General features: G+C 68.6%; 101 protein-coding genes and 3 tRNA genes (1 of these 104 cut by a window edge). 80 read left to right on the top strand and 24 right to left on the bottom strand.

Annotated features, from left to right (window positions below; genetic code table 11):
* Nucleotides 1-464, top strand: partial view of a calcium-binding protein gene (locus HLA95_RS17405; protein ID WP_191057945.1) — the end only. The gene continues 643 nt to the left of window position 1, outside the view; only the last 464 of its 1,107 coding nucleotides appear in the window; its start codon lies off the left edge, out of view; the stop codon is at nt 462-464.
* Between the two features lie 41 nt (nt 465-505).
* On the opposite strand, the gene HLA95_RS17400 is transcribed toward HLA95_RS17405, so the two are convergent.
* Nucleotides 506-898, bottom strand: coding sequence for a GFA family protein (locus tag HLA95_RS17400; RefSeq protein WP_191057946.1), 393 nt, complete (start codon nt 896-898; stop codon nt 506-508).
* A gap of 189 nt (nt 899-1,087) precedes the next feature.
* Between HLA95_RS17400 and HLA95_RS17395 the strand changes: the two genes are divergently transcribed.
* Nucleotides 1,088-2,584: a CoA-acylating methylmalonate-semialdehyde dehydrogenase gene (locus tag HLA95_RS17395; RefSeq protein ID WP_191057947.1), complete on the top strand. Its 1,497-nt coding sequence runs from the start codon at nt 1,088-1,090 to the stop codon at nt 2,582-2,584.
* A 41-nt stretch (nt 2,585-2,625) separates the two neighbouring features.
* Here the strand turns inward: HLA95_RS17395 and HLA95_RS17390 are convergent, their stop codons facing one another.
* Complete coding sequence (locus HLA95_RS17390; RefSeq protein ID WP_223861360.1) at nt 2,626-2,916, bottom strand: cupin domain-containing protein; 291 nt, start codon at nt 2,914-2,916, stop codon at nt 2,626-2,628.
* A 258-nt stretch (nt 2,917-3,174) separates the two neighbouring features.
* On the opposite strand from HLA95_RS17390, the gene galU reads away from it, so the two are divergent.
* Genes galU through pgmG form a run of 3 tightly spaced genes read left to right on the top strand, consistent with a single transcriptional unit; the run spans nt 3,175 to nt 6,841 of the window.
* Nucleotides 3,175-4,041 carry a UTP--glucose-1-phosphate uridylyltransferase GalU gene (gene galU, locus HLA95_RS17385; protein ID WP_191057949.1) on the top strand — a complete coding sequence of 289 codons (867 nt, stop codon included), beginning with the start codon at nt 3,175-3,177 and terminating at the stop codon, nt 4,039-4,041.
* A 48-nt stretch (nt 4,042-4,089) separates the two neighbouring features.
* Nucleotides 4,090-5,409 carry a UDP-glucose dehydrogenase family protein gene (locus tag HLA95_RS17380; protein WP_191057950.1) on the top strand — a complete coding sequence of 440 codons (1,320 nt, stop codon included), beginning with the start codon at nt 4,090-4,092 and terminating at the stop codon, nt 5,407-5,409.
* A 49-nt stretch (nt 5,410-5,458) separates the two neighbouring features.
* Nucleotides 5,459-6,841: a phosphoglucomutase/phosphomannomutase PgmG gene (gene pgmG, locus HLA95_RS17375; RefSeq protein ID WP_191057951.1), complete on the top strand. Its 1,383-nt coding sequence runs from the start codon at nt 5,459-5,461 to the stop codon at nt 6,839-6,841.
* A 25-nt stretch (nt 6,842-6,866) separates the two neighbouring features.
* On the opposite strand, the gene HLA95_RS17370 is transcribed toward pgmG, so the two are convergent.
* Nucleotides 6,867-7,289: a group III truncated hemoglobin gene (locus tag HLA95_RS17370; RefSeq protein WP_222183986.1), complete on the bottom strand. Its 423-nt coding sequence runs from the start codon at nt 7,287-7,289 to the stop codon at nt 6,867-6,869.
* 188 nt (nt 7,290-7,477) lie between these two features.
* On the opposite strand from HLA95_RS17370, the gene rpmI reads away from it, so the two are divergent.
* The 14 genes from rpmI to HLA95_RS17300 all read left to right on the top strand — a co-directional run bounded on the left by rpmI (nt 7,478) and on the right by HLA95_RS17300 (nt 23,745).
* Entirely contained in the window at nt 7,478-7,678 is a 201-nt protein-coding gene (rpmI, locus tag HLA95_RS17365; RefSeq protein ID WP_159713187.1) for a 50S ribosomal protein L35, read from the top strand.
* Between the two features lie 28 nt (nt 7,679-7,706).
* Nucleotides 7,707-8,066 carry a 50S ribosomal protein L20 gene (rplT, locus tag HLA95_RS17360; RefSeq protein WP_191057953.1) on the top strand — a complete coding sequence of 120 codons (360 nt, stop codon included), beginning with the start codon at nt 7,707-7,709 and terminating at the stop codon, nt 8,064-8,066.
* 136 nt (nt 8,067-8,202) lie between these two features.
* Nucleotides 8,203-9,282 carry a phenylalanine--tRNA ligase subunit alpha gene (pheS, locus tag HLA95_RS17355; protein ID WP_191057954.1) on the top strand — a complete coding sequence of 360 codons (1,080 nt, stop codon included), beginning with the start codon at nt 8,203-8,205 and terminating at the stop codon, nt 9,280-9,282.
* A complete protein-coding gene (gene pheT / locus HLA95_RS17350) occupies nt 9,279-11,678 on the top strand; it encodes a phenylalanine--tRNA ligase subunit beta (RefSeq protein WP_222183983.1) in 2,400 nt (799 codons plus the stop codon). Before pheS ends, pheT begins: the two co-directional genes overlap by 4 nt.
* Nucleotides 11,679-11,829: 151 nt before the next feature.
* Nucleotides 11,830-13,002 carry an LLM class flavin-dependent oxidoreductase gene (locus tag HLA95_RS17345; RefSeq protein WP_191060322.1) on the top strand — a complete coding sequence of 391 codons (1,173 nt, stop codon included), beginning with the start codon at nt 11,830-11,832 and terminating at the stop codon, nt 13,000-13,002.
* Between the two features lie 98 nt (nt 13,003-13,100).
* On the top strand, nt 13,101-14,900 hold the full coding sequence (lepA, locus tag HLA95_RS17340) for a translation elongation factor 4 (protein WP_191060323.1): 1,800 nt from the start codon (nt 13,101-13,103) through the stop codon (nt 14,898-14,900).
* 391 nt (nt 14,901-15,291) lie between these two features.
* Entirely contained in the window at nt 15,292-16,794 is a 1,503-nt protein-coding gene (locus HLA95_RS17335; RefSeq protein ID WP_191060324.1) for a replicative DNA helicase, read from the top strand.
* Nucleotides 16,778-17,881, top strand: coding sequence for an alanine racemase (gene alr / locus HLA95_RS17330; RefSeq protein ID WP_222183981.1), 1,104 nt, complete (start codon nt 16,778-16,780; stop codon nt 17,879-17,881). The genes HLA95_RS17335 and alr overlap by 17 nt, the downstream gene beginning before the upstream one ends.
* Nucleotides 17,878-18,651, top strand: coding sequence for an MlaE family ABC transporter permease (locus HLA95_RS17325; RefSeq protein ID WP_223861725.1), 774 nt, complete (start codon nt 17,878-17,880; stop codon nt 18,649-18,651). Before alr ends, HLA95_RS17325 begins: the two co-directional genes overlap by 4 nt.
* Nucleotides 18,648-19,421, top strand: coding sequence for an ABC transporter ATP-binding protein (locus HLA95_RS17320; protein ID WP_191061778.1), 774 nt, complete (start codon nt 18,648-18,650; stop codon nt 19,419-19,421). Before HLA95_RS17325 ends, HLA95_RS17320 begins: the two co-directional genes overlap by 4 nt.
* A gap of 34 nt (nt 19,422-19,455) precedes the next feature.
* Nucleotides 19,456-20,862, top strand: a complete 1,407-nt coding sequence (radA, locus tag HLA95_RS17315; RefSeq protein WP_222183979.1) for a DNA repair protein RadA — start codon at nt 19,456-19,458, stop codon at nt 20,860-20,862.
* A complete protein-coding gene (locus HLA95_RS17310; RefSeq protein WP_191061236.1) occupies nt 20,862-21,524 on the top strand; it encodes a CvpA family protein in 663 nt (220 codons plus the stop codon). Before radA ends, HLA95_RS17310 begins: the two co-directional genes overlap by 1 nt.
* Nucleotides 21,525-21,532: 8 nt before the next feature.
* Nucleotides 21,533-23,017: an amidophosphoribosyltransferase gene (gene purF, locus HLA95_RS17305; protein ID WP_191061235.1), complete on the top strand. Its 1,485-nt coding sequence runs from the start codon at nt 21,533-21,535 to the stop codon at nt 23,015-23,017.
* Nucleotides 23,014-23,745, top strand: a complete 732-nt coding sequence (locus HLA95_RS17300) for an SDR family NAD(P)-dependent oxidoreductase (protein ID WP_222183977.1) — start codon at nt 23,014-23,016, stop codon at nt 23,743-23,745. The genes purF and HLA95_RS17300 overlap by 4 nt, the downstream gene beginning before the upstream one ends.
* On the opposite strand, the gene der is transcribed toward HLA95_RS17300, so the two are convergent.
* The 3 genes from der to HLA95_RS17285 are packed head-to-tail and all read right to left on the bottom strand — an operon-like array spanning nt 23,742 to nt 27,236.
* On the bottom strand, nt 23,742-25,172 hold the full coding sequence (der, locus tag HLA95_RS17295) for a ribosome biogenesis GTPase Der (protein ID WP_191061556.1): 1,431 nt from the start codon (nt 25,170-25,172) through the stop codon (nt 23,742-23,744). The two genes, HLA95_RS17300 and der, sit on opposite strands and share 4 nt — an antisense overlap.
* Nucleotides 25,173-25,227: 55 nt before the next feature.
* Nucleotides 25,228-26,586, bottom strand: a complete 1,359-nt coding sequence (locus HLA95_RS17290) for an outer membrane protein assembly factor BamB family protein (protein ID WP_191061555.1) — start codon at nt 26,584-26,586, stop codon at nt 25,228-25,230.
* Complete coding sequence (locus HLA95_RS17285; RefSeq protein WP_222183975.1) at nt 26,583-27,236, bottom strand: tetratricopeptide repeat protein; 654 nt, start codon at nt 27,234-27,236, stop codon at nt 26,583-26,585. The genes HLA95_RS17290 and HLA95_RS17285 overlap by 4 nt, the downstream gene beginning before the upstream one ends.
* Before the next feature lie 149 nt (nt 27,237-27,385).
* Here HLA95_RS17285 and thpR point away from each other — a divergent pair, with 149 nt between their 5' ends.
* Nucleotides 27,386-27,946: an RNA 2',3'-cyclic phosphodiesterase gene (gene thpR, locus HLA95_RS17280; RefSeq protein WP_191061769.1), complete on the top strand. Its 561-nt coding sequence runs from the start codon at nt 27,386-27,388 to the stop codon at nt 27,944-27,946.
* A 6-nt stretch (nt 27,947-27,952) separates the two neighbouring features.
* On the opposite strand, the gene HLA95_RS17275 is transcribed toward thpR, so the two are convergent.
* Nucleotides 27,953-28,315: an ArsC family reductase gene (locus tag HLA95_RS17275; RefSeq protein ID WP_191061768.1), complete on the bottom strand. Its 363-nt coding sequence runs from the start codon at nt 28,313-28,315 to the stop codon at nt 27,953-27,955.
* A 186-nt stretch (nt 28,316-28,501) separates the two neighbouring features.
* Between HLA95_RS17275 and HLA95_RS17270 the strand changes: the two genes are divergently transcribed.
* A complete protein-coding gene (locus tag HLA95_RS17270; RefSeq protein WP_222183973.1) occupies nt 28,502-29,395 on the top strand; it encodes a VOC family protein in 894 nt (297 codons plus the stop codon).
* Here the strand turns inward: HLA95_RS17270 and HLA95_RS17265 are convergent.
* The 3 genes from HLA95_RS17265 to guaA form a co-directional block, all read right to left on the bottom strand.
* A complete protein-coding gene (locus tag HLA95_RS17265) occupies nt 29,380-29,814 on the bottom strand; it encodes a response regulator (RefSeq protein ID WP_222183971.1) in 435 nt (144 codons plus the stop codon). The genes HLA95_RS17270 and HLA95_RS17265 overlap by 16 nt on opposite strands.
* Entirely contained in the window at nt 29,807-32,818 is a 3,012-nt protein-coding gene (locus tag HLA95_RS17260) for a GAF domain-containing protein (RefSeq protein ID WP_222183969.1), read from the bottom strand. The genes HLA95_RS17265 and HLA95_RS17260 overlap by 8 nt, the downstream gene beginning before the upstream one ends.
* Before the next feature lie 197 nt (nt 32,819-33,015).
* Nucleotides 33,016-34,560: a glutamine-hydrolyzing GMP synthase gene (gene guaA / locus HLA95_RS17255; RefSeq protein WP_191059035.1), complete on the bottom strand. Its 1,545-nt coding sequence runs from the start codon at nt 34,558-34,560 to the stop codon at nt 33,016-33,018.
* Nucleotides 34,561-34,745: 185 nt separating this feature from the next.
* Here guaA and HLA95_RS17250 point away from each other — a divergent pair.
* From HLA95_RS17250 to HLA95_RS17225, 6 genes are all read left to right on the top strand, one after another.
* Nucleotides 34,746-34,830, top strand: a tRNA-Leu gene (locus tag HLA95_RS17250).
* Between the two features lie 79 nt (nt 34,831-34,909).
* Nucleotides 34,910-36,286 (top strand): trigger factor, encoded by a 1,377-nt coding sequence (tig, locus tag HLA95_RS17245; protein ID WP_191059034.1) that lies wholly within the window; start codon nt 34,910-34,912, stop codon nt 36,284-36,286.
* Between the two features lie 224 nt (nt 36,287-36,510).
* A complete protein-coding gene (gene clpP / locus HLA95_RS17240; protein WP_191059033.1) occupies nt 36,511-37,125 on the top strand; it encodes an ATP-dependent Clp endopeptidase proteolytic subunit ClpP in 615 nt (204 codons plus the stop codon).
* A 178-nt stretch (nt 37,126-37,303) separates the two neighbouring features.
* Nucleotides 37,304-38,563 (top strand): ATP-dependent Clp protease ATP-binding subunit ClpX, encoded by a 1,260-nt coding sequence (gene clpX, locus HLA95_RS17235; RefSeq protein ID WP_191059032.1) that lies wholly within the window; start codon nt 37,304-37,306, stop codon nt 38,561-38,563.
* A 286-nt stretch (nt 38,564-38,849) separates the two neighbouring features.
* Nucleotides 38,850-41,249: an endopeptidase La gene (gene lon / locus HLA95_RS17230; RefSeq protein WP_191059031.1), complete on the top strand. Its 2,400-nt coding sequence runs from the start codon at nt 38,850-38,852 to the stop codon at nt 41,247-41,249.
* Between the two features lie 218 nt (nt 41,250-41,467).
* A complete protein-coding gene (locus tag HLA95_RS17225) occupies nt 41,468-41,854 on the top strand; it encodes a hypothetical protein (RefSeq protein ID WP_191059030.1) in 387 nt (128 codons plus the stop codon).
* Nucleotides 41,855-42,885: 1,031 nt separating this feature from the next.
* Here the strand turns inward: HLA95_RS17225 and HLA95_RS17220 are convergent.
* Together HLA95_RS17220 and HLA95_RS17215 are read right to left on the bottom strand one after the other, a co-directional pair.
* A complete protein-coding gene (locus tag HLA95_RS17220; RefSeq protein WP_191058041.1) occupies nt 42,886-43,947 on the bottom strand; it encodes a class I SAM-dependent methyltransferase in 1,062 nt (353 codons plus the stop codon).
* Nucleotides 43,948-44,092: 145 nt separating this feature from the next.
* Nucleotides 44,093-44,167 (bottom strand) — tRNA-Val (locus HLA95_RS17215).
* A gap of 141 nt (nt 44,168-44,308) precedes the next feature.
* Here HLA95_RS17215 and HLA95_RS17210 point away from each other — a divergent pair.
* The 25 genes from HLA95_RS17210 to dnaE all read left to right on the top strand — a co-directional run bounded on the left by HLA95_RS17210 (nt 44,309) and on the right by dnaE (nt 71,102).
* Nucleotides 44,309-44,385, top strand: a tRNA-Asp gene (locus HLA95_RS17210).
* Nucleotides 44,386-44,572: 187 nt separating this feature from the next.
* A complete protein-coding gene (locus HLA95_RS17205; RefSeq protein ID WP_159713129.1) occupies nt 44,573-44,938 on the top strand; it encodes an NADH-quinone oxidoreductase subunit A in 366 nt (121 codons plus the stop codon).
* A complete protein-coding gene (locus HLA95_RS17200; RefSeq protein WP_223861371.1) occupies nt 44,929-45,492 on the top strand; it encodes a NuoB/complex I 20 kDa subunit family protein in 564 nt (187 codons plus the stop codon). Before HLA95_RS17205 ends, HLA95_RS17200 begins: the two co-directional genes overlap by 10 nt.
* On the top strand, nt 45,492-46,124 hold the full coding sequence (locus tag HLA95_RS17195) for an NADH-quinone oxidoreductase subunit C (RefSeq protein ID WP_191058043.1): 633 nt from the start codon (nt 45,492-45,494) through the stop codon (nt 46,122-46,124). Before HLA95_RS17200 ends, HLA95_RS17195 begins: the two co-directional genes overlap by 1 nt.
* A 44-nt stretch (nt 46,125-46,168) precedes the next feature.
* The gene (locus HLA95_RS17190; RefSeq protein ID WP_370467496.1) at nt 46,169-47,332 is read left to right on the top strand and encodes an NADH-quinone oxidoreductase subunit D; all 1,164 of its coding nucleotides are present in this window, start codon (nt 46,169-46,171) and stop codon (nt 47,330-47,332) included.
* Complete coding sequence (nuoE, locus tag HLA95_RS17185; RefSeq protein WP_321574010.1) at nt 47,329-47,991, top strand: NADH-quinone oxidoreductase subunit NuoE; 663 nt, start codon at nt 47,329-47,331, stop codon at nt 47,989-47,991. The genes HLA95_RS17190 and nuoE overlap by 4 nt, the downstream gene beginning before the upstream one ends.
* Nucleotides 47,991-49,274, top strand: a complete 1,284-nt coding sequence (gene nuoF, locus HLA95_RS17180) for an NADH-quinone oxidoreductase subunit NuoF (protein WP_191058039.1) — start codon at nt 47,991-47,993, stop codon at nt 49,272-49,274. Before nuoE ends, nuoF begins: the two co-directional genes overlap by 1 nt.
* A gap of 21 nt (nt 49,275-49,295) precedes the next feature.
* Nucleotides 49,296-51,365: an NADH-quinone oxidoreductase subunit NuoG gene (nuoG, locus tag HLA95_RS17175; protein ID WP_191058038.1), complete on the top strand. Its 2,070-nt coding sequence runs from the start codon at nt 49,296-49,298 to the stop codon at nt 51,363-51,365.
* Nucleotides 51,358-52,368 carry an NADH-quinone oxidoreductase subunit NuoH gene (nuoH, locus tag HLA95_RS17170; protein ID WP_191058037.1) on the top strand — a complete coding sequence of 337 codons (1,011 nt, stop codon included), beginning with the start codon at nt 51,358-51,360 and terminating at the stop codon, nt 52,366-52,368. The genes nuoG and nuoH overlap by 8 nt, the downstream gene beginning before the upstream one ends.
* Before the next feature lie 109 nt (nt 52,369-52,477).
* Nucleotides 52,478-52,966 (top strand): NADH-quinone oxidoreductase subunit NuoI, encoded by a 489-nt coding sequence (gene nuoI / locus HLA95_RS17165; protein WP_191058036.1) that lies wholly within the window; start codon nt 52,478-52,480, stop codon nt 52,964-52,966.
* A gap of 55 nt (nt 52,967-53,021) precedes the next feature.
* Complete coding sequence (locus HLA95_RS17160) at nt 53,022-53,630, top strand: NADH-quinone oxidoreductase subunit J (protein WP_191058035.1); 609 nt, start codon at nt 53,022-53,024, stop codon at nt 53,628-53,630.
* The gene (gene nuoK / locus HLA95_RS17155) at nt 53,630-53,938 is read left to right on the top strand and encodes an NADH-quinone oxidoreductase subunit NuoK (RefSeq protein WP_159713111.1); all 309 of its coding nucleotides are present in this window, start codon (nt 53,630-53,632) and stop codon (nt 53,936-53,938) included. The genes HLA95_RS17160 and nuoK overlap by 1 nt, the downstream gene beginning before the upstream one ends.
* 7 nt (nt 53,939-53,945) lie before the next feature.
* Nucleotides 53,946-55,868, top strand: coding sequence for an NADH-quinone oxidoreductase subunit L (nuoL, locus tag HLA95_RS17150; RefSeq protein WP_191058034.1), 1,923 nt, complete (start codon nt 53,946-53,948; stop codon nt 55,866-55,868).
* Nucleotides 55,869-55,876: 8 nt separating this feature from the next.
* Nucleotides 55,877-57,379, top strand: a complete 1,503-nt coding sequence (locus HLA95_RS17145) for an NADH-quinone oxidoreductase subunit M (protein ID WP_191058033.1) — start codon at nt 55,877-55,879, stop codon at nt 57,377-57,379.
* A gap of 19 nt (nt 57,380-57,398) precedes the next feature.
* Nucleotides 57,399-58,850: an NADH-quinone oxidoreductase subunit NuoN gene (gene nuoN / locus HLA95_RS17140; protein WP_191058032.1), complete on the top strand. Its 1,452-nt coding sequence runs from the start codon at nt 57,399-57,401 to the stop codon at nt 58,848-58,850.
* Nucleotides 58,834-59,622 carry a biotin--[acetyl-CoA-carboxylase] ligase gene (locus HLA95_RS17135; RefSeq protein WP_222183967.1) on the top strand — a complete coding sequence of 263 codons (789 nt, stop codon included), beginning with the start codon at nt 58,834-58,836 and terminating at the stop codon, nt 59,620-59,622. Before nuoN ends, HLA95_RS17135 begins: the two co-directional genes overlap by 17 nt.
* Before the next feature lie 350 nt (nt 59,623-59,972).
* Nucleotides 59,973-61,661: a ribonuclease J gene (locus tag HLA95_RS17130; protein ID WP_191059772.1), complete on the top strand. Its 1,689-nt coding sequence runs from the start codon at nt 59,973-59,975 to the stop codon at nt 61,659-61,661.
* Nucleotides 61,662-61,664: 3 nt separating this feature from the next.
* Nucleotides 61,665-62,072: a methylmalonyl-CoA epimerase gene (gene mce / locus HLA95_RS17125; RefSeq protein WP_191059766.1), complete on the top strand. Its 408-nt coding sequence runs from the start codon at nt 61,665-61,667 to the stop codon at nt 62,070-62,072.
* 30 nt (nt 62,073-62,102) lie between these two features.
* The gene (locus HLA95_RS17120) at nt 62,103-62,336 is read left to right on the top strand and encodes a DUF1467 family protein (protein ID WP_191059767.1); all 234 of its coding nucleotides are present in this window, start codon (nt 62,103-62,105) and stop codon (nt 62,334-62,336) included.
* A gap of 92 nt (nt 62,337-62,428) precedes the next feature.
* Nucleotides 62,429-63,706, top strand: a complete 1,278-nt coding sequence (locus tag HLA95_RS17115) for a PQQ-dependent sugar dehydrogenase (protein ID WP_191059768.1) — start codon at nt 62,429-62,431, stop codon at nt 63,704-63,706.
* A 124-nt stretch (nt 63,707-63,830) separates the two neighbouring features.
* Complete coding sequence (proS, locus tag HLA95_RS17110) at nt 63,831-65,120, top strand: proline--tRNA ligase (protein ID WP_191059769.1); 1,290 nt, start codon at nt 63,831-63,833, stop codon at nt 65,118-65,120.
* Nucleotides 65,117-66,361 carry a lipoprotein-releasing ABC transporter permease subunit gene (locus HLA95_RS17105; protein WP_222183992.1) on the top strand — a complete coding sequence of 415 codons (1,245 nt, stop codon included), beginning with the start codon at nt 65,117-65,119 and terminating at the stop codon, nt 66,359-66,361. Before proS ends, HLA95_RS17105 begins: the two co-directional genes overlap by 4 nt.
* Nucleotides 66,354-67,082: an ABC transporter ATP-binding protein gene (locus HLA95_RS17100; protein ID WP_222183965.1), complete on the top strand. Its 729-nt coding sequence runs from the start codon at nt 66,354-66,356 to the stop codon at nt 67,080-67,082. The genes HLA95_RS17105 and HLA95_RS17100 overlap by 8 nt, the downstream gene beginning before the upstream one ends.
* Before the next feature lie 70 nt (nt 67,083-67,152).
* Nucleotides 67,153-67,533: an SPW repeat domain-containing protein gene (locus HLA95_RS17095; protein ID WP_191058370.1), complete on the top strand. Its 381-nt coding sequence runs from the start codon at nt 67,153-67,155 to the stop codon at nt 67,531-67,533.
* 98 nt (nt 67,534-67,631) lie between these two features.
* Nucleotides 67,632-71,102 carry a DNA polymerase III subunit alpha gene (gene dnaE / locus HLA95_RS17090; protein ID WP_191058365.1) on the top strand — a complete coding sequence of 1,157 codons (3,471 nt, stop codon included), beginning with the start codon at nt 67,632-67,634 and terminating at the stop codon, nt 71,100-71,102.
* Between the two features lie 100 nt (nt 71,103-71,202).
* Here the strand turns inward: dnaE and HLA95_RS17085 are convergent, their stop codons facing one another.
* The 4 genes from HLA95_RS17085 to HLA95_RS17070 form a co-directional block, all read right to left on the bottom strand.
* On the bottom strand, nt 71,203-72,459 hold the full coding sequence (locus HLA95_RS17085; protein WP_191058366.1) for a surface lipoprotein assembly modifier: 1,257 nt from the start codon (nt 72,457-72,459) through the stop codon (nt 71,203-71,205).
* 80 nt (nt 72,460-72,539) lie between these two features.
* Nucleotides 72,540-76,733 (bottom strand): Pls/PosA family non-ribosomal peptide synthetase, encoded by a 4,194-nt coding sequence (locus HLA95_RS17080; RefSeq protein ID WP_191058367.1) that lies wholly within the window; start codon nt 76,731-76,733, stop codon nt 72,540-72,542.
* 32 nt (nt 76,734-76,765) lie between these two features.
* Nucleotides 76,766-78,112: a diaminobutyrate--2-oxoglutarate transaminase family protein gene (locus HLA95_RS17075; RefSeq protein ID WP_191058371.1), complete on the bottom strand. Its 1,347-nt coding sequence runs from the start codon at nt 78,110-78,112 to the stop codon at nt 76,766-76,768.
* A gap of 588 nt (nt 78,113-78,700) precedes the next feature.
* Nucleotides 78,701-79,813 (bottom strand): metallophosphoesterase, encoded by a 1,113-nt coding sequence (locus HLA95_RS17070; RefSeq protein ID WP_191058368.1) that lies wholly within the window; start codon nt 79,811-79,813, stop codon nt 78,701-78,703.
* Between the two features lie 175 nt (nt 79,814-79,988).
* Here HLA95_RS17070 and HLA95_RS17065 point away from each other — a divergent pair, with 175 nt between their 5' ends.
* Nucleotides 79,989-81,053, top strand: coding sequence for a methyltransferase (locus HLA95_RS17065; protein WP_222183959.1), 1,065 nt, complete (start codon nt 79,989-79,991; stop codon nt 81,051-81,053).
* Here the strand turns inward: HLA95_RS17065 and HLA95_RS17060 are convergent.
* A complete protein-coding gene (locus HLA95_RS17060) occupies nt 81,042-81,557 on the bottom strand; it encodes a thermonuclease family protein (RefSeq protein WP_191062300.1) in 516 nt (171 codons plus the stop codon). The two genes, HLA95_RS17065 and HLA95_RS17060, sit on opposite strands and share 12 nt — an antisense overlap.
* A complete protein-coding gene (mtgA, locus tag HLA95_RS17055; RefSeq protein WP_322100143.1) occupies nt 81,545-82,345 on the bottom strand; it encodes a monofunctional biosynthetic peptidoglycan transglycosylase in 801 nt (266 codons plus the stop codon). The genes HLA95_RS17060 and mtgA overlap by 13 nt, the downstream gene beginning before the upstream one ends.
* Nucleotides 82,346-82,415: 70 nt before the next feature.
* Between mtgA and HLA95_RS17050 the strand changes: the two genes are divergently transcribed.
* From HLA95_RS17050 to lpxB, 17 genes are all read left to right on the top strand, one after another.
* A complete protein-coding gene (locus tag HLA95_RS17050) occupies nt 82,416-83,321 on the top strand; it encodes a DMT family transporter (protein ID WP_306422332.1) in 906 nt (301 codons plus the stop codon).
* Nucleotides 83,322-83,442: 121 nt separating this feature from the next.
* Entirely contained in the window at nt 83,443-83,997 is a 555-nt protein-coding gene (locus HLA95_RS17045; RefSeq protein ID WP_191060046.1) for a hypothetical protein, read from the top strand.
* A gap of 173 nt (nt 83,998-84,170) precedes the next feature.
* Nucleotides 84,171-85,115 (top strand): 30S ribosomal protein S2, encoded by a 945-nt coding sequence (rpsB, locus tag HLA95_RS17040; protein ID WP_191060047.1) that lies wholly within the window; start codon nt 84,171-84,173, stop codon nt 85,113-85,115.
* 39 nt (nt 85,116-85,154) lie between these two features.
* Nucleotides 85,155-86,081, top strand: coding sequence for a translation elongation factor Ts (tsf, locus tag HLA95_RS17035; protein WP_191060048.1), 927 nt, complete (start codon nt 85,155-85,157; stop codon nt 86,079-86,081).
* Nucleotides 86,082-86,139: 58 nt separating this feature from the next.
* On the top strand, nt 86,140-86,901 hold the full coding sequence (gene pyrH / locus HLA95_RS17030) for a UMP kinase (protein WP_191060049.1): 762 nt from the start codon (nt 86,140-86,142) through the stop codon (nt 86,899-86,901).
* A 1-nt stretch (nt 86,902) separates the two neighbouring features.
* Nucleotides 86,903-87,466 carry a ribosome recycling factor gene (frr, locus tag HLA95_RS17025; RefSeq protein WP_191060050.1) on the top strand — a complete coding sequence of 188 codons (564 nt, stop codon included), beginning with the start codon at nt 86,903-86,905 and terminating at the stop codon, nt 87,464-87,466.
* 26 nt (nt 87,467-87,492) lie between these two features.
* Entirely contained in the window at nt 87,493-88,242 is a 750-nt protein-coding gene (uppS, locus tag HLA95_RS17020; protein ID WP_370467495.1) for an undecaprenyl pyrophosphate synthase, read from the top strand.
* Nucleotides 88,243-88,247: 5 nt separating this feature from the next.
* Nucleotides 88,248-89,072 (top strand): phosphatidate cytidylyltransferase, encoded by an 825-nt coding sequence (locus HLA95_RS17015; RefSeq protein WP_191060052.1) that lies wholly within the window; start codon nt 88,248-88,250, stop codon nt 89,070-89,072.
* Nucleotides 89,069-90,250 (top strand): 1-deoxy-D-xylulose-5-phosphate reductoisomerase, encoded by a 1,182-nt coding sequence (locus tag HLA95_RS17010; protein ID WP_222183955.1) that lies wholly within the window; start codon nt 89,069-89,071, stop codon nt 90,248-90,250. The genes HLA95_RS17015 and HLA95_RS17010 overlap by 4 nt, the downstream gene beginning before the upstream one ends.
* The gene (gene rseP, locus HLA95_RS17005) at nt 90,247-91,362 is read left to right on the top strand and encodes an RIP metalloprotease RseP (RefSeq protein WP_191061011.1); all 1,116 of its coding nucleotides are present in this window, start codon (nt 90,247-90,249) and stop codon (nt 91,360-91,362) included. The genes HLA95_RS17010 and rseP overlap by 4 nt, the downstream gene beginning before the upstream one ends.
* 79 nt (nt 91,363-91,441) lie before the next feature.
* A complete protein-coding gene (gene bamA / locus HLA95_RS17000) occupies nt 91,442-93,715 on the top strand; it encodes an outer membrane protein assembly factor BamA (protein WP_223861638.1) in 2,274 nt (757 codons plus the stop codon).
* Nucleotides 93,716-93,770: 55 nt separating this feature from the next.
* Nucleotides 93,771-94,412 carry an OmpH/Skp family outer membrane protein gene (locus tag HLA95_RS16995; RefSeq protein WP_222183953.1) on the top strand — a complete coding sequence of 214 codons (642 nt, stop codon included), beginning with the start codon at nt 93,771-93,773 and terminating at the stop codon, nt 94,410-94,412.
* Between the two features lie 6 nt (nt 94,413-94,418).
* Entirely contained in the window at nt 94,419-95,462 is a 1,044-nt protein-coding gene (gene lpxD, locus HLA95_RS16990; protein WP_191060747.1) for a UDP-3-O-(3-hydroxymyristoyl)glucosamine N-acyltransferase, read from the top strand.
* Complete coding sequence (gene fabZ, locus HLA95_RS16985; RefSeq protein ID WP_223861617.1) at nt 95,459-95,950, top strand: 3-hydroxyacyl-ACP dehydratase FabZ; 492 nt, start codon at nt 95,459-95,461, stop codon at nt 95,948-95,950. The genes lpxD and fabZ overlap by 4 nt, the downstream gene beginning before the upstream one ends.
* Nucleotides 95,943-96,746 (top strand): acyl-ACP--UDP-N-acetylglucosamine O-acyltransferase, encoded by an 804-nt coding sequence (gene lpxA, locus HLA95_RS16980; protein ID WP_191060748.1) that lies wholly within the window; start codon nt 95,943-95,945, stop codon nt 96,744-96,746. The genes fabZ and lpxA overlap by 8 nt, the downstream gene beginning before the upstream one ends.
* Nucleotides 96,747-96,754: 8 nt before the next feature.
* Nucleotides 96,755-97,576 carry an LpxI family protein gene (locus tag HLA95_RS16975; RefSeq protein WP_191060749.1) on the top strand — a complete coding sequence of 274 codons (822 nt, stop codon included), beginning with the start codon at nt 96,755-96,757 and terminating at the stop codon, nt 97,574-97,576.
* On the top strand, nt 97,573-98,814 hold the full coding sequence (lpxB, locus tag HLA95_RS16970; protein WP_222183951.1) for a lipid-A-disaccharide synthase: 1,242 nt from the start codon (nt 97,573-97,575) through the stop codon (nt 98,812-98,814). The genes HLA95_RS16975 and lpxB overlap by 4 nt, the downstream gene beginning before the upstream one ends.
* Here lpxB and HLA95_RS16965 read toward each other — a convergent pair.
* Nucleotides 98,764-99,561, bottom strand: coding sequence for an NAD-dependent epimerase/dehydratase family protein (locus HLA95_RS16965; protein WP_222183949.1), 798 nt, complete (start codon nt 99,559-99,561; stop codon nt 98,764-98,766). The two genes, lpxB and HLA95_RS16965, sit on opposite strands and share 51 nt — an antisense overlap.
* A 20-nt stretch (nt 99,562-99,581) precedes the next feature.
* Entirely contained in the window at nt 99,582-100,736 is a 1,155-nt protein-coding gene (gene rnd, locus HLA95_RS16960) for a ribonuclease D (RefSeq protein WP_191058733.1), read from the bottom strand.
* A 107-nt stretch (nt 100,737-100,843) separates the two neighbouring features.
* On the opposite strand from rnd, the gene aspS reads away from it, so the two are divergent.
* Nucleotides 100,844-102,670: an aspartate--tRNA ligase gene (gene aspS, locus HLA95_RS16955; RefSeq protein ID WP_191058732.1), complete on the top strand. Its 1,827-nt coding sequence runs from the start codon at nt 100,844-100,846 to the stop codon at nt 102,668-102,670.
* A gap of 67 nt (nt 102,671-102,737) precedes the next feature.
* On the opposite strand, the gene HLA95_RS16950 is transcribed toward aspS, so the two are convergent.
* Nucleotides 102,738-103,472, bottom strand: a complete 735-nt coding sequence (locus HLA95_RS16950; protein ID WP_191058731.1) for a PRC-barrel domain-containing protein — start codon at nt 103,470-103,472, stop codon at nt 102,738-102,740.
* A 264-nt stretch (nt 103,473-103,736) separates the two neighbouring features.
* Between HLA95_RS16950 and HLA95_RS16945 the strand changes: the two genes are divergently transcribed.
* The 3 genes from HLA95_RS16945 (at nt 103,737) to HLA95_RS16935 (ending at nt 106,606) form a co-directional block, all read left to right on the top strand.
* Entirely contained in the window at nt 103,737-104,915 is a 1,179-nt protein-coding gene (locus HLA95_RS16945) for an acetyl-CoA C-acetyltransferase (RefSeq protein WP_322100144.1), read from the top strand.
* Between the two features lie 110 nt (nt 104,916-105,025).
* On the top strand, nt 105,026-105,751 hold the full coding sequence (phbB, locus tag HLA95_RS16940; protein WP_191058729.1) for an acetoacetyl-CoA reductase: 726 nt from the start codon (nt 105,026-105,028) through the stop codon (nt 105,749-105,751).
* 114 nt (nt 105,752-105,865) lie between these two features.
* Complete coding sequence (locus HLA95_RS16935) at nt 105,866-106,606, top strand: SDR family oxidoreductase (RefSeq protein WP_191058728.1); 741 nt, start codon at nt 105,866-105,868, stop codon at nt 106,604-106,606.
* 21 nt (nt 106,607-106,627) lie between these two features.
* On the opposite strand, the gene HLA95_RS16930 is transcribed toward HLA95_RS16935, so the two are convergent.
* Together HLA95_RS16930 and upp are read right to left on the bottom strand one after the other, a co-directional pair.
* The gene (locus HLA95_RS16930) at nt 106,628-106,954 is read right to left on the bottom strand and encodes a chorismate mutase (protein WP_191058727.1); all 327 of its coding nucleotides are present in this window, start codon (nt 106,952-106,954) and stop codon (nt 106,628-106,630) included.
* A gap of 14 nt (nt 106,955-106,968) precedes the next feature.
* Nucleotides 106,969-107,598 (bottom strand): uracil phosphoribosyltransferase, encoded by a 630-nt coding sequence (upp, locus tag HLA95_RS16925; RefSeq protein WP_191058726.1) that lies wholly within the window; start codon nt 107,596-107,598, stop codon nt 106,969-106,971.
* Between the two features lie 140 nt (nt 107,599-107,738).
* Between upp and HLA95_RS16920 the strand changes: the two genes are divergently transcribed.
* The 6 genes from HLA95_RS16920 to HLA95_RS16895 all read left to right on the top strand — a co-directional run bounded on the left by HLA95_RS16920 (nt 107,739) and on the right by HLA95_RS16895 (nt 113,823).
* The gene (locus tag HLA95_RS16920; protein ID WP_191058725.1) at nt 107,739-109,346 is read left to right on the top strand and encodes an ABC transporter substrate-binding protein; all 1,608 of its coding nucleotides are present in this window, start codon (nt 107,739-107,741) and stop codon (nt 109,344-109,346) included.
* A gap of 73 nt (nt 109,347-109,419) precedes the next feature.
* On the top strand, nt 109,420-110,433 hold the full coding sequence (locus tag HLA95_RS16915) for an ABC transporter permease (RefSeq protein WP_223861425.1): 1,014 nt from the start codon (nt 109,420-109,422) through the stop codon (nt 110,431-110,433).
* Nucleotides 110,430-111,332, top strand: a complete 903-nt coding sequence (nikC, locus tag HLA95_RS16910; RefSeq protein WP_222183946.1) for a nickel transporter permease — start codon at nt 110,430-110,432, stop codon at nt 111,330-111,332. Before HLA95_RS16915 ends, nikC begins: the two co-directional genes overlap by 4 nt.
* Nucleotides 111,329-112,168 (top strand): ABC transporter ATP-binding protein, encoded by an 840-nt coding sequence (locus HLA95_RS16905; protein WP_191061330.1) that lies wholly within the window; start codon nt 111,329-111,331, stop codon nt 112,166-112,168. The genes nikC and HLA95_RS16905 overlap by 4 nt, the downstream gene beginning before the upstream one ends.
* Nucleotides 112,165-112,932 carry an ABC transporter ATP-binding protein gene (locus HLA95_RS16900; RefSeq protein ID WP_191061331.1) on the top strand — a complete coding sequence of 256 codons (768 nt, stop codon included), beginning with the start codon at nt 112,165-112,167 and terminating at the stop codon, nt 112,930-112,932. The genes HLA95_RS16905 and HLA95_RS16900 overlap by 4 nt, the downstream gene beginning before the upstream one ends.
* A 45-nt stretch (nt 112,933-112,977) precedes the next feature.
* The gene (locus tag HLA95_RS16895) at nt 112,978-113,823 is read left to right on the top strand and encodes a fumarylacetoacetate hydrolase family protein (RefSeq protein WP_191061332.1); all 846 of its coding nucleotides are present in this window, start codon (nt 112,978-112,980) and stop codon (nt 113,821-113,823) included.
* Nucleotides 113,824-114,011: 188 nt separating this feature from the next.
* Here the strand turns inward: HLA95_RS16895 and HLA95_RS28325 are convergent.
* A partial coding sequence (locus tag HLA95_RS28325) for a transposase (protein WP_255592034.1) occupies nt 114,012-114,298 on the bottom strand: 287 nt, incomplete at its 5' end.

Genomic DNA, 114,298 nt, shown 5'->3' with positions numbered 1-114,298 from the left:
GGACCGGCGATGACTCCATCGATGGCTATAGTGGTGCCGACGAGATCACGGGCGGCAGCGGCCGCGACCTGTTCTGGCACGGGTTCGACTATGACCCCGACAGCTTCGACGACTCCTCGGCCGGCCACGATCTGATCACCGACTTCGAGCCCGGCACCGACCGTATCCGCATCACGGTCAGCCATGAACAGTTCTGGGAGGACGACCCGCTTCCCGTCTGGCATCTCGACCGCGCTGACCTGGACACGAACGGCAACGGCATCCTCGACGATGACGACCGCTTCGTCGCCATCGTGGATGTCCGCCATGGCAACGAGACGAAGGCCTCGACCGTGCTCCAGACGAGCAACCTGCTCGACGGCACCAACGAAGGGGACCCCTTCCACTGGAGCCCGTCCACGCTGACCCTGTTCGGCGCGACCGGCGTGCGCATCACCGACATCGAGTTCGCTGCATCCGGCTGACCCCGCCTGACGTCGTGAAGCTGGCAAGCCCGGCCGGCCGCCTACTCCTCGTAGCGGGTCGAGGCGTCGCGATCCCGCTCGTAGCGCCGCGTGAGCGGGAAGGGCGGCAGCCAGGCCTCGCGGCGGATGATCCAGCTTTCATAGGTCGGCGTCAGCTGGTCGGGGGCATCCAGGGAGCCCAGGTTCACCTCGACCTCGTCGCCGGTGCGCCCGAACACGGTGGAGCCGCAGCGGGGACAGAAGAACCGCCCGGCATAGTCGCGAGTCTCGCCCTCGATCGTCACCGCGTCTGCCGGGAATACCGCGGACGCGTTGAACAGGGCGCCGTGGTGCTTGCGGCAGTCGAGGCAGTGGCAGATGCCGACCCGGTAGGGACGCCCGGATGCCACCAACCTGACGCTGCCGCACAGGCAGCCGCCCGTGAATTGCTCCATGCTGCTTCTCCTCGCGGAACATGGGGGCGAGTTGCCTAGCGCGGGCCGTGCCTTGTTGGCAAATCCCGCCGGGCGCTTGCGGCTCGCACCGATCGGCCGGATCGGCTACAGGAGGGCCGCCGGCGGGCCTGAGCGCCCGGGCGGCAGCGGCAGGCAGATGCCGGCGTCCGGAGGAAGAGGAAACTGGCGATGAACGAGATCGGGCACCTGATCGGCGGCAAGCGGGTCGCCGGCACTTCCGGGCGGTTCGGCAACGTCTTCGACCCGGCCGTGGGCGAGGTGACGAGCAGGGTCGCGTTCGCCGCCGAGGCCGAGGTCGACCAGGCGGTGGCCAATGCCAAGGCCGCGTTCCAGGGCTGGTCGACCACCCCGGTCACGCGGCGCGCCCGGGTCATGTTCCGCCTCAAGGAACTGATCGAGCGCGACATGGAGAAGCTGGCCCGCCTGGTCAGCGCCGAGCACGGCAAGACGGTCGAGGACGCCAAGGGCTCGGTCACCCGCGGCCTGGAGGTCGTCGAGTTCGCCTGTGGCATCCCGCAGCTGCTGAAGGGCGAGATCAGCGTCCAGGTCGCCACCGGCGTCGACATCACCTCCGTCCGCTATCCGCTCGGCGTGTGCGCCGGCATCACGCCGTTCAACTTCCCGGCCATGGTGCCGCTCTGGATGGCGCCGGTGGCGATCGCCACGGGCAATGTCTTCATCCACAAGCCCTCGGAGAAGGTGCCGTCCGCCGCCCTGCACCTGGCCGAGCTGGCGCTGGAGGCGGGCCTGCCCGAGGGCGTGTGGAACGTCGTCAACGGCGACAAGGTGGTGGTCGACCGGCTGCTCTCGCACCCGGACGTGGCGGCGGTGAGCTTCGTGGGCTCCACGCCGATCGCCGAATACGTGTTCAAGACGGGTACGGCCAACGGCAAGCGCGTCCAGGCGCTGGGCGGTGCCAAGAACCACATGATCATCATGCCGGACGCCGACATGGACCAGGCGGTCGACGCGCTGATGGGGGCGGGCTACGGCTCGGCCGGCGAGCGCTGCATGGCGGTCTCGGTGGCGGTCCCGGTGGGCGAGAAGACCGCCGACATGCTGATCGAGAAGCTGGCGCCCAAGGTGCGGCAGCTGGATATCGGCCCCGGCACGCAGGCAGGTGCCGAGATGGGGCCGCTGGTCACCAAGGAGCACCTGGACAAGGTGCGCGGCTATGTCGACCTGGGCCTGCAGGAAGGTGCGGAACTCGTGGTCGATGGCCGTGACTTCAAGATGCAGGGCTACGAGAACGGCTTCTTCATCGGCGGCTGCCTGTTCGACCGGGTGACCACCGACATGCGGATCTATAAGGAAGAGATCTTCGGCCCGGTCCTGTCCGTGGTCCGCCAGCCCGACTTCGACAGCGCGCTGAAGATCATCAACGAGCACGAGTTCGGCAACGGCACGGCGATCTTCACCCGTGACGGCGATGCCGCCCGCACCTTCGTCAACAACGTGAATGTCGGCATGGTTGGGGTGAACGTGCCGATCCCGGTGCCGCTGGCCTTCCACAGCTTCGGCGGCTGGAAGCGCTCTTTGTTCGGCGACCACCATGCCTACGGGCCCGAAGGCGTGCGGTTCTATACCAGGGTCAAGGCCACCACCACGCGCTGGCCGACCGGCATCCGCGCCGGTGCTGAATTCATCATGCCTACGATGCGCTGACGATGGGCGAAGGGAGGGGCACAGCACCCCTCCCGACCGGATCAGGAGCGGACCAGGTCCACGTCGTAGATGACATAGTGCTTGCGCACCGGCTCCAGCGTCTCCCAGGTGCCCTTGAAGCCCTTGGGAATCACGAAGCTGTCGCCGACCGTGTACTCCCTGGCTTCGCCGGCCTCGTTGGTCAGCCGCACCCGCCTGGCCAGGATCACGCAGACCTCGTCATAGCGCTGGGTGGCGTCCAGCTTGCCGCCGGCATGGCACCAGGTGCCGGTCAAGAAACGGCGGTCGCTGGAGCCGTGAGCCTCCTGCCCGACAGAACCGGATTCCGGCATGGGCAAGGACGGGTCGAGACGGAGCGACTGAAGACTTGACATGAATTTCCCCGAAGACTGTCCCACGCGGCCTGTCCATGGTGACGCAGGCCGGCGCATGGGCCACATGCACCGGATGCTTGTCCCTGTGCAATGGCCCGATCCGCGTTATTGAAGCCGCAGTCGGGCCGCCGCTATGTGGGGCGGCGCGGGTTCCGGGATTCCCGTCCCGGAGCTGGAGGAAGATCTGAAGCGCCTGTGCAGGGCGAGCGAGGATAGATGACACGCATCCGCACCGCGGTTTTTCCTGTGGCCGGCCAGGGCACCCGCATGCTGCCCGCCACCAAGGTCCTGCCCAAGGAAATGCTCCCGGTCGTCGACAAGCCGGTCATCCAGTACGCCTTCGAGGAGGCGGCCGCTGCCGGCGTCGAGCGCTTCGTGTTCGTCACCGGGCGCGGCAAGGTCCTGATCGAGGACCATTTCGACCGCGCCTACGAGCTGTTCGACACGCTGCAGCGCAAGGAGAAAACCGCGCAGCTCGAGGAGCTGGAGGCGGCCGTGCCGGCCGCCGGCGAGGTGATCTATACCCGCCAGCAGCAGCCGTTGGGCCTGGGCCATGCGGTGTGGTGTGCCCGGCACGTGGTGGGTGACGAGGCCTTCGCCGTGCTGCTGGTGGACGAGCTCCTTCTGAACGACCCGCCGCCGCTGGTCGACCTGTGCCGCCTGTTCGAGAAGACCCAGGGCAATCTGATCTCGGTGGTCGAGGTGCCGGCCGAGCAGACCAGCCGCTACGGCATCATCGCCACCGGCAAGGAAGACGGCGAGCTGATCGAGGTCACTGGCATGATCGAGAAGCCCAAGCCCGAGGACGCGCCGTCCCGGCTCTCGATCATCGGCCGCTACATCCTCGTGCCGCAGGTCTTCGACCATCTGGCCAAAGGCGAGCGCGGGGCCGGCAACGAGATCCAGCTCACCGACGCCATGCAGAAGCTGATCGGAAATTCGCCCTTCCACGCTGCGGTATATCGCGGCGGCCGGTATGACTGTGGCGACAAACTCGGCTACGTCGAGGCCGTGGTCGCCGCGGCATTGCGGCGGCCCGATCTGGCCGACGGCGTGCGCGAGATCCTGTCCCGCTACCGCTGAGCCTCCTTCCTCGACCTGCGAACCGCCCTTGTTTTTCTGGAGACGTGCATGCGCATTGCGATGATCGGCGTGGGCTATGTCGGCCTGGTGTCCGGTGCATGCTTTGCCGAGTTCGGCCATGACGTGACCTGCATCGACGTGGATCCGAAGAAGATCGCGATGCTGGAGGCGGGCGGCATCCCGATCTATGAGCCGGGGCTGGACGCGCTGGTCGAGAAGAACGTCAAGGCGGGGCGGCTGACCTTCACGACCTCCCTGGAAGAGGGCGTGCAGGACAAGGAGGCGATCTTCATCGCGGTGGGCACGCCGACCCGCCGCGGTGATGGCCATGCCGACCTCACCTACGTGTTCGCCGCGGGCGAGGCGATCGCCAAGGCGCTCAAGGCGCCGACCGTGGTGGTGACCAAGTCGACCGTGCCGGTGGGTACCGGCCGCAAGCTCAAGGAACTGTTCCGCAAGGTCCGCCCGGACCTGCAGGTCGAGATCGCGTCCAATCCCGAGTTCCTGCGCGAGGGCTCGGCGATCGAGGACTTCATGCGCCCGGACCGGGTGGTGTGCGGCGTGGACAGCGAGCTGGCGCGCGAGGCGATGATCGGCTGCTACCGGCCGCTCAACACGATCGAGGTGCCGATCCTGTTCACCAGCCTCGAGACCTCCGAGCTGATCAAGTACGCGACCAACAGCTTCCTCGCGACCAAGATCACCTTCATCAACGAGATGGCCGACCTGTGCGAGCGGGTGGGTGCGGACGTGAACGAGGTGGCGCGCGGCATGGGGCTGGACGGCCGGATCGGCCGCAAGTTCCTCCATGCCGGCCCGGGCTATGGCGGCTCGTGCTTCCCCAAGGACACGCTGGCGCTCGTGCGCACCGCCGAGCAGAACGGGGTGGACCTGCGCATCGTCGAGAGCACGATCGCGGTCAACGAGATGCGCAAGCGCAAGATGGTGCGCAAGATCACCGACGCCATGGGCGGCTCGGTGGCCGGCAAGACCATCGCGGTGCTGGGCGTGACCTTCAAGCCGAACACCGACGACATGCGCGACGCGCCGTCGCTGGTGGTGCTGCCGTCGCTGAAGGGCGAGGGGGCGGAGATCCGCGCCTATGACCCGGAGGGCAAGAAGGAGGCGGAGAAGCTCCTGCCCGAGGTGGTCTGGGCGCAGGACCCCTATGACGCGGTGACCGGGGCGGATGCGATCGTGGTGCTCACCGAGTGGAACGAGTTCCGCGGCCTGGACCTGGACCGGGTGCGCGAGCTGGTGAACGCGCCGCGCATCATCGACCTGCGCAACATCTTCAACCCCGCCGAGGTCGCCCAGCGCGGCTTCAGCTATGTCAGCATCGGACGGCCGAGCGTCGGCGCGGCCTAGAGCCGCGCCCAGCCTTCAACGCCCTCTCGGAGCCTTTCAGGAGCCCTTCATGGCCGGTCACAAGCTGCACCCATCCATCCTGCGCGAGTACGACATTCGCGGCATCGTCGGCGAGACCCTGTTCGCCGACGATGCGCTGGCGATCGGCCGGGCGTTCGGGACCGTGGTGCGCCGCAATGGCGGCCAGCGCGTGGCGGTGGGCTATGACGGCCGGCTGAGCTCGCCGGACCTGGTGGCGGCCGTGATCCGCGGCATCACCTCGGCCGGCGTCGACGTGGCCGCGGTGGGGCTGGGGCCGACCCCGATGCTCTACTTCGCCGTGCATCATCTCGATACCGATGGCGGGCTGCAGATCACCGGGTCGCACAATCCGCCGACCCATAACGGCTTCAAGATGATGCTCGCCAAGCACTCGTTCTTCGGCGAGGGCATCCGCGAGCTCGGCCGGCTGATCGCGGCCGGCGACTTCGAGACCGGCAAGGGCAGGGTCGAGGAGGTCTCGGTCTTCGACGACTATGTCGCAAGGCTCGCCAAGGACTACCAGGGCACCCGGCCGGTCCATGCGGTCTGGGACGCCGGCAACGGCGCTGCCGGCCCGGCCATGACCGCGCTGGTGGCGAAGCTGCCGGGCACGCATGAGTGCCTGTTCGCCGAGGTGGACGGCCGCTTCCCCAACCACCATCCCGACCCGACCGTCCCGGAGAACCTGGTGACGCTGATCGAGCGGGTGCGCTCGTCGGGTGCCGAGATCGGCATCGGCTTCGACGGGGACGGCGACCGGATCGGCGTGGTCGATTCTACCGGCCGGATCGTCTGGGGCGACCAGATCCTGCAGATCCTGGCAGCCGACATCCTGCCGGAGATGCCGGGTGCCGCGGTGATCGCCGACATCAAGTCGTCCAAGGGCCTGTTCGACGAAATCACGCGGCTGGGCGGCCGGCCGATCATGTGGAAGACCGGCCACTCGCTCATCAAGGACAAGATGATCGAGGAGGAGGCGCCGCTGTCCGGCGAGATGAGCGGCCACATCTTCTACAAGCACAAGTTCTACGGCCATGACGACGCGCTCTATGTCGCCGTGCGCCTCCTGGACATCCTGTCGCGCAGCGGCCGGACGCTGAAGGACTGGCGCGACGCGATGCCCAACGTGATCGCCACGCCCGAGATCCGGTTCGACTGCGAGGAAGAGGTCAAGTTCCCGGCGATCCAGCACGTCAAGGCGAAGCTGGCGAGCCAGGGGGCCAAGGTGAACGACATCGACGGCGTGCGGGTCGACACCGAGGATGGCTGGTGGCTGCTGCGCGCCTCCAACACCCAGGCGGTGCTGGTGGCCCGCGCCGAGGCCAGCTCGGAGGACGGGCTGGAGCGGCTGAAGGGTGCGATCCGCTCGGCACTGGACGGCTCGGGCGTCGAGGCTCCGGCCGAGTTCTGAGGACGCCGCGGGCCGGGCGAGGCGTTCAGGCGGGCAGGGGCTTCAGGCCCGCCGCGTCCTCGCCGCGGTGGAAGACGATCGACATGCGGAAGCTCTGGGCGATCCGCTCGGCAAAGTTGATCACGACCGGGGCCACGTCCGGCTCGAACACCTGCCTGGCCGTGGCGCGGAACAGGGCCAGCCAGCGCCCGAAATGCGCGTCCGACAGTTCGGGCATCAGCAGATGCGGCCGGAGCGGACGGCCGTCATAGCGGCTGGTGCGCAACAGCACCGACGACCAGAACGCGCACATCTTGTCCAGATGGACCGGCCAGCGCTCCGGCTGGATCTGGCCCAGGAACACCGGGCCGATCAGGTCGTCGGCGCGCACCGCGGCATAGAAGCCGTGGACCAGGGCGTGGATGCGCTCCTCGTCGATGCCGGGGCGGGGGATGGTACCTAAGGTCATCTGGCTCATGCATTGCGGTGATCACACGATATATGGGTAGCAGGGTCAGCCAGCTACACGGGTACCGGGCTCTGATCCCGTGCGATCCCACGAGTCGTGTTGCATCCCCACCCGAACTCGGCTATCACCCGCCGCCACGGACGGTGGCGTCTTCGCCGCCGTGGCTTTTGTCGTCTCCGGAGCAGATCATGGCGAAGATGAAGACCAAGCGGAGTGCCGCGAAGCGCTTTAGCTTCACTGCCTCTGGCAAGGTCAAGCATGGTGGTGCGAATCATCGCCACTGCCTCACCGCAAAGCCCAAGAAGGCCAAGGTCAGCCATCGCGGCGGTGCCCACTATCTCGAGCGTGGCGACGCCGCTCTCGTCAAGATCATGATGCCGTACGCCTGACCCTTTATTCGATTCGGAGTTCGCTGAAATGGCGCGCGTCAGCCGGGGGGTCACCTCCCACGCCAGGACCAAGAAGGTCTTGGACCAGGTCAAGGGCCATCGCGGCCGGCGGTCTACCTGCATCCGCACCGCGATGCAGTCGATGGAGAAGGCGCTCCAGTACGCCTACCGCGATCGTCGCAACAAGAAGCGCGACTTCCGTGCGCTGTGGATCCAGCGGATCAACGCCGCGGCGCGCCAGGAAGGCATGACCTACGGCAACCTGATCCACGGCCTGTCGCTGGCGGGCGTCGAGCTGGACCGCAAGGTGCTCTCCGACATCGCCGTGCACGATGCGGCCGCGTTTGCCGGCATCGTCGCTCAGGCGAAGGGCGCGCTGTCGGCCTGACCGCCTCGGCCCCGCAGCCGCGGGGCTCAAGGCACGGTCGGCCGATCCGACGATCGCTTCGATTGAGCGACTGCGAAGGGGCCACTCGGCCCCTTTTTGCATTTCTCCCTCCCGGACCAACGCCCCGGAACCGATCATGACCCTCGATGTCGGAAGTCTGCGCGACCAGGCCCTGGCCGCCATCGATGCCGCCGCCGACCTGCGCGCCCTGGACGAGGTGCGCGTATCCTATCTGGGCAAGAAGGGCGCCGTCACCGGCCTGCTCAAGCAGCTGGGCGGCATGGACCCGGACAGCCGCAAGGAGGCCGGCCGGCGGATCAACGAGCTGAAGGACCGGCTCGAAGCCGCACTCGGCGAACGCAAGGCCGGGCTGCAGGCCGCAGCCCTGGAAGCCCGCCTCCAGGCCGAGCGGATCGACGTGACCCTGCCGGCGCGCGAGGAGCAGGTCGGGCGGATCCACCCGGTCAGCCAAGTCACCGACGAGATCATCGCGATCTTCGCCGACATGGGCTTCGCGGTGGCCGAGGGGCCGGACGTCGAGGACGACTTCCACAATTTCGAGGCGCTCAATCTGCCGAAGGAGCATCCCGCCCGGCAGATGCACGACACGTTCTATCTCGAAGCCGAGCAGAACGGCGCGCCGCTCCTCCTGCGCACCCATACCAGCCCCGTGCAGATCCGCACCATGCTGGCGGGCAAGCCGCCGTTCCGCATCATCGCGCCCGGCCGGACCTACCGGGTCGACAGCGACATGACCCACACCCCGATGTTCCATCAGGTGGAAGGGCTGCTGATCGACCGGCGCACCCATATGGGGCACCTCAAGGGCTGCCTGATCGACTTCGTGCGCAGCTATTTCGAGAGCGACCGGATCCCGGTCCGCTTCCGGCCGTCCTACTTCCCGTTCACCGAGCCGTCGGCCGAGATGGATATCGGCTGCAAGCGGTCGCAGGGCGAGCTGGTGGTCGGCGAGGGCAGCGACTGGCTGGAGATCCTGGGCTGCGGGATGGTCCATCCCAAGGTGCTGCGCGCGGTCAATCTCGATCCCGACGAGTGGCAGGGCTTCGCGTTCGGCATGGGGATCGACCGGGTCGCCATGCTGAAATACGGCATTCCGGACCTGCGCACCTTCTTCGAGGCCGACCTGCGCTGGCTGAAGCATTACGGCTTCATGCCGCTCGATGTTCCCACCCTGGCTGGGGGCCTGTCCCGATGAAGCTCACGCTGCCCTGGCTGAAGGAGCATCTCGACACCAAGGCGGATGTCGAGTCGGTCGCCAAGAAGCTCACCGATCTGGGCCTCGAGGTCGAGGGCATCACCGATCCGGGTGCCGCGCTGGCCGGCTTCCAGGTGGCCGAGATCGTCGAGGTGGCGCGCCATCCGCAGGCGGACCGGCTTTCCGCCCTGAAGGTGCGGACCGCGGACGGCGTGCTGAGCGTGGTCTGCGGCGCCCAGAACGTGCGCCAGGGCCTGCGCAGCATCCTGGCGCGTCCCGGCCATGTCGTGCCGGCCACCGGCGTCACCCTGACCAAGGCCGAGATCCGCGGCGTCCCGTCCGAGGGCATGATGTGCTCCTGGCGCGAGTTGGGCCTGGGCGAGGACCATGAGGGCATCATCGACTTGGCCGGCGAGCCCGAGGTCGGCACACCGGCCGTGGCCGCACTCGGCATCGAGGGGCCGGTCATCGAGCTGAAGGTCACCCCTGAGCGCGCCGACTGCTTCGGCGTCAACGGCATCGCCCGCGACCTGGCGGCAGCTGGCGTCGGCCGGCTGAAGTCGCGCGACTTCAGCCCGGTGGCGCCCGGTACCGACGCGGTGACCCGCACCCGCCTGGCGTTTGCCCCAGGCAACGAAGGGGCCTGCCCCCTGTTCGTGACCCGCACCATCAAGGGCGTGCGCAACGGGCCCAGCCCCGACTGGCTGCAGCGCCGGCTCACCGCGATCGGGCTCCGGCCGATCTCGGCGCTGGTGGACATCACCAACTACCTGACCTTCGACCTCAGCCGCCCGCTGCACGTGTTCGACCGGAACAAGCTGCAGGGCGACCTGGTGCTGCGCGAGGCCCAGGGCGGGGAGACCCTGGCCGGGCTGGACGGCCGCACCCATACGCTCAGCGCCGGCATGACGGTGATCTGCGACGACAGCGGCGTGGTGAGCCTGGCAGGCGTGGTCGGCGGGGAATCCACGAGCTGCGACGAGGGCACCACCGACGTGGTGCTGGAGGTGGCGCTGTTCGACCCGCTGCGCACCGCCGAGACCGGGCGGCGCCTCGGCATCGACAGCGACGCGCGCGCCCGCTTCGAGCGCGGCATCGATCCGGAGCTGGTGCTGCCGGGCACCGAGTTCGCAACCCGGCTGATCCTGGAGCTGTGCGGCGGGCGGGCCGGGCCGGTGGAGATCGCCGGTAAGGTGCCCGAAACGCGCGGCCGGCTCACCTTCCACACCGCCCAGATCGAGCGGCTGGCCGGGATCACGGTCGAGCGCGAGGAGATGGAGGCGGGGCTGGAGGCGTTGGGCTTCGGCGTCGATGGCGGCCCCGACCTCTACGAGATCACGATCCCGTCCTGGCGGCACGACGTCTCGACCGAGGCCTGCATCGTCGAGGAGGTGGCCCGCCTGCATGGCTACGACCACATCCCGCCGGTCTCGGTGCCGCGCATGGCGGCCGTGTCCGCCCAGGTGCTCACGCCCGAGCAGCGGCGCCGCTCCGACGTGCGCCGCCTGGCGGCCGCGCGCGGGCTGATGGAGGCGGTGACCTGGTCGTTCATGCCGGAAGGGCTGGCGGTGCGCTTTGGCGCGGCCCAGCCGATCCGGCTGCAGAACCCGATCCATGCCGACCTCTCGGCCTTGCGGCCCTCGATCCTGCCGAACCTGCTGGCGGCGGTCCGGCGCAATGTCGACCGGGGCTTCCGTGGCGGCGGCCTGTTCGAGGTCGGGCCCCGCTTCATCGCGGCCGAGCCCGGCCGGCAGGCCTGGAACTGCGCCGGGCTGCGCTTCGGTGAGCTGCGCCAGCGCAACTGGCTGGAACCGGTGCGCAACGTCGACGTGTTCGACATCAAGGCCGACGTGCTGGCCCTGCTGACGGCGGCCGGTGCCAAGATCGACACCGCGCAGATCAGCACCGACGCGCCGGACTGGTTCCACCCTGGCCGCTCCGGCCGGGTGCGGCTGGGCCCGCAGGTGCTGGCTTCCTTCGGCGAGATCCATCCGGCGGTGCTGGCCGAACTCGGCATCGAGCTGCCGGTGATGGCGTTCGAGTTCGACCTGGACAGCCTGCCCAAGCCGCGAGCCAGGGCCGGGCGCGGCAAGGGTGCCTTGCAGGCATCGCCCTTCCCGGCGGTGGAGCGTGACTTCGCCTTCCTGGTCGAGGAAGGCGTGACCGTGGACGCCATCCTCAAGGCGATCCGCCAGGCGGAGAAGCAGCTGGTCCGCGAGGTGTCGGTGTTCGACGTCTACCGCGGCCAGGGCGTGGAGCCGGGCAAGAAGTCGGTGGCGGTGGCCGTGCGCCTCCAGGCACACGACCGCACGCTCACCGAGCAGGCGATCGAGACCGCCTCGCAGCGGATCGTGGCGAGCGTGACCAAGGCGACCGGCGCAAGCCTGCGCGGCTGAGGCCGGGGCTCGAGGACGCGCCGGCAGCCCGGCGCGTCCGTTCGCGCGGTCGTTCTCGCCGCTTCGGGCTTGCCTGCCCGGCCGCGACCGGTTTGTCTGCCGGCAGGGCCGGTGCAGGGACATCCGGCTCCCGACGATCAGGGAAGACGAGATGGCCAAGAGGCTGCGCTTCGGCATGTTCATGGCGCCGTTCCATGCGCCCGGCACCAACCCGACGCTGGCGCTCCAGCGCGACCTGGAGCTGGTCGAGCACCTGGACCGGCTGGGCTATGACGAGGCCTGGATCGGCGAGCACCATTCGGCCGGCAGCGAGCTGATCGCGTCGCCGGAGATCTTCATCGCCTCGGCGATCGAGCGCACCCGGCACATCAAGCTGGGCACCGGCGTGATCAGCCTGTCCTACCACAACCCGCTCTGGGTGGCCGAGCGGATCGTGATGCTCGACCATTTGAGCCGCGGGCGGGTGATGTTCGGTGCCGGGCCGGGGGCGCTTCCGACCGATGCGCAGATGATCGGCATCCAGCAGTCGGACACCCGCCGGCTCCTGGAGGAGAGCTTCACGATCATCATGCAGCTTCTCACCAGCGAGGAGCCGGTCACCTTCAAGAACGAGCGCTGGGATCTGCGCGAGGCCCGGCTGCACCTGCGGCCCTATTCCGAGCCGCTGTTCGACATCTGCGTGGCCGCTGCCGCCTCGCCATCCGGCCCCAGGCTGGCCGGCCGGCATGGCGTAGGCCTGCTCGCGGTGGGTGCCACGATGGCGGCGGGCTTCGACGCGCTGGCCCTGCACTGGAACGTGATGGAGGAGCAGGCCAAGCACTACGGCACCAGCGTCGACCGCTCGAAGTGGCGCCTGGTCGGGCCGGTCCATTGCGCGCCCACGGTGGAGCAGGCCTATGCCGAGGTGCGCTACGGCATCGAGCAGTGGTTCCGCTACTTCCAGTCGGTGGCGGCCTTCCCGCAGATGGTGGTGGACGGCAACGACCCGCACGAGATGACCGAGTTCGTGAACCAGTCGGGCATCGGCGTGATCGGCACGCCCGAGATGGTGGCAGCCCAGATCGAGCGGCTGGACCGGCAGTCCAATGGCGGCTTCGGGGCCTATCTGATGCTGGCCCATGAGTGGGCCGACCCGGATGCCACCAAGCGCAGCTTCGAGCTGATCGCGCGCAGCGTGATGCCGCACTTCCAGGGCCACTACCGGCCGACGATGGAAGCCACCGAGCGGGCGCGCGCGGTGCGCGGCGACCTGGCCGGCCAGCAGCAGCAGGCGGTGGAGGCGATGAAGGCCAAATACGAGGCGGAGCGCAGCGGCCGCGGCTGATCGGTCACAGCCTCCTATCCCCGGGCATGCGTGCCCGGGGCTTGGATTCTGGTGCGGGTCCGTGCAGATAGCACCTGCCGCGACCCAACCAGGCTGCCATGACCGACCTCGCCCGTATCCGCAACTTCGCCATCGTCGCGCATATCGACCACGGCAAGTCCACGCTCGCCGACCGCTTCATCGAGATGTGCGGCGGGCTCGACGCGCGCCAGATGACCAGCCAGGTGCTGGACAGCATGGACATCGAGCGCGAGCGCGGCATCACGATCAAGGCGCAGACCGTCCGGCTCGCCTACCGGGCGAAGGATGGCCACGACTATATCTTCAACCTGATCGACACGCCCGGCCACGTGGACTTCTCCTACGAAGTGTCGCGCTCGATGCGGGCCTGCGAGGGGGCGATCCTGCTGGTGGACGCCACCCAGGGGGTCGAGGCGCAGACGCTCGCCAATGCCTACCAGGCGATCGATGCCGACCTGGAGCTGGTCCCGGTCCTCAACAAGGTCGACCTGCCGGCCTCCGAGCCCGACCGGGTCAAGGCGCAGATCGAGGACATCATCGGCCTGGACGCCTCCGAGGCGCTGATGATCTCGGCCAAGACCGGCCAGGGCGTGGACGAGGTGCTGGAGGCGGTGGTCCGCCAGGTCCCGCCGCCGGTGGGCGACCCGGAGGCACCGCTGCGCGCGCTGGTCGTGGACAGCTGGTACGACCCCTATCTCGGCGTGGTCGTGCTGATCCGGATCCGCGAGGGCACCATCACCAAGGGCTCCCGCATCCAGATGATGGGCACCCGGGCGGTGCACCCGGTCGACCGGGTGGGCGTGTTCACGCCCAAGAAGGTCGAGGTGGGCTCGCTGGGGCCGGGCGAGGTGGGTTTCCTCACCGCCGGCATCAAGGAGCTGGCGGATGCCCAGGTGGGCGACACCATCACCGAGGAGCGGCGGCCGGCACCTGAACCGTTGCCGGGCTTCCGGCCATCCCAGCCGGTGGTCTGGTGCTCGATGTTCCCGACCGACACGGCCGAGTTCGGCAATCTGCGCGAGAGCCTGGCCAAGCTGCGCCTGAACGACGCCAGCTTCGCCTATGAGCCCGAGCAGTCCCTGGCGCTGGGGCCGGGCTTCCGCTGCGGCTTCCTCGGCCTGCTGCACCTGGAGATCGTGCAGGAGCGGCTGGATCGCGAGTTCGACCTCGACCTGATCGTCACCGCCCCCTCGGTCATCTACAAGGTGCACATGACCGACGGCACCATCCACGAGATGCACAATCCGGCGGACTATCCGGACAGCACCAAGATCGACTTCATCCAGGAGCCCTGGATCAAGGCGACCATTCTGGTGCCGGACGAGTATCTGGGGGCGATCCTGTCGCTCTGCTCGGAGAAGCGCGGCCGGCAGATCGAGCTGACCTATGTCGGCAACCGGGCGATGGTGGTCTACAACCTGCCGCTGGGCGAGGTGGTCTACGACTTCTACGACCGGCTGAAGTCGCTGAGCCGCGGCTATGCCAGCTTCGACTACCAGCTCGGCGAGTACGAGCAGAGCGACCTGGTCAAGCTGTCGATCCTGATCAACGGCGACCCGGTCGACAGCCTGGCGCTGATCGTCCACCGCTCGGCGGCGGAGAACCGCGGTCGGGCGTTGTGCGAACGGCTGAAGGAGCTGATCCCGCGGCAGAACATCCAGATCGCGATCCAGGCCGCGATCGGCGCCAAGATCATCGCCCGCGAGACGATCAAGCCGTTCCGCAAGGACGTGATCGCCGGCTGCTATGGCGGCGACATCACCCGCAAGCGCAAGCTGCTGGAGAAGCAGAAGGCCGGCAAGAAGCGGATGCGCTCGATCGGCAAGGTCGAGATCCCGCAGGCGGCCTTCCTGGCGGCGCTGAAGATGGAAGGCTGAGGGCGGGAGCCTTCGGTTGAGTGGCGGGCGTGGCCCTTCGAACCGCCGCGACCGCCACCTTGTCATCCCCCGCGGATGCGGGGGATCCACTGTCGGGAATCGTCCACGGTTGATCCCCCGCCTGCGCGGGGGATGACATGGGGTGCGGCATTCGCTGGTCATTCCCGCGCAACGGTGGCGCTGATCAAGTCGTTGATGTGGCTACGTTTTTTGTCGTTCTCGGGTTCGTTCGTGCAAAAATGCCCGGCATGATTCGTCCCCAGCCTCGTCGCAGGTCCGCTCGGTCGAACGATCAGTCTATCATGAAATGGCCGCCGGCCGCCAAGTTCGTGCGGCGGTGTCGCCGGCCTGGGCTCGCCCGGCCGGGCGGCGGCTGGTACAGGGGTGCCCCATGAGCAGCCTAGCCGACATGAAGGCCTCGGCGTCCGAAGAGGCGTCGGCCGGTTTCCGCGTTCGCCCGCACAATCTGGAAGCGGAGCAGGCGGTGCTGGGCGGCATCCTGGTGGACAACGAGGCGTTCCATCGCGCCGCGGAGTTCCTGACCGCCGAGCATTTCTACGAGCCGGTCCACGCCAGGATCTGGACGATCTGCCAGCAGCGGATCGAGCGCGGCCTCCTGGCCGACCCGGTGACCCTCAAGCTCCTGTTCGAGGACGACGAGGCGCTCAAGGGCATGGAGGGGGCCAAATACCTCGCCAAGCTCGCGCGCGCCGCCGAGGCGGTGGTCGATGTCGGCCACTATGCCGAGCAGATCCATGACCTCGCCCTCAAGCGCGGCCTGATCGATGTCGGCAGCGAGGTGGTCAACCGCGCCCACGACAAGGCCGAGATGGCCTCTGGCCGCGAGCAGATCGAGGAAGCGGAGCAGAAGCTGTTCCGCTTGGCGGAGGCCGGGGCGGCGGAAGGCGGGTTTCGTACCTTCACCAACGTCATCACTGCGGCGGTCGACCTGGTCCAGGCCGCCTTCAAGAAGGCCGGGCGGGTCACCGGCGTGCCCACCGGCTTGCAGGGGCTGGACGAGAAGCTGGGCGGGCTGCAGCCCTCCGATCTCCTGATCCTGGCCGGCCGGCCCTCCATGGGCAAGACGGCGCTGGCGGTCACCATCGCCGCCAATTCCGCCTCGACGCCCATGGACGACGAGGACGAGAGCAAGCTCTACCCGGTGGGCGTGTTCTCGCTGGAAATGTCGGCCGAGCAGCTGGCCACCCGGCTCCTGTCGGCGGAATCGCGGATCCCGTCGGACGAACTGCGCCGGGGCATGCTCGACGAGGATGCCTGGAAGCGCCTCGTGGTGGCGAGCCAGGAGCTGGCGCGCCGGCCGCTCTATATCGACGACACGCCGGCGCTGAGCATCCAGGCGGTGCGCACCCGGGCCCGGCGGCTCAAGCGCCGCTACGGCCTGTCGCTCCTGGTGGTCGACTATCTCCAGCTCCTGCGCGGCAGTGCCGCGTCCCAGGCCAACCGGGTCCAGGAGGTCAGCGAGATCACCCAGGGGCTCAAGGCCATCGCCAAGGAGCTGAATATCCCCGTTCTGGCGCTCTCGCAGCTCTCGCGTGCGGTCGAGCAGCGCGAGGACAAGCGGCCGATGCTCTCGGACCTGCGCGAATCCGGTTCGATCGAACAGGATGCCGACGTGGTGATGTTCGTCTATCGCGACGAATATTATCTGTCGCGCGCGGAGCCCAAGCAGCGCCCCGAGGAGACCCGCGAGAAGTTCAACGAGCGCTACAATGCCTGGGCGGAGCGGTTCCAGGAGAGCGCCAACAAGGCCGACGTGATCATCGCCAAGCAGCGCCATGGGCCGATCGGCAGCGTGACCTTGCAGTTTGACGCGAGCTTCGGCCGCTTCCGCAATCCCGAGCTGGTCGACTACAGCGATGCCCCACCCTACTGACGGTCCGGCCAACCGGGACCGGCCGGTGCTCGAGGTCGACCTGGACGCGATCGTCCAGAACTGGCGGCTGATGATGCGGCTGGCCCCGGGTGCCGAGGTCGCGGGCGTGCTCAAGGCCGACGGCTACGGGCTGGGCGCGGCCCAGGTGGCGGCGGCGCTGGCCGCGGACGGTTGCCGGACCTTCTTCGTCGCCACGACGGAAGAGGCGCTGGCCCTGCGCCGGACCCAGGCGGAGGCACGGATCTTCCTGCTGGGTGGGCCGGGCAGGGGGGCGGAGCGCGAGCTGGCCGAGGCGCGGATCCTGCCGGCGCTGAACGATCCTTCGCAGCTCGCCCACTGGCGGGCGCTGGCGGGCCGGCTCGGCCGGAAGCTGCCGGCCGCGATCCAGCTCGACACCGGCATGCACCGGCTGGGCTTCGATCGGGCCGACCTGCTCGACATCGATCTTGCGGGGATCGAGCTGGTCCTAGTGATGAGCCATCTGGGCGTGGCCGACGAGCCTGCCCATCCGCTCAACGAGGCGCAGCTCCAGGCGTTCGAGGAGCGCCGGGCATTGCTGCCGCCGGCACCGGCGAGCCTCGCCGCCTCGTCGGGCGTGCTGCTGGGCAAGCGGTTCCGCTTCGACATGGTGCGGCCGGGCATCGCCCTGTACGGCGCCCAGCCGGTGGCGGACTCGCCGATCGATCTGCGGCCGGTGGTCCGGCTCGTCACTTCGGTGATCCAGGTCCATGAGGTTGAGGCCCCGGGCGCGGTGGGCTACGGTGCCACCCATGCCGTCAGCAGGGGCATGCGCATCGCGACCCTGCCGATCGGCTATGCCGACGGCCTCCTGCGTGCCGCCGGCGGCAAGGTTTCCGTGAACGTGGCGGGAGTGGACGTGCCGGTCGTGGGCCGCATCTCGATGGATCTCGTCACGATCGATGTGACGGCGCTGGGCGGCCGAGTCCGGCCCGGCACGCAGGTCGAGGTGCTGGGCGGACCCGGTGCGGTGGAGCGCTATGCCGAGGCGGCCGGCACCATCCCCTATGAGCTGCTGGTGCGGCTGGGGCCACGGATCGAACGTCGTTACATCGGAGGCACCGCTTGAACCCGCTGCGCCGGATCGGTGCCGGACTGCTCGACTTCTGCCAGCAGATCGGGGCGATCGCCACCTTTGCGCTGGTCTCGATCGGCCGCGGCCTGGCCGGCCCCTGGTATCCGGCCCAGATCCTGCGCCAGATGATCGACATCGGCTATTACTCGCTGCCGGTGGTGGGGCTCACCGCGATCTTCACCGGCATGGTGCTGGCGCTCCAGTCCTATACCGGCTTTGCCCGCTTCGAGGCGGAATCGGCGGTCGCGACCATCGTGGTGGTGTCGCTCACCCGCGAGCTGGGCCCGGTGCTGGCCGGGCTGATGGTGGCGGGCCGGGTGGGTGCCGCGATGGCCGCCGAGCTCGGCACCATGCGGGTCACCGAGCAGATCGACGCGCTCACCACGCTTTCGACCGATCCGCACCGCTACCTGATCTTCCCGCGCCTGCTGGGCGGCACGCTGATGCTGCCGCTCCTGGTGCTGGTCGCCGACATCATCGGCGTGTTCGGTGGCTTCGTGGTCGGCACCACCAAGCTGGGCTTCAGCCCCTACACCTATATCGACCAGACCCTGCAATATCTGGAAACGCAGGACGTCGTGGTGGGCCTGGTGAAGGCGGCGGTGTTCGGCTTCATCGTGACGCTCATGGGCTGCTGGAACGGTTACCAGAGCCGCGGCGGCGCGCAGGGCGTGGGTGCGGCCACCACCCGCGCGGTGGTGACCGCCTCCATCATGATCCTGGTGTTCGACTACATCCTGACCGAGATCTTCTTCAGCCGATGACCGAAGCTCCCGCCAAGATCGCGATCCGCGGCCTGCACAAATCCTTCGGCCGCAAGCACGTGCTGCGGGGCGTGGACCTGGACGTGCCGGCCGGCAGCTCGGTCGTGGTGATCGGCGGCTCGGGCACCGGCAAGTCGGTCCTGCTGAAATGCATCCTGGGGATCCTCCAGGGGGACGGGGGCTCGATCAGGGTCGACGGCAGCGAGGTCGTGGGTGCCTCGGGCGGCGATCTCGAGGGGATCCGCCACAAGGTCGGCATGCTGTTCCAGGGTGGCGCCCTGTTCGATTCGCTGCCGGTCTGGGAGAATGTCAGCTTCGGCGTGCGGGCACGGCGCAAGATCGGGCGGGACGAGGCCAGACGGATCGCGGTCGAGAACCTGGAGAAGGTGGGCCTGGCGGCGGATGTCGCCGACCTGATGCCGGCGGAGCTGTCGGGCGGCATGCAGAAGCGCGTGGGCCTCGCCCGGGCGGTAGCACTCCAGCCGGAGATCCTGTTCTTCGACGAGCCGACCACGGGCCTGGACCCGATCATGGCGGACGTCATCAACAACCTGATCCGCTCGCTCACCCGGGCGATGGGGGCCACGGCCCTCTCGATCACCCACGACATGGCGTCGGTGCGCAAGATCGCCGACTATGTCGCCATGCTCTACGAGGGCAGGGTGATCTGGTTCGGGCCGGTCGAGGAGCTGGACCGGTCGGGCAACGACTTCGTCGACCAGTTCATCCACGGCCGCGCCGAGGGGCCGATCACGGTGGGGACCCGCTGAGCCCGGCCTGTTCACGCTTGCGGCGAGGAGCCTGATGGCACGCATGGAACGCCGCTTCGTCTGCCAGTCCTGCGGGGCAGTGACGTCGCGCTGGCACGGCCGCTGCGACGATTGCGGGGCGTGGGACAGCTTCGTCGAGGAGACCGTCCAGCCCAAGGGTACCGGCAGTGCCGCCGCCACGCGCACGCGCGGCCGCCGGGTGGAGCTGGTGGGGCTGAGTGGCGCCGCCAGCGCCCCGCCCCGGATCGGTTCGGGCATCGACGAGCTCGACCGGGCGCTGGGCGGCGGGCTGGTGCCGGCTTCCGCCCTCTTGATCGGCGGCGATCCCGGGATTGGCAAGTCGACCCTGGTGCTGCAGGCCGGCGCCGGGCTGGCCCGAAGCGGCAAGCGCGTGGTCTATGTCACCGGCGAGGAGTCGATCGACCAGGTGCGGCTGCGCGCCCATCGCCTGGGCCTGGCCGACAGCACGATGGAGCTCGCTGCCGAGAACGCGGTGGCCGACATCCTGACGACGCTCTCGGCCGGGCCCGCACCCGACCTGCTGATCGTCGATTCGATCCAGACCATGTTCACCCAGGGGTTCGACCAGGCGCCGGGCACGGTGACCCAGTTGCGCGCCTCGACCGACGCCCTGATCCGCTTCGCCAAGACCCGGCAGACGGCGGTGCTGCTGGTGGGGCACGTCACCAAGGAGGGGCAGATCGCGGGACCCCGTGTCCTGGAGCACATGGTCGACACCGTGCTCTATTTCGAAGGCGAGCGCGGCCACCAGTTCCGCATCCTGCGCGCGGTCAAGAACCGGTTCGGCCCGGCCAACGAGATCGGCGTGTTCGAGATGCAGGAGGCGGGCCTGGTGCCGGTCACCAACCCCTCGGCTTTGTTCCTGTCCGAGCGCGAGGAAGGGCTGGCCGGCTCCGCGGTCTATGCCGGGATCGAGGGCAGCCGCCCGGTCCTGCTGGAGATCCAGGCGCTGGTCGGCAACGTGGCGGCGGGCAGCCCCAGGCGCGCCGTGGTCGGCTGGGACAATAACCGGCTGGCGATGCTGCTGGCGGTGCTGGAGGCGCGCTGCGGCCTGGAGCTGTCCGGGCGCGACGTGTACCTGAACGTCGCCGGCGGCCTGCGGATCGTCGAGCCGGCCGCCGACATGGCGGTGGCGGCGGCCTTGATCGGCTCGCTCCTGGACCGTGCCGGGCCGGAGAAGGCGGTGTTCTTCGGCGAGGTGGGTCTGGGCGGCGAGGTGCGCAGCGTCACCCAGAGCGAGCTGCGCATCCGGGAAGCGGCCAAGCTCGGCTTCACCGAAGTGGTGGCGCCGCCTGGTGCTGCCGGGAAGGCCACCCCGGTCGCGGTGACGCCGATCCGGCGGGTGGGGGATCTGGTGGCGATGTTCTCGCCCGCAGCCGCGCCGGGACGGCGGCCGCGGGTCCGGACCGGAGTGGATTGATGGGCAGCCTTCCCGAACTGACCGCGTTCGACCTGGGCGTGATCGCGATCGTGCTGGTGTCGGCAGTGCTGGCGCTCGCTCGCGGCTTCGTGCGTGAATTGATGACGCTGCTCACCTGGGGCGGTGCGGTGCTGACCGCGATCTGGCTGTGGACGCCGGTGCACGAGATCGTGGCCGGGGCGGTGGCGCAGAGCCTGGTGGTCGACGCGATCACGGCGGTCCTTGTGTTTCTGGTTCCGCTCATCATTTACAAGCTCGTGGCGTCGATGCTGGTGAGAGGCGTCGACGAGAGTGCCTTGTCCGGGATCGACCGGCTGCTGGGCCTGGTGTTCGGCGTCTTCCGCGGCGTGCTGGTGGTGGCGGTGGTCTATCTGGTCGCCGTTCGCCTCGTGCCGATCGAGGACCATCCGATCTGGGTCAAGAACGCCTGGCTCCTGCCCGAGGTGCAGATCGCGGCGCTGGTGCTGGACGGCATGCTGCCCGCGGAGTTCGCGGAACGAAGCTTGGATGCGCTCGAAAAGGGGGCCGGGACCATGCAGGATCTGGCCGACCCGCGTCGCCTCCTGGACGGGCAGCCGTCCGGTGCGACCGCCGAGCAAGGTTACGGCGCTGCCTCACGGTCGGCGATGGAGCGGCTGGTCGAGCAGCAGGAAAGCGAGTGAGTAGGCCCATGTCCTTGCCCGAACGAGCCCTGCCGTTCGACGACGACAAGCTGCACGAGGAGTGCGGCTGCTTCGGCGTCTGGGGCCATGCCGATGCCGCGGCGGTCACGGCACTGGGGCTCCATGCCCTGCAGCATCGCGGCCAGGAAGCCGCCGGCATCGTCAGCCTGGACGGCGGCCGCTTCCTCAGCCACCGGGCGATCGGCCTGGTGGACGACGATTTCAGCAAGCGCTCGGTAATCGAGGCGCTGCCGGGCCAGGCGGCGGTGGGCCATGTCCGCTACTCGACCACCGGTGCGTCGGAGCTGCGCAACGTCCAGCCGCTGTTCGCCGACTATGCGTTCGGCGGCCTCGCTATCGCGCATAACGGCAACCTCACCAACGCCATGGCGCTGAAGAAGCGGCTGGTGAACGACGGCTCCCTGTTCCAGTCGACCTCGGACACGGAGGTGCTGGTCCATCTGATTGCCCGCTCGCACCGCCAGGACGTGGTCGAGCGGATGACCGACGCGCTGTTCCAGATCGAGGGCGCCTGGTCGCTCGTGGCACTCTCGGCCGATGCGCTGATCGGCGTGCGCGACCCGCTGGGCATCCGGCCGCTGGTGCTGGGCAAGCTCGGCAGTGCCTGGGTGCTGGCGTCCGAGACCGTGGCGCTGGACATCATGGGCGCGGAGCTGGTCCGCGACATCGATCCGGGCGAGATTGTCATCATCGACGATCAGGGCCCGCGCTCGCTCCATCCGTTCCGCGAGCAGCCGCAGCGCTTCTGCGTCTTCGAATATGTCTATTTCGCTCGGCCGGATTCGGTCCTGGAGAAGCGCGGCGTCTACGAGGTGCGCAAGCGGATCGGCGAGGAGCTGGCCAAGGAGAGCCCGGTCGAGGCCGACCTGGTGGTGCCGGTGCCGGACAGCGGCGTGCCCTCGGCGCTGGGTTTTGCCCAGGCCAGCGGCATCCCGTTCGAGCTCGGCATCATCCGCAACCATTATGTCGGCCGGACCTTCATCGAACCCACCGACCACATCCGCCATCTGGGCGTGAAGCTGAAGCACAACGCCAACCGTTCGCTGATCGAGGGCAAGCGGGTGGTGCTGGTCGACGACTCCATCGTGCGCGGCACCACCTCGACCAAGATCGTCGAGATGATGCGCGCGGCGGGGGCGAGCGAGGTGCACATGCGCATCGCCAGCCCGCCCACCACCCATTCCTGCTTCTACGGGGTCGATACGCCCGAGCGGGGCAAGCTCCTGGCGGCGCGCTACGACGTGGCCGAGATGGCCAAGCTGATCGGCGTGGACAGCCTGGCCTTCCTGTCGATCGACGGGCTCTACCGGGCGGCCGGCGAGCCCGGACGCGACCGGACCACCCCGCAATTCTGTGACGCCTGCTTTACCGGCGACTATCCGACGCCCTTGCGCGACGCGGTGAACCGTGGCGAAGGGGAGGCCCTGCACGCCACGCCTGCCACCCAGCCGGTGGCGGAGCCGGTCGCGTGAGCTCGGTCGACCTTTCCGGGCAGATCGTGGTCGTCACCGGGGCCTCGCGCGGGATCGGCGCCGCGGTGGCGCGGGCTGCGGCAGGGCTGGGCGGCAAGGTCGTGATCGTCGGCCGCACTCGCGGCGCCCTGGAGGAGCTGGACGACGAGATCCGCTCCCTCGGCCGGGAAGAGGCGGTGCTGGCGCCGGTGGACCTGACCCGCCGCGAGCATGTCGACGCGCTGGGCGGGATGCTGTTCCAGCGCTTTGGCCGGATCGACCTGCTGGTCCATGCCGCGGGCGAGCCCGGCACGCTGACGCCCGCCTCGCACATCGATCCTGGCGAGTTGCAGAAGGTGCTGGCGGTCGAGGTGGTGGCGGCCCAGCACCTGATCCGCTCCTTCGAAGCCCTGCTGCGCGCTGCACCGGCCGGGCGGGCCCTGTTCCTGACCTGCGACATCGCGGAGCGGGCGCCGGCCTTCTTCGGGATGGCGGCCGCGGCCAAGGCCGGGTTGGAAGCGCTGGTCAGCGCCTGGGCTGCGGAACTGCGCCGGAGCACGGTGGGGATCAGCCTGATCGATCCGGGCCGGGTCGCCGGGACGCGGACGGAGATCCGCCGCTATCCGGGCGGCTCCAGCACGCCCTTGCCCTCCGCGGCCGAGATCGCCGAGCGCCTGCTGGCGACCCTCAGCCGCCCGCCCTTGCCGCCGGGCGAGGTGGAGCGGCTTCAGCCCCAGAACACGCCCTAGTCGCGGGCGTAAGGGTTCTCGCCGCGCCGCGCGTGCAGGCGCAGTGGCACGCCCGGCAGGTCCAGCGCGCGGCGCAGGCTGTTGGACAGATAGCGCAGATAGTGGTCCGGCACGTCGGCCGGGTCCAGGTTCTGGAACAGGACGAAGGTCGGCGGCCGGCTGGCGGTCTGGGTGATGAAGCGGATCTTGAGCCGCCGCCCGCCCACCTGGGGCGGCTGGTGCTCGGCCAGCGCGTCCTGGAGCCAGCGGTTCAGCTTGGCCGTGGTGATCCGCCGGTTCCAGCGCTGCACCGTCTTGAGCACGGTCGGCAGGAGTTTCGGCACGCCCTGGCCGGTACGCGCCGAGATGGTGACCAGCTCGAGGCCGGGTGCCTGGGCCAGCTTGTCCTCCAGACGCTCGCGGATCGCCTGGAGCGCTTCCTTCGGCGTCTCGATCAGGTCCCACTTGTTGATCGCGACCACCAGGGCCCGGCCCTCGCGCAGGACGAGGTCGGCGATGGTCAGGTCCTGCACCTCCAAAGGCTGGGTGGCGTCCACCACCAGCACCGCGGCATGGGCGAACTTGAGGGCCTGGACGGTGGCGGAGACCGAGATCCGCTCCAGCCGCTGCTCGACCCTGGCCTTGCGCCTGAGCCCCGCCGTGTCGATCAGCTCGAACGAGCGGCCCTGATGGGTGATCGGCAGCGCCACCGAGTCGCGGGTGAGGCCCGGCTCCGGCCCGGTCAGCATCCGCTCGTCGCCGACCAGCCGGTTGATCAGCGAGGACTTGCCGACATTGGGCCTGCCGATCACCACGAGCTTGACCGGCTTGCCGGCACCCAGCTCCGGTCCTGTCGCGGATTCGAGCGGCAATTCGGCCGACGCTCCGGCCGGCTCCGGCAGGACCGGCTCCTTCGGGGCCGGGGCCGTATCCTCCGGCTCCTCCTCGTCCGCTTCCTCGGGCAGGCGCGCCCGGATCACCTGGAAGAGGTCGGCCATGCCCTCGCCATGCTCGGCCGAGATCGGCACCGGCTCCCCTAAGCCCAGCGACCAGGCTTCCGCGGCGTCGATCTCGGCCTGACGGCCCTCGCACTTGTTGGCGAGCACCACGATCGGCTTCTTCGTGCGCTGCAGGAGCCGGGCGACCTCGTGGTCGAGGGGGGTCAGGCCGGCGCGGGCGTCGAACAGGAACAGGCCGAGATCGGCCTCCTCCAGCCCGGCCAGGGTCTGGGCGCGCAGGCGGCCTTCCAGGCTGTCGTCGGGGCCGACGTCCAGGCCGGCCGTGTCGATCACCCGAAAGCGCAGGTGACCGATCCGGCCCTGGCCTTCCAGCCGGTCGCGGGTCACGCCCGGCTGGTCGTGGACGATCGCCTGCCGGCGGCCGACCAGCCGGTTGAACAGGGTGGACTTGCCGACATTGGGCCGGCCGAGAATGGCAATGGTGAACACGGTTCTGGCGTCGTCCTGCCGGCGCGAAGCGGCCTTGCTATAAGCGGAAGGGCTGTCAGCGGAAGGCGTGCAACGTACCGTCGTCGGTCAGCAAATAGATAGTGCCGTCCGCCACGATCGGCGGCTGGCGGATCGGCGCACCCACCTCGATCCGCTGGACGATCGTACCATCGAAGGGGGAGAGCGCCACCAGTTCGCCATCGGCACTGCCGGCCAGGAGGCGGCCGCCGGCCAGCACCGGCCCGTGCCACTTGATCAGCTCGTCGCCCGACGTGTCGTCCTCGCGCTGGCGGGGCAGGCCGGTCACCCAGCGCACCTGCCCGGTCTGGCGCAGCATCGCCACGACCTCGCCGCGATCGCTCATCAGGTAGACGAAGTCGCCGGCAGGCCAGGGGGTCTGCTCCGTGGCAACCGTCAGGTCGAACAGCCGGCTGCCGGTCTGCAGGTTGAACGCGGCGACCTCGCCGCCCGTGCCGCCCACGAACACCCGGTCGCGGTCGATCACCGGCAGGCCGTCGATGTCGCTGATCGCGGCGATCGCGAGCGTGCGGCGCGGCCGGAGCACGGTCTCGCTCCAGATGGGGATGCCGGTTTCCAGCGAGAGCGCGTTCACCTCGCCGGACGAGTAGGGCACGATCACGATGCCCTGGCTGGTCGCGGGGGTGGAGCCGCCGAGCGTGGCCGCGATCTCGCCGGGCGCGGTGTGCTGCCAGACGAGCTCGCCGCTCTGCGCGTCCAGCGCGAAGGACTGGTTGTCGGCGCTGATCAGCAGCACCAGGCCCTCGGCCACGGCCGGCGAGCCGCGCAGCGGGGCGCTCAGGCTCTGGCGCCAGATCTCCTGGCCGTTGGCCGCATCCAGCGCCAGGACGATGCCCTTGGTGGTGGCGAGGTAGAGCCGGCCGCCGCCATAGGCGATGCCGCCGCCGTTCAGCCGGTCGGCATCGGGCAGGTCCGCCGGGGTCACGCTCCAGCGCGTCCGGCCGGAGCCCGTGTCGATGGCCGAGACCTGGACGCTGCCGTCCACGGCATAGATCGTGCCGTCCGCCACCACGGGCGGGTTCAGGAACGCCTCGTCGCCGGCGCCGGTGCCGATCGAGACCGACCAGGCGGGCGACAGCGTCGCGGGTGCCGCCAGATGGTGGAGCGCATGGCTGGGATCGCCGCCGGCCTGCAGCCAGTCGCGGTTGCGTACCGGCTCCGGCAGGGTGATCTCCAGGCTGGCGAGGCTGGGATCGGCCTTGATGCCCTCGTCCAGGAGCAGCACCGGTCGGCGCTCGCCCGGCAGGCGGGGCTTCTCGTCCTCCGACCACCAGCCGCAGCCGGACAGGAGGGTGGCGAGCAGGAGGGCGGAGCCGAGCAGGGTGCGCCGGCGGGCGCGAGCCGGGCGGGGCTGGGTGGACCGGGGCAGGCTCAAGCCGCGGACTCCAGGGCCGCGCGGTACTCGGTCAGGCGGGCCTTGGCCCGGATCGGGATGCTCGGGTCGTTCAGCGCGTCGTCGAACGCCGCCTTGGCGCCCGCCGTGTCGCCGGCGCGCAGCCGGGCGAGGCCCAGCAGCTCGCGGGCCTGGTGACGGAAGGGCCGGTCGCCTGCGGTGAGCGGCTCCAGCTCGCTGATCAGCTCCGCAGGATCGCCCTCGTCCAGTTGCCGGCCGAGCACGGCCAGCCGGGCGGCTTCCTTCAGGATCGCGTCGTCGAGATCGGAGCCTGCGACCTGCTCCAGGTTGGCCGTGGCCTCGTCCGCCTTGCCGGCGGCACCGGCGGCCTGGGCCGCCTGAAAGCGGGCCAGGGCCGCCACGCCCGCGGAGGTTTCCGCGCCGACCGCTTCCAGGTCGGCCAGGGCCGCCTCGGTCTGGCCGGTTTCGAGCTTGGTGATCGCGGCGAACAGCCTGGCCGATTCGTCCTGCCGGACCTTGGCCTGCCAGTTCTGCCAGCCGACATAGGCCGCGGTGCCCAGCACCACGAACAGCAACAGGCCCACCACCCAGCCGCCATAGCGCTTGGCGAACGCGATGGCGCGGTCGCGCTGCAGGTCTTCTTGAACCTCGCGGATCAGCGCGTCGGACAAGGTGATGATTCCCCCGGCAGATGCAGGACTGGCGCCGGACGCGGCCGGCCCGGACCTTTTGCGGTTTGGTAGGGTCGGACCCATCGTTTGGCAAGCGTGCTGCAATCCTCTAGAACCCGGGGTACCTGCATCTGGAGGGACGGCCGACCATGCCGCGCATTTATGTGGCGCTCGACCTGCCCGAACACGTGGTCGACCAGGTCGAGCGGCTGTGCGTGGGCCTGCCCGACGTGCGCTGGGCCGACGCGGACGACCTGCACATCACGCTGCGCTTCATCGGCGAGGTCGACGAGCCGACCTTCGAGGAGGTCGGCGAGGCGCTGGCGCACGTCACCGCGGCACCGTTCGAGCTGCAGCTCCAGGGGATCGGCCATTTCCCGCCGCGCGGCGAGCCGACCACGCTGTGGATCGGGGTGGCGCCCTCGGAAGGGCTGCTGCAGCTCAAGCGCCGGGTCGACCGCCAGCTCGCCAGCCTCGGCATCGCCCCGGAAACGCGCAAGTTCGCGCCGCACCTGACCATCGCCCGGCTGCGCGGGCCGCTGCCCGAGAACCGGCTGGGCGCGTTCCTCAAGCGACTGAGCCTGTACCGTTCCGAGCCGTTCACCGTGAACGGCTTCACCCTTTACTCCTCGTTCCTGCGTGCGGACGGTGCGATCCACACGCCCGAGGCGACCTACGACTTCGTGCAGGGGATCGCCGAGCGCGTGTGAGGGGCGTCAGCCCCGGCCGGACCCGGCCAGCGCCTCGGCATAGGTCTCCGGCCGGAAGCCCACGAGCCGGCGCTCCCCCAAATCCAGGACCGGGCGCCGGATGATCGAGGGCTGGGCCAGCATCAGCGCCGTCGCCCGCCCCCGGTCCAGCCCGGTCCGCTCGGCCTCCGGCAGCCGGCGGAAGGTGGTGCCGGCACGGTTGAGCAGGGCTTCCCAGCCCAGCTCGTCCACCCAGCGCAGGAGTGCGGCGCGGTCGACACCCTGGCTCCTGTAGTCGTGGAACGCATGGTCGATGCCGTGCTCGTCCAGCCAGGCGCGCGCCTTGCGCACCGTGTCGCAGTTCTTGATGCCGTACATGGTCAGGGCCATCGGCCGGTTCCTCCAGGCAGGCCCGAAACGGGCTTCGGTGCTCCGCCCTGGCAGCGAACCAGAAGCTCGTCCAGCCGACATTCGTTCCCGAAAGGAAACCATGCGGCCGGTGAAAGCGGGATAATCATCCGCAGTGGCCGGAACCATCTCATCAGGGAGAAGGTCAGCAACTGCCGGAGCCAGCCCATGTCCAGCGCCGTCCAGGCCGCCTCGTCCCTAGCCACTGGCCGGACGACGCTCGCGATCGAGCGGGTCGTCCTGACCGTGCATGACCTGGTCGCCATGCGCGACTTCTACCGGCAGACGGTGGGGCTGGAACCGATGGGGGAGGAGCCGGGCACGGCGTTGCTGGGTGCCGGCTCACGGGTGCTGCTGGAGCTGCGGGAGGACCGGTCCGCGCGCCGGCGCTCGGGCAGGGAGGCCGGCCTGTTCCACACGGCCTTCCTCCTGCCGGGCCGGGGTGATCTCGGCCGCTGGCTGCGCCATGCCGCCGCGACCGGCGTGCGGCTCAGCGGTGCTTCCGATCATCTGGTGAGCGAGGCCGTCTATCTGGACGACCCGGAAGGCAACGGGATCGAGATCTATGTCGACCGGCCGGCCGCGAGCTGGCGCTGGCAGGACGGGCTGGTCGCGATGGCGACCGAGCGGATGGACGTGGACGATGTGATCGCCAGCGGCGGCGGGCAGGACTGGCGGGGTGCTCCCGATGGCACCGTGGTCGGCCATGTCCATCTGCAGGTGGGTGCGCTGCCGGCGGCGGAGGAAATCTACGCGGGCCGGCTCGGCCTGGACGTCACCTGCCGCTATCCGGGTGCGGTGTTCTTCTCGGCCGACGGCTATCACCATCACTTCGCCGCCAACATCTGGAACAGCCGGGGCGCCGAGCCGCGCGCCCTGCCGTCCACCGGGCTCACCGAGGTGCGGGTGGCGCTCGGCCCGGCACGGCTGGCGGCGGCAGAGCGCCTGGCGGAGCAGGCAGGCGGCGGGACGCCCGGCCAGATCGTCCTGAGCGACCCCTGGGGCACGAAGCTGGTGCTGGGCCCGCTGGACGCCGGCCGGCAGCATCACGCGATAGGCTGACGATCCGACGGGCTGGCAGGCGGCGGGGTGCGTAGCTGCGTGGCCGCGCGGGCCTGGAGTTCCCGCGCCACTGCCCGGGCGATCTCCATCGGCGCTGCCGGCTTCTCGCAGCGCGTCACATGGGCATGGCGGCCGGGTATGCTCGAGCGCTCGTAGCCCGTGGTCAGGAGCAGGGGGACGCCCCGTTCGCTCAGGAGGTCGGCGGCCGGCCAGACCATCTCGCCGCACAGATTGACGTCGAGCACCGCGGCGTCGATCTGCGCATGCTCGCCGATCAGGGCCAGCACCTCCCGCAGCAGGGGGACCGGGCCCAGCACGACCGCACCTGCATCCTCCAGGGCCTGGCGGAGATCGTCGGCCAGCATGTACTCGTCCTCGGCGACCAGCACGCGCCGGCCCGCCAATGTCACCTCAGTCATGGACGCCCTCCTTCCTGCCACAACCGCTGGGCAGCAGCAGTGTGCCCGATACCGGCAGCATGATCGTGCAGCGCACGCCGTCCGGACCTAGCTCGTAGGCCGTCCTGGCGTTGAGCTGGTAGGGCAGCGCCCGCTCGATCAGCTCCCGCCCGTAGCCGCCGCCCCTGGGCGCCGCACCCGGCTCGGGCATCGCCACCCCGCGCTCCTCCCAGCGCACCTCGAGCTGCGGCGCGTCGTCCTGCCGCTCCAGGCGCCAGCGCACCTCCAGTTGGCCGCCGGCCCCGGACAGGGCCCCGTACTTGAGCGCGTTGGTGCCGAGCTCGTGCAGGGCCAGCGCCAGGATCTGCACGGTGCTGGAGCGCAGGCCCACGCCCTGCGGCCCCTCGGTCACGACCCGGTCGGACTGGCCGTCCAGCATGCCGAGTGCCGTCAGCTCGACCCGCAGCAGCTCGTCGAAGGCGATGCGGCCGCCATCCTCCAGCCGCGACAGCAGGCCGTTCACCCGGGCGAGTGCCGCCAGCCGGTCCTGGAACCGCGCCTGGAAGTCGGGCAGGTCGGCGCTGCGCCGCAAGGTCTTGTCGGCCAGCGAGCGGACCACGGCCAGGAGGTTGCGGGTGCGGTGCTGCAGCTCGGCGACCAGGACCTGCAGCCGGTCGGCGGTGGCCTTCTGCTCGGTGATGTCCTCGCTGATCCCGCCGATCCGCTGCACCTGCCCGTCCTCGTCCAGGAGCGGGAACTGGGTGCTGCGCACCCAGCGGGCCTGGCCATCCGAGCGCCGCCGGATCCGGTATTCGAGGGTGACCTGCCGGCCCTGGCGGACCTGCCGGAGGTTCGCCAGCACCCGGCCGCGATCCTCGGCCAGCATCGGCCGCACCCAGTCCCGCACCGTGCCTGCCTGCAGCGCACTGCGCGGCTGGCCGTAGACCGCCTCGAAGGCCTGGCTCAGATATTCCAGCCGCAGCGTCCTGGCGTTGCGGATCCAGATGACGTCGGAGGACGCGTCCCCGAACTGCTTGAAGCGCTGCTCGCTCTCGCGCAGCGCATTCTCGGCGCGCTTGTTGCACAAGGCCTGCAGGATCGCCGGTGCCAGCGCCTGGGCGACCTCCAGATCGTCCGGCCGGTAGCCACCTCGGCGGTTGGCCAGGCCGATCATGCCGATTACCCGCCCATCCTGGATCAGCGGCACGCCCATGAAGGCGTGCAACGGCGGATGTCCCTCGGGCAGGCCGATCCGGTCCGGATGATTGGCCGGATCGTTGGCGATGAGGCCCCGGCCGTCGGTCAGGACCCGGCCGTAGATGCCGTGGATCGTGAACCCGATGGGTGCCTTGCCCTTGGCAAAGCGCGGGTCTGCCATGGCGAAACGCTGCCAGCCGCGCGCACTCACCGAAAGGTCGTCCAGCCGGTTGGCGGCGAAGTCGACCTCGCCCATGAAGCTGAACTCGCTCGCGGTGATGTCCTCGGCGACTTCCAGGCAGATCTCGCTCAGCTCCTCCTCCGAACGGGTGCCCAGCGCCTCGCGGAAGATCCGGTTGATGCCCTCCAGCACCGCGTTCTTGCGCCGGACCGCCTCCCCGGTGCGGGCGTGCTCCAGGGCCTCCCGGGCCCGCTCGGCCACGTCCTGGATCAGCGCCAGTTCCTCTGGCCGCCACTGTCGGGCCGGCCGGTCGGCCACGCCCATCGCGGCCACCAGTCGGCCCTGCTTGATGATCGGCACGCAGGCGAGCGACCGCGCGAGCAATGCCTGCCAGGGGCCGTCCGCGGGGGGCGCCGAGGGCAGGGCCGCGGAGCCGCCCGTGACGACCGGCGGATCTTGCCGCAATGCCTCCAGCAGCGGGCCCAGCCGTCCGAACGGATGGGGCCCTTCCAGGGATTGGGCCTCGCCCGCGGCGTGATCGCGCTCCACCGTGACCAGCCGGGCCTCCCCGTCGATGTCGGCGTAGAAGGCCTGGTCGCTGCGCAGGTGGCGGGCGAGGATGCGGGCGGCCTCGCCCTGGATCGCGGCCGGGTCGGCCAGCGGCCGGAGCGCGTCGCTCAGCTGCAGCAGGAGGGTCAGCCGGTCCTCGGTCAGCCGCTGCTCGGTGATGTCGAAGCTGACGCCGTTGATGATCCAGGGCCGCTCCTGTTCCGCCCGGCCGCGCCACCTGATCCACCTTCCGGACGGGGTGGCGCCGCCCACATGGAGCTCGCCGTCGAAATCCTCCCCGGGCTCGATCGCCCTGGCGAACAGCGGAGGCGTCACATGCGGGGCGTCCAGGGTCGCGCGGCTGGCGAAGACCGACACCGGCCAGCCATCGTTGCTGGGCGGCAGGTCCCACAGCACCTGGAAGACTGCGTCGCCCCGGATCCGGCCGCTGCGCATGTCCCAGCGCCAGGCCGCCATGCGCCCGCCTTCCAGCGCGATGCGGCGCAGCTCCTCGCTCCTCTGCGTGCCGGCCAGGGTCTGCACGAGCTGGTGGGCGGCCGAGGCGAAGCGGGCGAGGTTCTGCAGGATGCGGGAATCTTCCCGCCCGAACCGGGCCGAGGGGCGGTGCATCACCACCCAGAGCGTGCCGATGGGCCTGCCGCCGACCCGGAAGGGGACGAGCAGGTTCTCCCGGATTGGTGGGACGACGTCCCGCAGTGCCGGGAAGAGCCGCCCGCCATCCTCGAGCAACAGCACCTCGTCGCGCGCGACGACCAGGCCGCACGCGCTGGCGTCGCCCGGCATGGTGCCGCCCACCCGGCCGGCGAGGGCACCGGCGGTCGCGATCCAGCGGAACACGGCGGACGGGCCGTCACCTTCCAGCAGGCTGAGCCCGGCCGATCCGGCACCCGTCAGGCGCAGCGCCGTCTCCACCAGGCGCTGCAGGACCTGGCCCGGCCGGTTCGCCATGACTTCCGCCAGATCGCGCAGGGCTTCGCTTTCCGCCTGGAAGTCGGGCGCACGCGAGGGCCGGCGGTCCAGCTCGGCGGTGATGAGGACGTCGTCGACGCTGCTCGCCTGCTGGGCCGGGCCGCTCATGGTGCCGGCACCTCCGGGCGGGTCTGCCTGCGGCCGCGCCCGGGCAGGCCCATGGCATGGGCAGTCGGTCCCATCAGCCGTCCTCCCACGGATGGCGCAGTGCCACCGCTCAGGAAACTTCGCCTAGGCCAACAACGGATCGGCTGCCTAAAAAGTTCTATCGAAAAGCGAATATTGCCAGGCTTGGTCGCTCGCGTTCATTCCCACTCGATCGTGCCGGGCGGCTTGGAGGTGTAGTCGTAGACCACCCGGTTGATGCCCTTGACCTCGTTGACGATCCGGTTGGCGACGCGGGCCAGGAAGGAGGGCTCGAACAGGAAGACGTCGGCGGTCATGCCGTCCTCGGAGGTGACGGCGCGCAGCGCGCAGACCCGCTCATAGGTGCGCGCGTCGCCCATCACGCCCACGGTGCGGACGGGGAGGAGCACGGCGAAGGCCTGCCAGATCCGGTCGTAGAGGCCGGCCATCCGGATCTCCTCCAGATAGATCCGGTCGGCCTGCTGCAGGGTCTCGACGGCGTCCGGCGTGATCTCGCCCGGGATGCGCACGGCCAGGCCCGGCCCGGGGAAGGGGTGGCGGCCCACGAAGATCTCGGGCAGGCCCAGCTCGCGGCCGAGCACGCGGACCTCGTCCTTGAACAGCTCGCGGAGCGGCTCCACCAGCTTCATGCGCATCCGCTCCGGGAGGCCGCCGACATTGTGGTGCGACTTGATGGTGACCGAGGGGCCGCGGAAGGAAACGCTCTCGATCACGTCCGGGTAGAGCGTGCCCTGGGCCAGGAAGTCCGCGCCGCCCAGCTTGCCGGCCTCGCGGTCGAACACGTCGATGAAGGTGGCGCCGATGATCTTGCGCTTCTTCTCGGGGTCGGTGACGCCGGCGAGCTTGCCCAGGAACTCCTGCCCCGCATCGACGGCCACCAGCGGGATGTTGAAGTGGCCCCGGAACAGGTCGACCACCTCCTTGGCCTCGCCGTGGCGGAGCAGGCCGGTATCCACGAACACGCAGGTGAGCTGGTCGCCGATCGCCTCGTGCAGGAGGAGTGCCGCCACCGCGCTGTCCACGCCGCCGGACAGGCCGCACAAGACCCGGCCTTCGCCCACCTGCCGGCGGATCTGGGCGATCGCCTGCTCCTTGTAGGCGCTCATCGACCAGTCGCCGGACAGGCCGGCGATCTTGTAGACGAAGTTCTCCAGGAGCTTGGCGCCGATCGGCGTATGGACGACCTCGGGGTGGAACTGCACACCGTAGAAGCGGCGCGCCTCGTCGGCGACCGCGGCGAACGGCGAGCCGTCCGAGACGGCGAGGATGTTGAAGCCCTTGGGCAGGGCCGTCACCTTGTCGCCATGGCTCATCCAGACCTGGGCGGTCTCACCCGGCTCCAGGATGGCATCGAACAAGGGCGAGGGCCGCTCCAGCCGGATCGTGGCCCGGCCGAACTCGCGGTGCGAGGACGGCTCGACCTTGCCGCCGAGTTGGGCCGCCATGGTCTGCTCGCCATAGCAGATGCCGAGCACCGGCACGCCCAGCTCGAACACCGCGTCCGGTGCCCTCGGGCTCAGCGCCTCGTGGGTGGAGGCCGGCCCGCCGGACAGGATCACGGCACCGGCGCCGAACGCGCGGACCTGCTGGTCGGTCGCCGTGCAGGGCAGGATCTCGCAGTACACCCTGGCCTCGCGCACCCGGCGCGCGATCAGCTGGGTCACCTGGGAGCCGAAATCGAGGATCAGTACGCGGTCGGTCATGGTCTTGCCCGGTGAAGCTGGCTGGCTTCTAGCGCGGATCGGACGAAAGGGGCAGCCCGGCGGCCCGTTGTCCCGACCGCTATCCCTGCGGGTTGAGCCACGGGGCGAACGCTGCTATGGAGCCCCACCTTCGCGGCCAGCCGGCAGCGGGAATCCGCGTGCACGCCCGTGACGGGTCGAACCGCGCGGACGTGGTGGAATTGGTAGACACGCAGGATTTAGGTTCCTGTGGGGAAACTCGTGAGGGTTCGAGTCCCTCCGTCCGCACCAGATCCGTCCGGCCGCGAATATCCATGGAAGCCGGTGGCCGAGGGCTGGCCGCCGGCATTGGTCGTTTCGAGGGCGCTCAATGCAGGTCACGCAGGTTTCGGCCGACGGTCTGAAGCATCATCTGAAGGTGGTGGTCCCGGCCGCCGACATCGAGACGAAGGTCGCCGAGCGGCTGAGCGCGCTCGCCAAGACCGCGCGCCTGCCGGGCTTCCGCCCGGGCAAGGCTCCCGTCTCGCTGCTCAAGAAGCAGTATGGCCGCTCGGTCACCGGCGAGATCCTGGAAAAGAGCATCGACGAGGGCTCCAAGAAGGCCATCGCCGACAACCAGCTCCGCCCGGCACTCCAGCCCAAGGTCGAGGTCACCTCGTTCGACGAGGGCAAGGACCTGGAGTTCGAGCTCCATGTCGAGAACCTGCCGACCCCGCCGGAGGTCGACCTGGCGGCGATCGAGCTGACCCGGTACGAGGCCGAGATCCCGGCCGAGACCGTGCAGAAGGCGCTGGACGACATCGTCAAGGCGAACCGCCCCTACGCGGAGCCGGCCGAGCCGCGCCCGGCGCAGCAGGACGACCGGGTCACCATCGACTTCGCCGGCAAGATCGACGGCGTGGCGTTCGACGGCGGCACCGGCAAGGACATGCCGGTGGTGATCGGCTCGGGCATGCTGGTGCCGGGCTTCGAGGACCAGCTGGTCGGCACCTCGGTGGGCGAGGAGAAGGTGATCGAGGTCACCTTCCCCGAGGACTACGGTGCCGAGAACCTGAAGGGCAAGGCGGCGACCTTCGACATCAAGGTCACCAAGATCGAGGAGCCGGGCCTGGTCCAGCTCGACGACGAGTTCGCCAAGAAGCTCGGCCAGGAGAGCGTGGATAAGCTCAAGGAGGCGGTGGAAGGCCGCTTTGCCGCCGAGTATGGCCGCGCCACCCGCATGAAGCTGAAGCGCGCGCTCCTGGACGTGCTGGCCGACCGCTACCCGTTCGAGGTGCCGCCCGGTATGGTCGAGCTGGAGTTCGACGCGATCTGGAACCAGCTCACTGCCGAGATGCAGCGCCAGGGCCAGACCTTCGCCGACGAGAACAAGTCGGAGGAGGAGGCCAAGGAGGAGTATCGCAAGATCGCCGAGCGCCGCGTGCGCCTGGGCCTGCTGCTCTCCGACATCGGCACCAAGAACGAGGTCAAGGTCGAGAACAAGGAGCTGCAGCAGGCGATGATCGCCCAGGCGCAGCGCTTCCCCGGCCAGGCCCGCCAGGTGTTCGAGTTCTACCAGAAGAACCCGGCCGCGCTCGAGCAGCTCCGCGCGCCGATCTTCGAGGACAAGGTCGTCGACTTCATCGTCGAGAAGGCCAAGGTCGAGACGCAGAAGGTCTCGCCCGAGGAGCTGATGAAGGAGGTCGACGAGGACGAGGACGAGATGCTGGACGTGGCCGAGGCCGCGGACGAGACTCGCTCTTCCTAATCCAGGATTGATGGCCGGGCCGGGCTCGGCTACCGGTACGTGAGAGACGTCCGCGCGAGCGCCAGGGTGCTCGCGCGGACGTTGCGTTTTCGGGGGCGAATCGTGGAACCGGAAGTTTCCGCTCGCGTGGCGGTACCGGACGGCTTCAACTTCGCGACGGATACGCTACATATGGCCGTGACCGCGCAAGGACGTGCGTTGCCGGCGCGAAGGACGAGGGACGGATGATGCAGGGGCCGATGGCGCAGCTGGTGCCGATGGTGGTCGAGCAGACCAGCCGTGGCGAGCGCGCGTACGACATCTATTCCCGGATGCTCAAGGAGCGGATCATCTTCCTGATGGGCCCCGTGGACGACGGCCTCGCCAGCGTGGTGACGGCCCAGCTCCTGTTCCTGGAGGCGGAGAACCCGGAGAAGGACATCGCTATCTACATCAATTCGCCGGGCGGCGTGGTGACCGCGGGTCTCGCGATCTACGACACCATGCAGTACATCAAGCCCGACGTGTCGACGATCTGCATCGGCCAGGCCGCGAGCATGGGCTCGCTGCTGCTCTGCGCCGGGGCGCCGGGCAAGCGCTACGCTTTGCCGCACGCCCGGGTGATGACCCACCAGCCCTCGGGCGGGTTCCAGGGCCAGGCCACCGACATCGAGATCCATGCGCGCGAGATCATCAGCATCCGCCAGCGCCTGAACGAGATCTACGTGCGCCACACCGGCCGCACCCTGCCCGAGGTGGAGGCGCGCATGGAGCGCGACACCTTCATGAGCGCGGTGCAGGCCAAGGAGTTCGGCCTGATCGACGAAGTGTACGAGAAGCGGGACGTGAAAGCCGCGTGATACGCGTGCCACAGTACCGTTGCCGAGCGGTACGCGTTTGCCGGCCGTCGGTTGTTCCTGGCGCAGGTCCTGCGCGGGGAACGACCGGCGGGTCCCGGACGTTGCCTCTATGGATGGTTGAACCATCCGGCACCGACGCGTACCATCCATCCATGACAGCTACCGAGTCGCCTGATCTATGAGCAAAGCTGGCGGTGAGTCCAAGAACACCCTCTATTGCTCGTTCTGCGGCAAGAGCCAGCATGAGGTCCGCAAGTTAATCGCCGGCCCGACCGTGTTCATCTGCGACGAATGCGTCGAGCTGTGCATGGACATCATTCGGGAGGAGAACAAGTCGGCGGTGGCCAAGAGCCGTGCCGGCGTGCCGACCCCGGCCGAGATCTGCTCCATCCTGGATGACTATGTCATCGGCCAGAGCCAGGCGAAGAAGGTCCTCTCGGTCGCGGTGCACAACCACTACAAGCGGCTGGCGCACGGCTCCAAGGGCAGCGACGTCGAGCTGGCCAAGTCCAACATCCTGCTGATCGGGCCCACGGGCTGCGGCAAGACGCTGCTGGCTCAGACGCTCGCGCGCACGCTGGACGTGCCGTTCACCATGGCGGACGCGACCACGCTGACCGAGGCCGGCTATGTCGGCGAGGACGTCGAGAACATCATCCTGAAGCTGCTTCAGGCGGCCGACTACAATGTCGAGCGGGCGCAGCGCGGCATCGTCTATATCGACGAGGTCGACAAGATCAGCCGCAAGTCCGAGAACCCGTCGATCACCCGCGATGTATCGGGCGAGGGCGTGCAGCAGGCGCTGCTCAAGATCATCGAGGGCACCGTCGCGAGCGTGCCGCCGCAGGGCGGGCGCAAGCATCCCCAGCAGGAATTCCTGCAGGTGGACACGACCAACATCCTGTTCATCTGCGGCGGTGCCTTCGCCGGGCTGGACAAGATCGTGTCGGCGCGCGGCAAGCCGCGCTCGATGGGCTTCGGCGCCGAGGTGCGGGGGCCCGACGAGCGCCGCACCGGCGATCTGCTCGCCGAGGCGGAGCCGGACGACCTCCTGAAGTTCGGCCTGATCCCGGAGTTCATCGGCCGCCTGCCGGTGATCGCGACCCTGCACGACCTCGACGAGGCCGCGCTGGTCCAGATCCTGAAGGAGCCGAAGAACGCCCTGGTCAAGCAGTACCAGAAGCTGTTCGACATGGAGGGGGTCAAGCTCACCTTCCAGGAGGACTCGCTGAAGGCGATCGCCAACCGGGCGATCCAGCGCAAGACCGGCGCGCGCGGCCTGCGTTCGATCATGGAGCAGATCCTGCTCGACACCATGTTCGACCTGCCGTCGATGAGCGGGGTGAGCGAGGTGGTGATCAACCGCGAGGTCGCGGACGGGCGGGCCAAGCCGCTCACCGTCCATGTCGAGCAGCGGCAGGACGCGGCTGCCTCCTGAGGCAGGCCACTTTCTGAGACCAAAATGACATGAACGCCGCGGCGTGGGTGACCCCGCCGCGGCGTTTGCTCGTGGTGTCACGACGGTGCCGCAGCACCTGGTCCTGGGGTGCCGCCGCGCCGCGGCCGAGCGCCGCGGTGCTACGACACTGTCGCCGGACCATCTTTCCCAATGCACGGCGACGCCCCGCCTCGCCGTTTGACATTCTTGAAACCAATCTCTGCTATAGCCACGTGTCTGGTCGAGATCGCATGGGGCGGCCTGGCCGCCCCCGAGACGAGGTACCATGAGCGAGCAAGCGCTAGGCAATCTTTATCCCGTGCTGCCGTTGCGCGACATCGTCGTCTTCCCGCACATGATCGTGCCGCTCTTCGTTGGGCGCGAGAAGTCGATCAAGGCGCTCGAGGAGGTGATGAAGGACGACAAGCAGATCCTGCTCGTCGCCCAGAAGAACGCCAGTCAGGACGACCCCGGCAAGAACGACATCTACCGCGTTGGCACGGTGAGCTCCGTGCTGCAGCTGCTCAAGCTGCCCGATGGTACCGTGAAGGTGCTGGTCGAGGGCGTGGCGCGCGCGGAGGTCACCGGGTTCGAGGACAACCCCGATTTCTTCCTGGTCCGTGCCGAGACGCTCGATGACGACGCCTCGGAGCCCCGCGAGCTCGAGGCGGTGGCGCGTGCCGTGGTGGGCCAGTTCGAGCAGTATGTGAAGCTCAACAAGAAGGTCCCGCCCGAGGTCATGGTCTCGCTGAGCCAGACCGAGGACCCGGCTAAGCTCGCCGACACGATCGCGGCGCATCTGGCGCTGAAGATCTCGGACAAGCAGGAACTGCTCGAGACCCGCTCGCTGGCCGAGCGGCTGGAGAAGCTCTACGGCTTCATGGAAGGTGAGATCTCGGTTCTCCAGGTGGAGAAGCGGATCCGCTCGCGCGTGAAGCGTCAGATGGAGAAGACCCAGCGCGAGTACTATCTCAACGAGCAGATGAAGGCGATCCAGAAGGAACTCGGCGAGCTGGAAGACGGCCGCGACGAGGCTTCCGAGCTGGAAGAGCGCATCAAGAAGACCAAGCTGTCCAAGGAAGCCCACGACAAGGCGATGGCCGAGCTGAAGAAGCTCAGGACCATGAGCCCGATGTCGGCCGAGGCGACCGTGGTGCGCAACTATCTCGACTGGATGCTGTCCATCCCGTGGAAGAAGCGCTCCAAGGTCAACAAGGACCTCAGGCGCGCGCAGGAGATCCTGGACGCCGACCATTACGGCCTGGAGAAGGTCAAGGAGCGGATCGTCGAGTATCTCGCGGTCCAGCACCGGGTCGACAAGATGCGCGGCCCCATCCTCTGCCTGGTGGGCCCTCCGGGCGTGGGCAAGACCTCGCTCGGCCAGTCGCTGGCCAAGGCCACGGGGCGCAACTTCGTGCGCTTCTCGCTTGGCGGCGTGCGGGACGAGGCGGAGATCCGCGGGCACCGGCGGACCTATATCGGGTCGATGCCGGGCAAGCTCATCCAGAACATGAAGAAGGCCAAGACCAGCAACCCGCTCTTCATGCTGGACGAGATCGACAAGATGGGCGCCGACTTCCGCGGCGACCCGTCGGCGGCCCTCCTGGAGGTGCTGGATCCCGAGCAGAACGTCAGCTTCAACGACCATTACCTGGAGGTCGACTACGACCTGTCCGACGTGATGTTCGTGTGCACGGCGAACACGCTCCGGATGCCCCAGCCGCTCCTGGACCGCATGGAGATCATCCGCATCCCCGGCTACACCGAGGACGAGAAGCTGGAGATCGCCAAGCGGCACCTGATCGGCAAGCAGGCCCAGGCCAACGGCCTCAAGAAGGACGAGTGGCAGGTCGATGACGACGCGGTGATCGCACTGGTCCGCTACTACACCCGCGAGGCGGGTGTGCGCAGCCTGGAGCGCGAGATCGCGAACCTGGCGCGCAAGTCGGCCAAGGAGATCGTGCTCGAAGGGGTGAAGTCGGTCCGGATCACCGCGGAGAACATCGAGAAGTATGCCGGGGTGAAGAAGTTCCGCTATGGCGAGGCGGAGCTCGAGGACCAGGTCGGCGCCACCACGGGCCTGGCCTGGACCGAGGTCGGCGGCGAGCTGCTGACGATCGAGGCGGTCACCGTGCCCGGCAAGGGCAAGATGACCATCACCGGCAAGCTCGGCGACGTGATGCAGGAATCGATCCAGGCGGCGCGCTCCTACGTGCGCCACCGCTCCGAGGCGCTGGGCATCGAGCCCGAGCAGTTCGAGAAGATCGACATCCACATCCACGTGCCGGAGGGCGCCACCCCGAAGGACGGGCCTTCGGCCGGCATCGCCATGGTCACCTCGATCGTGTCGGTGCTGACCAAGATCCCGGTCCATGCCGCGGTCGCGATGACCGGCGAGGTCACGCTGCGCGGCCGGGTCCTGCCGATCGGCGGCCTGAAGGAGAAGCTGCTGGCCGCCCTGCGCGGCGGTCTCAAGACCGTGCTGATCCCGAAGGACAACGAGAAGGACCTGGCCGACATCCCGGCCAACGTGAAGGAGAAGCTGGAGATCGTGCCGGTCTCCACCGTGGATCAGGTGCTGGCCCGGGCGCTCACCCGCCTGCCCGAGCCGCTGCCCCAGGTCCCGTCGCCCGAGGCGATCGCCGCAGTCGCCGAGAAGTCCGGCACGGGCGCGCGGCCAAACTGAGCGGCGCGATACTGCTTTGATCCGCAAGGCCCCTCGTGGCATCGCCACGGGGGGCTTTTTGCATCTGCGGCCAGGAGATGCGGCGCCCGGACCCGAGGGCGCATCCTGCCGCGTCGCGCGGCCGATATGAGGGCCATTAACGGAACATTCATACCTGTCGGCTAATGTCGTCTGGCTGGACGGTGAATCGCCATCGTCCTATGAATGGATGGTTGCCCATGAGCCAGGCGTTCCAATGGTTCCTGTTGCTCATCGTGGGCCTTCTTCGTGGTTGCGGGTCTCTGCGTCGTGGCGTTTCGCCGGCGTCAGCCGCTCACCTGGAGGCTCGTCGGCGCGACGGACGCCAAGTAGCGGCCGAGGCGTTGGCGGCGGCGCAGGATGTCCTGGTCCGCGCCGCACCGGACCATCTGCGCCAGGCAGAGGAGGAACGGTGTCTTTTCTCGCCAGCGGCGAGGCGGCACGCAGCAACGATAGGCGAGAACGTGCAATGGTTGGTGCACAGGCTGACGCCGGAGCTGGCCATCATGACGAGAAGCCCGCGCTGGCTGTGCCTAGTGGCAACGCCCCGCGTCTCGATGTCCGCACCTGCGCTGCCCGCCAAGTGACGATCCCTACGATGGGCGGGCGGGAAGCGTTGATAGTGCAGGGCAGGCAGACGGTCATCGACGCCAGGCAGCGGCTGGTCCGGCGCAGTCGCCGGGAGCGCCACCATGGCTGGCCGGCAGGTCGGCCTGACCTCGCGCGCCTTCGACAATGAATGGGCGACCCGCAGTCCATGCCCGCTGGGACAGCGTCCACGTCATGGAGAAGCGGATCCGGAACGGGGCGACCTGGGGGACAAGGTGAACGCGTCCTTGCCGATCAGGGTCGTGCCCGAAATTCTGCAACATGGGCTGGATGAGCTGCTCCGTGCCCGTGATCAGCGCGAGGGCAGAAGCCTGAGTGGGACGAGCGGAGGGAAAGGGCCCCGGCTGGCGTGCGAGGAAATCCGGTTGCGGCGTGAGCGACGTCTCGAAGAGGCGGGAGGCCAGTGGCGAAGTGATGCTGCACGAGGCGGTGGCAGCCAGCCGGCCGACGAGGCGGGGCTTGAGGTGTGGGATCCCGGCCGGTGGCGGATCTGGCGGCAACGTGCGCGGCGAGCAAATGGGTGCAGGTTATGGCCGAGATGACGGCGGCCATGACCACATCGGGCTCGAATGCTGGCTCCTGCGGAGGGCGAGGTGGTGAGAAGCGGGCTCGCCGTCCTCAGGGTCCGGAGGATCGCGCGGGCGAGCCGGGCGGTCGCGGCGTGTCGTTCCTGCTCGATACCCACGCCATCACCTGCGGCGACGACGCAGCCGCGCCGGAAGCTGCCTTGCATGCCGCCTGCCGGGTCCAGCGGGTCGATGGCGCCAACCCGCGCAGGGAGTTCTTCCGGACCGGCCTGGACGAGGTCGCGGTTCCGGTCGGCCGGATGCCACCTCCTTCTACGACCGGGAAGCGCAGAACCGGCATGAGACGCCGGTGCGTCGGCGGGATGCGGTGGCCGTCATGCGCCGGATGGTCGAGCGCCCAGCCGGGGCGATCCGGGGCGCAACAGGGCGCGGCACCGGCCGGGGCAGAGGCGGGGCGCCCTGCCGTCCGGCCGGCGCCGGCTTCACCACATGTCGGAGAGCGCCAGCTTGGTGGGCTGGCGGGGGCCCTCAGGGAAGCGGCGGACGGAGGCCAGCAGGTCGACCGTGCCGGCCGGGCCCAGTGGCAGGTCGGGGCGGGTCGGGGTGTAGGGCACCTCGGGGCCGGCGGCGCCGGCGGTGACCTTCCAGTCGATCAGCTCGGCGAAGTCGACATGCTGGGGGAGGTGGATCCAGTTGTCGTCGGGGGCGGCCGGCGGCTTGCCGACCGCGCGGCAGGCGACGCAGACCCGGCAGATCGGGACGTTCTTGTCGGTGCGCGCGGTCTGCTTGAGGTAGAACACTTCCAGCGGCGCCAGCCGGGCGAAGCGCAGGAGGTAGTCGAGGTTGACCAGGGACGGCAGCCAGAAATTGTCGCCGTCATAGAAGCGCGCGGCACCGTTGAAGAAGGCGGCGTTCTCTTCGGATACGGTGGCACCGGTCTCGATGATCAGGATGCCGCCGTCGCGCACCATGCTCCGCGCGGTCAGCAGGCCGCCCAGCGGGTCGAACATGTGGTAGAGCACGCCGGAGAACACCACGACGTCCAGAGGCGTGGTGGCCAGGTGCTGGTCGCGGAACTGCTTGAGCGACAGGCCGGCATGGTACTCGAACGCGACGCCCAGCTTTTCCTGGAGGAAGGCCATCTTCTGGCCGAAATCCAGCCGGTCGTAGCTGACTACCCGGCCCGCACCGCGTCTCGCCAGCAGCACCGGGATCAGCCCGTCCATCGAGCCGATGTCGACGCAGGACCGCCCCGCCACGTCCACCGCGGAGAGCGCCTTCCTGGTCATGGCCGTGGGCGAGTAGTTCATGCCGGCGGTCCATTCGCCGGGCGCATGCTCGATCGAATAGTACCAGCGGCGCTCCAGCAGCGGCACGTCGCCGGCCCGGCGGTCCTCGACCAGGAACCGGCGGGCCAGGTCGTCGCGGTTCTCGGGGTTGGGCGGCAGGTCGGGCTTGCTCGCGGGCACCTTCGGTGCCGCAGGGGCGGCGGGGGCCACTGCCTGCTTCACCGGGGCGAGCAGACGACGCAACCGAGAGAGCATGCGGGCGCTCCAATTCATGTCGATCCGTCGCGCAGCGCGACGTCCAGTATGTACCGATCATGCCGCGCCCGTGCGCTGCCGTCAGCCGGTCCGGCTCCATCCGCGGACGGAGCCCTGGCCGGCGCATGCCGCCCTCGGGAGGGGATGGTGCGGGCGGAGGGTTTCGAACCCCCGACATCGACGGTGTAAGCGTCGCGCTCTACCACTGAGCTACACCCGCATGCGGCAGGCTCTAGGCGGGCTGAGCCAGGGATTCAAGCGATCGATGGCCGCGTTCGCCGCCAGCCTCGGAAATCTCCGGATCCTCGCTCGAGGGCGTTGACACCCGTCGAGAGGGGCACTAATCACCCGGCCACGGCACGGGGATGTAGCTCAGTTGGTTAGAGTGCCGGCCTGTCACGCCGGAGGTCGCGGGTTCAAGTCCCGTCATCCTCGCCATCCCGTACCCCACTCCTGAAGTACCGCTCCGTCAAAGCACCGCGCCAGCCGGCGGCGGTGCTGCATTGCATGCATGGCAGCCTTCGGGGTGGGAACCGCGCTTGTGTGCTTGGCGTAGCACCAACCCGTGACTATGTTCCGGCCGCGCCGCGGTGCGAAGTTCCGCGGCCAAGGACGAGTGGAGCGCATGCAAGGCTATCTGGCGGAATACCTGCCGATCCTGATCTTCATTGCCATCGCCGCAGGCCTGTCCCTCGTGATGATCGTGGCCTCGATGCTGACGGCCCGCCAGCGCCCGGACAGCGAGAAGCTGTCCCCCTACGAGTGCGGCTTCGAGCCGTTCGAGGACGCGCGCGGCCGGTTCGACGTCCGGTACTACCTGGTCGCGATCCTGTTCATCATCTTCGACCTGGAAGTGGCCTTCCTGTTCCCCTGGGCGATCTCGCTCGGAACCATCGGAGTGTTCGGCTTCTGGTCGATGATGTTCTTCCTGTTCGTTCTGACGATCGGCTTCCTCTACGAGTGGAAGAAAGGGGCTCTGGAATGGGACTGACCACGGTGCGCGACCAGACCGGCAGCGCCGTGCCGGCCACGCCCGCCACGCTGCCGGCGCCCACCGACCTGTTCGCCCGGGTCGATGCCGGCCTCAAGGACGAGGGCTTCATCGTCACCAAGCTGACCGACCTCGTGAACTGGGCCAGGTCCGGCTCGATGTGGCCGATGACCTTTGGTCTCGCCTGCTGCGCGGTCGAGATGATGCACACGGCGGCCGCACGCTACGACCTGGACCGGTTCGGCATCGTGTTCCGGCCGAGCCCGCGCCAGTCGGACGTGATGATCGTCGCCGGTACGCTGTGCAACAAGATGGCGCCGGCGTTCCGCAAGGTGTACGACCAGATGGCCGAGCCGCGCTACGTCATCTCGATGGGCAGCTGTGCCAACGGCGGCGGCTATTATCATTATTCTTATTCGGTGGTACGCGGCTGCGACCGGATCGTGCCGGTGGACATCTATGTTCCCGGCTGCCCTCCGACCGCGGAAGCACTGCTCTACGGCATCATGCAGCTCCAGCGGAAGATCCGTCGGCGCGGCACCATCGACCGTTGATGGATGCGAACGTGAGTGAAGCAACGCCCGAACCCGCCCATGTGCTGGCGCCCTTGCAGGCGCACTGCGCCGAGCTTCTGGGCGACCGCCTGCTCGATGCGCGGATCGCCTATGACGAGCTGACCATCGAGGTGCCGGGCCAGCGAATCGTCGACGTGCTGACCGTCTTGCGCGACGACCCGGGCTGCCTGTTCAAGGTCCTGCTCGACGTCACCGCGGTCGACCGGCCGGAGAACGAGCAGCGCTTCACCGTGGTCTACCACCTGCTCTCGATGAAGCATAACCGGCGGATCCGGGTGGTGGTGGCGACCGACGAGTTCACACCGGTGCCGTCCGTGGTTTCGGTGTTCTCGACCGCCAACTGGTTCGAGCGCGAGACCTGGGACATGTACGGGGTCATGTTCTCCGACCATCCCGACCTGCGGCGCCTGCTCACCGACTATGGCTTCGACGGCCATCCGCTGCGCAAGGACTTCCCGCTGACCGGCTATGTCGAGATGCGCTACGACCCCGAGCAGCAGCGCGTGGTCTACGAGCCGGTGAAGCTGCGCCAGGACTTCCGCAGCTTCGACTTCCTCAGCCCGTGGGAAGGCAGCGGCCTGCTCCCGGGCGACGAGAAGGCATCCAACTGACCTGTCGCCGAACGGAGTGACCTGGGGCGATGCCCGAGATCCAGATGCGCAACTTCACCATGAACTTCGGCCCGCAGCATCCTGCGGCCCATGGTGTCTTGCGCCTTGTCCTCGAGATGAACGGCGAGGTGGTGGAGCGGGCCGACCCCCATATCGGCCTCTTGCATCGCGGTACCGAGAAGTTCATCGAGAACCGCCCCTATCTGCAGAGCATCCCCTATTTCGACCGGCTCGACTACTGCTCGATGATGATGCAGGAGCACGGCTACGTGCTCGCGGTCGAGAAGCTGCTCGGGATCGAGGTGCCGATCCGGGCGCAGTATATCCGGGTCATGTTCGCCGAGCTGACCCGGATCATGAACCACCTCCTCAACCTGACGACGATGGCGCTGGACGTCGGCGCCATGACCCCGCTCCTCTGGGGTTTCGAGGAGCGCGAGAAGCTGATGGGCTTCTACGAGGAGGTGTCGGGTTCGCGCATGCACGCGAACTATTTCCGCTTCGGCGGCGTCAACCGGGACCTGCCGGCCGGTCTGGCCGAGCGGATCGATGCCTGGTGCGACTCCTTCGTTCATGTCTTCAACGACATGGACAATCTGCTGACCGAGAACCGGATCTTCAAGCAGCGCACCGTGGACATCGGCAAGTTCACGGTCGAGCAGTGCCTGGACTGGGGCTTTTCCGGGCCGATGATCCGGGCCGCGGGCGTGCCCTGGGACCTGCGCAAGGCGCAGCCCTATGACTGCTATGACCGGATGGATTTCGACATTCCGGTCGGCAAGAACGGCGACTGCTACGACCGCTACCTCGTCCGCATGCTGGAGGTACGCGAGTCGCTCAAGATCATGAAGCAGTGCCTGCGCGAGATGCCGGAAGGCCCGATCCGGCCGGACGACCGCAAGGTCACCCCGCCGCCGCGCGCCGAGATGAAGCGGTCGATGGAATCGCTCATCCACCACTTCAAGCTCTACACCGAGGGCGTCCACGTTCCCAACGGCGAGGTCTACGCCGCGGTGGAAAGCTCCAAGGGCGAGTTCGGCGTCTACCTGGTGGGCGACGGCACCAACCGGCCATACAAGTGCAAGATCCGCTCGCCGGGCTATGCGCATCTGCAGGCGCTCGACGCCCTGGGCAAGGGACACATGCTGGCCGACGTGGTGGCGATCATCGCCGCCATGGACATCGTGTTCGGAGAGATCGACCGGTGAGCAGCGCCGTGCACATCGCGACCCGTCCCTATGGCGCCATGGCCCCGGACGTCGAGACCTTCGCGTTCTCGCCCGAGAACCAGGAAGAGGTCGCCCGGATCCTGGCGCGCTATCCGGCCGAGCGCCAGCAGAGCGCCATGCTGCCGCTCCTGCTGCTGGCCCAGGAACAGCATGGTGGCTGGCTGCCCCAGGCGGCCATGGACCATGTCGCCGAACTCCTGAACGTGGCGAAGATCCGGGTCTACGAGGTCGCCACCTTCTACGACATGTACAATACCCGCCCGGTGGGTCCGATCCAGGTCCGGGTGTGCACGACCACGCCCTGCTGGCTGTGCGGCTCGGACGACATCGTCCGCGCGGCCAAGGACGAGCTGGAATGCGACATCGGCGAGAGCTCGCCCGATGGCCGCTTCTTCCTGCGCGAGTTCGAGTGCCTGGGCGCTTGCGCCAACGCGCCGGTGCTCTGGGTGGACCAGGATTTCTACGAGGATCTGGACTACGAGAAGGCCCGGGCGGTGCTGGCGGCGCTCAAGCGTGGCGAGACGCCCAAGCCCGGCTCGCAGACCGGCCGCCAGGCTTCCATGCCGGTGGGCGGCAAGACCACGCTGTTCGAGACTGCTCCCGAGTCCCGGCCGGCCAATGACGAGGCGGGTGCCTGATGCTGCGTGACCAGGATCGCATCTTCACCAATCTCTATGGCGAGCAGTCGCCCTGGATCGATGGTGCCCGCGCCCGCGGCGACTGGAGCAACACCAAGGACCTGATCCTGCTCGGCCGCGAGGCGATCGTCGACGGGATCAAGAAGTCCGGCCTGCGCGGCCGCGGCGGTGCCGGCTTCCCGACCGGCATGAAGTGGTCCTTCATGCCCAAGCAGTCGGAGGGGCCCACTTATCTGGTGGTGAACGCCGACGAATCGGAGCCCGGCACCTGCAAGGACCGCGAGATCCTGCGCCACGAGCCGCACAAGCTGGTGGAAGGCTGCGTGGTCGCAGCCGCCGGCATGGGCTGCACGGCCGGCTACATCTTCATCCGCGGCGAGTTCGTGCGCGAGGGCCAGGCGCTCGAGCGGGCGGTGGCCGAGGCCTATGAGGCGGGCTACCTGGGCAAGGACTGCTGCGGCTCGGGCATGTCCTTCGACCTCTACGTCCATCGCGGGGCAGGGGCCTATATCTGCGGCGAGGAGACGGCACTCCTGCAGGCGCTGGAGGGCACCAAAGGCCAGCCGCGCCTGAAGCCGCCGTTCCCGGCCATGGTCGGCCTCTACGGCCGGCCGACCACGATCAACAATGTCGAATCGATCGCGGTCACGCCCACCATCCTGCGCCGCGGCCCGGAATGGTTCGCCGGGATCGGCCGGCCGAACAACACCGGCACCAAGATCTTCTGCATTTCCGGCCATGTGAACCGGCCGTGCACGGTCGAGGAGCAGCTGGGCATTCCGCTGAAGGAGCTTCTGGAGAAGCATTGCGGCGGCGTGCGCGGCGGCTGGAACAACCTGCTGGCGGTGATCCCGGGCGGCTCCTCGGTGCCGCTCCTGCCCAAATCCATCTGCGACGACGTCTTGATGGATTTCGATTCGCTGCGCGCGGTCACTTCGGGCCTGGGCACGGCCGGCGTGATCGTGATGGACAAGTCGACCGACGTCGTGAAGGCGATCGCCCGGCTGTCCAAGTTCTACATGCACGAATCCTGCGGGCAGTGCACGCCGTGCCGGGAAGGGACCGGCTGGCTGTGGCGCATGATGGAGCGGATGGTGAAGGGCGAGTGCCGCCTGGAAGACATCGACCTCCTGCAGGACGTGACCAAGCAGATCGAGGGCCACACCATCTGCGCGCTGGGCGACGCCGCCGCCTGGCCGGTGCAGGGCCTGATCCGGCATTTCAGGCCGGAACTGGAACGAAGGATCCGCGAGCAGGGCGAAGCCCGGCGGCTGGCGGCTTGAGGACGGGATCGGAACGTTAGTATGCCGAAGCTGACCGTCGACGGGGTCGAAGTCGAGGTGCCGGTCGGGTCGACCGTCCTGCAGGCCTGCGAGGCCGCGGGCCGCGAGATCCCGATTTTCTGCTTCCATCCGCGGCTCAACATCGCCGGCAGCTGCCGGATGTGCCTGGTCGAGATGGAGAAGTCGCCCAAGCCCGTGGCGTCCTGCGCCATGCCGGCCGCCGACGGCATGGTGATCAAGACCGACACGCCGCTGGTGCACAAGGCGCGCCGCGGCGTGCTCGAGTTCCTCCTGATCAACCACCCGCTGGACTGCCCGATCTGCGACCAGGGCGGCGAGTGCGACCTGCAGGACATCACCCTGTTCTACGGGCCGGACCAGTCGCGCTACACCGAGAACAAGCGCCCGGTGGTCGACAAGTATCTGGGCCCGCTGGTCTCGACCCACATGACGCGCTGCATCCACTGCACGCGCTGCATCCGCTTCCTCGACGAGGTGGCGGGCGTGGAGGAACTCGGTGCCGTCCAGCGCGGCGAGCACATGGAGATCACCAACTGGATCGAGGCGTCGCTCACCTCCGAGCTGCAGGGCAACATCATCGACCTCTGCCCGGTGGGCGCGCTGAACTCCAAGCCCTACGAGTACAAGGCGCGTACCTGGGAGCTGCGGAAGACTGAGTCGATCGACGTCTCGGACGCGGTCGGCTCCAACATCCGAGTGGATGCCCGCGGCAACGAGGTGATGCGGATCGTCCCGCGGCTGCACGAGGGGATCAACGAGGAGTGGCTCTCCGACAAAGGCCGCTTCCTTTATGACGGGCTGAAGAAGCGCCGCCTCGACCGGCCGATGGTCCGCCGGGACGGCCAGCTCCAGCCGGCCGACTGGCGCATCGCCCTGGACGCCGCGGCAGCGCGGCTGAAGGGTACGGCACCGGAGCGGATCGGCTTCGTGATCGGCGACCTGGTCGATGCCGAGACCATGGTGCTGGTCAGGGAGCTGGCGGCCAGGATCGGCACGCCGAACGTCGACTGCCGCCAGGACGGCAGCAGGCTCGGCTACGGACCCCGCGCCTCCTGGCTGTTCAACAGCACGATCGAGGGGATCGAGCGGGCCGACGCGTTCCTGCTGGTCGGCACCAACCCGCGCCACGAGGCGGCGGTGCTGAACGCCCGGATCCGCAAGCGCAGCCGGCAGATCCCGATGCCGGTGGGGCGGATCGGTGCGGCCGGGATCGACCTGACCTACGAGGTCCAGGACCTGGGTGCCGGCGTGCAGACCCTGTCCGACCTGCTGGCCGGCGGGATCGGCTTCGCCAAGGAGCTGCGCGCCGCCCAGAACCCGATGGTGATCCTGGGCAGCGGCGCCACCGCACGGGCGGACGGGCTGGCGGTGCTGGACCTGGCGATGCGGGTGGCCGACGAGTTCGGTGCGATCAGCGAGGGCTGGAACGGCTTCAACGTCCTCCATCACGCGGCCTCGCGGGTGGCCGGCCTGGACCTGGGCCTGGTGCCGGGGCAGGGCGGCGGGCTGGACGTGGCCGGCATGCTGGCCGGCGGCGTCGATGTCCTGTTCCTGATCGGTGCGGACGAGCTGGACCTGTCCGGGCTGAGCCCGGACGTCCACGTGATCTACCAGGGCCACCATGGCGACCGCTCGGCCCCGCGTGCCGACGTGATCCTGCCGGGGGCCGCCTGGACCGAGAAGCACGGTACCTATGTGAACACCGAGGGCCGGCCGCAGCGGGCCAAGCTCGCGGTCATGCCGCCCGGCGAGGCGCGCGAGGACTGGAAGATCCTGCGGGCACTGTCCGATGTGCTGGGTGTGACCGTGAAGCTGGACACGCTGGGTGCGGTGCGGGCACGGCTGGCCGAGCTGGCCCCGTTCCTAGCGACGCCGGATGTGATCGTGCCGGCGGCCTGGGAGCGGGCGGCAGGGCCGGGCGATCTCGGGTTCGACCGGGCACCGTTCGTGTCGCCGATCACCGAGTACTACCAGACCAACGCGATCGCCCGGGCGTCCGGGGTGATGGCCGAATGCACCAAGCTCCGCCTGGCGGAGCACTCGATCAAGGCGACCGGGACCCATGGGTGAGCCCCTTCTGGATGCCGTCCTGAGCATCCTGATCATCGTCGGCCAGATCCTGCTGATCGTGGTGCCGCTGCTCCTGGCCGTGGCCTATCTCACCTATGCCGAGCGCAAGGTGATCGGCGCCATGCAGCTCCGCCAGGGGCCGATGACGGTGGGCCCGTTCGGCCTGCTCCAGCCGCTGGCCGACGGGGCCAAGCTGTTCCTCAAGGAAACGGTGATCCCCGCGACCTCCAACAAGGTCGTGTTCATCCTGGCACCGATGATCACCTTCACGCTGGCCATGATCGGCTGGGCGGTGATCCCGATGGGTGCCGGGCTGGTGATCTCCGACATCAATGTGGGCGTGCTCTACCTGCTGGCGGTGAGCTCGCTGGGTGTCTACGGCATCATCATGGCGGGCTGGGCGTCCAATTCGCGCTACGCCTTCCTGGGAGCGCTGCGCAGCTCGGCGCAGATGATCTCCTACGAGATCTCGATCGGCCTGATCATCGTGAGCGTGCTGATCTGTGCCGGATCGCTCAACCTCAGCACGATCGTCGAGGCACAGCGGGGCCTGTGGTACTTCATCCCGCACTTCCCGATGTTCATGCTGTTCCTCGCCTCGATCCTGGCGGAAACGAACCGGCATCCGTTCGACCTGCCCGAGGACGAGGCGACCCTGGTCACGGGCTACAACGTCGAATACTCGTCGATGGCGTTCGCGCTGTTCTTCCTCGGCGAGTACGCGAACATGATCCTGATGAGCGCCATCGCCTCGATCCTGTTCCTTGGGGGGTGGCTGCCGCCCTTCGACATCGCACCCCTGAACTGGGTGCCGGGGCCGATCTGGTTCATCCTCAAGATCTGCCTGGTGCTGTTCGTGTTCATCTGGGCCCGTGCGACGCTGCCGCGCTACCGCTACGACCAGCTCATGCGGCTGGGCTGGAAGGTGTTCCTGCCCCTGTCGCTGGTCTGGGTGGTGCTGACCTCGGGCTTCCTGGTGGCGTTCGACCTGCTGCCGAATTGAGACGGTCGCTTCAAGCGACGACCTTGTTGCCGATTGGATGCGGCGCCGGAAAAGTCCCAAGACACTGCGGGGCGCCGGCGCCGATATGGGATGTGGGGATCGACAGGAAATGACCGCACTCGACCGGGCGGCACGCACCTTCCTCTGGCAGGAACTGGTCCAGGGCTTCGCGCTGACCCTGCGCTACATGTTCAAGAAGAAGGTGACGATCAACTATCCCTACGAGAAGGGGCCGCTCAGCCCGCGCTTCCGGGGAGAGCATGTGCTGCGCCGCTATCCCAACGGGGAAGAGCGTTGCATCGCCTGCAAGCTCTGCGAGGCGGTCTGCCCGGCCCAGTGCATCGTGATCGAATCGGAGCCGCGCGCGGATGGCAGCCGCCGGACCACCCGCTACGACATCGACATGACCAAGTGCATCTATTGCGGCTTCTGCGAGGAGGCCTGCCCGGTGGATGCGATCGTGCTCGGGCCGAACTTCGAGTTCGCCACGGAGACGCGGGAAGAGCTGTTCTACAACAAGGCGAGGCTGCTCGCGAACGGCGATCGCTGGGAGCGCGAGATCGCGGCCAATCTCGCCGCCGATGCTCCGTATCGCTGAGCATGATGCCCGAACGACATAGACCGGCCGGCCCTGGCCTCGTGGTTGGTGAACGATGACGATCGAACTGGCTCTGTTCTACCTGCTGTCGGCCGTGACGGTCGGGTGCGCCGTGATGGTGATCGCCTCACGCAATCCGGTCCATTCCGTGCTGTTCCTGATCCTGGCCTTCTTCAACTCGGCGGGCCTGTTCCTCCTGCTGGGCGCCGAGTTCCTGGCGATGATCCTGGTGGTCGTCTACGTGGGCGCGGTGGCGGTCCTGTTCCTGTTCGTCGTCATGATGCTCGACGTGAACTTCCGGCGGTTGCGCGAGGGGGCCCGGCTCTACTGGCCGATCGGTGCGCTGGTGGGCGTGATCCTGCTGGCCGAGCTGATCCTGGTCACCGGCGGCTGGGCGTTCGCCGGCGGGTTCGAGACCGCGGCGCCGATCCCGAGCGATCCGTCCATCACCAACACGGAAGCGCTGGGGCGGGTGATCTATACCGACTATGTCTACCTGTTCCAGACAGCCGGGGTGATCCTGCTGGTGGCGATCATCGGTGCCATCATGCTGACCCTGCGCCCGCGCGGCACGCTGCGGCGCCAGGACATCGCCGAGCAGGTCCATCGCCGGCCGCAGGACACGGTCGAGTTGCGCAAGGTCGACACCGGGGCGGGCGTGTGATGGCGATTCCTCTTTCTCATTTCCTGACGCTGGCCGCGATCCTGTTCACGCTGGGCGTGTTCGGCATCTTCCTGAACCGGAAGAACGTCATCATCATCCTGATGTCGATCGAGCTGATCCTGCTTTCGGTCAACATCAACTTCGTCGCGTTCTCGGCCCACCTGAACGACCTGGTCGGGCAGGTGTTCACGATGTTCGTCCTGACCGTCGCCGCCGCCGAGGCCGCGATCGGGCTGGCGATCGTCGTCGTGTACTTCCGCAACCGCGGCAGTATCGAGGTCGAGGACATCAACCTGATGCGGGGCTGAGCGGGCGATGCTCTACACGATCCTGGTGTTCGCGCCGCTCGTCGGCGCCCTGATCGCCGGCCTGTTCGGCCGCATGATCGGCGACCGCGCCTCGCAGGTGGTGACCTGCGGGTTCATGGCGCTGTCCGCCGCCTGCGCGATCGCGAGCTTCTTCCTCAACATCTATGGCGAGCCGTTCAAGGTCGTCCTGTTCGACTGGATCGTGGTCGGCTCGTTCGACACCCAGTGGGCGCTCCGGATCGACGGGCTGTCCGCCAGCATGATGCTGGTGGTGAGCTTCATCAGCTTCCTGATCCACGTCTACTCGGTCGGCTACATGGCTGAGGACGCGTCGATCCCGCGCTTCATGTCGTATCTGTCGCTGTTCACCTTCGCCATGCTGATGCTGGTGACCAGCGACAACCTCATCCAGCTCTTCTTCGGCTGGGAAGGGGTGGGTGTCGCCTCCTACCTGCTGATCGGCTTCTGGTACGACCGCGCCTCGGCCTGTGCCGCGGCGATGAAAGCGTTCATCGTCAACCGGGTGGGTGACTTCGGCCTCATCCTGGGTATCGCCGCCTGCTACCTGGTGTTCGACAGCGTCCAGTACGACGTGATCTTCGCCAACGCCGCGAGCTTTGCCGACAGCACGATCGTGGTGTTCGGCTACGAGTTCAACACGCTCACCATCATCGGCGTGCTGCTGTTCATCGGTGCGATGGGCAAGTCGGCGCAGCTCGGCCTCCATACCTGGCTGCCGGACGCCATGGAGGGCCCGACTCCGGTCTCGGCGCTGATCCATGCCGCGACCATGGTGACCGCCGGCGTGTTCCTGGTGGCGCGGTTCAGCCCGCTCTACGAGTACGCGCCCACCGCCCTGGCGATGGTCGCCTTCATCGGCGCTTCCACCGCGTTCTTCGCCGCCACGATCGGCATGGTGCAGAACGACATCAAGCGGGTGATCGCGTATTCGACCTGCTCGCAGCTCGGCTACATGTTCTTCGCCTGCGGCGTGTCGGCCTACAGTGCCGGTGTCTTCCACCTGTTCACCCACGCCTTCTTCAAGGCGCTGCTGTTCCTGGGTGCGGGCTCGGTGATCCATGCGATGCACCACGAGCAGGACATGCGGAAGATGGGCGGGATCTGGAACAAGATCCCGATCACCTACGCGATGATGTGGATCGGCTCGCTGGCGCTGATGGGCATCCCGTTCTTCGCCGGCTACTACTCCAAGGACGCGATCCTGGAGGCGGCCTGGGCCTCGCACGCGCCGTTCGCCCGCTACGCCTTCTGGCTGGGCATCGGTGCCGCCTTCCTGACCGCCTTCTATTCGGGCCGGCTGCTCTGGCTGACCTTCCACGGCACGCCCCGGGCCGACCATCACACGATGGAGCATGTCCACGAGAGCCCGATGGTCATGCTGGTCCCGCTGTTCTGCCTGGCCGGTGGCGCGCTGTTCGCCGGCTGGCTGGCCCAGGGCATGATCGCGCCCGACGCCGCCTGGTGGAGCGGTGCGATCTTCATGCGCGGGGAGCCCAACATCCTGGAGGAGCTGCACCACGTCCCGACGCTGGTGAGGTTCGCCCCGCTGATCGTCGGCGTGGCCGGGTTCGGCCTGTCCCTCGTGCTCTACCTCCTGGTGCCGAGCGTGCCCGGCCGGATCGCTGCCGCCCTTCGCCCGGTCTACCTGTTCCTGCTGAACAAGTGGTATTTCGACGAGCTCTATGACCGGATCTTCGTCCAGCCGGCCAAGGCAGTCGGCTCCGTGTTCTGGCGGGGCGGCGACGGGCTGGTCATCGACGGGTTCGGGCCGGACGGGGTGGCGGCTGCCACCGGCCGGCTCGCCCGCCAGACGGCCCGGCTGCAGACCGGCTATGTCTACCACTATGCCTTTGCCATGCTGATCGGCGTCGCCGCGCTGGTCACCTGGTACCTGTTCTTCGTGCGCTGAGGGATCTCATGAGCGACTGGCCACTCCTCTCGCTGGTGACGTTCCTCCCGCTCCTGGGGGCAGCGATCATCCTGGTGATCCGCGGTGACGGCGAGGTGGTGATCCGCAACGCCCGCAGCGTCGCCTTGTGGACCTCGGGCGTCACCTTCCTCCTCTCCCTGTTCCTGGTGGCGGGCTTCGACCCGGCCCAGCCGGGCTTCCAGTTCGTCGAGCGCGCCCAGTGGCTGCCGGGCCTGGGCGTCGAGTACCATATGGGGATCGACGGGATCTCCTTGTGGTTCATCCCGCTCTCCGCCCTGCTGACCGTGCTGGTGGTGGTCGGCTCCTGGTACTCGGTCGAGCACCGGGTCAAGGAGTACATGGTCGCCTTCCTGGTCATGGACAGCCTGATGATCGGCGTGTTCTGCGCGCTCGACATGGTGCTGTTCTACGTGTTCTTCGAGGCGATCCTGATCCCGATGTATTTGATCATCGGCATCTGGGGCGGCCCGCGCCGGATCTATGCCTCGTTCAAGTTCTTTCTCTACACGCTGGCGGGCTCGGTCCTGTTCCTGATCGCGATCCTGGCGATCTTCCTGGAAACCGGCACCACCGACCTGGCCGTCCTGCAGAATGCCGAGATCCCCCTCTCGATGCAGTACTGGCTGTGGATCGCCATGTTCGCGGCGTTCGCGGTCAAGGTGCCGATGTGGCCGTTCCATACCTGGCTGCCGGACGCCCATGTCGAGGCGCCGACCGGCGGCTCGGTGCTGCTGGCGGGCGTGCTGCTCAAGCTCGGCGGCTACGGCTTTTTGCGCTTCTCGGTGCCGATGCTGCCCGAGGCCTCGGCCTATTTCGCGCCCTTCGTGTTCACGCTGTCGGCCATCGCCGTGGTCTACACCTCGCTGGTGGCGCTGGTGCAGCAGGACATGAAGAAGCTGATCGCCTATTCGTCGGTGGCCCATATGGGCCTGGTGACGATCGGCTGCTTCACCCCCAACGCGCTGGGCATCCAGGGCAGCGTGGTGCAGATGCTCTCGCACGGCGTCGTCTCGGCGGCCCTCTTCATGGTGGTGGGCGTGGTCTATGACCGGATCCACAGCCGCGAGATCGCGCGCTATGGCGGCCTGGCCGACCGGATGCCGATCTATGCCGTGATCTTCCTGTTCTTCAGCATGGCCTCGGTGGGCCTGCCGGGCACGTCGGGCTTCGTCGGCGAGGTCATGGTCATCGTCGGCGTGTTCCAGGTGAACAGCTGGGTGGCCGCCCTGGCCGCGACCGGCATGATCCTGGGTGCCGCCTACATGCTCTGGCTCTACCGGCGGGTCATCTTCGGCACCATCACCCGGGACGACCTGAAGTCGATCAAGGACCTGCGCTGGAACGAGATGGTGGCCTTCGCACCGCTCGTGCTCCTGACGCTGTGGCTGGGCATCTACCCGGTCTTCTTCACCCGGCCGATGGAGCCGGCCGTGGCCCACCTGATCCAGCAGACCCAGACGGTGGACACTGCCGCCGTCGCCGGCGAGTGAGCGGCAAGGAACCAGAACGATGACCCCAGCACCGCTCCTCGACCTGATGCCGGCCCTGCCGGAGTTCCTCCTGCTGCTGGCCGGGCTGCTCTTCCTGGTGATCGGCGTCCTGCGCGAGGGGGACGGCGTCCGGCTGATCGGCCCCTTGAGCGCGCTGTCGCTCGTGATCGCAGCCGCGATCATCCTGGCCTCGGACAAGACGGCGGCCGACACGTTCGGCGGCCACTTCCGGATGGATGCGTTCGCCGCCTTCCTCAAGGTCCTGATCTACGTGGGCGTGGCCGCCGCCATCCTGGTCTCCCAGAACTTCCTGGAAGACGAGCGCATCGCGCGGTTCGAGTTCCCGTTGCTGGCCCTGTTCGGCGCGCTGGGCATGGGGATGATGGTCTCGGCCAACAGCTTCCTGGCCCTCTACATGAGCCTGGAGCTGCAGAGCCTGTCGGTCTACGTGCTGGCGGCGGGCCATCGCGACACGCTGCGCTCGACCGAGGCCGGCCTGAAATACTTCATCCTGGGCTCGCTCGCCTCCGGCCTGCTGCTTTACGGCATCTCGCTGGTCTATGGCTTCACCGGCACGGTGATGTTCGACCAGATCGGCAGCCTGCTCCGCGACGAGAACGCGTCGCTCTCGTCGGGCGCCCTGGTGGGCCTGGTCTTCATCGCCGCCGGCATCTGCTTCAAGCTGGGCGTGGTGCCGTTCCACATGTGGACGCCCGACGTCTACGAGGGGGCACCCACGCCGGTCGGCGCCTATATCGCCTCGGCACCCAAGCTCGCTGCCATGGGCCTGCTCCTGCGCGTCCTGATCGACCCGTTCGGCGCCTGGGTCGGCCAGTGGCAGCAGATCATCGTGTTCGTCGCGATCGCGTCGATGCTGCTGGGTGCCTTCGCCGCGATCATGCAGACCAACTTCAAGCGGCTGATGGCCTATTCCGGCATCGCCAACATCGGCTACGCCCTGGTGGGCCTGGCGGCGGGCACGCGGGACGGCGTGGATGGCGTGCTGGTGTTCATGGCGATCTACATGGTCATGACGCTCGGCACGTTCGCCTGCATCCTGGCGATGCGCCGCCAGGGCAGCTATGTCGAGGACATCAACGAGCTGGCCGGCCTGTCGCGCCGCCAGCCGATCCTGGCACTCATCCTGACGATCCTGATGTTCTCGCTGGCGGGCATCCCGCCGACGGCCGGCTTCTTCGGCAAGTTCTACGTCTTCAAGGCGGCGATCGACGCGAACCTGACCTGGCTCGCGGTGATCGGCCTGCTCTCCAGCGTGGTGGCCTGCTACTATTACCTGCGGATCGTGAAGCTGGTCTGGTTCGACCAGGCGGCCGAGCCGTTCGACCTGCCGCTCCGGCCGGCCATCGGTGCGGTAGCTGGCATCTCGGCCATCCTCCTGATCGTGGCGGTGCTGGCGATCAACCCGCTGTTCGCCAGTGCCGGGATCGCGGCGAGTGCCATCTTCCACTGAGGAGCCGGGCACCGGCCTGGTCTGGCGGGTCGAGCGCTATCCGGAGCTGCCCAGCACCATGGACCTGGTGCGTGAGCGCGCCAGGGCCGGGGCCGGGGAGGGGCTGGTGGTGGTGGCCGGGCGCCAGACCGCCGGCCGCGGTCGCCACGGCCGGGGCTGGACCTCGCCTGCGGGCAATCTCTATTTGACCCTGCTGCTGCGTCCGGGGCGGCCGGCCATCGCGGTGGCGGGGCTGGCACTGGTGGCCGGCCTGTCGCTGGCCGAGGCCTGCGCGGCACTCGGCGCCCCGCTGGGCCGCCTTCACCTGAAATGGCCGAACGACCTGCTGCTGGACGGCGCCAAGCTGGCCGGGATCCTGCTCGAGTCCGAATCCGGGTCCGGCCAGCAGGTGGAATGGGTCTCGATCGGCATGGGCGTGAACATCGCCGAGGCACCGGTTCTCCCGGACCGGCCGAGTGCTGCGCTGACCACGCTGCTGCCGGCAGCGGAGCCCGGTGCCGTGGAAGCGCTGCTGCTGGATCGCCTCGCCCGCAACTACGCTGCCTGGCGCCAGGATGGCATGGCGGCGATCACCGGTGCCTGGAGTGCCTATGGCCTGCCGCCGGGCACGCCCATCCTGATCCGGCCCGGGCGGGAGGTGCTGAGCGGGACCTATGTCGGCATCGACGGCGAGGGTGCGCTCCTGGTCGATACCGGCCGGCTGCAGCGGATCACCGCCGGCGAGGTCCTGTTCGCGGGCGAAGCCCTGGCAGGATCCGCCACAACCGCGTAGAAGACGGCAGGAGTGAATGCCGTCCATGCCTCGTGCCATCGCCGCCGGCCCTGCCGCCCCGCCACCCGGCGGCGGCGCAACCGTGAGCCGGCCGGCAGCCAGCGACCCTGCTGCGACGATCGCCATCTTGCCGAAGCACGATCGGCATCCCACTTCGCCATCTTGCCGGCCATGCGGCCCGGCCAGCCTTTCTCGGCCCGTCTCCACCGGTGCGCCGACGGTCAGCGCGGAGGATCTCCCATGATCCGACCCCGCCGTTCGCGCACGGAGCCGGGCTGTCCGCCATGTGGACCCGGACCCGCTTTCGTCCGGGATTGTGAAACGCGAACGGACGAGACCGACACCAAGTGATGCATCCAACCGAGAATACCCCGGGCCTGCGCTTCATTCCTCTGGGTGGCGTGGGCGAGATCGGCATGAACACCGCGCTCTACGGCGTGGATGGCCAGTGGCTGATGGTCGACCTCGGCATCAGCTTTGCCGACGAGAGCCTGCCGGGCGTGGACATCATCCTGCCCGACATCGGCTTTACCGAGCGCCTGCCGGAGCTGGAGGGCCTGGTGATCACCCACGCCCATGAGGACCATTATGGCGGGGTGCCCTATCTCTGGCCGCGGCTGCGCTGCCCGATCTGGTGCACGCCCTTCGTGGCGGCCGCGCTGGAGCGCAAGCTGGACGACGTGCCGTTCGGCCGCGAGGTCCAGATCAACGTCGTCGAGCCCGGCCAGCGCTTTCGTGTCGGCGGTTTCGAGCTGAGCTTCATCCACGTGACCCATTCGGTGCCGGACGCCAACTCCCTGGTGCTGCACACCGAGTACGGCAATGTCCTGCACACCGGCGACTGGAAGCTCGACCCCGAGCCGCTGGTGGGGGAGCGCACCCCCATCGACCAGCTTACCGAGCTCGGTCGGGAAGGCGTGCTGGCCATGCTGGGCGACAGCACCAACGCGCTCAGGCCGGGCGACAGCGGTTCGGAAGCCGAGGTGCGCGACAGCCTGATCGAGCTGGTGGGCCGGCAGAAGAAGCGGGTGCTGATCACCACCTTCTCCTCCAACATCGCCCGGATCGGCTCGATGCTCCAGGCGGCCAAGGCCAGCGGGCGCATTCCGGCGATCGTCGGGCGCTCCATGCTGCGAATGCTGGAGGCGGCCCGCGAGGTCGGTTACCTGGCGGACGCGCCGCGCCCGATCGATGCGCGCGAGGCGGCCTCGCTGCAGCGCGACAAGGTCCTGCTGATCTGCACCGGCAGCCAGGGCGAGCCGCGCTCGGCGCTCGCCCGGATCGCCGGCAACAGCCACCCCTTCATCAAGCTGGAGGCGGGCGACACGGCGATCTTCAGCTCCAAGATCATCCCGGGCAACGAGCGCAAGCTCTACGACATGCACAACCAGCTGGTGCGCAACGGCGTGGAGGTGATCACCGAGGAGGATCATTTCGTCCATGTCTCGGGCCATCCCTCGCGCGACGAGCTGGAGCGGATGATCCGCTGGATCCGGCCGAAGATCCTCGTACCGGTGCATGGCGAGCCGCGCCATCTGCGCGCCCATCACGAGCTGGCCAAGACGCTGGGCGTGCCGAACCCGATCCGGATCGACAATGGCGACGTGCTGATGCTGGCGCCTGGCGACGCGCGGGTGGTCGATTCGGTGCCGACCGGGCGGCTCGCCCTGGATTCCAACCGGATCCGCGGCGTGGGTGACGAAATGTTCCGCACCCGGCGCCGCCTGATGAACCATGGCACCATCATGGTGAGCCTGGTGCTGGACGGCTATGGCAGCGTGCTGGCCCCGCCGATCGTGGCCGATCTGGGGGCAGGCGACCATGCGCCGCAGAGTGCCGGCCGAGACGTGATCGACGCGGTGGTGGCGGCCGTGGAAGCGCTCTCGGACGACGATGCCGCGCAGGACGAGCGGGTGAAGGACGCCGTGCGCACGGCGGTCCGCCAGGCCTTCGTCCTGCCGCGCGACCGGCGGCCGATCATCGAGGTGCAGGTGTCGCGCCTGGACAACCGCACCCTCGATGCGCTGGAGGACGACTGACCGATGCAGCTCGGCCGCCTGAACCATGTCGCGATCGCGGTGCCCGACCTCCTGGCGGCGCGGGCGCGCTGGCGCGACCTGCTGGGGGCCGAGGTCTCGGACGTCCAGGACCTGCCCGAGCACGGGGTGCAGGTGGTGTTCGTGACGCTGCCCAACACCAAGATCGAGCTTCTGGGCGTGCTGGGCGAGCAGTCGCCGATCGCTGCCTTCCTCGCCAGGAATCCGGCCGGCGGCATCCATCATATCTGCCACGAGGTCGATGATCTGATGGCCGCCAGCGCCCGGCTGCAGGCGGCGGGTGCCAGGGTGCTGGGCGATGGTCGGCCCAAGATCGGCGCGCACGGCAAGCCGGTCCTGTTCCTCCATCCCAAGGACATGGACGGGGCGCTGGTCGAGCTCGAGCAGGCCTGAGCCCGCACCGGTCCCACACGTAGACGAAGCATGACCTTCTTCGAACTCCTCGTCAGCTATGTCATCGCCTGGTGGATGATCTTCTTCATGGCGCTGCCGTTCGGCGCCCATCCGCCCGACGAGCCGGGACGCGGCCATGCCGAGAGCGCCCCGGCGCAGCCGCGGCTGTGGATCAAGGCGGCGATCACGACCGTGCTGGCGGCGCTCGCGGTCTGGGCGTTCCACTGGTTCCTGACCTCCGGGATCGTCACGCTGCGCGGCTGACCGCTCCGGTCCGTCAGCGGCCGTGGCCCTTTTCCCGCGGCACCCCCGGCCTAGCTTGGTGGCCAGGAGTGCAATGTCGGGAGATCTGGCCAATGAACCGTGCTGCCCTGCTCGCCTCGGCCGTGCTGCTGGCCGCCTGCGGGACGGTGGATGCCAACGATGCGCAGCGGGCCGAAGAAGTGACCGGCAACCTGCCGGCCACCGGTGCGGAGGCCGCTTCCCGGCCGGCCCAGGCACCGGTCGAGACCAGCCCGCCCAATGCCCCGCACCAGGAGCCGGCCTTTGCCGGCCAGACCCGGGCGCCCGGGGCGGAGCCGACCCAGGTCGAGGTCACGGCCGTCGTGGACGGTCTGGACAGTGCCTGGGCTCTCGAGTTTCTGCCGGACGGGCGGATGCTGGTCACCGAGAAGGCCGGCATCATGCGGATCCTGCCGGCCGGCGGCGGGCAGGGGATCGAGGTCACGGGCGTGCCCGAAGTCGACGCGCGCGGGCAGGGCGGGCTCCTGGACGTGGCGCTGAGCCCGGGCTTTGCCGAGGACCGGCTGATCTATTTCAGCTTCGCCGAGCCGCGTGAAGGCGGCAACGGCACGACCCTGGCGCGCGCCCGCCTGAGCGAGCAGGGCGGCACCGCAGCGCTGGAGAATGTCGAGATCCTGTTCCGGCAGATGCCGACCTGGCAGTCGACCAAGCATTACGGCTCCCGGATCGTGTTCACGCCGGACGACAAGCTGTTCCTGACCGTGGGCGAGCGCTCCGACCCAGAGCCCCGGGTCCAGTCGCAATGGCTGGACAGCCATTTCGGCAAGGTGATCCGGCTGAACCTCGACGGCTCGGTGCCGGAGGACAATCCGTTCGTCGGGCAGGACGGCGCCATGGCGGAGATCTGGTCCTATGGCCACCGCAACCTCCAGTCGGCGACCCTGGACGGGCAGGGCCGGCTCTGGACGGTCGAGCATGGACCGAAAGGCGGCGACGAGCTGAACCGGCCGGAGCCCGGCAAGAACTATGGCTGGCCGGTGATCACCTACGGCGTCGAATACTCGGGCCAGCCGGTCGGCGAGGGCATCACCGCCAAGGAGGGGATGGAGCAGCCGGTCTATTACTGGGACCCGGTGATCGCGCCCTCCGGCATGGCCTATTATGATGCCGACCTGTTCCCGGAGTGGCAGGGCAGCATGCTGATTGGCGGGCTGGCCACGGAGGGGCTGGTGCGGCTGACCCTGGACGGCGACCGCGTGGCCAGCGAGGAACGGATCGATCTCGGCCACCGGATCCGCGACGTGAAGGTCGGGCCGGACGGGGCGATCTATGCCGTCACCGACCAGGGCAACGGGCAGATCCTGAGGGTGGCACCCGACGGCCGGTCCTGAGGGGCAGGCGGGCGGGCGTTTACCCGGCGTAAACGGATGGCGTGCTAGCTTGCCTTTCGTTGCGGCAGGCCACGCCCGCCCCTATGGTCCGCCCGTCAAGGAAGCCCACGAGCATCGAGTTCCCATGCGCCTTTCCCGCTACTTCCTGCCGGTTCTCAAAGAAGTGCCGGCCGAGGCCGAGATCGTCAGCCACCAGCTCATGCTGCGGGCCGGGATGGTCCAGCAGCTCCAGGCCGGCATCTACAACTGGCTGCCGCTCGGCTGGAACGTCCTGCAGAAGGTCGAGCAGATCGTGCGCGAGGAGCAGAACCGCGCCGGCGCCATCGAGATCCTGATGCCGACCATCCAGCCGGCGAGCCTGTGGCGGGAAAGCGGGCGCTACGACGCCTATGGCAAGGAGATGCTGCGCATCAAGGATCGCGGCGAGCGGGAGATGCTGTACGGGCCGACCAACGAGGAGAACGTCACCGACATCTTCCGCAAGCATGTGCGCAGCTACCGGCAGCTGCCGCTCAACCTCTACCACATCCAGTGGAAGTTCCGCGACGAGGTCCGTCCGCGCTTCGGTGTGATGCGCGGCCGCGAGTTCCTGATGAAGGACGCCTATTCCTTCGACCTGGACGTCGAGGCCGGGGCGGCGGCGTTCGACCGGATGTTCGTGGCCTATCTCAAGACCTTCAAGCGGATGGGGCTGACCGCCATCCCGATGCGGGCCGAAACCGGCCCGATCGGCGGCGACATGTCCTACGAGTTCCAGATCCTGGCGCAGACCGGCGAGAGTGCCGTCTATTTCGACCAGGCCTTCGAGGAGATCGACTTCTCGGCCGACGACCTGGACGTGGCGCAGCTGAAAAAGCTCTACGCGGCGGCCGACGAGCTGCACGACCCGGCCGCCTGTCCGGTGCCGCCCGAGCGGCTGCGCTCCGGCCGGGGCATCGAGGTCGGGCACATCTTCTTCTTCGGCACCAAGTACTCCGCCGCGATGGGCGCCACCGTGCTGGGGCCGGACGGCAAGGAAGTCCCGGTCGAGATGGGCTCCTACGGGATCGGCGTCTCGCGGCTGGTAGGCGCCCTGATCGAGGCCAACCATGACGAGAAGGGCATCGTCTGGCCGGAGAGCGTGGCCCCCTTCCGGGTGGGCCTGATCAACCTGCGCGCCGACGACGAGCTCTGCCGCGGCGTCGCCGATGATCTGTACGCGAAGCTGGAAGCCGCGAAGGTCGAGGTCCTCTACGATGACCGCGAGGAGCGGGCCGGCGCCAAGTTCGCCACCATGGACCTGATCGGCCTGCCCTGGCAGGTGACGGTGGGCCCGCGCGGCGCCAAGGCCGGCACGGTCGAGCTGAAGTCGCGCCGGACCGGGGCGGTCGAGGAGCTTTCGGTGGACGCCCTGCTCGCGCGATTTGCCGCCTGATGTTCTCCCCGGTCGAGCGGCTGATCGCCCGGCGCTACTTGCGCCCCACCAAGGGCGAGGGCTTCATCTCCCTGGTGGCGGGCTTCGCCTTTCTCGGCATCGCGCTGGGCGTCGGCACGCTGATCGTGGTGATGGCCGTGATGAACGGCTTTCGCTTCGAGCTCCTGTCACGCGTCCTGGGCGTGAACGGCCATGCCACGGTGATCTCCCAGGGGCCGATCGTCGACTACCAGCCGCTGCTCGATCGGCTGGCAGAGGCGCCGGGCGTGGAGCTGGTGCTCCCTTATGTCGAGGGCCAGGTGATGGCCTCGGCGAACGGGGCCGCGTCGGGCGCCCTGGTGCGTGGCCTGCGCATCGAGGACCTGGAGCAGCGCCCGTTCATCGCCGACAACGTGCTGGCGGGCTCGCTCGACCGGCTGGCAGGGGAGAACGTCGCGGCGATCGGCGTGCGCATGGCCCAGCGCATGGGCCTTCGGGTCGGCTCGCCGCTCCAGTTGATCTCGCCGAAGGGGACGGCCACTGGCATCGGCATGATCCCGAAGGTCGTGACCTTCACGGTCGGCGCGGTCTTCGAGATCGGCATGTACGAGTACGACAACAGCTTCGTCTATCTGAGCCTGGCGGACGCCCAGCGCTACTTCCAGACCGGCGAGGGGGTCACCGCGATCGAGCTCGAGGTGCACCATCCCGACCAGGTAGGCGACCTGCGGCCGGGCATCGAGCAGCTCCTGCCGCCCGGCACCCAGCTGCTCACCTGGCAGCAGGTGAACAGCCACTTCTTCAACGCGCTCCTGGTCGAGCGCAACGTGATGTTCCTGATCCTGACCCTGATCGTGCTGGTGGCGGCGTTCAACATCATCACCGGGCTTACCATGCTGGTGCGCTCCAAGACCCGCGACATCGCGGTGCTGCGCAGCATGGGCGCCACCAAGGGCAACATCCTCAGCATCTTCCTCCTGGCCGGCACCGCCATCGGCCTGGTCGGGACCGGCCTGGGTGCCGTGCTGGGGATCTCCTTTGCCGCCAACATCGACGCGATCCGGCTGTTCCTGGAGCGGATCACCGGCACCGAGCTGTTCGCCGCCGAGATCCGTTTCCTGTCGCAGATGCCGGCCCGGATCGAGACCGGCGACGTCGTGTCGGTGGTGCTGATGGGGCTGGTGCTCTCGCTGCTGGCGACGCTCTATCCCTCGTTCCGGGCAGCCGCGACCGACCCGGTGGAGGCGCTGCGCCATGAGTGAGGCGGTGCTGTCCCTGGAGCGAGTGACGCGGACCTATCGGCAGGGCAGCGAGCGGCTCCATGTGCTGAGCGGCGTGGACCTGGTGTTGGGACGCGGCGAGATCGTGGCGCTGGTGGGACCCTCGGGTGCCGGCAAGTCGACCCTCCTGCACCAGTCCGGCCTGCTGGAGCGGCCGGACGGCGGCGAGGTGCGGATCCTGGGCCGGCCGACCGCGAAGCTCGGCGATGTCGAGCGGACCCGGCTGCGCCGCGAGACGATCGGCTTCGTCTACCAGTTCCACCACCTGCTCGCCGACTTCACCGCCGAGGAGAACGTGGTGCTGCCGCAGATGCTGGCGGGCACCGCCAGGCGTGCGGCGCGCGTGCGGGCGGCCGAGCTGCTGGCCCAGGTGGGCCTGAGCGAACGGCAGGCACACCGGCCGGGCAAGCTGTCCGGCGGCGAGCAGCAGCGGGTCGCGATCGCCCGGGCCCTGGCCAACCGGCCGGCCCTGCTGGTGGCCGACGAGCCCACCGGCAATCTGGACACCGCGACGGCCGAGATCGTGTTCGCGCTGCTCCTGGACGTGGTGCGCAGCACCGGCACCGCGGCATTGATCGCCACCCACAATCCCGATCTCGCCCAGCGCATGGACCGCGTGGTGCGGCTGGAACGGGGGCAGCTCCTGGCGGTGGCGCGGCCGGAACCGGCCCGCGCCATGGCCCAGGCTGCTTCGCCGGACTGAGCGAGGGAGAAGCGGAACGGCAAGCCGTCAGCAGGGTTAGCTTTGGGAGCACAGACCCTGGGTGACCAACATGCGCTTCCTCTCGACCCGCGCGCACGGCGCGCTCGACTATATCTTGGCGATCATCCTGATCGGCCTGCCCTACATGGCCGGCACCGCCGATCGCAGCTTCGGCCAGTGGATCCCGATCCTTCTCGGCGTCGGCATCATCGTCTACAGCCTGCTGACCCGCTACGAGCTGGCGATCGTCCGGCTCATCCCGATGCCGGTGCATCTGATCCTGGACGCTGGCGGCGGCATCCTGCTGATCGTGTCGCCCTGGCTGTTCGGCTTTGCCGACCGGAGCTGGGTGCCCTTCGTGCTGATCGGCCTGTTCGAGATCGTCACCGTGCTGGTGACGCGGACGAATACCGCACCGCTGCATCGCGACGCGACCGCGGGACGACCCTGAAAGGGCTGGCATCGTGTCGTCGGGAGGATGAGACTGCCGGCGCGCGGTGCCGGAAGGCGCCGCTTTAGGTTGGTGGCACCGGTCCGAACGGGTTCTTCATGGCGATCGCTTCCTTCGTGCACCTGCGCGTCCATTCCTGCTTCTCCCTGCTCGAGGCCTCGATCAAGGCGGGCGAGCTGGCGAAGAAGGCGAAGGCGCTGGGCATGCCGGCGGTGGCAATCACCGACAGCTGCAACCTGTTCGGCGTGATGGAGTTCTGCAAGGAGGCGACCAAGGCCGGCATCCAGCCGGTGGTGGGCGCCCTGCTGGCGCTCGTGCCGGAAGGCGGTCCTGAGCCGCGGCGGCCGCAGACCGGGGCCCCGCCGCTCCAGGAGACCGAGCAGCTCGTCTTCCTGGTGCAGAACGAGGCGGGCTATCTGAGCCTGTCCCGGCTGATGACCTGCGCCTACCTGTCCGGCAAGGACCAGGTGGCGGTCACCATGGACGAGCTGGCCGAACATTCCGAAGGCCTGATCGTGTTCACCGGCGGTGCCTTCGGCCCGATCGGCCAGCGCCTGCTGCGTGGCGACGCCAAGGGGGCGCGCGCCATGCTGGAGCGGATGAAGGCGGTCTGGCCGAACCGGCTCTATGTCGAGATCCAGCGCCACGGCCTGCCGGAGGAGAATGCCACCGAAGGGGCGATGATCGATCTGGCCTACGCGCTCGATCTGCCGCTGGTCGCGACCAATGACTGCCACTTCCTGGAAGAGGACCATTACGAGGCGCATGACGCGCTGATCTGCATCGCGGATGGCCGGCTCCTGATCGAGGACGAGCGGCGCCGCTTCACCAAGGACCACCGGTTCAAGTCCGCGGAAGAGATGGCGGAGCTGTTCGCCGACCTGCCTGAAGCGATCCAGAACACGCTGGTGATCGCGAAGCGCTGCGCCTACGAGGCGCCCAAGCGCAAGCCGATCCTGCCGACCTTTGCCGCCGACGAGGAGGCGGAGATGCGCAAGCAGGCGGCCGAAGGCCTGGAAGCGCGCCTGCGCCAGTCGGTCTGGACTGAAGGCATGGACGATGCCGCGCGCGAGGCGGCAGCCCGGCCGTATCGCGAGCGGCTGCAGTTCGAGTGCGACGTCATCGCCCAGATGAAGTTTCCGGGCTACTTCCTGATCGTGTCCGACTTCATCAAATGGGCCAAGGCCAGCGGCATCCCGGTGGGGCCGGGGCGCGGCTCGGGTGCGGGCTCGGTGGTGGCCTGGTCGCTCTCGATCACCGACCTGGACCCCTTGCGCTTCGGCCTGCTGTTCGAGCGCTTCCTGAATCCCGAACGTGTGTCGATGCCGGACTTCGACATCGATTTCTGCCAGGACCGGCGCGACGAGGTGATCCGCTACGTGCGCGACCGCTACGGCCATGACCGGGTCGCTTCGATCATCACCTTCGGGAAGCTGCAGGCCAAGGCGGTGATCCGCGATGTCGGGCGGGTGCTGGGCCTGCCCTATGGCCTGGTCGACAAGATCTCCAAGCTGATCCCGCACAACCCGGCCAACCCGCCGACGCTGGAACAGGCGATGGCGATGGAGCCCAGGCTGATCGAGGCCAGGGATTCCGACCCCCAGGTCGAGCGGATGATCGAGATCGCGCGCAAGCTGGAAGGCCTGCCCCGGCATGCCTCGACCCATGCCGCGGGCGTGGTGATCGGTGACCGGCCCTTGGAAGAGCTGGTGCCGCTCTACCGCGACCCTAGATCGGACATGCCGGTCACCCAGTTCAACATGAAGGACGTCGAGACCGCGGGCCTGGTGAAGTTCGACTTCCTGGGGCTGACCACGCTCACCATGCTGACCATGGGCGAGAAGCTGGTCCGCGAGCGCGGCACGCCCCTGGACCTGGCCAAGCTCGCCCTGGAGGACCGGCGCTCCTACGAGCTGCTGGCCCGCGCCGAGACGGCCGGCGTGTTCCAGCTCGAAAGTGCCGGCATGCGCGATGCCCTGCGCAAGCTGAAGCCGGACGTGTTCGAGGACATCATCGCGATGGTCTCGCTCTACCGGCCGGGCCCGATGGACAACATCCCGCGCTATATCGCGGTCAAGCACAGGACCGAGGAGCCGGGTTACCTCCACCCGATGCTCGAGCCGATCCTGGGCGAGACCAACGGCGTCATCATCTACCAGGAGCAGGTGATGCAGATCGCCCGCGAGCTGGCGGGTTATTCGCTGGGTGGCGCGGACCTGCTGCGCCGGGCGATGGGCAAGAAGATCAAGGAGGAGATGGATGCGCAGGGCGCCATCTTCGTGAAGGGTGCCGCCGAGCGCGGCATCGACCAGGATCTCGCCCAGGTGATCTTCGACCAGGTGGCGAAGTTCGCTTCCTACGGCTTCAACAAGTCGCACGCGGCGGCCTATGCGCTGCTCGCCTACCACACGGCGTACCTGAAGGCGAACCACCCGCACGAGTTCTTCGCGTCCTGCATGACCATGGACATGGCCAACCAGGACAAGCTGCTCATGTTCCAGCAGGAGCTGCGCACCAGCGGCATCACCCTGCTGCCGCCGGACGTGAACGCCTCCCAGGTCCGGTTCTCGGTGGAGGAGACGGCGGACGGTCCGGCCGTGCGCTATGCGCTGGCGGCGATCAAGGGGGTGGGCAGTGCCGCCATGGAAGCGCTGGTCGAGGAGCGGGAGCGGGGCGGGATCTACACGTCGCCGTTCGACCTGGTCCACCGGCTGGGCACCAGGGTGATCAACCGCCGCCTGCTCGAGGCGCTGGCCAAGGCCGGCGCGTTCGACCAGCTCCTGCCCAACCGGCGCCGGATCTGCGAGGGTGCGGAGTTCCTGCTGCGCGCCGCCCAGGCAGCCCAGGCGGAGGCCGAGAGCGGCCAGGACAGCCTGTTCGGCGGCACGACTGCGGCCCCCAGCGCGCCCAGCCTGCCCGAGGCCGAGGACTGGCCGGCGCTGGAGCGGCTGCAGGCGGAGATGGAGGCGATCGGCTTCTACCTTTCCGCCCACCCGCTGGACGGCTATGCCACCGCGATGGCGCAGTACGGCATCACGCCTTCGGACAAGATCGTCGAGCGGCTGACCTCGGGCCAGCCGGGCCGGCTCAAGCTGGCGGGCGTGGTGCTGGGCAAGCAGGAGCGGGTGACCGAGCGCTCGCGCTTTGCCCATGTCGCGATGAGCGACCCGTCCGGGCAGTTCGAGGTGACCCTGTTCTCCGAGATCCTGGCCCGCACCCGCGAGCTTTTGGAAAGCAAGGTGCCGCTGGTGATCGAGGCGGACGGGCGGGTGGACGGCGACATGGTCCGGCTCACCGCGCACAAGGTCGAGGCCCTGGAGGAACTGCTGGTCCCGCACGTGCCCGACCTGACCATCCGGCTCTCTTCCGTCGACGCGGCGCTGGCCATGCGCCCGTTGCTGACCCCCAGGACCGGCCGCCAGGGTCGCCTGCGCCTGGTGCTGGCCCATGCCGCCGGGGAGGTCGTGCTGGCCCTGCCGGACGGGCTGGGCCTGCCGCCGGGCAGACGCCCGGACCTGGAGCGGATGGCCGGCGTGATCGAGGTGCGCGAAGTGGCGACGCTGCACTGAGGCAGCGTCGTGCCGCCTGCTGCCGGGCCCGATCGAGGGGCACACTTATGGAACATGGGCGCAGCTTCATCCCTGTCGCCAGGCAGCAGGCGCGCAGCAGTCAATCGTCGTCCGAATCGAAGTCATAGCTGACGCCGACCAGGATGCCGAAATTCTCGTACTCCTCGTCCGGGTAGTTGGACTGGTTGTCGGTATAGAAGAGGCGCAGCACCGCGCTCCAGCGGGGCCGGAAGGGCACGATCGCCACGAGGTCGGCATCGAACTGCCGGTCGGTCTCCGCCTTGTCGACGTCCGCGTCGGGATCGGGATCGTCGTAGGGGCGGTAGATGTAGCCCGCCTCAAAGCCGAGGGTGACCGGGTCCAGCTCCTCGTCCAGTGGGTTGGACAGGGAATGCTCGACACCGATGCCGAAGCCCAGCTCATAATACTGCTCGAAGCCTTCGGTCGCGTGCTTGAAGTTGCCGATCAGGCCGATGGTGAGGGTGGTATTCTCGGCAAGCGCGTAATCGGCATCTAGCGACAGGGCATGGAACCACCCGGTCTGGTCGCTGCCGCTGGGTTCGTCCTCGGTGTCCTCATATTCCTCGTAGAGGGAGCTGAAGGAGGCGCTGAGATTGAGCTTCGGTGCCAGCAGCAGGTCGCCCTCGAGCCCGGCGCCCGCCGAGCGCGACAGCAGCTCGCCGCCCAGCCCCAGGAGCGCGCCGGCGAGAAAAGGGCGCAGGCTGGCTTCCCTGGCTTCGTCCAGCTGGAACTCCGGGCCGAAGATCAGGTCGAACGAGGTATAGTCGTTGTCGGTCTGGTCGGCATAGCGCGCCCCTTCCAGCGAAAGATCGGTGCGCAACTGGCTGGGGATCGCCGTGTAGAGGTCATAGCGGTGGGTCAGATCGAGGCCGAAGGTGGCGGAGAAATCGCTCTCTCGGGCCTCCTCGTCGTCATCGTCGTCGTCACCATCGTCGTCTTCATCATCGTCATCGTCGTCATCATCGTTGTCTGGCTGCCCTCCACCGGGCAGCCGGCTCCTCCCGCCCAGCTTCGCGACGTTGTCGGGATTGGTCTCGTAGCTGAGGCCGAAGGAGATCGCGGCCTCGATGTGGTGGCGGGAATTTCCGGCGGTCTCGTTTGGCCCGGTTCCCTCGTCGTCGCTGTCGTCAGGCGCATCATCGTCTTCCTCTTCCTCGGCACTGTCCTCGTCGTCGGCACCCCTCGCATCGTCGCTATCCTCTTCATTGTCCGGGGGCGGCGTCTCCCCTTCGCCCGGGATGGCCTCGGCCGACAGTCGAGGAAGATCGGCGACTCGGATCAGAGGCTCGTCTGCCGAGGCCGGCACTGCCACCGGCCCCAGCATTGACGTCAACATCACAGCCAGCCCAACCCGCATCGGATGATCCTGAAAATGCCCAAGAGAAATATCGACGAACACTAGTAGTTGATGGCGGGCTAAGCTGCACGCTGCGTCGGATGGGCAGGCGCGACTGAGTTCGCCGGGCGAGGGTCCGGCGCAGCGCCGCAAGCCTCGGGAACTTGTGCGGCATCGACGACTTCCCGGGCCGGATTGCCCAGCCAGGTCGAGCCTGATGCCACCACCTCGCCCTTCATGAGGAAGGAGCCTGCGTCCAGCACGGCACCATCCTCCATGGTGACGCCGTAGTGGACAAATCCGCCGACCCCGATGGTACAGCCGGAGCCGATCATGATGCGATTCGACTTGAAGGTGCCATCTTCCAGAGAGTGGCCTTGAATCGTGGTGCCAACATTGATCACGCAGTCGTCACCAACAGCCAGTAGTGTCCCCTCGGGAATGCCGGCGCCTTCGTCGAGTACCCGCTTGCCCATCTGGACTCCCAACAGACGCCAGATCAGGATCTTGAATGGCGTGCCGTTGAACGGCTCCATGGCGAAGGGTGGCATGAGCAGCTTCCAGTAGCGCTCGTGCCACCAGAAGTATGGCTCGTAAATCGAACAGAATCGTGGCGCCAGTCCTCGAAAGCCTGTGGAAGCACGTTCTATCAGCGCAAAATAGGCGATACTGAACAAGAGGAACGCACAGGGCACCAATCCTAGTGGTGCTGCCCCATACGAGAAGTACAGGTCGAGGCCGATGACCGAAATTAGGGTCACTCCGTAGACGTGAAGCCAGCGTACGAGCAGGAAGACTGCCATGGTCGCGATGTTGTAGCGATTCTTGGCGCGAAGGCGGCGAGGCAGTTCGTCCGCAGCCTTGAGGTGGTCGAACCGATGATCGCGCGTGACCGAGCGCGGTATCTCGAAGCAGGGTGATCCCAGGAGCCCGACGCCTTCCCGCACGGGGCCGTCGAGCGGGATCAGGACCTTGGTACCGAGCAGGCAATTGTCGCCCGTACGGCCACCGGCGGGATAGACAACGTCGTTGCCGAGGAAGCTGTGGGCACCGAGCGAAACAGGCGAGACGCGGAACGAACTGCTGGAATAGTCGGCATTGAGGATCGATAGACCGTCCGAGACCATCGTGCCCTGCCCGACCGCGCACAGGCCGGGGATCTCCTGCTTCACCTCAGTCCCGAAATTGGTGCCGGTCTGCTCGACCGTGGAGAGATCATAGCCGATCAGGCGCAGGTAGTGGACGATGTAGGAACTGTCTCCGAACAGTTCCGTATAGAACTTTTGGTTGCTGATCTGCTGAATCAGCCGCTGAATGACGAAATGAATGCCAAAGAGGGGATAGACCTTGCCGGGCGTGAGCAGCAGGGTCAGCAGGCGAGGGACGGTGCCTACGACGATCAGGCCGCCGAGCACCGCGCCGAAGAAACCGGCGAACGAGACGAGGAGCCAGCTGCCATAGAAGGACCAGCTGTCATAGCTGGACATCTCCTGAGCACGGACGCTCTCGAGCAGGGGCAGATGGTCGAGCAGCATGGTCAGACCGGCGACGCCTAAGGGGGCCGACACGCTCAGGACGACCAGCAACTGCACTGTGCCATAGCCAACCCGCCGCAGTGCGCTGCACTCGGCCAGCGTCACCCGCTGGTAGTCCACCTCGGCTGGCCGGGCCGGGCAGCCGTGCCAGCGCTCACCGTCCGGCACAGACTGGCCGGGATGCAGGGACGAGGCATGGCCGAGCTGGGTCTGGTCGCCCATCGAGCTGTCGATGTCGATCACCGAATGCTCGCCCACGAACACGCCCCTGCCGAGGCTGACCCGGCCGATCTGGATCCGGCCGGCATGGGCGCGGTAGCCGTTGAAGAACGTATCCTTGCGGATGATGGTGCCGTCGCCGATCGAGAGCAGGTCGGTGCAGACCGGGACGTTCTGCGACAGGATCACGACGTTCTTGCCGATCCTGGCGCCCAGTGCCCGGAGATAGAGGACGTAGAGTGGGGAGCCCGGGAACATCGCCATGGGGCTGGTCCGGATCATCGTCCTGACGATCCAGAAGCGCAGGTAGCCGAGGCTCCAGATCGGGATCTCGCCTCGCTGCCAGCGACCGATCAGGCTCCATTTCACCATGATGGGGAGCAGGCACATGGCGAGAAAGAGCGTGTCGCCGAACAATGCGGCGCGGAGGTAGAGATCGGCCCAGCCATCGGCCGCCGAGATCCACTCATAGCCGTTGATCGCTACGATCATGCCGAGGAAGGACGCGCCCAGGAGGAAGAGGAGCTGCAGCGTGCCGCACAGCAGGTAGCGGCCGGTTCCGACAACCGGTGCCGGCTCCTCCTTCCTGCGCATCGGGGTGACGGGCGCCCGCTGCTCCAGGACTGCGGCCAGCTCCCTGACCGTCGGGTGCAGGTAGATGTCCTTCATCGCCACGGACGGCAGGTCGGGCCGTTCCCGTACCCGCGCGCAGAACTGCGCCATCAGCAGGGAGTTGGCGCCGAGTTCATCGAAGAAGTGATGGTCGACGGAGAACTGGCCCAGATGCAGCGCCTGGGCCAGCAGGTCGGCCAGGGCCGTCTCCATGGGAGTGGCCGGCGCGGTGCCCGGACGCTGGGTGGCGAGGCTGCGCGGTCCCTTGGGCCGTGGCAGGCGTTTGCGGTCGGCCTTGCCGCCGGCGAGCATCGGGATGGAATCGAGCTGCTCGAGGAAGCTCGGCACCATGTAGCGGGGCAGGCTCTGGCGCAGCTCGGTGAAGACCCGGCCGTGGTCGAGGGCGGGCACGTCGTTCTGCAGCGTGTAGTAGCCGGCCAGCTCCACCAGGCCCGGCTCCGGCTCGACGGTGGCGACGACAGCCTGGGCGATGCCCTCGACCTGGAGCAGGGCGGATTCGATCTCGGTCAGCTCGATGCGGTAGCCGCGAATCTTGATCTGCGTGTCGATGCGGCCGTGATACTCGATGGCGCCATCCGCGTTGATCCGACCGAGATCGCCGGTCCGGTAGATCCGGCCGCCGGGATTGTGCGGGATCCCGATGTCGTCCGGAATGAAGGCGCGGTCGGTGAGATCGTCGCGGTTGAGGTAGCCGTCGGCCAGCCCGATCCCGGCGATGCCGATCTCGCCGGTCTCGCCGAGCGGCAATGCCCTGGGCTCGGCCGGATCGAGGATGACCACGCTGTAGGTGGGCAGGGGCGATCCGATGGTGACGGGCTTGCCGGGATCGACCACCGACCAGGTGGCGGTGACGGTGGCTTCGGTGGGGCCGTAGACATTGAGGAAGCGGCGGCCCGGCCGGTGCCAGCGGGCGATCAGCTCCTGCGGGCAGGCCTCGCCGGAGACCAGCAGGAAGCGCAGGCCGGGCAGGTCCTGGTCCAGCGTCGCCAGCACGGTCGGGACGCAGCACAGCGCGGTGACGGCCTGAGCGTCGAGGAACTCCCAGAGGTCCTGGCCCAGCAGGTTGGGGCCGGGGGGCTTCGGCACCAGGGTCGCGCCGACGATCCAGGCCACCCAGATCTCCTCGACCGAGAAGTCGAAGGCGATCGTCATGCCCTGGTAGACCCGGTCCTCCGGCTGGATGCCGTAGGTCTCGGCGGCGACACGGACGAAGTTGCAGATGGCCGCCTGGGAGATCGCCACGCCCTTGGGGCGGCCGGTGGAGCCCGAGGTATAGATCACGTAGCAGAGCTCGCCGGCCGGCTCCCCGGCCTCGGTCGCCGTCAGCCGGTGCGCCGGCAGGGGGGCAATCGCGGCCTCCGCCTCGTCGAGGCAGATCAGCGCCACGGGAAGATGGGCGAGGCGGTCGCGCAGCGGCGCCAGCGACAGCAGGCACCGCACCCCGGCATCCTCGACGATGTAGGACAGCCGGTCGGCCGGGAAGCCGGCGTCCAGCGGCACGTACACGGCGTTGATCTTGAGCACGGCGAGCATGGCGACATAGGCCGGCACCGCCTGGTCGAACATCAGGCCGATCCGGTCGCCGGGCTGCGCGCATTGGGCGCGGAGGTAGCGGGCCAGCCGGTTGGCGCGGGCATCGAGATCGCCGTAGGTGACCACGACGTCACCGGCATCGACCGCCGGGCGGCCGGCCTGCCCGGCCGCCTGCAGCCGGTCGCAGGTCGCCTCGAACAGATGATGCAGGCGTTCGCCCGGGCGCCAGCGAGGCTCGTGGCGCACTCCGGCATCCACCAGGATGCATGGTGGCCTCGCCGGGTTCGGAGGGGCTGCCGGCTCCGGCAGCTCGACATCCTGGGCGCGCGCCAGCGCGCCGGGAATCTCCAGCATGATCGCGCTCCCGCTCGTGGTGCGAAGGTCGGCTAGGCCACGGCGGCGGTGTCGGCGGTCGCCGCGGTGATGGCGGTGACCAGGATCGAGCAGGCGGCGTCGATCACTTTCTCGGTCACGTTGAGGGGCGGCAGCATGCGGACGACGCAATCGTCACGGCCGCCGCACTCCACGATCAGGCCCCGCCGCAGGCAGTCCGCCTGCACCTCGCGCGCCAGGGCGCCGGCAGGGCTGCCGTCTCGCGGGTCGGCGAGCTCCACACCCCACATCAGGCCCATGCCCCGCACCTCCCGCACCCATGGCAGGCCCTGCAGCCTGGAGAGCCGGTGGTCGATCTGGGCGCCGCGCTGGCGGACATTGTCCAGGATGCCGTCGCGCAGCACGATCCGGACCGCCTCGGCCCCGGCGGCGAAGGCGAGCTGGTTGCCGCGGAACGTGCCAGTGTGGGCACCGGGCCCCCAGCAGTCCAGCCGCTCGTGGTACATGATGATCGCGACCGGCATGCCGATCCCGCTCAGCGCCTTGGAGGCCACGATCACGTCGGGCTCGATCCCGTACTGCTCGAAGGCGAACCAGGTCCCGGTCCGGCCGCAGCCGGTCTGGACCTCGTCCACGATCAGCGGGATCTGCAGTTGCCGGGCGACCCGCGCGATCCGCTGCACGAATTCCGGCCGCGCCGGGATGACGCCGCCTTCGCCCTGCACCAGCTCGAGCATGATCGCGGCCGGGAGCGGGATGCCGCCATTGGGATCCTGGAGCGCCAGTTCCAGGTAGGTGGCACAGTTGACCGCGCAGCTTTCCGGCCCGGTCCCCATCGGGCAGCGGCTGCAATAGGAATAGGGAAAGAAATGGACGCCGGGCACCCCGTTGGGCACCGGCGCCTTCTGTTCCACCAGCCCGGTGAGCGCCATGGCCATGTGGCTGCTGCCGTGGAAGCCGCCCTGGAAGGAGACGATCTCGCCCCGCCTGGTCGCGGTCTTGCACAGCTTGATGGCGGCATCGACCGCATTCGCTCCGGCGGGACCGCAAAAATGCAGCTTCATCCGGTCCCGCATGCTGTCCGGCAGCATGCTGAGCTGGGCCTGGACGAATGCATCCTTGGCCGGTGTCGGAAAATCCAGACCATGCGCGTGCAGCTCGAGCTGTTTCGCTACCACCTCGACCAGTTCCGGATGGCTGTGGCCCAGCGACAGGACACCGGCACCGGTGAGGAAGTCGATGAACACGTTGCCGTCCAGGTCTTGGACAAAACTCCCCGACGCTCGGGCGATCGCGATCGGCAGCCGCCTGGGATAGGTGCGGGCGTTCGATTCCCAGCGGGCCTGGCGCCGCAGCAGCTCGCTGGAACGCGGGCCCGGGAGCTGCCGGATGGCGCCCATCCGGCCAAGCGTGTCGAGATTGCCAATGTCCTCGATGCTCGCCATCTCCTGATCTCCCGATTGGTTGGCCGCGGCCGAAGCGCATGCCTGCCCGAGGATCCGCGGGGGCACTTGCAACGCGCAGGCGTGATGGGACGCGAAACGCAGCACTATCGGCATGCAAGGACGCTCACCCGTGCCATCCGCTCGATCAGTACTGTGATAGATGCTGGCTCTTAAGGATCCGGGCCAAGCCCACTGCCTCACGGAATCATCAGTCCGCGTAGGTGAGCCAGCATCCTGCTGTGCTGCTCGTTCATTATCCCATTGGGGCTATACTCTAGGTATTAATCATTAATGGAAACATAGGATCAGCAACCAATAGCAGTTTCTGAATGAAGCGTCACCAGAGTTTTATGATGCTTAACTATTACTTTGGTTATATCGTTCCCAGCGATTCTCGTAGTTTTCCAGCCCGTTGCGGGCGTTTCCAGATATTCAACAACCATAAGTTGGTTATTTTCCGGAGGCGGTATATGCGCTTCCGGAGCCGGCGGGAGATCGCAATCGGTCACGTTCTGGGCGTGGGCGCGGCAGCCAGTGGCTGCCTCACCCGAGCGTCTTGCTGAATGCCTGGTCGAAGACCACCGAGCCGTCGGCCGCTGCCTCGCACAGCACCACGTCCATGGCCTGGTCGGTGACGCGCACCACGGCGAAGCCGCCGAGATAGGCGGCCTTGGGCTTGAACAGGTCGAGCTGGCCAGCCCGGTAGATCAGGGCCGCCTCGTGCTGGTGGCCGTGGAAGATGCCGATCACGTTGTGGCCCCAGATCGCGTCCAGCAGCGCATCGCGCTCGGCCTCGGTCCACCAGTGCGCCGGGCCGGCGCCCTCGGCATCGAAGGTAGTGCGGGCCGGATCCCAGTGCTCGGTGGAGAAGCTGTTCCAGCCATAGTGCTGGAACAGGATGACCGGCCGGCCATCGCCGGCATGGGCGGCAAGATCCGCCTTCAGCCAGTCCAGGCCGCTGACCGCACCCTTGCCCGTGTCGCCGGCAAAGCGCTGGCACTGGACCAGGTGCAGGCCGCCCCAGTCCCAGGAATAGCTGTCGGACTCGACATGGTAGTTCGGCACCGGGACGGTCGGGTGGAAGAACAGGCCGCTGCGGTGGTTCACCTCGACATAGTCGCGCAGCTCTCGCCGGTACCAGTCGATGTCCGGCGGATGGCCGTCCTGGTCCAGGTCGTGGTTGCCCAGGCCCAGATAGACCGGCATGTGCACCCGCCCGTCGCCCTCGCCCTGCCGGTAGCGTTCGGAGAACTGGACGAGCTGGCTGCCTTCCTCGGGCAGGGCGGTCTGGCCGCCGCCGTCATCGGTGAGATCGCCGCCCAGCACCAGGCCCAGCGGCGGGGCGATCGGTTCCCCGGCACTGGCAAGCCTGGTCGCGGCACCGCGGATCGTCTCCGGCCAGTGCAGTTCGGCCACCCGGTTCAGCGCGCGGACGTGCCGGAGCAGGTTTTCGTCGGTCTTGCCCTCCTCCGCGCAGTTCGGGCTCAGGCCGTTGCCCATGCGGCAGGTATGGACGTCATTGGAGAACAGGAAGGTGACGTCGGTGGGCGGAATCGGCTGGGCCTGGGCAGCCGGGCTACCGCGGAGCAGGAAAGGGACGCCGGCCAGCCCTGCCAGCATCCCGCGCCGAGCCAACAGCGTCCGGTCCGCGCCCATCCGCCGGCACCTCCCATGCGCCGCAGCGACCTGTCCAGGAACGGCTTATCACAATGGCCGACAGTAATACCATCGGCTGGCGGACCGACGCTCATGCTGGAAGAGTGCGGCAGTGGCGCGGCATTCCCGGTCGTGCCGGCTTTCTGTCCATGGCGATAACGAGGGCGACCAGGCGATGACGGCGGATTCAGCGACAGGTACGGGCAGCAGCACGGCGGGGCAGGGGCCGGATACCGGGTCGGCACCGGTGCAGCCGGACACGATCCGGCGCCTGCAGGCCGGGGTTGCCCCGGCCATGGCGCTCCTGGCCGGCATGCAGCTGCGCGTCTTCACCCGGCTGGATGCGGGCCCGGCTACCGCCCGGGAGCTTGCCGCGGCACTGGAGGTGGACCCGGGGCGGTTGGCCCGCCTGCTCCGCGCGCTGGTGGCCACCGGCCTTCTCGACGAGGCGGATGGCCGGTTCCGCAACACGGCCGAGGCGGCGGCCTTCCTGGTCGAGGGGCGGCCCGGTCACCTGGGTGGGCAGGAACTGCTGGCCCAGCTCTGGCATGCCGACCTGCACACCGCCCGGTCGATCCGGTCCGGCCAGCCGGCCGCGATGCACGACTTCGCGGAAGCGTCCGACGAGGCGATGCTGGCGATGCTGCGCGGCATGCACCCGCTGGCGGTGGCGGCCGGCCGGGATCTGGCCGGCCGCATCGACCTGTCGGGTGTGCGGAGCCTGATCGACGTCGGCGGCGGCTCGGGCGGGCTGGCGGCCGCCTTGTGCGCCATGGAGCCGGGGCGGCATGCCACCCTGCTGGAGCTGCCCAGGAACGCCAGGCTGGCAAGCGGCCTGCTCCAGGGGACACCGGGTGGCGAGCGGGTGACGATCCTGGCCGGTGACATCCTGGCCGGCCCGCCGCCCGGCAGCTACGACCTGGCCGTCCTGCGCGCCCTGGTGCAGGTGCTGGGGCCGGAAGAGGCGGGTCTGGCGATCCGCCATGCCGCCGCCGCAGTGCGCCCGGGCGGCACGGTCGTGATCATTGGCGGCGGCATCCTCGACGACGACCGGCGGGGGCCGCCCTCGGCGCTGCTCCTGGACCTGACGCTCATGAACCTCTACCCGGCGGGGGCCGCCTATACCGAGGCCGAGCACGCGGCCTGGCTGGCCGGGGCCGGCTGCCGGGACGTGCGGCGAGTCATGTTGCCGACCGGCAGCAGCATCATCCTGGCCAGCAAGCCCCCTTCAGAAGCGTGAATCGTCGCCCCAGTCGTCGATCTGCGGCATGAGCGAGCCCGACCAGATCCCGGCGCGATTGGCCTTGGCCACCTGCTGCAGGGCCTCGTATTCGGCCGGGGCGGTGCGCAGCGCCATGGCCAGGCCCTGCGCCACCAGCCAAGCGCCCAGGTCCTGGCGCGGGCGGAAGCGGTTGCGGCCTTCCACGGTGCAGATGCCCTGGGCCACGCCATCGGGGCCCCGGCCGTACAGGTCGCAATGGACGAAGCCGCTGATCTTGCGCTCCAGGCGGCGGCGGACGTTGAAGTCCGAGCAGCTGGTACCGCGATAGTCCTCGATGCAGAGCGTACCGAGCCGGGGGATCATAATGCCGGCCAGCCGCACCTGGGTGCCGCCGATCGACAGGCTGCCGTCCTCGTTGACCAGTGCCAGCCCTTCCAGGCGCTGCGGGGTGGCGGCGTCGATCGGCTTGGGGCGGGGGCCGATCACCAGGAGGATCGCGAGGACGAGGGTCAGCGCACGCATGCGTCGAGCTCTCCCAGTGCTCTGGCCCGCGCATCGATCCGTCGGGCACGCGCCTGCAGGTTCGCGGATGCCGGCTCGGCGCGCCAGCTTCGCGGGGCCGGCAGGATCGCGATGAGCCGCGCCAGCTCCAGACGTGACATGGCGGCGAGATCCTTGCCGAACCAGTGCCGGGCCGCGGCGGCCGCGCCATACACGCCTGGCCCCATCTCGGCGATGTTGAGATAGACCTCGATGATCCGCCGCTTCGGCCAGAGGAACTCGAGCTGCACCGTGTACCAGGCCTCCAGCCCCTTGCGCAGCCAGCTTCGCCCGTCCCACAGGAACAGGTTCTTGGCGGTCTGCTGGCTGATCGTGGAGGCGCCACGGGCGGTCTCGCCCGCCTGGACCCGCTGGATCTGGCGCTCCAGGGCCTTCCAGTCGAACCCGCCATGGCTGCAGAAGAGCTGGTCCTCCGAGGCCAGCGCCATGCTGCGCAGCGGGACCGGCAGCCCCTCCAAGGGCGTCCACTGGCGGTGCAGCCCCTCGCCCTCGGCCAGGCGCAGGACCATCAGGGGCGTGTACCAGGTCGGCACGAACCGGCCGACCAGGAGCAGCGGTGCCGGCAGGAACACCACCAGGAGCAGGGCCAGGCCCGCCCAGCGCAGTGCCTTGCCGAACCGCCCGCCGGCACCCGAGAGCCAGGCCACCTGCCGAGGCGGCGGCGGGGGAGGCGGGGGCAGGGGCGGCTTGACGGCCTTGCCGGCACGCTTGCCTCGGCTGCGCGTGGCCTGCGGCGGATTGCGCTTCACCTTTGCCATGGCGACGGGCTAGCGGTGGCGCGGCCAGCCGTGCCGGCTGCGGAAGATCGGAGGGACGACGTTGGCAAGGCCGGACAAGGGCGCGCTTCTCGGAATTGGATTGGTGCTGCTCGCGTTCACGATCCTGCCGGTCCTGGACGGGATCGCCAAGCTCATGGGCGAACGATTCCATCCCCTGCACCTGACCTGGGGCCGATACGCCTTCAACATGCTGGTGCTGATCCCGATCGTGCTGCCCCGCTTCGGCTGGCGGGTGCTGACCCCGCCGCGCTTCTGGCTGCAGGTCGTGCGCGGCGCCTGCCTGCTGGCCGCGACCCTACTGTTCTTCACCGCCCTCATGCACCTGACCATGGCCGAGACGCTGGCGCTGGCCTTCGTCTACCCGCTGATCGTGACCCTGATCGCCCCGGCCCTGCTGGGCGAGCAGTTGAGCGGGGCGAAGATCCTGGCGGCACTGATCGGCCTGGGCGGCGCGCTGCTGATCATCCGGCCGGGTGCCGCGGTGTTCCAGCCGGCCTCGCTCCTGGCGTTCTCCACCGCCTTCGTCTTCTCGGTCTACATCATCCTGACCCGCAAGCTGGCGGGTCTCGCGCCCCATCTCCAGTCGCTGTTCTTCTGCGCCCTGGTCGGTGCCGTCCTGATGACGCCGATCGCACCCTTCGTCTGGCAGCCGCTCGGCTGGCTGGACTGGCTGGGCTTCGCCGCGATCGGCACGATCGCGGCGGTGGGCCACCTCCTCCTGCTGCGCGCCTACGAGCAGGCGCCGGCCAGCGTGCTGGCGCCGCTGGGCTATTTCGAGATCGTCAGCACGGTGGCGCTCGGCTGGCTCCTGTTCGGTGACCTGCCGGATGCGTGGACCTGGGCTGGGATCCTGGTGATCGTCGGCTCGGGCGTGTTCGTCACGCTGTGGACCAGCGAGCGGGCGAGCCGCGTGGCAACGCAGGCCGGCCAGCCGGCGGGTAGCTGACCGGAGGGGGCGGGATATTTCCGGAAAGTAGAGATCGGGCGACGCTGTGACCGATTAAGGTTGAAGTCCTTCTGCCAGCCCGAGAGAATCAGACCCTCGAAGGGGCCACCGGAGCAAGGTCATGGCGATGCGGCTGGCGATGCTCGTGCTGATGGCCCTGGCCTGGCCGGCCCGCGCCGACCCGGCAGCCGGGTTTGCCGCCGATGGCTGGCCGGTCCTGGCTGCCCTCACCGAGGTCTCGGTCGTGACCGACAACCGGATCGGAACGGAATGCTGGGCGCAGGAGGATGCCGCGCGCACCGCGGTGGGCGAGGCGCTTGCGGGCAGCGGGTTCGGGCTGATCGAGCCGGCCGACGGCAGTGACCCGGAGCTGCGGGCGTTCCTGACCATCGGTGCCTTCGGCCATGTGACCGAGGCCGGCGGCTGCATTGTGGTGCTGGAGCTGGATGCCGAGCATCTGCTGACCTACCGCGTCCCGGGTGAGGGGGACCGCCTGGCCCGGTCCAACCTGCTGGTCTGGCGCGACAGCTCGGTGCTGAGCGGCCCGGCCGACGGCCTGTCGGAAGTGATCATGGCTGAGGCGCTGGGGCTGGCCCAGGGCTTCGCGCTGGCGGTCGAGGCGGCCAGGAACCGGGCGCTGGCCGGGCGGCCGGGGCCGGGATTGAGTTCCGACTGAGCCCGCCATGGGGGCCGCGCGTGCTTGCGCCGTGGCCGGCTGCCGTGTACAAGCCCGGCCATCTCGCACGCGGGCGTCGTCGTGCCCTGTTGGCACGCCCTCCTTCGGTGCGTCGGGTTCGCCCGGCGTTTCCGCCCGCGGAGGTTAAGAACCGACCCGAGGATCCTAGGATCATGACCTTCCCGACCTTCACCATGCGCCAGCTGCTGGAAGCCGGCGTGCATTTCGGCCATCAGACCCGTCGCTGGAACCCGGCGATGGCGCCGTACATCTTCGGCGTGCGCAACGGCATCCACATCCTGGACCTGACCCAGACGGTGCCGCAGCTGGACCGCGCTCTGCGCACCATCCGCGACGTGGTGGCCGGCCGTGGCCGCGTGCTGTTCGTCGGCACCAAGCGCCAGGCCCAGGGCCCGGTCGCCGATGCCGCACGGCGCTGTGGCCAGTATTTCGTCAACCATCGCTGGCTGGGCGGCACGCTCACCAACTGGAAGACGATCAGCCAGTCGATCAAGCGGCTGCGCGAGATCGAGGCGCGGGTCGAGGGTGGCCAGGGCCACCTGACCAAGAAGGAGTTCCTGAACCTCGGCCGCGAGCGCGACAATCTCGAGCGTTCGCTGGGCGGGATCAAGGACATGGGCGGCTTGCCCGACCTGATCTTCGTGATCGACACCAACAAGGAAGAGATCGCGATCGCCGAGGCCAACAAGCTCGGCATTCCGGTCGTGGCGATCTGCGACAGCAACAGCAACCCGAACGTGGTCCGCTTCCCGATCCCGGGCAACGACGACGCGGCGCGGGCGATCAACCTCTATCTCGACCTGATCGTCGCCGCTGTGCTGGACGGCATCACCGCCGACCTGACCGCGTCGGGCACCGATATCGGCGAGGCGGTCGATCTGGCCGAGGAGACGCTGGGCGAGATCGAGCCGATCGAGGCCAGCCCCTCGGTGGCCGAGCCGGAGATGCCGGAGCAGCGCGAGATCGAGCCGATCGCCACCACCGAGGATCCGGCTGCGGCCATGGGCAACCCGGCGGCGATCTCCGAGCAGGCGCCCGACGGCTCCCAGGCGACCACCGGCACCGAGCCGGCCAAGGAAGAGGCGGCGGCGGGCTGATCCGCCAAGCCACTGCCCACCGTTCAGGATCTAGATATCATGGCTCAGATTTCCGCCGCCCTCGTCAAGCAGCTCCGCGAGCAGACGGGTGCCGGCATGATGGACTGCAAGAAGGCGCTGGAGGCCACCGACGGCAACTACGAGGAAGCCGTCGACTGGCTGCGCAAGAAGGGGCTGGCCGCGGCCGCCAAGAAGTCCGGCCGCACTGCGGCTGACGGGCTGGTGGGTGTCGCCACCGAGGGCAACCGCGGTGCGCTGGTCGAGGTCAACGCCGAGACCGACTTCGTGTCGCGCAACGAGCAGTTCCAGGCGCTGGTCCAGGAGATCACGACCCTGGCGCTGCAGGCCGGCGGCGACGTCGAGAAGCTCAAGGGCCTGACCACCGCGTCCGGCCGCACCGTCGCGGACGAGATCACCAACGCGATCGCGGTGATCGGCGAGAACATCACGCTGCGCCGCACCTCGCTGGTCGAGGTCGAGGACGGCGTGGTGGCCGGCTACATGCACGGCCAGCAGGCGCCGGGCCTGGGCAAGATCGGCGTGCTGGTGGGGCTCTCCTCCACCGGCGACAAGGCAAAGCTCGCCGAGATCGGCAAGCAGATCGCGATGCACGTCGCCGCGACCAGCCCGCAGGCGGTCTCGGCCGACGCGCTCGACCCGGACCTGGTGGCGCGCGAGCGCAAGATCTTCTCCGAGCAGGCGGCTGCCTCCGGCAAGCCCGCCAACATCATCGAGAAGATGGTCGACGGCCGTATCCGCAAGTTCTACGAGGAGGTCGTCCTCCTGGAGCAGGTGTTCGTGGTGGACACGGACAAGCGGGTGAAGGACGTGGTCGCCCAGGCGGGCAAGGACGCCGGGGCGGCGGTGACGCTGTCGTCGTTCGTGCGGATGCAGGTCGGCGAGGGTATCGACAAGGGCCCGACCGACGACCTGGCCGCCGAGGTGGCGAAGCTCGCCGGCGTCTGACCCGGCGATTGGTGACGAGCATGGTCGGCGGATGTCGGCGGAAGGGAGCGGCGACGCGATGAGCGAGGATAGCGTCACTTCCGGCAGCACATCCGTGGGCCTGGCGCCGCGCTGGCGCCGGGTCCTGATGAAGATGTCCGGCGAGGCCCTGCTCGGCGAGCAGGCCTCCGGGCACGACCGCAAGGTGCTGGAGCGGCTGGCGAACGATGTCGCGGCCGTCCAGGCGCTGGGCGTGCAGCAATGCCTGGTGATCGGTGGCGGCAACATCGTGCGCGGCGCCAGCCTCGCCGGCTCCGGCATCGACCGGGCGAGCGCCGACTACATGGGCATGCTCGGCACGGTCATCAACGCGCTGGCGGTGCAGGCCTTCATTGAGCGGGCCGGCGTGCCGACCCGGGTCATGTCGGCGATCCCGATGTCGGCGGTGTGCGAGCCCTATATCCGGCGCCGGGCGATCCGGCACCTGGAGAAGGGCAGGGTCGTCCTGTTCGCTGCCGGAACGGGCAACCCGTTCTTCACCACCGACACCGGCGCCGCGCTGCGCGCTGCGGAGATGAACTGCGAGGCCATCCTGAAGGGGACCCAGGTGGATGGCGTCTATTCCGCCGACCCCAAGAAGGATCCGGCCGCCACCCGCTATGACCGGCTGAGCTACCAGAAGGTTCTGGCGGACGATCTGCGGGTGATGGACGCCTCGGCGATCGCCCTTGCCCGTGAGAGCCGTATTCCCGTCGTGGTGTTCCGGGTGCGCGAGGCCGGCGCCTATGCGAAGGTGGTGCAGGGGCTGGGGCCGCACACCGTGATCGGCGGGGAGGAATAGGATGAGCGTGAAGAGCTTCGATCTGGAATCGGTCAACAAGCGGATGGACGGCGCCATCGAGGCGCTGAAGAAGGAGCTCTCGGGCGTGCGCGCCGGCCGTGCCTCCACGGCCATGCTGGAGCCGGTGGTGGTCGAGGCCTATGGCCAGGAGATGCCGCTCAACCAGTGCGCGACGATCACCGTGGCCGATGCGCGGATGCTCCAGGTCCAGGTGTGGGACCGCGGCCTCGCCAAGGCGGTGGAGAAGGCGATCCGGTCCGCGAACCTGGGCCTGAACCCCCAGGTGGAAGGCCAGGTCATGCGCCTGCCGCTGCCCGAGATGTCGCGCGAGCGTCGCCAGGAACTGGTCAAGCTCGCCCAGAAGTACGCGGAGAGCACCCGGGTCGCGATCCGCAACGTGCGCCGCGACGGTATGGACCAGCTCAAGAAACTGGAAAAAGACAGTCACATCTCCCAGGATGAGCAGGCCAAGCATTCGGACGATATCCAGAAGCTGACCGACAAGCACATCGAGATGGTCGGCCAGATGCTTGCGCAGAAAGAAAAGGACATCATGCAGGTCTGAGTACCTGGGGGCCGACGCGTTTGTCCATTCTACCGTCCTCTCTGCCGGGCCCGGCTTCGTCGCCCCCGGTCCATGTCGCCATCATCATGGACGGCAATCGTCGCTGGGCCCGGGCGCGCGGCATGCCCGGCGTGATGGGCCATCGCCGCGGCGCCGATTCGGTGCGCCGTGCCATCCGTGCTGCGGTGAAGGAAGGGGTGCGCTACCTCACCCTGTTCGCCTTCAGCTCGGAAAACTGGCGGCGGCCGGCGATGGAGGTCAACGAGCTCATGAACCTCCTGCGCTTCTACCTGCGCAAGGAGCTGACCGAGCTGCACAAGGAGGGCGTGCGGGTCCGGGTGATCGGCGACCGCTCCAGGCTGGCCGACGACATCCGGCTGATGCTGGACGAGGCGGAGGCGCTGACCGCCGGCAATGCCCGGCTCGACCTGGTCCTGGCCCTGAACTATGGCGCCCGCTGGGAGATCACCCAGGCGGTGCGCCAGCTGGTCGACGCCGCCAAGGCCGGGCATCTGGACGCCGATGCCATCGACGAGGCGCTGATCACCAGGCACCTGGCCACCGCCGAGATCCCCGACCCCGACCTGTTGATCCGCACCTCCGGCGAGCAGCGGATCAGCAACTTCCTCCTGTGGCAGCTGGCCTATACCGAGATCGTGTTCCAGGACGTCGCCTGGCCTGATTTCGACGAAGCCCATTTCCGGGCAGCGCTCGACGAGTTCGCGCGCCGCGACCGCCGCTTCGGCGCGTCCAGCAGTGCCCAGGTGGTCGGCTGACCGGCGTGGCCCGTGAGTTCGACCCTGCCTTCTACAAGCGGCTCAGCTCCGGCCTGGTGCTGATCGTCCTGGCGCTGGCCGGGCTTTGGACCGGCGGCTGGGCGTTCGACCTGCTGGTGGTGGCCGCCGTCGCCTGCATGGCCTACGAGTATGGCCGGATTGTCGCCCGGCTGCGCGGCCGTACCGGCCTGAACGAATGGGCGGTCCTGGCCACGGCAGGGGCGATGGTGCTGGGCCTGGTCGGGCTCTACCGCGGCGGGCTATCCGAGGGGCTGGCGCTGGCTGGTCTGGTGGCGTTGGGCACGGTGTTCCTGCGCGCCCTGTTCGGCCGCACCGACGGCAACCGGGCGGGCTTCGGCGCCCTCTACATCGCGGTGCCCTGCCTCGTGATCATCGACCTGCGCCTGGTCGAGCCGCAGGGCTTTTCCATCGTGCTCTGGATGTTCGCGGTGATCTGGACCACCGACACGATGGCCTATCTGGTCGGGCGCACCCTGGGCGGGCCGAAGGTGGCGCCCTCGATCAGCCCGGGCAAGACCTGGTCCGGCTGCGTCGGCGGGGCGGTGGGCGGCGTGCTGGCAGGCGCGCTCGTGGCGCTGGGTACCCATGGCACGCCCGGGATCGCCGCCCTGGCCGCCCTGTTCGTGTCGGTGGCGGGGCAGGCGGGCGACCTGTTCGAATCAAGGCTGAAGCGGGTGGCCGGCCTGAAAGACAGCGGCAACCTGATCCCGGGTCATGGCGGGGCGCTCGACCGGCTGGATGCCGTGCTGTTCGCCGCTCCGGTGACGGCCCTGTTCGTCCATCTGCTGGGGCCGGACGTCCTGACATGACCAGCCTCACGGTCCTGGGGGCTACCGGGTCGATCGGCACGAGCACGCTGGCCTTGGTGGACGAGCATCCCCAGCGCTTCCGGATCGTGGCACTGACCGCCCAGACCCGGGTCGACGAGCTGGCGGAGCTGGCGCTGCGCTATCGGCCGGAACTCACCGTGATCGGCGACCCTGGCTGCTACGCGGCGCTGAAGGAGCGGCTGTCCGGCACGGGCTTGGCCGTGGCAGCCGGGCCGGCGGCCCTGGTGGCCGCGGCCGAGCTGCCGGCCGAGCGGGTGGTCGCGGGGATCGTCGGCATCGCCGGCCTCCCACCCAGCCTGGCTGCCGTGTGCCGGGGAGCGACGGTCGCCCTGGCCAATAAGGAATGCCTGGTCGCGGCGGGGCCGCTGTTCAAGGCGGCGGTCAGCCGCCACCGGGCCCGCCTCCTGCCCCTGGACTCGGAGCACAACGCCCTGTTCCAGGCGCTCGCCGGCAGCGAGGGCAAGGACGTGGAGAAGCTGACCATCACCGCGTCCGGCGGCCCGTTCCGCTGTGCGGAGCTGGCCGAGATGCGGCTGGCCACGCCGGAGGCGGCGCTGCGCCATCCCAACTGGCGGATGGGGCCCAGGATCACGATCGACAGCGCCACCATGATCAACAAGGGGCTGGAGCTGATCGAGGCGCACCAGCTCTTCGACCTGCCGGACGAGCGGCTGGACGTGCTGGTGCATCCGCAGTCGGTGGTGCACGGCATGGTCCACTTCTGCGACGGCTCGGTGCTGGCGCAGCTGGGATGCTCGGACATGCGCGTGCCGATCGCCTACTGCCTGGGCCATCCCGAGCGGCTGCCCTGCTCGGTGCCGCGGCTGGACCTGGCGGCCCTCGGCAGCCTGACCTTCGCCGAGCCCGACCATGTGCGCTTCCCGGCACTCCCGCTCGCCAGGGCCTGCTTGCGGGCAGGCGGGGCCGCACCTACCATTCTCAATGCCGCCGACGAGGTCGCGGTCGCGGCCTTCCTGGACCGACGCATCGGCTTTCTCGACATCGTCGCGGTGATCGAGGAGGTGCTGGCGGAGGACGGGCGAATCGCGCCGGATGACCTCGAATCGGTCTTCGCCATCGATCAGGCAGCCCGCCGGGCGGCCTGGCAGAAGGTGGCGGAGCGATCGCATCGTCCCGTTTCGGAGCTGACACCATGATCGGCACGCTCTTTCAGTACATCGTGCCGTTCCTGATCATCCTGACGGTGGTCGTGTTCGTGCACGAATACGGCCATTTCCGGGTGGCGCGCGCCTGCGGCGTGCGGGTCGACGTGTTCTCGGTGGGTTTCGGTCCGGAACTGCTGGGCTGGACCGACCGGTACGGCACCCGCTGGAAGTTCAGCGCGATCCCGCTGGGCGGCTACGTCAAGATGCATGGCGACCTGGATGCCGCCAGTGCTCGCAGTGACCAGACGCTCGCCGCCGACCGGACCGCGTTCCCGGCCAAGACCGTGGGCCAGCGGGCGGCGATCGTGTTCGCCGGGCCTGCCGCCAACTTCGTGTTCGCGATCCTGGCGCTGACCTTGCTGTTCGTGGTGAGCGGCCGGCCGTTCACGCCGCCCGTGGTGGGCCAGGTGGTCGAGAGCAGCCCGGCCGCGGTGGCCGGCATCCTGCCGGGCGACCGGATCACCGCGGTCGACGGCACGTCGGTGGAGAGCTTCGAGCAGCTCCAGGGCCTGGTGGCGCCGCGCCCGGGCGAGACGGTCGAGGTGACCTTGCTGCGCGGCGGCGACGAGCTGACCCTGCCGCTGGTCCCGGAGCTCACCGAGCTCACCGACCGGTTCGGCAACGAGCATCGCATCGGCCGGATCGGCATCGGCAGCAGCGGCATCGAGTTCCGCCGCAGCTCGATCCTGTCTGCACCGGTCGAGGCGGTGACCGAGACCTGGAGGATGATCACCGGCACGCTGGCGGGCTTATGGGAGATGATCGTCGGCTCGCGCGGCACCCAGGAGCTGGGCGGGCCGATCCGGATCGCGCAGATGTCCGGCGAGATCTCCCAGGACGGCCTGGTCCCGGCGATCTGGTTCACCGCGGTGCTGTCGATCAATCTCGGCCTGATCAACCTGTTCCCGATCCCGATGCTCGACGGCGGTCACCTCGTCATGTACGCGGCGGAGGCGATCCGCGGCCGCCCGCTGGCCGAGCGGGCCCAGGAGATGGCGTTCCGTTTCGGACTGGCCATGGTGCTTTCCCTCATGGTATTCGCCACTTGGAACGATTTGGTGAACCTAAAGGTCATCGAGTTCCTCAAAGGGTGGGTTTCCTGATCGAGGCGTGTTCGCCCGCTCGGACGCGGTGGGCCGCTGGGGTGGGCATATGCTGATAAGCCGGGCGTCGCGCCGGACCTTGACCGCGCTGTGGCTGTCGACCTCCCTCGTGACCGGCGTCGCCGCCACACCTGCGGCATGGGCGCAGCAGCAGGAAACGGTGACCCTCACCGACATCGTGGTGCGCGGCAACGAGCGGATCGAGCGCGCGACCATCGAGAACTATCTCTCGGTACAGTCGGGCGACACGCTGACCGACGCCAAGATCGACGAATCGCTCAAGACCCTGTTCGCCACCGGCCTGTTCGACGACGTCCGGGTCGAGCGCGACGGCCAGACCCTGGTGGTGACCGTGGTCGAGAACCCGATCATCAATAGGGTGGCCTTCGAGGGTAACGACCGGGTCACCGACGACATCCTCAACCAGGAAATCCAGCTCGCCCCCCGCACCGTGTTCACCCGGGCCCGAGTGCAGGCGGCGGTGACCCGCATCCTGGACATCTATCGCAGTGCCGGCCGCTTCGGCGCCGCGGTCGAGCCCAAGATCATCGAGCTCGACCAGAACCGCGTCGATCTCGTGTTCGAGATCAAGGAAGGGCCGCTCACCAAGGTCGGCGGCATCAGCTTCATCGGCAACGAGCACTTCTCCGATTCGGCCCTGCGCGGCGCGATCCAGACCAAGGAGAGCGCCTGGTACCGCTTCTTCACCAACGACGACACCTACGACCCGGACCGGCTGGCCTACGACCAGGAGCTGCTGCGCCGCTACTACACCAGTCGCGGCTATGCCCAGTTCGAGGTCCGCTCCGCGGTGGCCGAGCTGTCGCCGGATGGGCGCAACTTCTTCATCACCTTCACGGTCGACGAAGGCGAGCTGTTCCAGTTCGGCGACATCGAGGTCACCAGCAATGTCCGTGACGTGCAGGCCGAGGAGCTGCGGGCGCTGCTCATCCCGACGGCCGGCGACACCTATGACAGCAGCGAGATCGAGCGGACGATCGACGACCTGACCGACCGGCTCTCCGTGCTGGGCTACGCGTTCACCCGGGTCAATCCGATCCAGCGGATCGACGAAGAGAACCGGACCGTGTCGGTCAACTTCGCGATCGACGAGGGGCCCAGGGTCTATGTCGAGCGCATCGACGTGCGCGGCAACGTGCGCACGCTCGACCGGGTGATCCGCCGCGAGTTCCGCCTGGCCGAGGGCGACGCATTCAACGCCGACCTGCTGCGCCGCTCCGAGCAGCGCATCCGCGCGCTGGGCTTCTTCGACCGGGTGGAGATGGTCACCACCCAGGGCAGCGCGCCCGACAAGATAGTGATCGGGGTCGACGTGGTGGAGCGCTCCACGGGCGAACTGTCCTTCGGCGCCGGCTACTCGACCTCGGACGGCGTCTTGGGCGACATCCGGCTGCGCGAGCGCAACCTGCTGGGCCGTGGCCAGGACCTGGACGCGCAGTTCACCTTCTCCGGCCGCCGCCAGGACATCGGCCTGGGCTTCACCGAGCCCTATTTCATGGACCGCGACCTGGCGGTGGGCTTCGACCTGTTCTCGCGCGAGACCGACTACCAGGACGAGTCGTCGTTCGACGAGCGCAACATCGGCGGCACGATCCGCGCCAACTACCCGCTCACGGAGAACTGGCGGCACGGCGTGCGCTACACCCTGCGCAACGACAAGATCTTCGACGTCGAGGAAGACTCCTCGCCCTATATCCGCGACGAGGAGGGCGACCGGACCTCGTCGATCATCGGCCAGACCTTCACCTACGACACCCGCGACGACCGGTTCCTGCCGAACGAGGGCATCCTGTTCCGCTACGACATGGACCTGGCCGGCCTGGGCGGCGACAACCAGTGGTTCAAGCAGGAGCTCCGGGCCGACTGGTACTACTCGCTGCTGCCCGACGTGGTGCTGAACCTGGGAGCGTCCGGCGGCTACATCTTCGGCTTCGGTGGCGAGGACGTGCACCTCTCCGACCGGTTCTTCATCGGCGGCTCCAATTTCCGCGGCTTCGAGTTCGCCGGCATCGGCCCGCGCGACGTGATCTTCGACGACTCGCTGGGCGGCAACGTCTATTATGTCGGCACGGCCGAGATGCGGTTCCCGCTGGGCCTGCCCGACGAGCTGCGCATCTATGGCCGCGGCTTCGCCCAGGCCGGCACGCTCACCGACATCGACGCGAGTGGGCCAGGCCTCGAGGATTCCGGCTCGCTGCGTGCCTCGGCGGGCTTCGGCATCTCCTGGATCTCGCCGCTGGGCCCATTGGCGGTTGATTTCGCGCTGCCGTTCGCCAAGGAAGACTACGACCAGACCGAGGAGTTCCGGGTCTCGTTCGGTACGCGGTTCTGATTGGAGGGCAACGGGCTTGCCGGTCACATCTTGCAACAAGGCGGCGCGCGCCGGCATGACGACGGTCGGACGGGTGGCGGCACTCGCCGCCGTGCTGGCGATGGGCGTCGTGCTGCCCGCCGCCGCACAGCAGCAGCCGCCGCCGGCGGCCCAGCCGCTGCCATCCACGGTCGCGGGCGCCTCGGAGACGCTGCCTGCCGCCGTGGTGGGCATCATCGACTACCAGAAGATCCTGCGTGATTCGAAGGCCGCCGGCAGCATCCGCGACCAGGTGGAAGTCCGGCGCAAGGCCTACCAGGAGGAGATCTCCAAGCAGGAGCAGGAGCTGCGCGAGCAGGACCAGGCACTGGTCAAGCAGCGCACCGTGCTCTCGCCCGAGGCCTTCGGCACCAAGCGCCGCGAGTTCGAGCAGGAGGTCGCCGAGGTCCAGAAGAACGTCCAGGAGCGACGTCGCCAGCTCGACGAGGTGACCGCCGTTGCCCTGAACGATGTGCGCGAGGCGATTATCGAGGTCGTGTCGCAGCTGGCCGAGGAGAAGGGCTTCAACCTCGTCGTGCCATCCTCCACCGTCCTGGTGTTCTCACCCAGAATCGACATCACCCAGGACGTGCTCCAGCTCCTCGACCAGCTCCTGCCCGACGTGAAGGTGGCCGACGCGCTGCCGGCGGAGCCGGCGCAACAGCAGCCGCAGCAATAGCCGGCCATGGCTGATCCTCGCTTCTTCAACCGCTCCGGCCCGTTCCGGCTGGGCCAGCTCGCCGGGCTGGTTCAGGCCGAGCTGGTCGGTGATCCCGACCTCATGATCCAGGACGTGGCGAGCCTGGCGGCAGCCGGGCCGGCGGACCTCGCCTTCTTCGACAACCGTCGCTACCTGGCGGACCTGGCGGCGACGGCCGCCGGTGCCGTGGTCTGCAAGCCGGCCATGACCGAGCGCGTGCCCGCCGGCAAGGCGCGGGTGCTGGTGCGCGACCCGCAGCTCGCCATGGCGATCATCGCCGCCGCCTTCTACCCGGACGAGGTGCCGGGCGCAGCGCCCCTGGGCGAGGGGAGGATCGAGGCCGGTGCGCATGTCGCCCCGGACGCGAAGCTCGGCCGGGGTGTGCAGATCGCCCCGGGTGCGGTGGTTCAGCCCGGTGCCGAGCTGGGCGACGGCGTGCGGATCGAGCCTGCCGCCGTGGTCGGCCGCAACGTGCGGATCGGTGCCGGCAGCCGAATCGGTGCCGGGGCCAGCCTGTCCCACTGCCTGGTAGGCGAGCGGGTGCTGATCCATCCCGGTGTCAGGATCGGCCAGGACGGGTTCGGCTTCGCCATGGGGGCGTCCCACCACAAGGTGCCGCAGCTCGGCCGGGTCGTGATCGAGGACGATGTCGAGATCGGCGCCAACACCACCATCGACCGGGGCAGCGGTTCGGACACGGTGATCGGCCGAGGCAGCAAGATCGACAATCTGGTCATGATCGCGCACAACGTGCGGATCGGCGCGCATTGCATCATCGTGGCGCAGTCCGGCCTTTCGGGCAGTGCGACGATCGGCGATCATTGCGTGCTGGCGGCGCAGTCGGGCGTGGCCGGCCACCTCGTCCTGGGGCCGCGGGTGCAGTTGGCCGCCAGGGGCGCCGTGACCGACGACCTTCCGGCCGATTCGATCTATGGCGGCGCGCCGGCGGTGCCGATCACCGAGTGGCGCCGGCAAGTTGCGTCGATCCGGATGCTCGGGAAAAGGAAGAAGAAGGGAGACGCGCGGTGAGCCAGCAGGGTCGCTTCGAGCAAGGCACGCCGCTGCCCGACATCGACTATGCCGGGATCCTCAAGCGGATCCCGCACCGTTACCCGATGCTGATGGTGGACGGGGTGACCGAGATCGAGGCGTTCAAGCGCGCGGTCGGCATCAAGAACGTCACCTTCAACGAGCCGTTCTTCCAGGGCCATTTCCCGACCGACCCGATCATGCCGGGTGTGCTGGTGATCGAGGCCCTGGCGCAGGCCGCAGCCGTGCTGGTGGTGGCGTCGCTGGGGCCGGAGTTCGAGGGCACCACCGTCTACTTCTCCACGGTCGACGACGTGAAGTTCCGCCGCCCGGTCCGCCCGGGCGACCAGCTCAAGCTCGAGGTCGTGCTCGAGCGCAGCAAGCTGATGATCTACAAGTTCCGCGGCAATGCCTGGGTCGGCGACCAGCTCGCCACCGAGTGCACCTTCTCCGCCAAGGTGATGACCGGGACCCGCGGCGGTGAGTAGCATCCATCCCACCGCCATCGTCGACGGCAAGGCCGAGATCGGCACGGATGTCGAGATCGGCCCGTTCTGCATCATCGGCCCGAACGTGCGGCTGGAAAACGGCTGCCGGCTGGTGGCCCACGTCGTGATCGACGGGCACACCACGGTGGGTGAGGGCACGCGCATCCACCCGTTCGCCTGCATCGGCCAGCCGCCCCAGCACCTGCGCTACAAGGGCGAGCCGTCCACCATCACGATCGGCCCGCGCTGCTGGATCCGCGAGCATGTGACGATCCATCCCGGCACCGAGGGCGGGCGAATGGCGACCGTGGTGGGTGCGGAGTGCCTGCTGATGGCCAGCATCCACATCGCGCATGACTGCATCGTCGGCAACGGCGTGGTCATGGCCAACAACGCGACGCTGGGCGGCCATGTCACGGTCGGGGACTATGCCTTCCTCGGCGGCTTGTGCGCGATCCACCAGTTCGTGCGGATCGGCCAGTATGCCATGCTGGGGGGGCTGTCCGGGGTCGAGAACGACGTGATCCCCTACGGGCTGGTGATCGGCAACCGCGCGCATCTGGTCGGACTGAACAATGTCGGCATGAAGCGGCGCGGGGTCAGCCGCGAGGAGATCCGGCAGATGCGCAATGCGTACCGCACCCTCTTCGAGGGCGAGGGTCCCTTTGCCGACCGGCTGAACGAGGTGGCGGAAGTGTTCGCGGACCAGCCCCGGGTGATGGAGGTGGTCGAGTTCGTGAAGAGCTCGTCCGCGCGCGACCTCTGCCACCCGCGGGCCGGCGACCGGCTGGTCTGACCAGGAGGGTGCCGGGCAGGCTCGCCATCGTCGCCGGCTCCGGGCCGATGCCCAGGCGCCTGGCGGACACCGCCAGGCGGGCCGGGCGCGACGTGTTCATCCTGTGCCTGGACGGGATTACCGATCCCACGACCGCCGAGGGCCTGCCGAGCGCCACGGTCGGGATCGGCCAGGTCGGCCGGGCGATCGACATCCTCCACCGCGAGCGGATCGCCGAGGTCTGCCTGCTCGGCCCGGTCAGGCGGCCGTCCCTGTCGGCGATCGGGCTGGATGCGCGGGCCATCGGCATGCTGCCGAAGCTGCTCCGCACCGGGCGGGGCGACGACGCGCTCCTGCGGCTCATCCTGGCCGAGCTGGAGGGCGAGGGCTTTCGCATCGTCGGCGCGCATGAGGTCGAGGGCGACCTGCTGACGCCGGAGGGCCGCCTTAGCCGGCTCGCGCCCGATGCCGATGCCCTGCGCGACATTGCGCTGGGCGTGAAGGTCGCCCGGGCGCTCGGTGCGCTGGATGTCGGCCAGGCCGTGGTGGTCCAGCAGGAGCAGGTGATCGGCGTCGAAGGGATCGAGGGCACGGACCGGCTGATCGAGCGCTGCGGGGAGCTGCGCCTAGTCGGGCGCGGGGGCGTGCTGGTCAAGATGAGGAAGCCGCAGCAGGAACGCCGCGCTGATCTGCCGACAGCCGGTGTCGACACGGTCAGGCGTGCGCAGGCGGCCGGCCTGGTCGGGATCGCACTGGAAGCGGGCCAGACCCTGCTGGTCGACCGGGAAGCCACGATCGCCGCCTGTGATGCCGCCGGGCTGTTCCTGGTCGGCATCGTACCCGAGCCATGAGCCTGGTACCGTTCCGGCTGTTCGTGGTGGCCGGCGAGCCGTCCGGGGATCAGCTGGCCGGGCGATTTGTCGACACGCTGAAGCAGCTCCTGGCACCGCGTCCGGTCGAGGTTGTGGGCGTGGGCGGCCCCAGGCTGGCCGGGCACGGCCAGCGGACCCTCCTGCCCCTGGAGGATCTAGCGCTGATGGGCTTTGCCGAGGTCCTGCCAAAGATCCTGCGCATCCGCCGGCATTTGCGCGACGTCGAGGCGGCGGTGCGCCGGGTCCGCCCGGATCTGCTGCTCACCGTGGATGCGCCGGGCTTCAACCTGCGGCTGCTGAAGCGGCTCCAGGACCTGCCGGTGCGCAAGGTCCATTACGTGGCGCCGCAGGCGTGGGCGTGGAAGGAGGGGCGCGCCCGCGCCCTGCCGGCCTTGTGCGACCATGTCCTCTACATCCTGCCGTTCGAGCCGGGCTTCTTCGCGCGGTTCGGCGTCTCGGGGAGCTTTGTCGGCCATCCGGTGGTCGAGGAGCCGGTCCAGGCACCCGATGGGCTGCGCTGGCGCGCGGCCCATGCGGTCCCGGCCACCAGGCGGCTGCTCTGCCTCCTGCCGGGCAGCCGCCGGAGCGAGGTCACCCGGCACCTGCCGATCCTGCGCGAGGTGGTCAGGGACCTGGCGGTGGACCATGCCGATCTGGGCGTGGTGGTGCCGACCGTGCCGTCCGTGGAAGCCCTGGTCCGGGAGGCGGTGGCCGGCTGGCCGGTGCCGGCCGAGATCAGCACCGACCGGACCAACCGGTTCGACCTGTTCGCCGCCTGCGACCTGGCGATCGCTGCGTCCGGCACGGTGACGCTGGAACTGGCGCTGGCAACCTGCCCGACCGTGGTGATGTACCGGACCTCCGCGCTCTCGGCCTGGCTGGCCAGGCGGCTGGTCAAGGTGCGCTACGCCTCGCTGGTCAACCTGATCGCTGACCGGCCGGTCCTGCCGGAACTCCTGCAAGAGGACTGCACGCCGGTGCGCGTGGCGGCCGAGGCGCAGGCCCTGCTGGACGATCCGGACGAGGCTTCGGCCCAGCGGGAGGCGATGGCCGCCGTCGTGCGCAGCCTGGTGCCGGACAGCGGCATGCAGCCCAGCGAGGCCGCGGTGCGCGCGGCCTTCGGGCCGCTCCTCCCGGATCTCTTGGCCGAAGCGGCACTGCTGGGCTCAGCCCCGGAGCTGCGCCAGCTCCCGGCCGACGGCCCGGGCCGCTCCTAGGACAGCGGCCTCGTCCAGAGCGATGCCGGTGAGCGCCACCGTGCGGCCGACATCGAACGCGAACCCGTCGCGCTCCGGCCCCGTCGCCACCAAGCGGCCCCGGCCGAAGCCGGCGATGGCTGCCTCGGCCAGCGCCGCGCAGGGCAGGGCGATGCCCGAGCCGACATGAAGCACGGGATCCCGGGTACCGAGCCTGGCGAGGCTGGCGATGGTGCGCGCGGCCGCCGCCACCGGGACGAAGTCACGCCGGGTGCTGCCGGCCATGTCGAAGCGGATCGCGCCCCGCTCGGCCAGGCCCGCCAGCATGGTGCCGAAGAAGGTGGTCCGGCCGGGCCATTCGCAGCCGAACACGTTGGACAGGCGCAGGATGCCAAGGCGCTCGCCCAGGAGGTCGCGGCCGGCCTGCTCCAGGCGAAGCTTGTTGCGGCCATAGGCGCTGGCCGGGGCGGTGGGATGGTTTGGCGCCAGGGCATTGCCGTCGGCCGGGCCGTACACGGCGCGGCTGGACAGCATCAGGTAGCGGCAGGCGCTGTCCGCCAGGCGGCGCAGGAGCAGGTACTCGGCATCGTCCGCCAGGAGCCAGTCCGCCTGGCCGATTCCGGGCGAGCGCCCGGCATGGATCACCAGGTCGAAGTGGTGGCCGTCCAGCGTCGGGATCTCCCGGTGGGAGAGCGGGACGGCCTCGGGCAAGGCGGCGGCCAGATGACGGCCGATGAAGCCCCCGGCCCCGGTGATCGCGATGCGCAAGGCGGCCGTCCGGCTGCGGCTCAGCGCATGGCGGGCTGGCGCGGCTCGACCACCACCTTGCGGCCGCGCACCCCCAGCACCAGCTCGCCACGTTTCAGCGCCAGTGCCTTCTCGCCGAACAGCTCGCGCCGCCAGCCCGACAAGACCCGCACCGTCGACTGGTCGTCCAGCGCCACCGCTTCCAGGTCCTCGCCGTTGGCGATCAGCCGGGGCGAGATGTCGTGCTCGTCGGCGACCTGCTTCAGGAGGACCCGGAGCAGGTCGACGATCGCGGGGATGCCGCGCGGCAGGTCGCGGACCGGCTCCAGCACCGGCAGGTCCGCAGGCGGCAGGCGCAGTGCCGCCTCGATCGCCTCGACCACCGCCTGGGCACTCCCCCGGTCCAGCGACACCCGGGGCAGTTCCTTCAGCGCCTCGATGCTGGTCGGGCGGTTGGCGGCAACCTCCATCAGCACGTCGTCGCGCAGGATGCGCTGGCGGGGCAGGTCCTTAGCCCGCGCCGCCCGCTCGCGCCAGCCGGCCAGCGCCTGGACCACCGCGATGAAGCGCGGATCGCGCGAGCGCACCTTCAGGCGCCGCCACGCGATGTCCGGGTCGACGTCGTAGAGGCCGGGATCGAACAGGGTCGCGTGCTCGTCCTCCAGCCAGTGGCGGCGCCCGGCCTTGACCATCTCCTGGTCGAGCCGGCGCCAGACCTCGCGCAGGTGGATGACGTCGCCCAGCGCGTACTGGACCTGGGCCGGCCGCAGCGGGCGGTGCGACCAGTCGGAATAGCGCGAGGTCTTGTCTACCCGGGCATTGGTCAGCCGGGTGACCAGGGCCTCGTAGCCGACCTCCTCGCCATAGCCCAGGATCATCGCGGCGATCTGGGTGTCGACCAGCGGGGCCGGCAGCCGGCCGTCCATCAAGTGCCAGAAGATCTCCAGGTCCTGGCGCGCGGCGTGCATCACCTTGAGGACCTTGGGGTCGGCCATGAGGTCGAGCAGCGGCGTGAGGTCGATACCGGGGGCGAGCGTGTCGATCGCGACCGCTTCCTTGTCGCCGCCCAGCTGCACCAGGCAGAGCTTCGCATAATAGGTCTTGTCGCGCATGAATTCCGTGTCGACGGTCACGAAATCCTCGTGCGCGAGCCTGGCGCAGACGGCGGCGAGCGACGCGTTGTCCTGGATCAGCATGCGGGTAGGGAATCCATCTGCGGGGAGAGGCTCGCTTTACGAGCGGGGCGGGTAGGGTTAGACGCGCGGTGGAGACAGCCGGCGGGGCTGGTGAATACGAGGAACCCATGCATCTTTACCGCACCCATACCTGCGGACAGCTTCGCGCGGACGATGTCGGCAGCACCGTCCGTCTGTCGGGCTGGGTCCAGCGCAAGCGCGATCACGGGCAACTCCTGTTCATCGACCTGCGCGACCACTACGGCATCACCCAGCTGGTCTGCCAGCCGTCCAGCGCGTTCTTCGAGGAAGCGTCGCGGGTTCGGGCGGAAAGCGTAGTCACCGCGACCGGTCGGGTAGTGGCGCGCGAGGCGGCGACCGTCAACCCGGCGCTGCCCACGGGCGCGATCGAAGTCGTGGTCGAGGAGTTCGCGATCGAGAGCCAGGCCGAGACCCTGCCGCTCGAGGTGGCGAGCGAGCGCGACTATCCCGAGGAGACTCGCCTGCGCTACCGGTTCTTGGACCTGCGCCGCCAGAAGATCCACGAGAACATCGTCCTGCGCTCGAAGATCATCACCTCGCTGCGCCAGCGGATGACCGCCCAGGGCTTCACCGAGTTCCAGACGCCGATCCTGACCGCGTCCAGCCCGGAGGGTGCCCGCGACTTCCTGGTGCCGTCCCGGCTCCACCCCGGCCATTTCTACGCGCTGCCGCAGGCGCCGCAGCAGTACAAGCAGCTGCTCATGATCAGCGGCTTCGACCGCTACTTCCAGATCGCGCCGTGCTTCCGCGACGAGGATGCCCGCGCCGACCGCAGCCCGGGCGAGTTCTACCAGCTCGACGTCGAGATGAGCTTCGTCACTCAGCAGGACGTGTTCGACGCGGTGGGGCCGGTGATCCACGGCGTGTTCACCGAGTTCAGCGACTGGGAGGTGACGCCCTACCCGTTCCCGCAGATCACGTACCACGATGCGATGCTGCATTACGGCTCGGACAAGCCGGACCTGCGCAACCCGATCCGCATCCAGGACGTGACCGAGGTGTTCGCGGGCGGCGGCTTTGCCGTGTTCGCCAAGGCCATCGAGAGCAAGAACGCGGTGGTGCGCGCGATCCCGGCCCCGGGTGCCGCCAGGCAGCCGCGCTCCTATTTCGACAAGATGGTGGCGTTCGCCCAGAGCCTGGGGGCGCCGGGCCTGGGCTACATCATCTTCCAGGACGGTGCCGCCAAGGGACCGGTGGCGAAGTTCCTGGACGAGCCGCGGCTGGCCAAGCTCAAGGAGCTGGCCGGGATCGGCGACGGCGACGCGGTGTTCTTCGTCTGCGACGGGAAGGCCGGGGCGGAGAAGCTGTCCGGCCAGGTGCGCAACCAGGCCGGCGAGCAGCTCGGCATCTGCGAGAAGAACGCCTACCGGTTCTGCTGGATCGTCGACTTCCCGATGTACGAGTATGACGAGGATCTGAAGCAGGTCGTCTTCTCGCACAACCCGTTCTCGATGCCCCAGGGCGGCATGGACGCGCTGAACGGCCAGGACCCGCTGACCATCAAGGCCTTCCAGTACGACATCGTCTGCAACGGCATCGAGCTGTCCTCGGGTGCCATCCGGAACCACCGGCCGGACATCATGGTCCGGGCGTTCGAGGTGGCCGGCTATGGCAGGGAGGAGCTGGAGAACCGGTTCGGCGGCATGTTCCGTGCCCTGCAGTACGGGGCGCCGCCGCATGGCGGCATAGCACCCGGCGTGGACCGGATCGTGATGCTGCTGGCGGATACGCCGAACATCCGCGAGGTCACCGCCTTCCCGCTGAACCAGCAGGCCCAGGAACTGCTGCTGGGGGCACCGTCGCGGGTCACCGACAAGCAGCTCAAGGAGCTGAACCTGCAGCTCAGCCCGCTGGCGCGGGAGAAGCTGCGCGGCGAGCCGCCCAAAGGCGAGACGCCGGTGGTGGAGCTCTGACCGGACGCCAAACGGCCCGCCGAAGCCGGCGGGCCGGGTGGTCGTCCCGAAGCGGCTGACGCCGGACTTACGGGGTCGTGGTAGCCGGGGCTGCCGGTGCGGCCGGGTCGGTGCCCGGAGCCGGGGCGAGGCCCGGGGCCGTGGTGCCGGTATCGGTCGGCATGTCGGGCGTCTCGGGCATGGTGCCCCAGGTGCCGTCCTGCTCCTCGACCTGAGGCAGGTTCTCGACCTGCTCGCGGGTCATGTTGACGACCAAGTCCTCGGCGTCACCCTGGGCCATCTGCACCTGGTCCAGGCCCAGCGCCACGGTGCGGGTGCCGATGCCGAGGAAGCCGCCGACATCGACCAGGACGTTCTGGATCGTGCCGTCGCTGCCGATCAGCAGGTCGCTGACCTGGCCGACATTGTTGCCTTCCATGTCGACGATGTTGCGGTTCATCAGGTCGTCTGCGCTGAAGTCGCCGGCGATCGTGCCGGTGAAGCTGCCGGCTTCCTGGCCGCTATAGGGCTGGTAGCTCTGCGCCGTCATGGCACCGGTGTGCGTCGGGGCAGTGCCCATGCTGCCGTCGCTCTCGGTCATGGTCGGGCCGGCGCCGTCGATGCCCTGCTGTGCCGCACCACCAGCCTCGTTACCGGCAGCGCCCATGGTGTCACCGCCGGCGGGCGCTTCCGGCTCGGTCATCGGTGTGACCTGTCCAGCAGGAGCGGCCGGATCGGTAGTCGTGGCATCCTGCTGTGCATAGGCGACACTTGCGGTGGTCAAGCCAATCACGGCGACGCTGGCGAGAAACGACTTACGCATGACCTTCATCCTCCTTTCCAGGGATCGGTTCCGATCTTGTGATCGACTGGTTGCCTAACCCAATTCCAGCGCACCGGGTTCCACACCGGCTTCACAAAAATTAAGGGAAGTCTCGCCCAATCCGGGCAAAGCGGAGCATGGCGGGGGCAGGTCGCTTGCACCCATGGGCCGGCTGGAGGACACTTTCGACAACGGCCCGGCCGCCGCCGGTGAACTCGCCGTGGCAGCCGGGTCAAATGGACTGGCCAAGGAAAGGGCAGGAACATCATGAGTGATGTGGTCATCGTAAGCGCGGCGAGGACCGCGATCGGGTCGTTCAACGGCGCCTTGTCGACCCTTCCGGCCCATGATCTCGGCAAGGTCGTCATCCAGGCCGTGCTGGAGCGCGCCAAGGTCGACGCCGCCGAGGTCTCCGAGGTGATGCTCGGCCAGATCCTGACGGCCGCCCAGGGCCAGAACCCGGCCCGCCAGGCTGCGGTGAATGCCGGCCTGCCGGTCGACGTCCCGGCCTATGGCGTCAACATGCTGTGCGGCTCGGGCCTGAAGACGGTGGCCATGGCCTATCAGGCGATCCGGGGCGGCGACAGCTCCATCGTGATCGCCGGCGGCCAGGAGAGCATGTCCCAGGCGCCGCACGCCTCCTATCTCCGCGCCGGGGCCAAGATGGGCTCGGTGGAGATGGTCGACACCATGATCAAGGACGGGCTGTGGGACGCCTTCAACGGCTACCACATGGGCAACACCGCCGAGAACGTCGCCGAGAAGTGGCAGATCACCCGCGAGCAGCAGGACGAGTTCGCGCTGCGCTCGCAGAACAAGGCCGAGGCGGCGGTCAAGAGCGGCCGGTTCAAGGACGAGATCGTCCCGGTCACCATCAAGACCCGCAAGGGCGACGTGGTGGTCGAGCAGGACGAGTATCCGCGCTTCGGCGCCACCATCGAGGCGATGCAGAAGCTGCGCGCGGCGTTCGCCAAGGACGGCACGGTCACGGCCGGCAACGCGTCCGGCATCAATGACGGTGCCGCGGCCGTGCTCGTGATGAGCGCGGAGGAGGCGAGCAAGCGCGGCCTCACCCCGCTGGCCCGGATCGTTTCCTGGGCCCAGGCCGGCGTCGACCCGGCGATCATGGGCTCCGGCCCGATCCCGGCGTCGCGCGCCGCGCTGAAGAAGGCCGGCTGGAAGGCCGACGATCTCGACTTGGTCGAGGCCAACGAGGCGTTTGCCGCCCAGGCCTGCGCGGTCAACAAGGACCTCGGCTGGGACACGGACAAGGTGAACGTCAATGGCGGGGCGATCGCGCTCGGCCACCCGGTTGGTGCGTCGGGGGCGCGGGTCCTGGTGACCCTGCTGCACGAGATGCAGAAGCGCGACGCCAAGAAGGGCCTGGCGACGCTGTGCATCGGCGGGGGCATGGGCATCGCCATGTGCGTGGCCCGCGACTGATCTTTTTCGGCGATAGTTTTCCCGGCCGGGTGTCGCCGCCCGGCCGGGGAGCGACATATGAATGAGCAAGGTCCCGCCACGGGACCGCGGAACGATTGGGGAGAACCGACATGGCTCGCGTTGCACTCGTTACCGGCGGCTCTCGGGGCATCGGCGCTGCAGTGTCCACGGCGCTCAAGGAAGCGGGACACCAAGTGGCGGCGAACTATGCGGGCAACGATCAGGCGGCCAAGGAGTTCTCCGAGCGGACCGGGATCCCGGTGTTCAAGTGGAGCGTGTCCGACTTCGAGGCCTGCCAGGCTGGCGTGGCCAAGGTCGAGGCGGAGCTCGGCCCGGTCGACATCCTGGTGAACAATGCGGGCATCACCCGCGACACCAGCTTCAGCAAGATGACCGTCGAGCAGTGGCGCGAGGTGGTGGCGACCAACCTCGATTCGCTGTTCTACATGTCCAAATGCGTCTTCGACGGCATGAAGAAGCGCGGCTTCGGCCGGATCATCACGATCGGCTCGATCAACGGCCAGAAGGGCCAGTTCGGCCAGACCAATTATGCGGCGGCCAAGGCCGGTGCCTCGGGTTTCACCAAGGCGCTGGCCCTGGAAGGGGCGCGCTCCAACATCACCGTCAATGTGGTGGCCCCCGGCTACATCGCGACCGACATGGTCAAGGCAGTGCCCCAGGAAGTGCTTAACGCCAAGATCCTGCCGCTGATCCCGGTCGGGCGCCTGGGCGAGCCCGAGGAGATCGCCCGGGCGGTCGTGTTCCTGGCGGGCGAGGATGCCGGCTTCATCACCGGCTCGACCCTGAGCGTGAACGGCGGCCAGTACATGATCTGAACCGGCAGCGGTCGGCGGCCCGCAACCCTTTCGGGCCGGGGCCGTGTCCGCTACTGGTGCGGCCCGGCCGACGGATCGGCTGGCTTTGCACCTCGATCGCTTGGAGTAGATGGGATGAGTGGACGTCTCGCGGGCAAACGCGTCCTGGTGACCGCGGCCGCGCAGGGGATCGGCCGCGCGATCGCCCTTTCGTTTGCCCGTGAAGGTGCCGACGTGCTCGCGACCGACGTGAACATCCATGCGCTGGAGGGCCTGGAGCAGGAGAAGGGCATCCGGGTCGAGCGCCTGGACGTTTTGTCCGCGGATGCGATCCGCGCCTGCGCGGAGCACAACCCGGGCATCAACGTGCTGTGCAACGTCGCGGGCTATGTCCACAACGGCACGATCCTGGACTGCACCGACGAGCAGTGGGAGTTCGCCTTCGACCTGAACGTCCGCTCGATGTTCTGGATCATCAAGGCGTTCCTGCCCAGGATGATCGAGCAGGGCGGCGGCAGCATCGTCAACGTCGCCAGCGTGGCTGGCGCGTTCAAGGGCGTGCCCAACCGCTTCGCCTACGGCGCCTCCAAGGCGGCGGTGCAGGGGCTCACCAAGTCGGTGGCGATGGACTTCGTAAAGCAGAACATCCGCTGCAACGCGATCTGCCCGGGCACGGTGCAGTCGCCGTCGCTGGACGACCGGATCAACGCCGCGGCCGACCCGGTGCAGTCGCGCAAGGAATTCATCGCCCGCCAGCCGCTGGGCCGCCTCGGCACGCCCGAGGAGATCGCGGCGCTGGCGATCTACCTGGCGTCCGACGAGAGCGCCTACACGACCGGCACGCTGGCGGTGATCGACGGCGGCCTCACCATCTGAACCCGGCGCGGCCCGCCCCGATCAGGGCGGGTCCTGCCTGGACAGGGCACGCTCGCGGGCGATGACCTCGTGGTGCCGGATCACTTCCTTGACGATGAAGTTCAGGAACTTCTCGGCCAGTTCCGGCTCCAGGCCGGCGACATCCGCGAGCTGCCGCAGCCGTTCGATCTGACGCTGCTCGCGGGCCGGGTCGGCGGGCGGCAGGGCATGCTCGGCCTTGAGCGCGCCCACCCGCCGGGTGAGCTTGAAGCGCTCGGCCAGCAGATGGACGATCGCCGCGTCCAGATTGTCGATGCTGGCGCGCAGGCCAGCGAGCTCGGCCGGCAGGCGCCCGTCCGCTCCGCTCATCCTCGTCCCTCCCTTCAGCGGGTCCCGTAGATCCGGTCGCCGGCATCGCCCAGGCCCGGCATGATGTAGCCATGGTCGTTGAGCGCCCGGTCGAGCGCCGCGGTGAAGATCGGCACGTCCGGATGCGCGGCCTGGAACTTCTCGACCCCTTCCGGGGCCGCCAGCAGGCAGGCGTACTTGATGTCGGTGGCACCCGAGGCCTTGACCTTGTGCACCGCCGCGACCGCCGAGTTGGCGGTGGCCAGCATCGGGTCGACCAGGATCACCTGGCGCTCGGCGATGTCGCTCGGCACCTTGTAGTAATATTCAACCGGCTGCAGCGTCTCGGGGTCGCGGTACAGGCCGACATGGCCCACCCGCGCGGACGGGATCAGGTCGAGCATCCCCTCGAGCAGGCCGTTACCGGCGCGCAGCACCGAGACCAGGCAGAGCTTCTTGCCCGAGAGCATCCGGACGGTGGTGCGCTCCAGCGGTGTCTCGATCTCGACCTCCTCCAGCGGCAGATCGCGGCAAATCTCGTAGCCCAGCAGCAGGGCGATCTCCTTGACCAGCTGGCGGAACTCGGCGGTGGGCGTCTCCTTGCGGCGCATCAGGGCGAGCTTGTGCTGGACCAGCGGGTGGTCGACCACGACGAGCTTCGGCATGCGTCAATCTCCGGGGGCAGGCGCGTCCGGTCTAGACAGGGCGGCGGCCGAGGGCAATCCGCAGGCGTCGCCCGTACTTGACGCGCCGCAGCGCGTCGATACCGTCGCCAGAGGTCGGGAAGGGTGAACGGAGCAGGCCCATGCAACGCCGGACGATGTTGACCGCGATGGCGCTGAGCGTCGGGGTTCCCGCGACATTGGCCGCTGGCCTTGGGCCGGCCGGTGCCGCCACGCCGCCCGACACGCTGGTGATCGCCAAGAACATCGACGACATGATCACGCTGGACCCGGCCGAGTGCTTCGAGTTCAGCGGCGGCGAGATCGTGGCGCAGATGTATACCCGCCTGGTCATGCTCGACCCGAAGGATTTCAGCCAGCTGATCGGCGGGGTGGCCGAGAGCTGGGAGGTGCTGGACGATGGCGGCAGGCTCGCCTTCAAGATCCGGCCGGACCTCAAATTCCACTCGGGCAACCCGGTGACCGCCGAGGACGTGGCCTGGTCGCTGCAACGGGTGGTCATCCTGGACAAGACCCCGGCCTTCATCCTGACCCAGTTCGGCTGGACCGCGGACAACGTGAAGGAGCACGTCAAGGCGACCGCCCCGGACAGGGTGGAACTGACCCTGGTCAACCGGTTCGCGCCGACCCTGGTGCTGAACGCCTTGTCCGCGGGCGTGGGCTCGATCGTCGATTCCAAGCTGGTCCTGGAGCACGAGGCCGACGGTGATCTCGGCTATGGCTGGCTGAAGAACCAGTCGGCGGGCTCGGGCGCCTTCCGGCTGCTCGCCTGGAAGGCCAAGGACGCTGTGGCGCTGGAGGCCAACCCGGACTTCTACCTGGGCGCGCCGGCGATCAAGCGGGTGATCGTGCGCCATATCGGCGAGCCCGCCACCCAGCTTCTCCTGGTCGAGAAGGGCGATGCCGACATCGCCCGCAACCTGAGCCCCGACCAGATCGCCAAGCTGACCGCCAGCCCGGACTTCAAGCTCCTGGCGCAGCCCAAGCAGAGCATCCTCTATATCGGCCTGAACCAGAAGAACCCGCTCCTGGCCAACCCCAAGGTGCGCGAAGCGCTGCGCTGGGCGGTCGACTATGAGGGCCTGGTGACCAACCTCCTCAAGGGCCAGTGGCAGGTCCACCAGTCCTTCCTGGGCGATGGCATGTTCGGGGCACTCAACGACAGCCCGTACAGGCTGGACATCGAGAAGGCCAAGGCGCTGCTCGCCGAGTCCGGCGCCGGGCCCGAGCTCAAGATCACCTTCGACGTGCCGAACACCTCGCCCTATATCGACATCGCCCAGGCGATCCAGGGCAGCTTCGGCCAGGCCGGCGTGACCGTGGAGCTGATCCAGTCCGACCAGAAGCAGGTGCTGACCAAGTACCGGGCCCGCAACCACGACATGGTGCTGATGTACTGGTCGCCGGACTATCTCGACCCGCACTCCACCACCGACTATTTCGCCAACAACCCGGACAACAGCGACGAGGGCACCGCCAAGACGATCGCCTGGCGCAATGCCTGGGACATCCCGGAGCTCAGCGAGCGGGCCGGGGAGGCGGCACTGGAGATCGACCCCGAGGCGCGCGAGCAGGCCTATCTGGACATCCAGAAGGAGGTGCAGGCCAGCGGTGCCTATATCCTGATGTTCCAGCAGGTCGAGAACAGCGTGCTGCGCGCCAACGTGAGCGGCTACGTGTCCGGCCCGACCTTCGACACCGTGACCTATGCCGGGGTGACCAAGAGCTAGGCGCGTGGCGGTCGCATCGGAGCAGGACAATCCGGCCGGGCTGACGCGGGAGGAGCCGCGCGCACACAGCGCGCTGCGCCGGCTCTCCGGCCGCGCCCTGTCCCTGATCGCCTCGGTGGTCCTGACCGTGTTCGGGCTGCTGGTGGTGACTTTCTTCATCGGCCGGGTGATGCCGGTGGACCCGCTGCTGGCGGTGGTGGGCGACCGGGCGCCGGAGCATGTGCGCGCCCAGGCGGCGACCGAGCTGGGCCTGGACCTGCCGCTCTGGCGGCAGTTCCTGCGCTATCTCGGTGAGATCCTCCAGGGCGACTTCGGCAACTCGGTGCTGAGCGGCCAGCCGGTGCTCACCGACATCGCACGCTTCTTCCCGGCGACCCTGGAGCTGGCGACCGCGGCGACCCTGATCGGCGTCTGCCTGGGGGTGCCGCTGGGCGTGCTGGCCGCGACCAGGCACGGGCAATGGCCGGACCAGGTCATCCGGGTGGTGGCGCTGGCCGGCTATTCCGTCCCGGTGTTCTGGCTGGGGCTGGTGGGCCTGCTGGTGTTCTATGCCGAGCTCGGCTGGGTGGCGGGCCCCGGCCGGATCGACGTGGTCTATGAATACACGATCGAGCCGGTGATCGGGCTGATGCTGGTCGACACGCTGCTGGCTGGCGACGGTGCCGCCTTCCTCGACGCGTTCTGGCACCTGGTCCTGCCGGCCTCGGTGCTGGGCTATCTATCGCTGGCCTACATCACCCGGATGACCCGCTCGCTGATGCTGGCCGAGCTCGGCCAGGAATACGTGATCGCGGCGCGGGTGAAGGGCCTGCCCGAGCGGCTTGTGATCTGGCGGCACGTGCTGGGCAATATCATGGTGCCGCTGATCACCACGATCGCCCTGTCCTATGCCTACCTGCTGGAAGGTGCGGTGCTGACCGAGACGGTGTTCGCCTGGCCGGGTCTCGGCCTCTACATCACCCAGTCCCTGTTCTCCGCCGACCTGACCGCCGTGCTGGGCGCCACCATCGTGATCGGCCTCGTCTTCATCGGCCTGAACCTCCTGTCCGACCTGCTCTACACCCTGGTCGACCCGAGGGCGCGATGAGCGCGCTTGCCGCCTGGCTGACCACGGCCACACCGGCCTCGCGCGCCCAGGCGCGGGCGGGCCGGTTCTACCGGGGCACGCTGGCGCTCCTGGCCAACCCGCTGGCCGCGGCGGGGCTGGTTCTGGTGGCCGTGCTGCTGCTGGTGGCCCTGTTCGCCCCGGTGCTGGCGCCCTATGCCCCGGACGCCCAGGACCTGGCCCGGCGGCTCCAGCCGCCCTCTTTCGCCCACCCGTTCGGCACCGACCAGCTCGGCCGCGACATCTTGAGCAGGGTCATCTGGGGCAGCCGGATCACGCTGGTGATCGTGGCACTGGCGGCGATCACGGTGGCGCCGATCGGCCTCGCGATCGGCATCGTCGCCGGCTATCGCGGCGGCTGGGTGGACCGGGTGCTGATGCGCGTCACCGACGTGTTCATGGCGTTCCCGCGCCTGGTGCTGGCCCTGGCTCTGGTGGCGGCCCTGGGGCCGGGCATCGAGAACGCGATCATCGCGATCGCCGCCACCGCCTGGCCACCTTTTGCGCGTCTCGCCCGTGCCGAAACCCTGACCCTGCGCCGCCAGGACTTCATCGCCGCTGCCCGGCTGCAAGGCGCCTCGCATGGCCGCATCCTCCTGCGCCACATCCTGCCGCTCACGATCTCGACGGTCCTGGCGCGCCTCACCCTGGATCTCGCAGGGATGATCCTGATCGCTGCCGGGCTGGGCTTCCTGGGCCTGGGCGCCCAGCCGCCGTCGCCCGAATGGGGGGCCATGGTCGCGACCGGCCGGGAGTTCCTGACCGACCAGTGGTGGGTCGCGACCATGCCGGGGGCCGCGATCTTCCTGGTGAGCCTCGCCTTCAACCTGATCGGCGACGGTCTGCGCGACGTGCTGGATCCCCGGAGCCAGGGCCGATGACCACTCCGCTCCTGGAGGTGAGTGGGCTGCGCGTGGCCTTTCCGGGCCAGGACGGCCCGCGCGAGGTGGTGCGCGGCATCAGCTTCACCGTCGGCCGCGAGAAGGTCGGGATCGTCGGCGAGAGCGGGTCGGGCAAGTCGATGACCGCGCGCGCGATCCTGGACCTGATCCCGCCGCCCGGCCGGGTGAGTGCCGATCGCCTGGCCTTTGCCGGGGAGGACCTGACCAGGCTGAGGCCGAAGGAGCGGGCAAGGCTGCGCGGGCGCAGGATCGCCATGGTGCTGCAGGACCCGCGCCACGCCCTGAACCCGGTGATGACGGTAGGCGCGCAGCTCGCCGAGACCTTTCAGGTCCACCACCGGCTCGGCCGCGGCGAGGCGCGCCGGTGCTCGATCGAGGCGCTGGACGCCGTCCATATCCGTGATCCGGAGCGCGTGGTCCGCCTCTACCCGCACGAGATCTCGGGCGGGATGGGCCAGCGCGCCATGATCGCGATGATGCTGGCCCCGGGCCCGGAACTGCTGCTGGCCGACGAGCCGACCTCGGCCCTGGATGCCACGGTGGAGGCCGGCATTCTGGAAACGCTGGACGAGCTGGTCACCGCCCGCGGCATGGGCCTGGTCCTGGTCAGCCACGACCTGGACCTGGTGGCTGCGTTCTGCGACCGGGTGCTGGTGTTCTATGCCGGCCGGATCGTGGAGGAACTGCCGGCAAGAGACTTGGCCCAGGCACGGCATCCCTACACGCAGGGCCTGCTCGCCTGTGTCCCGCGCCTAGGCGAGCGCCGCCGCGAGCTGCCGGTGCTCCGGCGCGATCCTAGCTGGGCCGCATCGTGAGCGCTGCCATCCGCATCCGTGGCCTGACCGTCCGCTACGGGCCGCTCAAGGCGCTGGACGGTATCAGCCTGGCGGCCGCGCGCGGTGCCTGCCTCGGTATCGTGGGCGAGAGCGGATCCGGCAAGTCGACCGTGCTGCGCGTGCTGACCGGGCTGGCGCCGGACTGGCAGGGGGAGGTCGAGGTCGGCGGGCGGCTTCTGGCCGGCGCGCGACGCGATCTCGCGTTTTGCCGCGACGTGCAGATGGTGTTCCAGGACCCGTACGGCTCGCTCCACCCGCGCCACACGATCGACGCGATCCTGGACGAGCCGATCGCGATCCACCGCTTAGGGGATCCCGCCCGGCTGATCCCGCAGGCCCTGGCCGATGTCGGCCTGCCGGCGGACGTGCGCTTCCGCTACCCGCACCAGCTCTCCGGGGGGCAGCGCCAGCGGGTCGCGATCGCCCGCGCACTGCTGCCGGAGCCCTCGATCCTGCTGCTCGACGAGCCGACCTCCGCCCTGGACGTGTCGGTGCAGGCGGAGATCCTGAACCTCTTGATGGCGATCCAGGAACGGCGCGGGCTCACCGCCATCCTGGTCAGCCACAATCTCGCGGTCGTGGCGCATATGTGCCCGCGCGTGCTGGTGATGGACCGGGGCCGGATCGTCGAGGAGCTGGATCGCGACGCACTCGATGCCGGCCAAGTCCGCTCGCCGCAGGCAATCGCCCTGGTCGCCGCCAGCCGCCATGTCCGGTCGCAGGCTTCAAATGCTGGCCGATAGGGTCTAAGGGCTTGCCCGACGCCTTTTTGGGAGGATGGAGCACCGATGAAGCTCGTGCGGTACGGCACGCCTGGGGCCGAGAAGCCCGGTATCGTGGACAAGGACGGGGTGATCCGTTCGCTGGACGGCGTGGTGCCCGACATCGCCGGCGCAGTGCTCTCCGACGACGGGCTGGCCAAGCTGCGGGGCATCGATCCCTCGAGCCTGCCCAAGGTGCCGGACGGCACCCGGCTCGGCCCCTGCGTGGGCGGGACCGGCAAGTTCATCTGCATCGGCCTGAACTACGCGGACCATGCCGCGGAGAGCAACCTGCCGGTGCCGAAGGAGCCGGTGGTGTTCATGAAGGCGACCTCGGCGATCATCGGGCCGAACGACCAGGTGAAGATCCCCCGGACCTCGGTGAAGACCGACTGGGAGGTCGAGCTCGGCGTGATCATCGGCAAGACCGCGTCCTATGTCAGCGAGGCCGAGGCGCTGGATCATGTCGCCGGCTACTGCGTGATCAACGACGTCTCCGAGCGGGCCTTCCAGGCCGAGCGCGGCGGCCAGTGGACCAAGGGCAAGTCCTGCGACACGTTCGGCCCGACCGGCCCGTGGCTGGTCACCCGCGACGAGGTGCCGGACCCGCAGAACCTCCATATGTGGCTGGAGGTCGACGGGCACCGCTACCAGAACGGCTCCACCAAGACGATGGTCTTCGACGTGAAGCACATCGTCCACTACCTCAGCCAGTTCATGTCGCTGCACCCCGGCGACATCATCTCGACCGGCACCCCGCCGGGCGTCGGCATGGGCCAGAAGCCCGAGCCGATCTACCTCAAGGCCGGCCAAGTCATGCGCCTGGGCATCGAGGGCCTGGGCGAGCAGCGCCAGGAAGTGATCCAGGGCTGAGATGTTTGGGCTGAGATGCGCAAGCATCTCAGCCCAAATACTTAGCTCATGCGCTTCTGGGAGTAGTTGACTAGCTTATGCTGTCTATAATACTTCCGGTATAATTTTTCATGACGAGATGCGGATTTTGATCTATTATTAGGTGCGGATGAGTGTTGTCACTGACTGTCGGCAAAGTCGCTGACCGGTCACGCGATGCGCCGCAGCATGATCCGACTCATGGCGGTGTGGATCATCGCCACGCCGGTTTCGGGCAGCCGCTCATAGTCCCGGGCAAGGCGACGTGAGCGGGAGGGCCAGGCGAAGGTCCGCTCAACGACCCAACGGCGCGGCAGGACGTGGAAGCCTGCCGGCCGCTCCTCCAGCCCATAGCGCCACGCCTGGCGCTGGCGGTGGAAGGGTATCTCCATGCGCCAGCTGCGTTCCTTCTCCAGCCACTTTGCAAACGGGCCGGTGCAGGCACCGTCTGCCCAGA

Source organism: Geminicoccus harenae (assembly GCF_019800005.1).
GTDB classification, from domain to species: Bacteria; Pseudomonadota; Alphaproteobacteria; order Geminicoccales; family Geminicoccaceae; genus Geminicoccus; species Geminicoccus harenae.
Note: the sequence above shows the minus strand (reverse complement) of the source record. Positions and strands in the feature narration are given on the sequence as shown.

What these genes read in the sequence shown, in the direction of transcription:
- HLA95_RS17400 (WP_191057946.1), bottom strand. Translation starts at nt 898, where the DNA reads ATGGAGCAATTCACGGGCGGCTGCCTGTGCGGCAGCGTCAGGTTGGTG.
- HLA95_RS17395 (WP_191057947.1), top strand. Translation starts at nt 1,088, where the DNA reads ATGAACGAGATCGGGCACCTGATCGGCGGCAAGCGGGTCGCCGGCACT.
- HLA95_RS17390 (WP_223861360.1), bottom strand. Translation starts at nt 2,916, where the DNA reads ATGCCGGAATCCGGTTCTGTCGGGCAGGAGGCTCACGGCTCCAGCGAC.
- galU (WP_191057949.1), top strand. Translation starts at nt 3,175, where the DNA reads ATGACACGCATCCGCACCGCGGTTTTTCCTGTGGCCGGCCAGGGCACC.
- HLA95_RS17380 (WP_191057950.1), top strand. Translation starts at nt 4,090, where the DNA reads ATGCGCATTGCGATGATCGGCGTGGGCTATGTCGGCCTGGTGTCCGGT.
- pgmG (WP_191057951.1), top strand. Translation starts at nt 5,459, where the DNA reads ATGGCCGGTCACAAGCTGCACCCATCCATCCTGCGCGAGTACGACATT.
- HLA95_RS17370 (WP_222183986.1), bottom strand. Translation starts at nt 7,289, where the DNA reads ATGACCTTAGGTACCATCCCCCGCCCCGGCATCGACGAGGAGCGCATC.
- rpmI (WP_159713187.1), top strand. Translation starts at nt 7,478, where the DNA reads ATGGCGAAGATGAAGACCAAGCGGAGTGCCGCGAAGCGCTTTAGCTTC.
- rplT (WP_191057953.1), top strand. Translation starts at nt 7,707, where the DNA reads ATGGCGCGCGTCAGCCGGGGGGTCACCTCCCACGCCAGGACCAAGAAG.
- pheS (WP_191057954.1), top strand. Translation starts at nt 8,203, where the DNA reads ATGACCCTCGATGTCGGAAGTCTGCGCGACCAGGCCCTGGCCGCCATC.
- pheT (WP_222183983.1), top strand. Translation starts at nt 9,279, where the DNA reads ATGAAGCTCACGCTGCCCTGGCTGAAGGAGCATCTCGACACCAAGGCG.
- HLA95_RS17345 (WP_191060322.1), top strand. Translation starts at nt 11,830, where the DNA reads ATGGCCAAGAGGCTGCGCTTCGGCATGTTCATGGCGCCGTTCCATGCG.
- lepA (WP_191060323.1), top strand. Translation starts at nt 13,101, where the DNA reads ATGACCGACCTCGCCCGTATCCGCAACTTCGCCATCGTCGCGCATATC.
- HLA95_RS17335 (WP_191060324.1), top strand. Translation starts at nt 15,292, where the DNA reads ATGAGCAGCCTAGCCGACATGAAGGCCTCGGCGTCCGAAGAGGCGTCG.
- alr (WP_222183981.1), top strand. Translation starts at nt 16,778, where the DNA reads ATGCCCCACCCTACTGACGGTCCGGCCAACCGGGACCGGCCGGTGCTC.
- HLA95_RS17320 (WP_191061778.1), top strand. Translation starts at nt 18,648, where the DNA reads ATGACCGAAGCTCCCGCCAAGATCGCGATCCGCGGCCTGCACAAATCC.
- radA (WP_222183979.1), top strand. Translation starts at nt 19,456, where the DNA reads ATGGCACGCATGGAACGCCGCTTCGTCTGCCAGTCCTGCGGGGCAGTG.
- HLA95_RS17310 (WP_191061236.1), top strand. Translation starts at nt 20,862, where the DNA reads ATGGGCAGCCTTCCCGAACTGACCGCGTTCGACCTGGGCGTGATCGCG.
- purF (WP_191061235.1), top strand. Translation starts at nt 21,533, where the DNA reads ATGTCCTTGCCCGAACGAGCCCTGCCGTTCGACGACGACAAGCTGCAC.
- thpR (WP_191061769.1), top strand. Translation starts at nt 27,386, where the DNA reads ATGCCGCGCATTTATGTGGCGCTCGACCTGCCCGAACACGTGGTCGAC.
- HLA95_RS17275 (WP_191061768.1), bottom strand. Translation starts at nt 28,315, where the DNA reads ATGGCCCTGACCATGTACGGCATCAAGAACTGCGACACGGTGCGCAAG.
- HLA95_RS17270 (WP_222183973.1), top strand. Translation starts at nt 28,502, where the DNA reads ATGTCCAGCGCCGTCCAGGCCGCCTCGTCCCTAGCCACTGGCCGGACG.
- HLA95_RS17265 (WP_222183971.1), bottom strand. Translation starts at nt 29,814, where the DNA reads ATGACTGAGGTGACATTGGCGGGCCGGCGCGTGCTGGTCGCCGAGGAC.
- HLA95_RS17260 (WP_222183969.1), bottom strand. Translation starts at nt 32,818, where the DNA reads ATGAGCGGCCCGGCCCAGCAGGCGAGCAGCGTCGACGACGTCCTCATC.
- guaA (WP_191059035.1), bottom strand. Translation starts at nt 34,560, where the DNA reads ATGACCGACCGCGTACTGATCCTCGATTTCGGCTCCCAGGTGACCCAG.
- tig (WP_191059034.1), top strand. Translation starts at nt 34,910, where the DNA reads ATGCAGGTCACGCAGGTTTCGGCCGACGGTCTGAAGCATCATCTGAAG.
- clpP (WP_191059033.1), top strand. Translation starts at nt 36,511, where the DNA reads ATGATGCAGGGGCCGATGGCGCAGCTGGTGCCGATGGTGGTCGAGCAG.
- clpX (WP_191059032.1), top strand. Translation starts at nt 37,304, where the DNA reads ATGAGCAAAGCTGGCGGTGAGTCCAAGAACACCCTCTATTGCTCGTTC.
- lon (WP_191059031.1), top strand. Translation starts at nt 38,850, where the DNA reads ATGAGCGAGCAAGCGCTAGGCAATCTTTATCCCGTGCTGCCGTTGCGC.
- HLA95_RS17225 (WP_191059030.1), top strand. Translation starts at nt 41,468, where the DNA reads ATGAGCCAGGCGTTCCAATGGTTCCTGTTGCTCATCGTGGGCCTTCTT.
- HLA95_RS17220 (WP_191058041.1), bottom strand. Translation starts at nt 43,947, where the DNA reads ATGCTCTCTCGGTTGCGTCGTCTGCTCGCCCCGGTGAAGCAGGCAGTG.
- HLA95_RS17205 (WP_159713129.1), top strand. Translation starts at nt 44,573, where the DNA reads ATGCAAGGCTATCTGGCGGAATACCTGCCGATCCTGATCTTCATTGCC.
- HLA95_RS17200 (WP_223861371.1), top strand. Translation starts at nt 44,929, where the DNA reads ATGGGACTGACCACGGTGCGCGACCAGACCGGCAGCGCCGTGCCGGCC.
- HLA95_RS17195 (WP_191058043.1), top strand. Translation starts at nt 45,492, where the DNA reads ATGGATGCGAACGTGAGTGAAGCAACGCCCGAACCCGCCCATGTGCTG.
- HLA95_RS17190 (WP_370467496.1), top strand. Translation starts at nt 46,169, where the DNA reads ATGCGCAACTTCACCATGAACTTCGGCCCGCAGCATCCTGCGGCCCAT.
- nuoF (WP_191058039.1), top strand. Translation starts at nt 47,991, where the DNA reads ATGCTGCGTGACCAGGATCGCATCTTCACCAATCTCTATGGCGAGCAG.
- nuoG (WP_191058038.1), top strand. Translation starts at nt 49,296, where the DNA reads ATGCCGAAGCTGACCGTCGACGGGGTCGAAGTCGAGGTGCCGGTCGGG.
- nuoH (WP_191058037.1), top strand. Translation starts at nt 51,358, where the DNA reads ATGGGTGAGCCCCTTCTGGATGCCGTCCTGAGCATCCTGATCATCGTC.
- nuoI (WP_191058036.1), top strand. Translation starts at nt 52,478, where the DNA reads ATGACCGCACTCGACCGGGCGGCACGCACCTTCCTCTGGCAGGAACTG.
- HLA95_RS17160 (WP_191058035.1), top strand. Translation starts at nt 53,022, where the DNA reads ATGACGATCGAACTGGCTCTGTTCTACCTGCTGTCGGCCGTGACGGTC.
- nuoK (WP_159713111.1), top strand. Translation starts at nt 53,630, where the DNA reads ATGGCGATTCCTCTTTCTCATTTCCTGACGCTGGCCGCGATCCTGTTC.
- nuoL (WP_191058034.1), top strand. Translation starts at nt 53,946, where the DNA reads ATGCTCTACACGATCCTGGTGTTCGCGCCGCTCGTCGGCGCCCTGATC.
- HLA95_RS17145 (WP_191058033.1), top strand. Translation starts at nt 55,877, where the DNA reads ATGAGCGACTGGCCACTCCTCTCGCTGGTGACGTTCCTCCCGCTCCTG.
- nuoN (WP_191058032.1), top strand. Translation starts at nt 57,399, where the DNA reads ATGACCCCAGCACCGCTCCTCGACCTGATGCCGGCCCTGCCGGAGTTC.
- HLA95_RS17130 (WP_191059772.1), top strand. Translation starts at nt 59,973, where the DNA reads ATGCATCCAACCGAGAATACCCCGGGCCTGCGCTTCATTCCTCTGGGT.
- mce (WP_191059766.1), top strand. Translation starts at nt 61,665, where the DNA reads ATGCAGCTCGGCCGCCTGAACCATGTCGCGATCGCGGTGCCCGACCTC.
- HLA95_RS17120 (WP_191059767.1), top strand. Translation starts at nt 62,103, where the DNA reads ATGACCTTCTTCGAACTCCTCGTCAGCTATGTCATCGCCTGGTGGATG.
- HLA95_RS17115 (WP_191059768.1), top strand. Translation starts at nt 62,429, where the DNA reads ATGAACCGTGCTGCCCTGCTCGCCTCGGCCGTGCTGCTGGCCGCCTGC.
- proS (WP_191059769.1), top strand. Translation starts at nt 63,831, where the DNA reads ATGCGCCTTTCCCGCTACTTCCTGCCGGTTCTCAAAGAAGTGCCGGCC.
- HLA95_RS17100 (WP_222183965.1), top strand. Translation starts at nt 66,354, where the DNA reads ATGAGTGAGGCGGTGCTGTCCCTGGAGCGAGTGACGCGGACCTATCGG.
- HLA95_RS17095 (WP_191058370.1), top strand. Translation starts at nt 67,153, where the DNA reads ATGCGCTTCCTCTCGACCCGCGCGCACGGCGCGCTCGACTATATCTTG.
- dnaE (WP_191058365.1), top strand. Translation starts at nt 67,632, where the DNA reads ATGGCGATCGCTTCCTTCGTGCACCTGCGCGTCCATTCCTGCTTCTCC.
- HLA95_RS17085 (WP_191058366.1), bottom strand. Translation starts at nt 72,459, where the DNA reads ATGTTGACGTCAATGCTGGGGCCGGTGGCAGTGCCGGCCTCGGCAGAC.
- HLA95_RS17080 (WP_191058367.1), bottom strand. Translation starts at nt 76,733, where the DNA reads ATGCTGGAGATTCCCGGCGCGCTGGCGCGCGCCCAGGATGTCGAGCTG.
- HLA95_RS17075 (WP_191058371.1), bottom strand. Translation starts at nt 78,112, where the DNA reads ATGGGCGCCATCCGGCAGCTCCCGGGCCCGCGTTCCAGCGAGCTGCTG.
- HLA95_RS17070 (WP_191058368.1), bottom strand. Translation starts at nt 79,813, where the DNA reads ATGGGCGCGGACCGGACGCTGTTGGCTCGGCGCGGGATGCTGGCAGGG.
- HLA95_RS17065 (WP_222183959.1), top strand. Translation starts at nt 79,989, where the DNA reads ATGACGGCGGATTCAGCGACAGGTACGGGCAGCAGCACGGCGGGGCAG.
- HLA95_RS17060 (WP_191062300.1), bottom strand. Translation starts at nt 81,557, where the DNA reads ATGCGTGCGCTGACCCTCGTCCTCGCGATCCTCCTGGTGATCGGCCCC.
- HLA95_RS17045 (WP_191060046.1), top strand. Translation starts at nt 83,443, where the DNA reads ATGGCGATGCGGCTGGCGATGCTCGTGCTGATGGCCCTGGCCTGGCCG.
- rpsB (WP_191060047.1), top strand. Translation starts at nt 84,171, where the DNA reads ATGACCTTCCCGACCTTCACCATGCGCCAGCTGCTGGAAGCCGGCGTG.
- tsf (WP_191060048.1), top strand. Translation starts at nt 85,155, where the DNA reads ATGGCTCAGATTTCCGCCGCCCTCGTCAAGCAGCTCCGCGAGCAGACG.
- pyrH (WP_191060049.1), top strand. Translation starts at nt 86,140, where the DNA reads ATGAGCGAGGATAGCGTCACTTCCGGCAGCACATCCGTGGGCCTGGCG.
- frr (WP_191060050.1), top strand. Translation starts at nt 86,903, where the DNA reads ATGAGCGTGAAGAGCTTCGATCTGGAATCGGTCAACAAGCGGATGGAC.
- HLA95_RS17010 (WP_222183955.1), top strand. Translation starts at nt 89,069, where the DNA reads ATGACCAGCCTCACGGTCCTGGGGGCTACCGGGTCGATCGGCACGAGC.
- rseP (WP_191061011.1), top strand. Translation starts at nt 90,247, where the DNA reads ATGATCGGCACGCTCTTTCAGTACATCGTGCCGTTCCTGATCATCCTG.
- HLA95_RS16995 (WP_222183953.1), top strand. Translation starts at nt 93,771, where the DNA reads ATGACGACGGTCGGACGGGTGGCGGCACTCGCCGCCGTGCTGGCGATG.
- lpxD (WP_191060747.1), top strand. Translation starts at nt 94,419, where the DNA reads ATGGCTGATCCTCGCTTCTTCAACCGCTCCGGCCCGTTCCGGCTGGGC.
- lpxB (WP_222183951.1), top strand. Translation starts at nt 97,573, where the DNA reads ATGAGCCTGGTACCGTTCCGGCTGTTCGTGGTGGCCGGCGAGCCGTCC.
- rnd (WP_191058733.1), bottom strand. Translation starts at nt 100,736, where the DNA reads ATGCTGATCCAGGACAACGCGTCGCTCGCCGCCGTCTGCGCCAGGCTC.
- aspS (WP_191058732.1), top strand. Translation starts at nt 100,844, where the DNA reads ATGCATCTTTACCGCACCCATACCTGCGGACAGCTTCGCGCGGACGAT.
- HLA95_RS16950 (WP_191058731.1), bottom strand. Translation starts at nt 103,472, where the DNA reads ATGCGTAAGTCGTTTCTCGCCAGCGTCGCCGTGATTGGCTTGACCACC.
- phbB (WP_191058729.1), top strand. Translation starts at nt 105,026, where the DNA reads ATGGCTCGCGTTGCACTCGTTACCGGCGGCTCTCGGGGCATCGGCGCT.
- HLA95_RS16935 (WP_191058728.1), top strand. Translation starts at nt 105,866, where the DNA reads ATGAGTGGACGTCTCGCGGGCAAACGCGTCCTGGTGACCGCGGCCGCG.
- HLA95_RS16930 (WP_191058727.1), bottom strand. Translation starts at nt 106,954, where the DNA reads ATGAGCGGAGCGGACGGGCGCCTGCCGGCCGAGCTCGCTGGCCTGCGC.
- upp (WP_191058726.1), bottom strand. Translation starts at nt 107,598, where the DNA reads ATGCCGAAGCTCGTCGTGGTCGACCACCCGCTGGTCCAGCACAAGCTC.
- HLA95_RS16920 (WP_191058725.1), top strand. Translation starts at nt 107,739, where the DNA reads ATGCAACGCCGGACGATGTTGACCGCGATGGCGCTGAGCGTCGGGGTT.
- nikC (WP_222183946.1), top strand. Translation starts at nt 110,430, where the DNA reads ATGAGCGCGCTTGCCGCCTGGCTGACCACGGCCACACCGGCCTCGCGC.
- HLA95_RS16905 (WP_191061330.1), top strand. Translation starts at nt 111,329, where the DNA reads ATGACCACTCCGCTCCTGGAGGTGAGTGGGCTGCGCGTGGCCTTTCCG.
- HLA95_RS16895 (WP_191061332.1), top strand. Translation starts at nt 112,978, where the DNA reads ATGAAGCTCGTGCGGTACGGCACGCCTGGGGCCGAGAAGCCCGGTATC.